This is a genomic window from Paenibacillus aestuarii, assembly GCF_027789125.1.
Taxonomy (GTDB): Bacteria; Bacillota; Bacilli; order Paenibacillales; family NBRC-103111; genus Paenibacillus_E; species Paenibacillus_E aestuarii.
On sequence record NZ_JAQFVF010000020.1, the window covers coordinates 1 to 115343 of the forward strand.

Genomic DNA, 115343 nt, shown 5'->3' on the forward strand with positions numbered 1-115343 from the left:
AGGCACCAAACTGCCGCTGCAAGCAGTCAAAATCGGACTGCGCAGTCGAACCGCCCGCGCAAGGCCGCTCCAATTGGGCAAATTCGGACTACGGCACGGCGAAGCACCGGCAGCTACGTCGGCGGCCGCCGTAGTCCGATTTACGGGTAAAAAAGCCTCGAATGGTCAATAAATGAACGTGACACTTTTTTACCCTTAACTCTGCACGATATTCCATGGATGGAAACGCGAAATAAATGTTTAATTAGAGAAGAGTTACAACACTTCATCACGAGTTTGAAGGGATGGTCCGATAAATGAAAAAACAACGCGTGTTAAGCACAACCTTATCACTTACTTTGATTGCGGCACTTGCAGCTGGCTGCGGAAGCAATGCGGCTACGGATACGAAAGGCGGAGCGGCAGCGAGCGATACGTCCAAGCCTGTAACATTGGAATTGTTCCAATATTCCCCTGAGATGGCCGATGCGATGCATCAGTTGGCTGATCAATATCACAAAGAAAATCCGAACGTTACAATCAACGTGACGATCAACCAAGACAACTATTTCCCGCTGTTGAAAACGAAAATCAATTCGGGCAATACACCGGACATTTTCATGACCGGGGCGTACAACGATAACGCGACGTACCAGGATTATTCATACGATTTGACGAACGAGCCTTTTATGAAAAATATCGTGGATACAGCCAAAACTGGTGTCACACTCGACGGTAAAATTCTCGGATATCCATTTATTTTGCAATCGTACTCATTTATTTATAACAAAAAACTGTTCGCAGATGCGGGCATCACAGAATTGCCGAAGACGTACGCAGAGCTCGATGCAGCAGCGAAAAAACTGCAAGACAAAGGCATCACGCCGTTCGCCAACGCTTATAAAGAGTGGTGGGTGATGGAGCAGACGTTAACACCTGAACTGGCGTCCATGGGCGGCAACTATCAGCAAACATTTGCAGATGTCAACAGCGGCAAGAAGAAGCTTAGCGATCTGCCAGAATTGAGTAACGTGTTCCCATTGTTGGATCTGACGCTGAAATACTCGAATCCGAAACCGCTGGAAACGGACTTCAACTCTTCCGTCGCCCTGTTCGCGCAAGGCAAAGCAGCGATTCTGCACAATGGATCCTGGGCTGAAGATTCCATCCGCAAGATCGATTCCAAAATCGATATCGGCTACTTGCCGCATCCAGTTGGCGACGATGCATCCAAGGCCGGTCTGATGGTCGATTCCAACGTCGTCTACCGTATTAACAAAGATTCCAAGAACTTGAAGGAAGTTCTGAAATTTTTCGAATGGCTGACAACTTCGGATTACGGTAAAAAGTTCGTTCCGGATGTCGTGAAGCAAATCTCCACGATCAAAGATGCGCCATTCCCAGATGCGCAACTGGCCAAAGAAACGAACGAATATTTGAAAAACGGCAAAACGTATCCATGGGTGAAAGGTTACTTCCCAGATGGCTACGAACAGCAAGCCGGTCAAATTCTTCAACAATATGCAGGACAAGTGCAGAACAAAGAGCAAACGATCGAGCAATTGAACAGCACATGGTCGAAGCTCGCTGCCGCGGCCAAATAAGATCTGTCATTTCCGTTCAGCCAGAATGCGTACAAGCTTCTGGCTGAATTCAAATTTACTGGATAAGTGCAGTAGTAGCTATCCAGGCTATGAGGTGTACGTATGAATGTAGTGAAAAACAAGTGGAAGGATAGGGCGGTGTTTGTCTCCTTTGTAGCCCCGGTCATCATTCTCATCTTGATCACGGCAGAAATTCCTTTTCTCATGTCGCTGTATTATTCCTTCACGAAATGGAACGGAATATCCAAAAATATTACGTTTATCGGTTTTAAAAACTTCATCGAGCTGTTTACGCAAGATAAAGGTGCGCTGAAGTCGTTCTTGTTTACGATTCAGTTTAGTATCGTGAATATCATTGGGACAAATGTGCTTGCCCTGATTTTAGCTGTGTTCCTGACCAAAAAGTTCAAATTGAACAACATGCTGCGCGCGGCTTTTTTTGTGCCGTATATTGTTAGTTTGGTTATTATTGGATTCATCTGGAAATTTATTTTTTCCAGCGCTTTCACGTCCATGTTCAATGTGACCCACTGGGACTTCTTTAACTGGAGCTGGCTTGGAACGCCGAATCTCGCCTTTGTATCCGTTATTCTTGTCAGCATTTGGCAGTCTGTAGGCTTCTACATGATGATCTATATTACCGGCTTGCAAGCGATTCCGAACGATCTGAACGAAGCAGCTGGCATTGATGGCGCGAACGCGTTCCAACGCTTTTTCAAAATCACGCTCCCGCTCTTGATCCCATCGTTAACGGTTGCCTTGTTTATGTCGATCTCCAATTCGCTGAAAATTTTCGACATCATCTTTACACTGACATTCGGCGGTCCGGGTAAATCGACGACAAGTACGACGATGGATATTTATAATGAAGCATTCGTCAACAACCGTTTCGGCTATGCGACGGCCAAATCGTTAGTGTTCGTTATCATTATTTTGATCATTACATTTATTCAAGTGAAGTTTTTCAAAAGCAAGGAGGTGGAAGCATGACACTCGCAGACAAGCGCAACAGGTTGATCATCCAGCTGATTCTTCTGCTGTTCGCGCTAGCCTTCTTGTACCCGTTCTTCCTCGTCATCATCAATACGTTCAAAGCATATGCTGAAATTGTGACAGATGTGGTCAGCTTTCCGAAGCAGCTGGTGTTCAGCAATTACACGCAAGTATGGAATTCGATGAATTATCCGAAGCTGTTCGCTAACACTTTCGTGCTGACGCTGGCTAGTGTGGTCGGTATCGTGCTGTTCGGTTCCATGGCAGGGTACAAGCTTAGCCGTACGAAAACGAAAACAAGCGCTTTTCTGTTTTTCCTCGCGATTGCGCCGATGATGCTGCCATTTCAATCGTTCATGGTGACATTGACGAAGCTGGCGAAAGATTTGCATCTGATCAATCATTTGTCAGGGTTGACGATGATTTATTGGGGCTTGGGCTGTCCGATGGCCGTGTTCTTGATTCACGGCTTCGTCAAATCGATTCCGATGGAGCTTGAGGAATGTGCTTACCTGGATGGATGCTCGCCATACAGGCTGTTTTTCAGCATTATTTTGCCGGTGATGATGCCGGTTATTAGTACGGTCATTATTTTGAACGTCATGTGGATTTGGAACGACTTCCTCCTGCCGCTCATCATGCTGAATGGACAAGAAGCGACACTGCAGCTGGCGGCGTATAAGTTTTTTGGTCAATACAAGAGTGAATGGAATCTCGCGCTGACGGCTGTCGTGCTGGTGACATTGCCGCCGATCATGTTCTTCCTGTTTATGCAGCGTTACATTATTGAAGGTATGGTTTCCGGTGCGGTAAAAGGCTAACCCACATCGGACATGATTCGCGGACTTATAGATAGAAAGGATGTTTCCTAATGAAATTTAGCGATGGACAATGGTTAACCCGCAAAGGGTTTCACATGATTAGCCCGGTAGAAGTGCATGACGTGGAGGCCGGGGCCGATTCTGTCACGGTATTTGCACCGCCGAAACCAATCACGAGCCGGATGGGCGAGTTGGATACACCGCTGATTGAGGTGAAATTCTCTTCACCCATGCCGGATGTGATCAAGGTACAAATGTTTCACCATAAAGGCCAAGTGCGCAAAGGGCCACACTTCCAGCTTCAAACGTCGCAAGATCATACGGTCCAAGTTCGCGCTGATGAGCAAGCGGTGGGGCTAACCAGCTGTGATTTGAGTGTCAGCGTGTTGAAAGATCAGCCATGGAACGTTCGCTTCGAATATAAAGGACGTTTGCTGACGTCAAGCGGCTTCAAAAGCATGGGATACATCGTTGCGCAAGATAATCAAACCTATATGCGAGAACAATTGAACCTCTCCGTCGGGGAATACGTTTACGGGCTTGGTGAGCGCTTCGCGCCACTTGTGAAAAACGGTCAGAGCATTGACATCTGGAACCGCGACGGCGGCACGAATTCCGAGCAAGCCTATAAAAATATCCCTTTTTATTTGACAAATAGAGGGTATGGCGTGTTCGTGAATCATCCGGAGCTCGTATCGTTCGAAGTGGGTTCGGAGAAAGTATCCAAGGTACAGTTTAGCGTGAAAGGCGAGTACCTGGAGTACTATATCATCGGTGGTGAATCGCGCAAGCAGGTGCTCGACAATTATACGACGCTAACCGGCAAACCGGCGCTCCCGCCGGATTGGACGTTCGGTTTGTGGCTGACGACTTCGTTCACCACGAATTACGATGAGGCGACCGTGACTGGATTTATTAATGGTATGGCAGAGCGGGATTTGCCGCTGCACGTCTTCCATTTTGACTGCTTCTGGATGAAAGAGTTCGAGTGGACGAATTTTGAATGGGACAAGCGGGTATTCCCGGAACCAGAGCAAATGCTGCAGCGGCTCAAAGACCGCGGGCTGAAGATTTGTGTCTGGATCAATCCGTACATTGCTCAGCGTTCCAGACTGTTCGATGAAGGGATGGAGAACGGCTATCTGCTGAAAAGAGCGGACGGCAGCGTCTGGCAGTGGGATCTGTGGCAGCCAGGCATGGGCATTGTCGATTTCACGAATCCGGCCGCTTGCGAGTGGTTCGCGAGCCATTTGAGAAGGCTTGTCGACATGGGCGTGGACAGCTTTAAAACGGACTTCGGCGAGCGCATCCCGACCGATGTTGTCTACTTTGACGGCTCGGACCCGGAAAAGATGCACAACTATTATACACAGTTGTATAATAAAACCGTGTTTGATGTGCTGGAACAAAAACTGGGCAAAGGCGAAGCCGCAGTATTCGCACGTTCGGCAACGGTCGGCGGCCAGCAGTTCCCGGTTCATTGGAGCGGCGACTGTACGGCGACGTATGAATCGATGGCGGAGAGCTTGCGTGGCGGTCTCTCGCTCGGCATGTCAGGCTTCGGCTTCTGGAGCCACGATATCGGCGGCTTCGAGAGCAACTCGACAGCCGATCTGTACAAGCGCTGGCTCGGTTTCGGCTTGCTGTCCAGCCACAGCCGACTGCACGGCAACCAATCCTATCGGGTACCTTGGTTATATGATGAAGAAGCCGTGGATGTGCTGAGATTTTTTACGAAGCTGAAATGCTCCTTGATGCCTTACTTATATGCGCAAGCATCGGATGCATCCCAACACGGTGTGCCGTTAATGCGAGCGATGATGCTCGAATTTGCTGATGATCCGAACACCGATTACCTGGACCGTCAGTACATGCTTGGCGATTCGCTGCTCGTCGCGCCGATTTTCAACGATCAGAGCGAGGCTGCGTACTATTTGCCAAAAGGCGCTTGGACGAACGTCCTGACTGGCGAAGTCGTGGAAGGCGGCGTCTGGCGACGCGAGCAGCATTCCTACCTGAGCATTCCGCTTATGGCGCGTCCGAATTCCATCGTGGCCTTCGGACACAACAATAATCGTCCGGATTACGATTATGCAGACGGTGCCGAGTTCCACCTGTTCCAGCTTGAGGAAGGGCGGACAACCACGACCAAAATCGTGAACCGTCAAGGTGAGCCGGTTGCCCGAATGACGGTGACCCGTAATGACGGCCAACTGATCGCCAGCTTCATTTCGAATGAGAACAAGCCTTGGAGCTTGCTCCTGCGCGGAATCGAGCGTGTGGCCGCAGTTTCCGGCGGTACGCCAGAGTCTAGCGCTCAAGGTGTTCATATTCGACCTGATACAGGCGCGGCAACGCTAGAAATTCGTTTATAACGAGCAAATCGTGAACAATTCCCCCTTGCTTCTGTAGGATAGGAGCCGAGGGGGAATTATATCATTTTATAGAGGTATTCCCATTTGGAGGAGTTATGCGCGCGAAATGGCTGGAAAGGGCATCGCGAATCATCACGGGACGGCTGCGTAATAAGCTGATTTTTACATTTTCCATGATCGTCGTGTTGATTGTGATCCTGCTGACTTATTTATCGTACCGGCAAACGGTGCAGATGAATCAGCAAAACTATATTGTGAACAATCAGAAGCTGATGAAGCTGGTCAATCAAAATTTGGATCGATATGTCGGGCAGATCGATGATTTGACGCTGTCGCCGCGCAACGATACGAAATTTATGGATTCCTTATTATCAGGCGATTACTTGGATCAGGTATATATTCAAAATCAGATTAAAAATATGTTTTATTCGCGTGACGATATCGAAAAAATATCCGTGTATACACCGATCACCAAGCAAGGCTACACGATTTCTCGGAAAACGGTCAGCTTAACGCAGCGTCCGGATAATGTGACGGAGCAAACTTCCTGGTATCAAGAGGCGGTGAAGGGACCGACATTCAGCAGCATCGAGTCGGCTATGTACGGTGTGGATTCGGCGTCGGAATGGATGACGTTCCACCGGGTATTGATCAATATTACGAATAAAGCGCCCTTGGCGGCGATATCGATTACATTGAATTATCATGAATTCAATAAAATTTTGCTCGATGCGGCGGATAAGCCGGATGCCTTTATCGGTATTTTTGACGAGCGCAATCAGTTGATGTACAAGCAGGGCAGAGATGACGCCTTCGGGCATTACGATTTCTTGCCGCTCGTGAAAGACAACGGTGGCGAAGCGGAATATGCAGCATGGAGCGCCGGAAAAACCGACTATGTACTGCTCGGTCATGTTTCACAGCGCTACCATTGGAAGCTGGTCAAGTTGATCCCTGTGCAAGTGCTCAACCAGGCCGCATCGCACATACGGACGTTGAACTTACTTGTCGGCGGCGGATTACTGTTGTTTTTTATCATCATCATCATCATCCTGTCGAATGCGATCACGAGCAGACTCAAAACGTTTTCGCGGCGGATCGAACAGTTTGGGGAAGGGCATTTTGAATTGGATTACAGAATGCAGGGGACGGACGAAATTGCCCAGCTGTCCAAAAAGTTCAATCAAATGGTAGTCAATATCAATGAGCTGATCGCGGAACGCTATGAAATTAAAATTAATGAACGGAATGCCCGCTTGCGAGCACTGGAGGCACAAATCAACCCGCATTTTCTGTACAATTCCCTGCAGGCGATATCGACGGAGGCGATCATACACGAGATGGATTCGATCCATCTGATGGTTGACGCGCTTGCTTCCTCGCTTAGGTACTGCATCAAAGACAGCGAAACGGTTCCGCTATCCGATGAGCTGGCGCATATCGACAATTACTTGATTTTACAGCATGCGCGGTTCGGTTCAAGATTACATGTGGACATGCACATAGCCGATGAGACCCGCTCCTGCATGATTCCCAAAATGTCCGTGCAAATTTTGCTGGAAAATGCCATTGAGCACGCGCTGGAGCAGATGACGGAGGCGATTCATATCCATATCTCTGCCGCAATGATGCTCGAACAGTTAGCGCTTACGGTCACGGATAATGGACCGGGATTTACTCCTGAACGGCTGGCTTACGTCCAGAGTAGTTTTAATGACAATTATTTGGATTACAAGGAAGAGATTGGATTGAAAAATTTATTTTCCCGCATCAAACTGTTATTCGGTGAAGCTGCCGGCCTTACCATTGAGAGTGAAAATGGCAACGGGACCGTTATTCGTATAGACCTGCCTGTAAGGAGGGAACGAGGACATGTTTAAAGTGCTGATCATCGACGATGAAGACCCGGCCAGACGGGCGATCCGCGCGTTGGGGGCGTGGGACCAGTGGGGCTTTACCACGATTATCGAAGCCTGGAACGGGCAAATGGGCTTGGATCTGCTGGCCGAGCATCGGCCGGAGCTGGTGTTTGTTGATATGCGCATGCCGCTGCTCAGCGGCGTCGAATTTCTGGAAAAGGCACGGGAGCTTGTGCCGGAAGCGAAGTACATCGTGATCAGCGGCTACAATGATTTTCAATATACGCACAGCGCGATTCAGGCTGGGGCTTTGGATTACCTACTCAAGCCGATCAAGAAGCAGGAATTGAATACAGCGCTGCAAAAAGTGGCGGACAAGCTGGCGCATGAACGGGAACATTTTAACCGGATGCGGGAGGAAATGATTTTTCAAAATATTTCTTCGCCGCTGTTGAAGGAAAAAATTTTCACCTCAATCATTGAGCAAAATGGACGCTTCCACCAAATGAAAGAGCTCGCGAGCCTGATTGAGCCTGCAGCCGGGGGGAACTTCTATTACGCCATCGTCATGATGGTGCTGAACATGTCCGATATTTGCGGTACGAAGTTTGCCGGAGATTTGCCGGCCTGTTACTTTGCGCTGTCCAACGCGATCAATGAGCTGCTGGAGCCGCTGGGCAAGGCGTTCAGTTTCAAGAGCGGTCGGGATGACCAGGAGATGGTCATCGTCTTGACGGCGAACCAGCCTTTGGCCGTTCAGACAGCCCGAAACGAGCTGCAGCTCGTGATCCGGCGATTGCGGGAAACGTTCGGTGTCGAAGCGATGGCAGCGATGGGCAGCGAACCGATCACGCTTTCCGGGCTGGACGCCGCCTACCAAAGTGCCAAAACGCTCATGCTGCAAGCGGATCTGCTACGGCACGAGGATGTCCAGGTCAAGGCATCGCCATCGGACACCCATGCGGAACGTCCGTCGGTGTGGAAGCATAAAGATTTGCTTATCCATGCTTTAGAGACGGGCAGCGCCATCTATGCCGAAAATGTCATCTATGAAATGTTCTCCGCACTGAAGTCGTCCGGCAGCTTTACGATTGACGACCTGCTCAAGACTGAATCCGAGCTGCGGCTGATCGGGGAACAGATCGTGTCGCATCCGGGCCGGTTTTTTGATTTTGGCGAACATGGAGATAAATTCGACCGATTATTTGCCTATCCGGTGATGAGTTTCGATGTGTTTGTGAAGCTAACCACGACCTGGCTCATGGAACTGTTCCAGGCAGAGTGGGCTCATCGCAAGCCGAAGGACAAAGTGAACATCGAGCAGATTAAATCGTATATCGATACGAACTATTACGAGGATTTGTCCATCGCTTTTTTCACGGAGAAATATTACTTGAGCAAAGAGCACCTCACCCGTCTGTTCAAGCAAAAGTATGGCTACGGGCTCTATGAGTATATTCTCAAAGTGAGGATGGAGCGGGCCAAGGAGCTGCTGGCGGACTCGCAGTTGAAAATTCAACTCGTGTGCGAAAAAGTAGGCTACAATGACAGCAACTATTTCAGCAAAGCGTTCAAGAAATATGTCGGGGTTTCTCCGCAGGACTATCGGAGTCGGGTGTGATGGTGCTGGAGCAAATCGATTCTAAGGCATGAAGAAATTCACCTCACCTAAGTGATAATAATTATCATTATTGGTTAGAATATGACTAGAGGCGCACATAACAAAAAGAGGCCCCTGGAGGACCTCTCAACTTGCGACTTCCATGCACCTAGCTTGCGGAGCAAATGAATTGCGCTTACACTTTCGATTCAAACGTTTTACAGTCGGTTTCTTCCGAATTGCGGGCATTGCTGCCGTGGTGGCTCACGACATAAATGGAGCTCGCATTGCATTTATTGCCATTCGCCCAATATTTGCAGGAATTCACTTCGCAAAGCACATCTTTAGCCATGTCTCATTCACCTCCTTTACCTTTTAGGGTTGGCGAATGGGACATTGTTTTATACATCGGCAGGACAAGAAATGTTAGCTGCCATGCATCCCGCATTCCGCCACACTCCGCACCATCTGCGCTGCTCTCTTCATATACTGAAAGTATAAGATTCTGTCCGGGGAGTGAGCGGGTATGGCGGATGATGAACTGCAGACCTGTGTCAGGTGCAGTTATGTGGCGGACAAGGAGGATAAGTATTGTATCCGGTGCGGCGCACCGCTGAAAAACAGGTGCACGAAGAAAAAAACACCGCTGCATAAAGGCTGTTCCAAAGTTAACAAGCCTGATGCCAAATTTTGCGCGGATTGCGGCACGGAAACACTGTTTAATGAATGGGGACTGCTCTAAACGAGAGAGCAGCCCCCTTTGTGCTGTTTATTTATTTTGTAAAATCATTTTCCATAAGTCCGGTTGGTCGTAGCCCAGGCGCCATGCGGCGACACCTGCCAGATCGTACTTTTTGGCAATGTCCAGACGCGCCTTCACGGTCGCTTCATTTTCCAGCCAGAATACATATGTAAAGCCGTTCTCCTGATACTCCACACGGTATTGGCCGAATGTCGCATCCCATGTCTGTGTCGTCTTCTTGGAAGCGATCAGCGCTGGAATATCTTTGAGCAGCACCGTCCGGTTGCCCTGGAGCGCTCCGCTCGCGTCAAGCTTCCATTCTCTGACATAGTAAGGGATGCCGAGAATGATTTTGTCCCGCGGAATTCCATAGGAGAGGAACTCCTGTACACCGCCGTCCGTCCAAGGCAGACCAGACACGGAGCCCGGCGATGTGCTTCCTTTATAGTACTGATCGTAGGCCATGATGCAGATGTAGTCGACCAGCGCGCCGAGCTTCTCGTGATCAAAGGCAGACAGATGGTTCCATTTCACGCTGCCGCGCGGCAGATCGATGGAGATCTTCAAGTTCTTGTCATGTGCGGCTGCCGTTAGCTTCGTGATAAAAGCTGTAAACGCATTGCGGTCCGAACCGGCCAAGCTCTCGAAATCGATGTTCAGCCCAGGGACCCCTAGCTCGACGGCCCGGCTGACGAGCTTCTGGATGAACGCATCCTGAGCAGCGGCATTCGCCAGGAATTTCGTTGTGAGGCCGGCGTCAAACTGGTTGCTGACGAGCGGATACACCGTGTATCCCTGCTTCACCAACCAATTCACCGTATCCGCGTTCGAGCTGTCTTTCAAATTCCCGTCGCCGTCCGCCAGCTGAAAGTAGCTAGGGGAATCGACGTCCAAACCGATCGTTCCGCTAACTTGCGATTTAATCGAGTCGGCTGCGGCCAAACCGTTCCAGCCCCAAACTTGCAGCGTTTTGAAATTGTCCCACAGCAGGCGATGATCCAGCGTTTGGATGGAAGCGTTGCTGTATTGCAAACCGTAGTTCAAAGCATCGGGAATCGTGGAAAACTCACCGATCAAGGCATCCTTTTGATATACTTGGTAGGAAGAGAAGTTGTTCCAGATTTTATGACCATCGAGAATGATGGAGCTGTGCCCCCAAAGTTTGGCGTAAGCCATGGCATCGTCAAGCGAGACAAAGTCCTGCAGGAACGTGTCGTTCTGGAAAACTTTGTAACTTTTCACATTGCTGTACACCGTCATCTTCGTCGACATGTTCACCACGGTGGAGCCGTTCCATTTGAGCGCTTCATTCACCGCATCTTCTAAGTAAGCAAACTCCCAGTTATTCGCGGAGAACGAACCTTGATACACTTTGTAAAGAGCTGTGCCTTGGCGGAGTGCCGCTTTATCGCCATCGGCGATGTTATCCCATGTCCACTGATTAGTGTCCAAATTGATAATATGGGCGCCGCCCCATTTCTTGGCTTCCGCGATCGCCTCGCTTAGCGTAGCGAACTTCCAGGCATCCAGTGTGATATCGCCTTGATACACTTGATAGTGCGGGTAATTGTTCCACACCCAGCCTGTGGAGGCCAGATCACGCACGCTGGCGTGCCCCCATTTTTGCGCTTCGGCAATCGCCGCGTCTAAAGTCGCGAACTGCCATGCCGGCAGCGTCGCATCCAGTTGATACACTTGATAGCGGGGGAAATTGTTCCACAGCCACTTGCGCGTGCCGATTTCCTCCACATGGCTGTTGGAATAGCTTTTGGCATACGATTCTGCTTCTTTGTACGAAGCGAATTCCATCAAAACTTGATTGTATTGATAGACCCGAAATTTTGTTGTTTTGTCGCTGCTCGTGCTGGCAGAGCTTGATGTAACGGCCGCTTGCGCCGTATACGGCATCGCGATCGACAGCAGCAATGTGCTCGTCAGCACCCATTTTCCAATCTTCATCCATCACGCCTCTTTCTAGTAATCTACTATAATTGGACGCATGAACTCGTAGATTGGTTGCGTGGGAAATGCTAGAAACGAAGCGATGTTGGACGATTATTCACATTTCGGTTAACATGGATGTGATGGAACGTACACGGAGATTACAGTAAGTGAGGGATCGATATGAAGCAGTACCCTGAGGCGTATTTGGACTATTTGATATTTTTCCATGCGGAGCGGGATTATTTTGAATGTCATGAAGTGATGGAGGCGTTCTGGAAAGAGCATCCCGGCGACGAAAGAAGCCAAACCTATGTCGCGTTGATTCAGATCGCAGTCGGTTTGTACCACGAGCGGAGAGGCAATCAGGCAGGCGCCGTGAAAATGATTCAAAGCGCAGCGCGCAATATGGATGCTCAGCATATCGGATCACTAGGGTTGGATGCAGTGCAGCTTCAGGTCTTGTTGGCTGAACGCGTGTCCCTTATCCAGGACAGCCAACCCGCTTACATGGAGATGAACCTGCCGATCGCGGATGCCGATCTATTGGCATGGTGCAATCAGGAAAGCGCTGCCCGTGGCTTGACTTGGCAGGCAGCGAGCCGGATGGACGACGAGGCGCTGATTCACAAGCACACGCTGCGCGACCGCACGGAAGTCATCCAGGAACGGGAACGGCAGCAGCAGATTCGCAAGGAGAAAGGTGGCGCACAATGAGCTCCGAAGGCAAAGTGCTAGTGGTCGATGATGAACCTAATATTGCTGAAGTCGTCCGTCTGTATTTGGAGCATTCGGATTATGAGCCGATCTTGCTGCCCCGTGGCCAGGATGTGCTCCGCATGGTCCAGAGCGAACGGCCGGATCTTGTGCTTCTTGACATTATGCTGCCGGATATTACCGGGTATGAGCTGTGCGAAAGCATTCGCCGCATGGAGCCGCCGTTGAACCAGACGCCGATCATTTTTTTGACAGCCAAAGGGGAGTCGATTGATAAATTGCGCGGCTTCAATATGGGCGTTGACGATTACCTGGTCAAACCGTTCGATCCGAATGAATTGGTAGCCAGGGTCAAAGCGGTACTGCGCAGGACGGCACAAGGACGACTCGACAGCGGCGCCATTGCACAGCTTCCAGTTGGGAAAATTCTGGAAATCGGCAATTTGGTGGTGGACATGGACCAGTACCGTGTGACCGTGGATGACCGACGGATTGAATTGACGCCGAAGGAGATCGAGCTGCTGCACTTTCTCTGCACACATCCAGGCCGTGTATTCACTCGTGAAGATTTGCTCGGCTATGTGTGGAATTTCGATTTCACCGGCGGGACGCGTACTGTGGACGCACATGTGAAAAATTTGCGCAAAAAGCTTGGGCAGCATAAGCAGTGGACGATCCAGACGCTATGGGGAATCGGTTACTCCTTTGAGGTGAATTAAGGTGCTGAAAGCGTGGTTTATTAGCAAGTTCCGCAGTTTATACTTGAAACTATTTTTATCATTTCTGGCGACTTGTGTACTTTTTTTCGCCGGGCTCTTTTTATTTTGGAACTACTATTTCACGGATTTGTTTTATAAGGACAAAAAAGAGCTATTGGATAAACGGTATGTTGAAGTCACTCGCTTGCTCAGCTCGGTGCAGGACGGTTCCATCACGACCCGCGAGCTGAAGTATACGATCCGCATTCTCGGACGCAGCTTCAATGGGCAAGTTTGGCTCGTTGACGATAAAGGCAGCATCCTGAACGGCTCTTCCGATAATGAAGGCAAATTGCTCCCTAAGGCGATGGACCCTGTGTTCATCGATGGGCTGCATGGGCGCTCCGGTTATGCCTTGGTGAAAATGAATACGTCGGACGAGCACGTTCTCAACGTATACACGTACCATGCGCCGTATCAATTCAACAACCAGCCGATTGTCGTGATCCTGCACTTTCCGGCCGATGATATCAGTGAAGCGATCTCAGCGGTTCGCGTCAACATCCTCCTGCCGCTCTTGTTCTCGCTGCTTGCCGTAGGCGTCATCTTGTACGTCTTGTCGCGCAAACTGGCGGGACCGCTGCAGCAGATGAACCGGGCGGCGCTGGAACTCGCCGGCGGCGACTTTACGACGCGCGTCCCCATAACTTCGCACGACGAGGTAGGGCAGCTGGCAGCCAGCTTCAATTTCATGGTTGAGCAGCTGGAAGGATGGGAAGACACTCGCCAGGAATTTTTGACCAATGTGTCGCATGAACTGCGCTCTCCGTTAACGACGTTGCGAGGATTTATTGTGGCGATGAATGACAAGATCATTCCACCTGAGAAATATTCGCACTATTTAAGCATTTGCGATCAGGAAGTTCAGCGTTTGCAAAGGTTAGTGACAGATTTGCTCGATCTGGCTACGATTCAGAACGGGATCGATGTGTTCCGGATGCGGCCGGTCGCGGTTGACGAGAAGCTGGAGCAGGTGCTCGAGGTGCTCAAAGCGCCGATTGCCCAGAAAGGGCTGAATCTGAGAGTGATCATGCCTTCGCCGGAGAGCAGGCCGGTGCAGTGTTATCTCGATCCCGACCGTTTTGCCCAAATCGTCCAAAACTTAGTGTATAACGCCCTGAAGTTTACACCGGAAGGCGGCACGATTACGGTTGCGATCCAAGCGTCCGCTGAGGACGTCTCGCTCTACATTCGCGATACGGGTAGCGGCATGACGGACAACGAATTGGAGCGGATCTGGGATCGCTTTTATAAAGCCGATGAAGCGAGGACCTATCAGAGCGGCGTTTCCATGGGAACGGGACTGGGGCTGACGATCGTCAAGCATTTGGTGAGCGGTATGAAAGGCACAATCGGCGTGCAGAGCCGGGTAGGCGAAGGGACGGAGTTTTGTGTCGTTTTTCAGCGGATGCATGTTCCTCTTCACAATTCGTTCACAATTTAGTCAAACATTATTCATCATTATCCCTTATCCTGTTGCTGTTGGACAGGATTTTTTTTATGCCTTGGAGGTGCATGAAGGTGGGACGAACACGAACGATGGTGTGGGGCATATGCTTGGCTGCTGTATTGTTAAGCGGTTGCAGTGCTGCAGCATCCAACAAGAATGCCTCTGAGGAACCGGCGGTCATTATCGAAACGAAGGAGCCTGAGGCACAAGCCGTCAAACCTGCCGGTGATTTGCAGAACGGTCAAGAGCGACAGCTAGTCATGATTTTCATCGGGTTGCTTCGCATGGATCGGCAATCCGGTCTTACGATTACGGGGTCGCAGGCGGAAGCGATGCTGCCACTGATCCGCAAGAGCAAAGCGGAGGGCAGTCTCAACGAAGCGGAGCTCGGGCAAGTGATGAAGGTGCTGACGGATGCCCAGCGATCGTTCCTGAATGAGCAGACCAAGCAGATGAAGAATCGTTCCCAGCAAGGCAGCGGCCGCTCCAATAGCGGGCTGTCGCCGGAAGAGGTTGAGAAGCGGATTGAAGCGTTCCGTAAAAGAAGAAGCGAGCATGCGGAGGAGAATGGCAGCTCCGGTAAGGTGTCCGGCGGCAATGCCGGCGAAAGCGGTAAAAGTACGGGAAAAAGCGTTGAGCAGCAGTTGATCGAACTGCTGGAAGCGAAGCTGACCCCGGCTGCCAGCTCAACGAGCCGGTAAGCGCCGTCCAGCACATCCATGCAACATGCTTAGTTCTTCACGGGTGAAGGAGCGCTAGTGATCTACATAGTTTGAGGAGGAAAGGCTTAGATGAAATGGTATCGCAGCAAGTGGTTCATCGCCGTCATTGCAGTCTCGGTCTGTGCAGGCGGCACATATGTCTATTTGACCAAAGGTAAAAAAACGGGCGCAACCGAAGCCAAAGAAGTGACCGTCGATGCGAAAAAAGGTAATATCCGCTTCTCGGTTTCCGGTACGGCGCAATTTGAGCCAAAGGATACGCAGACTTTATCTGCGCCGGTGGATGCCGATATTAAATCGATCCAATTGAAGCGCAACCAGCCTGTCAAAGCCGGTGACCTGTTAATTGAGCTGACCAGCACGGAGCTTGAGAGCAATTATCAAGACGCGGAGCAAACCTATGAGCAGCAGCAAAAAGATCTGAACGACTTGCTGCAGCAGCAGAGTAATATGCAGCTTCGAGCGCCGATTTCCGGTAAAATTACATATGCGACGAATGTTGAATTAGGCGCGTCCGTGTCTAAAACAACGAAATTCGCCACGATTTCCGATACGAATACCCTGCTTGTCACGCTCCCTTTTTATGTGGAAGACGCGGCACAGCTGCATAAAGGCGATCCCGTCGACATTACCATTGACGGGTTTATGATTACGAAGACAGGCACGGTGCAAAGCATTGGCAAAGATCCGCGGTCAGATGGCAAAGGCGGCAAGCTGCTGGATATCGATGTAGCGCTGCCGAACGACAGTTCAATGGACCCTGGGGCGAATGCCTTGGGTACGGTGACCATTGGCGGCCGCACGGTCGATTCGCAGAGCAAAGCCGCCTTGCAGGTGCAGACTGTTTCAACGGTATTGGCTGGCGTAACCGGCAACGTGGAGACGCTGCCATTCAAAACAGGCAATGTCGTACATAAAGGCGACGTCATCGGCACGTTCATCAATGATACGTTCGCTGATGATATTCAAAGCAAACAATCGGCCTTGGGCAGGCAAAAGATGAAGGTGGATGCGGCGCAGGAGAAGTTAAATGCGCTGAAGATCACAGCGCCGTTTGACGGTGTTTTTTCCACCGATTTTGTTAATAAGAAAAACGATATTTTGGCCGGCTTCACCGTGGGCAGCAAAGTGACAAGCGGCACCCAATTCGGAGCCGTGACGAGCTTGGCGCAGATGCAGCTGCCGATTCAGGTCGACGAGCTGGATTTGCCGAATATTAAGACAGGGATGAAGGCGGAGATCAAGGTCGATTCGCTGCCTGGCCGCATTTTCCCGGCGGAAGTGACGCAGGTGTCTACGGTCGGGACAACGACCAACGGCGTTACGTTCTACGACGTGGTACTAGCTACCGAGAACAAGGACAATGCACTGAAATACGGGATGACGGCGACAGGAGAAATCTTGATTCAGGATAAAAAAGATGTCATTTACTTGCCGCCTGAAGCGCTGCAGTCGTCCCGGGGCAAACGCTTCGTCACGCTGAAGAAGCCCGACGGCACGACGGAAGCTGAGCATGAGATCAAGATTGGCATTCGCTCCAAAACCCAAATTGAAGTAACAGACGGCTTGAAAGAAGGCGACAAAGTTGTCCTGCCAGGCGTGAAGCGTCAGCAGAACCTAAGCCAGGATGAAGTCAACCGCTTGCGGCAGCAATTCCAGCAAAACGGCGGAGCTGGCGGCCCTGGCGGAGGCGGATTCGGTGGTGGTGCCGGAGGTGCGGGTGCAGGCGGCAATGGCGGTAACCGTGGCGGAGGCAGTGGCGCTGGCGGCGGCCGGTGACGTTGACGTTGTTGGGAAAGGAGGGTTTGCGGCATGAATATCATTGAGCTTCAAGATATAAGGAAAGTTTATAAACGCGGTGAGGAAGAGCTTCATATTTTGAAAAGCATTTCGTTAAACGTCAGCGAGGGTGATTTTGTTGCTATTATCGGTCCCAGCGGCTCGGGCAAATCGACGCTGATGAATACGATCGGCCTGCTGGATGTGCCGACGTCCGGCAGCTATAAGCTGGATGGCGTCGCTACCGAACAGCTGAGCGATAATGCGCTGGCCGAGCTCAGGAACCAGAAGATCGGCTTTATTTTTCAGCAGTTCAATTTGCTGCCCCGCCTCACAGCGATGGAGAACGTCGAATTGCCGATGATCTACTCCGGCATTCCGAAGAAGGAGCGGCGCGAGCGCGCCCAGGCGATGCTGACGATGCTGGGCATGGGCCAGCGCGGTCACCATAAGCCGAGCGAGCTTTCGGGCGGCCAGCAGCAGCGAGTCGCGATTGCGCGGGCGCTCGCGATCTCACCGTCGTTGATTCTGGCCGACGAGCCGACAGGCGCGCTGGATTCACGCACCGGCGAGGAAGTGTTGGAGCTGATTCTGCAGCTGAATCAGCAAGGCAATACGATCGTGCTTATTACGCACGATCACCACATCGCCGACAACGCGAAGCGTGTTGTCGCTCTGCGCGACGGCAGCATCATCGACGATTACCGCAACGATGGCGCCGCACGCCCACAGCAGCAAGAGGTGAGCGTATGAGGCTGAGTGAGCTGATCCGCATGTCCATGCGCACGGTGTTGTCCAGCCCGCTGCGCACCTTTTTGACGATGCTGGGTGTCATTATCGGGGTAAGCTCGGTTGTGACGCTAGTGTCCATCGGACAAGGGACATCGGAGGCTATCGCCAAGCAGTATGAGAACATGGGGACGAATTTGCTGGTGGTCACAGCGAACGGAAACGGTCGTGCCACGCAGCTGGATTATAATGATTTAATGAATTTCGAAAATTTTCCCGAATTCAAAGCGATTGCGCCGACCATGACCAAGAGCGGGTCGAACATCAAATATGATCGCACACAGGAGAAGTACACGGTACTCGGGACGAATGACCGTTACCTGGGCATCGTGAAATCAGATATCGATAAAGGGCGGAACCTTGCGCCGGCAGATATGGAGTTCCGCTCCAATGTTGCCATTTTGGGCAGCGAGGTGGCCAAAACGTTCTTCGGCACGTTGGACCCGGTCGGTGAAGATATCAATATCGATGGCGTCGTATTTACGGTCGTCGGCACGCTGCAGACGAAGGGCTCGAATATTAGCGGATCCTCCATCGATAGCACGATTATCGTACCATTGGAGTCAGCGCGCCGACAATTCAAGCTCGGTCAAATCCGCACGACCTATGTGGAAGCGCCGACCAAGGACGATATCTATAAGGCGCAGGAGACGATGAAGCAGTATTTGACCTACAAATTTAAAAGTGACACCGGCTTCGTGCTGACCAATCAGGATGAGCTGCTGAAGGCACGGACCGAAGCGACCAATACGCTTACGAATCAACTAGTGGCAGTCGCCTTGATTTCTTTGCTCGTCGGCGGCATCGGCATCATGAACATTATGCTCGTAACCGTCAGTGAACGGACCCGGGAGATCGGAATCCGCAAATCGATCGGCGCGAAGCGGAGAAATATTTTGCTGCAATTTCTAGTGGAAGCTGTCGTCATTAGCGGTTTGGGCGGGCTAATCGGCCTGTTGATCGGGATCGGCCTCTCGTATGCCTTGCCTTATTTCAGCCCTAAGCAAACGACGAAGCTTTCCCTGGACATCAGCTTGTACGCCTTTTTATTCTCTGTTCTTGTGGGTGTCATATTTGGCCTATATCCAGCGAATAAAGCGTCCAAACTGCGTCCGATTGACGCGCTGCGCTTTGATTGAACATTTATAGGAGGTACTTTCGATGAAGCAACAACGCACGATGAAAAGATTGCTCACCCGCGCTGGGATGCTGGTGACGGCGGCCGGCTTGCTGACGCTGCCGTTGGCAACCACGGCCTTGGCCGGAAAAGAAGGCGTGTTCCTCAGCGATTCGGTGTACTTCTCTTTGGATAAAGTGACGTTATCAGCCGGCGCTGATGACAGCTCGCTGCGATTTTCGCTGGATTTGAACAATAGCAGCACGGATACGGTTGATTTTAACCAGTACGGTGTTAAAGTGATCGATAGCCAGGGCGTTTCCTATACGGCCAAGCTGACAGAAAAAACGGTTGCCCGAGTCAAGCCGAACGAGACGGGATCCTTTAAATTTTCGTCCAAAATTCCGACAAATCTGGACCCGAGCCAATTAAAGGTCGATATTTTTAAATGGGATTACAATACCATGCAAGATATCGGCGCGCTCTCTGTTGAGAAAGCTGTCGGGGATGGGCAAGCCGTTCTCCAACAGGCTGTATTGAATTTGCAAGAGCTGGATACCACGCTCCCTGACGATGCGCTAGTGACGGCGGCACTTGGCAACAGCTATAAAGTGTACAAAGATGGCGTGTGGATCATTTATACGGATCTAGTCCTGGAAAATTTAGGTAGTACGACTTTGAAGCTGCCGGATGGGTTGGAATACAACTTGCAGGACAATAAAGGGCTGACTTACGGCGCGCAATTTGCCGATGGCACAGGCGTGTCTCTGCTGCCGCAGCAGCCGGTTAAAGTCACCATGCAGGCCGCCGTGCCGGCCACGCTGGACATGAGCCGCCTGACGCTGCTGTTCTCGCCGAAAGGCCAAGTGAAGACAACGGTGCTGGGCTCTTTGAACCTGACGAGCTCCTTTGTGAGCGGCAAAATCGGCGACAGCGTGAACTATCCGAAGACGGACGCGGACGGGCTGGCGATTGCTACTTCGTGGGCAGCGGCATCGAAGCAGTCGGACGGCTTGCATTTGCAAGCCAATGTGACACTGACGAACAAAAGCGACGAGATCGTGACGCTTCCCGATCTGTCCGCCTCGTTCCAGGCGCTGCGCGGCGGCGTCGCCGTCACATCGAGCGATAACGCGGTGCGCACGGCGTATTTGTCGCCGAACGAGTCGACAACGTTCCGCTTCTCTGGCGTGCTGCCGGCAGGGCTGAACACGGACGCGCTGCAGCTCGTCGTGTTGGAGAAGCCTGCTTCAGGCACTACGCAGCAGGGGACAGGCCAGACGAGCAGCGATAGCGGGTCCGGTGGGGCCGCTGCGTCTTCGAACAAAGCAGCGCTGCCGGTGATGGTCACGGCGCTGGCCGGAGCGGGCAGCGGCGGCGAGGTATCATCGTACACCGCTGCGCAGGCGTATACGATCGGCGAGCCGTTCCCGCTCTCGGGAACCGACCGGATCGATTCGAACCTCGATCTCTCCCTTGTGGAGCTGGGGATGAGCGAGAATTCCGATTTTGGCTACAAGACGGTTGTGGCCAAATACAAGCTGACGAATAAAGGCACGTCAACGGTGACGCTGCCGGACTTCCAGACCGACTTGACCAGCCCTGGCGGTTATACGTACTCAGGCGCCCGCCAATCGTCCGTCGCCAAAGATATCGCTCCGAATACGAGCTATGTGCTGAGCTACTCCTACATGCTCCCGGATACGGAGAAAGGCGACCAGCTTGCGCTGAACCTGTACGATGCTAACCGTTTGGCGATGGGCTCTTATAAAACCGCCGTGCAGCCGATTCCGGCTGAAGGCGAGATGAGCTTGTATCCGTTCCTGATTACGTTAAATGACGCATCATTTAGCGCCACGTATAACCGCGATCAATCGTACGCCTACCGCATGCGGATGGATTTGGATTTGAAGCGGCAGGAGCAAGTGATTACGGATGCCAATTTCTCCCAGCTCCTATTTGAAGTTGTCGACTCGAAGGGACGTCTGCTGAGCTCTAAGGCATTCGCTTTCACCGGACTGGATAAAATTATGTCCGGCATCCAGTTTGTCGACTTCGGCAATATCAAATCCGAGCAGCTTAACGACGATGTCAGCATTAATATGTACGAAGTCGTGGCAACGCCGAATGGCGACGCGAAGCGCTTGCTGCGGACGATTGAGCCGTAAAAAAGAGGCTGCCCTCTGTCCATAATGGACGAAGGGCAGCCTTTTCTGGAAAACCCTCGACCGGGTCACGGGTCGCTATACAGCACGTTGCGCCAAGTGGTTGCGAGGCTATAAACGCGTCAGATTAGGTGATGTGCAGCGTAGATTGGGCGGAACCGACGCAGTCCAACACTTATCCGGCTCTATATCAGGATAAAAGCAAAGGAGCTAAGCGCCAGCAGGCACTTAGCTCCTTATTATTTATTTCACCGCATACCCATCGTCAATCAAGTCCAAGCGACCCGTCTCCGGATCGATAATGAGTCCGTGTACCGGCAAGTTCTTTGGCAGCAAAGGGTGGTTGCGAATTACGTTCACGCTGTGCTCGATGCCTTCGCGCACATGGTTGAAGCCGGTGAGCCAGCTCGACAAGTTGATGCCGGCGTGATCTAACGTTTCGATAACGTCATTCGATACGCCACGTGCTTTGGCCTTTGAAAGTACGTTATCGGAGTTGAGGCCGGTCATCCCGCAATCGTAGTGGCCGACGACGAACACTTCGTCCGCGCCCAGCTCATAGACAGCCACGATAATGCTTCGCATCACACTGCCGAAGGGGTGCGAGACAATCGCTCCCGCGTCTTTGATCACTTTGGCATCGCCGTTGCTTAAATGCATCGCTTTCGGCAGCAGCTCCGTGAGTCGCGTATCCATGCAAGTGAGAACAACCATCCGTTTATCCGGAAATTTGGTTGTCAAAAATTCTTTGTATTGTTGTGCTTCTACAAATTGCTGATTATGATCCAGTATTTCAGTGAGTAAAGTCATGGTATTCCCTCCAAACCGATTTGTATAGTTGGTGTAAGTATGCGCATTGCTCATCTTCGTTATCTTTTGTCTACCAAAGCCATATGCGCATTGTAAATCTGACTATTACTCTTAAGTATATAAGATTTGGAGGAATCCTGATAGTCTAACTTCATCTGATCTTCGAAGAAAATCTCATCCTTCGCTTTATAGATCAGCTTCAGAGGCTCAGACTCCGCCTGGATTTCACCTCCAGCGGCTTCACCCACCAGCCATAGCGTCGGCACACCGTTCACGGAGCAGCCGCAGCCTTCGGTGTCGAACACGAGCTTAATCAGCGTATTTCCATCCTCAAGGAATGGTTGTAATTTAGCTATAGCAGCATCTGTACATGTAATTTTCATAAAAAAGACTCCTTTGCTATTCAGAGAAAAATAAATTCCTATTCATTATAGTATCATACCTGCGCATAAATTTGATTCTGTGCAATGGACGAAGTATGATGAATTCAGAAACTTTTGGAAGGAGACTGAGCATGAGCGTAAGCGTTCAAGAGAATCAAGCGAAGCTGGAAGCATTTAAAGCCTATGTGCGCAAAATGAAGCAGTACGAAGAGGCGATTTCCTTAATTTATTGGGATATGCGCACCGGCGCTCCCAAGAAAGGGATTGAAACCCGCTCGGAAGTCGTTGGCGAACTTTCGACCGAAGTGTTCCGCATGGCTACATCGGAAGAAATGGGCAACTATTTGCAAGTCCTCCATCAGCCGGAACAATTGGAGCAGATGGATGAGATTTCCCGTAAAATGGTGCTCGAATGCAAGAAGGAATATGATCGCAGTAAAAAAATTCCGGCTGACAAGTATCAAGCCTATGTCGTGTTGACGTCGCAGTCGGAATCCGCTTGGGAAGATGCAAAGCATACGTCGAATTGGACGATGTTCCAGCCGTATTTGGAGAAAATTGTGGCTGCCAACAAGGAATTCATTGAGCTTTGGGGCTATGAAGGCAATAAATATAACACCTTGCTCGATATGTATGAGCCTGGAATGACTGTGGAGAAGCTGGATGAAGTATTTGGCGCGCTGCGCGACAAAGTCGTTCCGCTGCTGCAGAAGATTCAAGCTTCGCCGAACCAGCCGAACCGTGATTTCTTGGATCAGCAGTACGAGATCAGCAAGCAAAAGCAATTCTCGTTATCCATCTTAAAACAGATGAAATATGATTTTGACGCCGGCCGCTTGGATGAAACCGTCCATCCGTTCGCAACCGCATTGAACCCGGGTGATGTGCGCATTACAACCCGTTACTTGCCTAACGATATCACATCTGCGCTGTTCGGAACGATCCATGAAGGCGGTCATGCGCTGTATGAACAGAACATTTCCAAAGATTTGGTCGGAACGAATTTGTGCACAGGCACGTCCATGGGCATTCATGAGTCGCAATCCCGCTTCTGGGAGAATGTGATTGGACGCAGCAAGCAATTCTGGAACCGCTATTATGGGGAGCTGCAACAGACATTCAGCGGGCAGATCGATGACATCGACGTTGACACGTTCTACAAAGCGATCAACCACATCGAGCCTTCACTCATTCGCATCGAAGCAGACGAGTTGACGTACAATTTCCATATTATGATTCGCTATGAATTGGAAAAAGCGTTGATTAACGGCACGCTTGAGGTAGCTGATCTTCCGGAAGCGTGGAACGCCAAATATGAAGAATATTTGGGCATTCGTCCTAGCAATGACGGCGAAGGCGTCCTTCAGGACGTACATTGGGCCGGCGGCTCGTTCGGCTATTTCCCATCGTATTCGCTCGGTAATATGTATGCGGCGCAGTTTACGAATACGCTGCGCCAAGAGCTGCCGCAATTTGAAAGCCTCATTGAATCTGGCAACCTGGAGCCGATCAAAGAATGGCTGACCGAGAAGATTTATCAATATGGCAAGCTGCAAACGCCTAATGAAATCGTGAAGCGGGTAACCGGCGAAGAGCTGAATCCGGACTACTTGGTTCAATATTTGGAAGATAAGTACAAAGCGGTATACGGTATCTAAAGCAAGCGATAAACATCACGTGACCAATGGCGTGTCCTTTGGTTAGACGTGATGTTTTTTTGTGCAGCGGAAAGCACTCGAATCCGTTTCCACGCATTAACAGTCATTTGGGCTCCTGCATAGGATACTGTACTTACATCTATAGGAGGTACGCCAAATGAGTATCCGCAAAATGGGAGCCTGCGGGCTATCCGTCGTATTACTGTTCAGCATCCTGCTGTCTGCTTGCGGCACGACAAAGCAAGAAGCAACGAAAGTCCGCATCGGCGAAGTGACGCGTTCTTTATTTTACGCGCCAGAATATGTGGCGCTTTCACAAGGTTTTTTCAAGGATGAGGGGCTCGACGTCGAGCTGACGACAACGCCTGGCGGCGATAAAACGATGACAGCGTTGCTGTCGAACGGGATTGATGTCGCGTTAGTCGGTTCAGAAACGTCGATCTACGTATCGCAACAAGGCTCGGACGATCCAGTCATCAACTTTGCGCAGCTTACGCAAACGGACGGCACTTTCCTGGTCGCGCGCAAGAAAGTCGATAATTTCGATTGGAATTCACTCAAAGGATCCGTATTCCTCGGCCAGCGCAAAGGCGGCATGCCGCAAATGGCCGGCGAATTCACGCTGAAGAAGCACAACATCAATCCGCAAAAAGATTTGCAATTAATTCAAAACGTGGACTTTGCCAACATTGTGTCCGCCTATTCTTCAGGCACTGGCGAGTATGTGCAGCTGTTTGAACCGCAAGCCTCCATTGTGGAAAAAGAAGGAAAAGGCTATGTTCTGGCTTCCTTTGGAGTCGAGAGCGGGCATTTGCCATACACCGTTTTCATGACCAAGAAGAGCTATATGGATAAAAATCCAGGTACGGTGCAAAAGTTCACCAATGCCATCCAACGCGCGCAAAATTGGGTGCAGGCAAAAAGTGTGGATGAAATCGCCAATGCCGTGCTCCCTTACTTTAGCGATACGGACATTGAAATCGTCAAAAGCGTAATTAAGCGCTATAAAGATCAAGGCTCCTTTGCGACAGATCCGATCGTGGATGAACAAGAATGGAACAACTTGCTGGATGTCATGACGACTGCCGGTGAATTGAAGGAAAAAGTCGAGTGGAAGAAACTGGTGGATAACTCGTTCGCGGAAAAAGCAAAGAGCAATGTGAAGCCGTAAGCTGGTGTTCCGGCAATGTGGATCAGGAAGGGAGTGAGCGCCATGAACGAGGCGGTAAAAGTGGATGATGTAACCCAAGTGTACGTAACGGAACAGCGGGCGACGTTGGCCATCCAGCAGATGAGTTTCGCTATTCACCGCGGCGAGTTCGTCAGTCTGATCGGTCCGAGCGGCTGCGGCAAAACGACCGTATTGTCCATCATTGCCGGTTTAATCGCGCCGACGGTAGGTACGGTTCAAGTGGCAGGTGAGACGGTGCGGGGGCCATCTACGCGCGTGGGGTATATGCTGCAGCAGGATTACCTGTTTCCTTGGCGGACCATTGCGGATAATGCTGCGATCGGATTGGAAATCTCCGGCACCTTAAGCAAGGAGAAGAAGGAGGAAGTGCTCCATTTGCTGGACGAAATGGGACTGCTTCGCTTCAAGGACTATTATCCGGCGCAGCTGTCCGGAGGCATGCGGCAGCGCGTCGCTCTGGTGCGGACACTCGCTACCGACCCGGAAATTTTGCTGCTCGATGAGCCATTCTCCGCGCTCGATTACCAGACCAAGCTGCAGCTGGAGGACTTGGTCGTGGAGACGCTGCGCGCCAAGCGGAAGACAGCGCTGCTCGTCACGCACGATATATCCGAAGCGATCGCGATGAGTGATCGCGTCATCGTATTAGAACCGAATCCCGGACGGATACGCAAGCAATTCGAAGTGCCCACTGCCATTCGCGATCCCTTGCCGTTCGTAGCGCGGGAGCAGCCAGGCTTTAATGCGCTATTCCGGGATATTTGGCAGGAGTTTGGAGGCGATACGGATGCCGAATCATAAAGTGGAGATGCCGCAGGCAGAGCTGCAGTCCGCTCAGCAGCTTTCGCAAAGCGTGCATCGGCAGTTCCTGACCGGCCTGAAGAAAGAAACAAGACATGTCCGCGTGACGCAGATCGTCATTTTAATCGCCTTTTTTGCCTTATGGGAGGTAGCTGGGCGGTTGAAATGGGTGGACGTCCTCTTGTTCAGCTACCCGTCCAAAGTATTTAGTTTGCTGTGGACGAAGCTGCTGGACGGCTCCCTGCTGCCTCATGTAGGGGCAACCGTGCTGGAAACGATCGTCGGCTTTGCGCTCGGCACCTTGTTCGGCACCGCCCTCGCCGTGATCATTTGGTGGTCGCCTTTTTTATCGCGCGTGCTGGATCCGTATATCGTCGTTCTGAACAGTATGCCCAAAGTGGCGCTCGGCCCGCTGTTTATCGTCGGTCTCGGCCCCGGGCTGCTGTCCATTATCGCGACGACGCTTTCGATCACTGTCATTATTACGACACTTGTCGTCTATGGCAGCTTTAAAGAGGTTGACGCCAACTATGTGAAAGTCGTAAACGTGTTTGGGGGCAACAAGCGCAAAGTGTTTCAAAAGGTGATTTTACCGGCTTCGTTTCCGGCCATTGTGGCCACATTAAAGGTCAATGTCGGCCTGGCATGGGTCGGCGTCATTGTCGGCGAATTTCTCGTTTCGCAAATCGGGCTCGGGTATCTCATCATTTATGGGTTTCAAGTGTTCAATTTCACGTTGGTGATTTCCACGCTGATCGTCATCGCGATTGTCGCGACCCTGATGTACCAAGGCGTATCTGTACTGGAGAAAAAAATTACAAAGCATCGGTAATACTTGCCAACAAGCGCGATAAAATGAAATAATAGCCCATAGTTAATCCAGTTAAAAAGGTGGAATCGCTATGGGCTTTCGTGTGTTAAAAACGGCCCTCGCGGTCGTTATCGCTATGTGGCTCGCGCATTGGCTGGGGATCAAAACCCCTGCAGCCGCCGGGCTTTTGGCGATTTTAGGCGTTGAAGTAACGAAGAAGAAAGGCATTCGCAGCTCCATTCATCGGGTCATTGCTTCCGTGCTAGCGCTGCTCATCGGCTCGCTGATGTTTGCTGTCCTTGGCTTTCACGCTTGGGTCGCGGGACTTTTTATTTTACTCACATTTCCTGTGCTGCATCGTCTGGGGATCAGTGAAGGTGCCGTTACCGGCGCCGTTGTCATGTTTCATCTGTATGCGTACGAGACTGCCTCACCTGCGGCCGTGCTGGGTGAAATCGAACTGCTGTTCGTCGGCTTGGGTACGGCGACTGTCATCAATATCGCGTATATGCCCAAACCTGACAAAGCGCTGATCACGCACAAGACGAACGTCGAAGAGCTGTTTGCCGCGATTTTTATGAAGATTGCCCAGCATCTGCGCGACAATTCGGTGATCTGGGACGGCCATGAGCTGCTGGAGGCAAGCGAGGAGATTGAGCGCGGCGCCGCTATAGCCAAACAGTCCATGGAGAACTCGCTCATTTTTGGCGGTGATCCGTATTGGCGGGTTTACTTCTATATGCGGGGTGAGCAGTTCGAGTCCATCCAGCGGATGATGGGCCTTGTGGCGCAGGTTTATCAGACTTTTCCGCATGGCGAGCCGGTAGCCGCTATATTAGAAGAGTTAAGCCAGACGGTAAAAGAAGACTATTATTCGGGCAAAGCAGAGAAAGATTTGCAGGATCTGGATCAACGATACAAAGCGATGCCGCTGCCCGGCAGCCGCGAGGAATTTGAAGTCAGATCGGCGATTTTGCAGCTGAACCGCGAATTATTGCAGTTCTTGTCCATTGCCAAAAAGCAGAAAAAACAGCGGCCTGCCGTTTCTGAAATCTAAGAAACGCGTGTGCAATTATAAGATAAAAATATACAAAAATAGTTGTCACCCTAGACGAATGTCCTGCATACACTTGTAATGAATGATTGTATGGAGGAGGTTGAAAGGATGTCATTAAATAAAGATTTGCAGAGCAGAGAGATCATAACTAAAGCTGTCTGCGGAAAAGGCCGCAAATTTTCGCACGTAAGTCATACCGTGACTCCGCCCTTTTCTCCGACTAGTATATTGGGCGCTTGGATTATCAACAACCAGTATGAGGCGATCCAATCCGGAGAGGGCGTAGAAGTAGTTGGTACTTATGATATCAACATCTGGTATTCTTACGATCGAAACACCAAAACAGATGTCGCCAAAGAAACGGTCTCGTATGTAGAGGTCGTGCCGCTCAGCTACCTGGACAAAAGACATAAGTCCACGACGGCCGAAGTTTCCGCTGTCGCAACCCAAGAGCCTAACTGTGTGGAAGCCAGTGTCTCCTCCAGCGGCGACAGCGTATTGATTCGGGTGGAACGGGAGTTCCAAGTCGAGATGGTTGCGGAGACAAAAGTTTTCGTCATTGTGAGCCCCTATGGCCCAAGTGATCTCGACGATAAGCATGTGGACTTCGATGACGAGACCGGCGGAGATTTCGAGGATCTGGACGCCGATCTGCTCGAAGATGAAGTGGATTAAGGAACCTTATACTCCAGTCTATGCTGGAGTTTTTGGTTCGTCAGAGGGCATACGCCCTCTTTTTTGTTTGTTGCGAGAATTGGGCGTGCAGCATGAGGCCACAAGCAAACTGCCATTGCTGCACGTGAAGGAGTTGGGGCCATGGAAACATTTTTGCTGCATGCGCAGGAAGCAGAAGCGCTGGAGCTCGCCGGCCGGATCCGCATCCCGAGCGGAACGAAGCTTCCGGCCGATTGGCAGGGGCGGGTCGTCATTCATTGGGGAGCTGCGCATGATGAGCTTCCGGGCCAGCCTGCCCTGCAGCCGCTCAAAGCGATTCTCCGCGCGCAAAAACGAGCGAGGCGTGAAGAGCTGCTCAGCCTGCACGGCATAAAAACTGCGGCGACGCATATCGCGCAGGGGGAGCAGCCGGTATTCACGCACAAATTCAAAGTGGCCGTGTTTCATTTGCAGACGCTGGCCGTCTATGAGAAGAAGGAGCCGCTGCTTGCCGCCGCGCCGAGCGTCCGGCTAATGCGACAGCAGCAGCTCGCCGCAGCGGCGTATCGCGAAGTCGCGCCCGAGCTCGCAGGCTTCTATGTACGCCGGGCGAGCCGCGAAGCGGTCAAAGCGGTTTACGCGCTCGGCCTCGACTACGGCCTGGTGACGATCGGCATCCTGCCCGGCGGGCACACGCTGGTGCTCGATGTCGATCCGGTGCCGAAGCTGAACGGCCGGCTCACCGAGCTGTTCGCGCAGGCGATTGACCGCTACGACGCTGCGCTGACGAAGGAACTGCGGCGCAGGGAGCGGGTCATGCTTGGCGCGGACCCGGAATTCCTGCTGCTCAGCCCGCAGGGCAAAGTCGTCTACGCCGACCGCTTCCTGACGCGCGAAGGCGCTGTCGGCTGCGATGCCATCGTGCTCAGCGGGCATCGGGTCATTCTGCCGCTGGCGGAGCTGCGCCCGCAGCCAAGCGCAGACCCGCGCGTGCTGACGAGGAATCTGCAGGAGACGATGCAGCTCGCCGCGCGGGCGATTACGGACGAGAGCCTGGCGTGGCTCTCGGGAGGCATGCCGGCGGGCGGGTACCCGCTCGGCGGACATATCCATTTCAGCCGCTGCTGGCTGAATGCGCACCTCCTGCGCGCGCTCGATAACTACCTCGCGCTGCCCTTGATCCTGATCGAAGGCGCTACGACGGGCGGGCGCCGGCCGCGCTACGGCAGTCTCGGCGATTTCCGGCGCAAGCCGCATGGCGGCTTCGAATACCGCACGCTGCCGAGCTGGCTTCAGTCGCCGGAAATCGCACACGGCGTGCTCACGCTCGCTTCGCTGATCGCCGATCATTACTGGCAGCTGCCATGGCGGCCGCTTGCGGAAACGGACATTCAGGCTGCCTATTATCGTGGAGACAAGACGATGCTTAAAGGAGTAGTTTCTAGAATATGGAACGAACTATCCGGATTGAAGGCGTACAGTCTCGCTGCTGCACCGTTAGAGCGGATGCGGTCGCGCATCGAATCGATGACGTCTTGGAATGAACGGGAAGATATCCGCAAAGCTTGGAAAATTACACCCTATTCTCGTAAAGAGGCTTTTGAAGAGCAATTCATGCTATAATAGAAAGTATACTTATACGAACAGGAGCGGCTGCTATAAGTCCTTACGGGAGCTTGTTAGCATCAACGGCTCCTGCTGGCTTATGCTTGTCTGCTGCATGTTTATAGCCTGATAGATTGAATAGATTCGTAGATTTGTTTACGAATGAGAGTTGGAGGAACGGACGGTACTATGGCTCAATACACGCCGATGATTCAGCAATATTTGGCCGTGAAGGCACAGGTCCCGGATGCATTTTTGTTTTTCCGTCTGGGCGATTTTTATGAAATGTTTTTTGAGGATGCCATTAATGCCTCGCGCGAATTGGAAATTACATTAACCGGTCGGGAAGGCGGGGCGGAGGAACGCATTCCGATGTGCGGCGTGCCATACCATTCTGCCGAAACCTACATGTCCCGGTTGATTGAAAAAGGATATAAAGTCGCCATTTGCGAGCAGGTTGAAGATCCGGCCGCTGCCAAAGGCGTCGTGCGCCGCGAAATCGTGCGCATCGTCACGCCGGGAACGGTGATGGACAGTAAGCTGCTGGGCGAGAAGAGCAACAACTACATCGTATCGCTCACTGCTGATGAGCGCGCCTACGCGTTCACGGCATGTGATATCTCGACCGGTGAGCTGTATACGACTTTTCTTTCCAGTTCCTGGGAACTGGTGATGGACGAGCTTAATGTATACAATCCGTCGGAGATTATTGCCAGTGCGCAGCTGCTTGAAGCTATTCGCGAGCACAGCGCTGCCTGGAGCCGGGACACGGTGATGACGGCATGGGGGCAGGCCGATGAGAAGCTGCTGGACGAGCAGTTTGCCGAAGACGCGGCACTGCCTGCTCTGTCAGTATTGAACCGCAAAGGAGTCGCGCTTCTGCTGGCTTATTTGAAGGAGACGCAGAAGCGTGCGCTCACCCATGTCAAGCATATCCGGATTTATGAGCCGGACCAGTATATGACGATGGACCCGTTCACCCGCCGCAACCTGGAGCTTGTCGAGACGGTGCGCGAACGGCAGAAGAAGGGCTCCCTGCTCTGGCTGTTAGATAAAACGGTCACTGCGATGGGGGCGCGCATGCTGCGCCGCTGGATCGAGAAGCCGTTGATGAGCGTATCGCGCATTGAGGAAAGGTTGGAAGCCGTCAACCTGCTCTATAACCAGTTGATTGTTCGCGAAGACGTGAAGCAGGCGCTGAAAGAAGTCTACGATTTGGAGCGCCTAGTCGCGCGGATTTCATACGGCAATGCGAATGCCCGCGATATGGTAGCGTTGATGCATTCGCTCCGGCAAGTTCCGCTGCTGCAGGAAGTTTGTGCCGCTTCCGGTTCCGAGACGCTGCGTAAGCTCGTCGCCGGGATGGATGCTTGCGAGGATGTCATGTCATGGATCGCTGGCGCCATCGTCGACGAGCCTCCGGTCTCGATCCGCGACGGCGGGATGATCCGCGAAGGGTATCAGCCGTATCTGGATCAGCTGCGCGAAGCGAGCACGAACGGCAAGCAGTGGATTGCCGAGCTGGAACGCCAGGAACGCGAAGCGACCGGCATCAAATCTTTGAAAATCGGCTACAACAAAGTGTTTGGCTATTTTATCGAAGTTACAAAGGCGAATATGGCCGCGCTGCCGGAAGGCCGCTATGAGCGCAAACAGACGCTGGCCAATGCAGAGCGGTATGTGACCCCGGAATTGAAAGAGAAAGAGGCCCTTATTCTGGAAGCGCAGGATAAAATGGTCGATTTGGAATATGAATTGTTCACCGAGCTGCGCGACAAGATTTCCCAGCATATTTCCCGGTTGCAGAAGCTGGCGGAGGTTATCGCCACCGCTGACGTGTATCAGTCGCTGGCTGCGGTCAGCGCCGCTTATCACTACCGCAAGCCGGAGATCGGGGAAGGCTTCGATCTTCATATTGAAGAGGGCCGCCATCCGGTCGTCGAGGCGGTCATTCAGGATGGCTCGTTTATTGCCAATGAAACGAGCCTGGAGCAAGAAGAAGGCCGCATCCTGCTCATTACCGGGCCGAATATGGCCGGTAAAAGCACCTACATGCGGCAAGTTGCCGTCATCTGCCTGATGGCGCAGATCGGCTGCTTTGTCCCGGCCGTGTCCGCGCGCATTCCGGTTATCGACCGGATCTTTACGCGGATCGGCGCGGCTGATGATTTGATCGGCGGGCAGAGTACGTTCATGGTTGAAATGATGGACATTCAGGTCATGACCGAGAAGGCGACTAGCCGAAGTTTGGTCATTATCGACGAGCTCGGCCGCGGCACATCGACCGGCGAAGGCATGGCGATTGCCCAGGCGGTCATCGAGTTCTTGCATGACCGAATCGGCTGCAAGACGCTCGTCTCGACCCACTTCCATGAGCTTGCGCACTTGGAAGAGAGCCTCCGCCATCTGCGCAACCACTGCATGGCGGTCAAAGAGAGCGGCCGGCAGGTCACCTTCCTGCGCAAGCTGATCCGCGGGGCAGCCAGCACCAGCTACGGCATCTATTGTGCCGAAATTGCCGGACTGCCGGATGCGATCATCCAACGCTCCTATGACCTGCTGCGCGGCTTTGAAGAGCGTTCGGCCGCCTCCACACAGGTTGCCGCTTCGGCGCCGCGCACTGCGCTTGAGCGCCGGGCCGAGGAGCCGGCCGCCGCTGGAGAGCCAGCAGCTCCGCCGGCCGACGAACCGCCGGCTGATGCTCCGGCGGCAGCCATTCAGCAGCTGTCCCTCTTTGCGGAGGACAGCGATAACCTTCCAGCAGCGAAAAAGAAGCTGGACGGCAAGTCGCAGCAAGTGCTTGACCAGCTGAAAGGGATCGATTTAATCAACATGACGCCGCTGCAGGCGCTCAATCTTGTATATGAATGGAAGCAGAAACTGCAATAACCCGGATGTCAGGTCCGGTATCTTACATCAGCTACATGGGGAGATGGACGAGCATGAAGATTCAAAATAAGAAGATGAAGGTCGCTCTGGCTTTAGTTTCCGCTCTGTTGATGGCTACGCCGGTTAGCGCACTTGCGCAGGAAGATTTGCAAACCCAGCAAGTCCGCGAAATTATTGGCAAGCTGCATGTCAGCGGCGTCACTGTCGATCAATTAGCGAACGAATCCATCAAGCAAATGATCGATGGGTTGAAAGATCCGTATACCGTCTTCTTCAGCAAAGAAGAAATGTCACAGTTCAACAGCTCGCTTGAAAATAATTACGTCGGTATGGGCGCCCGGATCGGGTTAGACGATAAAGGCATTTACATTTCGGAAGTATTTGACGGTTCAGCAGCGCAAAGCGCCGGCTTGCAGCGCGACGATTATTTGCTTGCAGTCGATGGCGTGGCTGTTGACCCGCAATCGGTCGATTCCGCTCGCAACAAGATCATTGGCGAGCCGGGAACGAAAGTGAACATAACGGTGCTGCGCGGCGACAAGCAGTTGACGCTTGAGCTGACGCGCAAAGCGGTCAATGTGCCGGAAGTGTACAGCAGCAGCTTTTCCAACGGTGTCGGGTATATCCAGATTACTGATTTTTCCAGCGATGCCGATGAGGATTTCGCCAAACAATTGTCTGACCTGAAGGCTAAAGGCTTGAAGTCGCTCATTCTGGATGTCCGAAACAATCCGGGAGGACTCGTAGACACCGCGCAAAACATTGCCAAGCAATTTGTCAAGGAAGGTATCCTGATTCATACGAAGGACCGCAACGGCGTGGATGAGCCGATCTCCTTTGACGGGGGAACGAGCTTACAGATCCCTGTTTATATTTTGGCCAATGAAAATAGTGCCAGTGCATCCGAAGTGCTGTCCGGCGCATTGCAGGATTACAATGTTGCCAAAGTAATCGGCATGCAAACTTTCGGGAAGGGCAGTGTGCAGCAAATCTATCAACTGGATGGCGGCAGCGCGCTCAAGGTTACGGTGGAGGAATACTTAACGCCGAACATGCGCAAGGTGAATAAAGTTGGCATTACGCCAGATGTCAAGGTTGATGGCAGTGCGGCTCAACTTATTACGGCGCTTCATCTCAGCGGTATTGCTGACGTCAATGTCCAAGTAACGAAGCATACAACGCTGTACAATGGCGTGGAAATGACAACCGCGCTGGGCGCTTTCCATGAGAATGGCAAGCTCTATGCCAATACACGGGCGCTAGCGGCTCTTGTGGGCGCTTCGATTACGTGGAATGAAGCGAACCGGACGGTTGATATCGCCGATGCTTCCGGGACACACGCCGTCCCTGGCCAATCGGACAAGCTGATCATTGATAATGGAACCAGCTATATTGATGTGAGTCTGTTTAAAGAATACTTCCCGCAACTGAAAGTAGACGATCAAGGAGAGAATATTTCCTTTCGCGCTGTAAAGGGGAGTTAAGGTATGGGGAAAATTCAGCTCTTAAACGAGCATATTGCCAACCAAATTGCGGCGGGAGAAGTGGTTGAACGCCCTTCTTCCGTTGTGAAAGAGCTTGTCGAGAACTCAGTTGACGCAGGCAGCACACGGATTGATGTCACGATTGAAGAAGGCGGCTTGCAGCTCATTCGGGTTGCCGATAACGGCTCCGGAATGGAAGCGGAAGATTGCGAGCTCGCATTTCAGCGGCATGCGACCAGTAAAATCGCCACGAGCAAGGACCTATTCTCAATCCGGACGCTCGGCTTCCGAGGCGAGGCGTTGCCGAGTATCGCCTCCGTCTCCCGCCTGGATTGCGTGACCAGCTCTACGAACGATGGACTGGGGCGTAAGATCAGCATCGAAGGCGGCACGATCCGCACCTTCGAAGAAACAGCGGCTTCGCGCGGGACTGAAGTGACGGTGAAGGAACTCTTTTACAATACGCCAGCCCGTCTCAAATATATGAAAACGATACAAACCGAACTCGGTCATATTTCCGACTATATGTATCGCTTGGCTCTCGCCCATCCGGGCATTGCCTTTTCCTTAAAGCATAACGGCAATATGCTGCTGCAAACACTCGGCAACGGTGACCTGCTGCAGGTCATCGCCGGCATTTACGGCACAGCCGTCGGCAAGCAAATGCTGCCAATCCAGGCGGAGAGCCTGGATTACGCGATATCGGGCTTCATGGCCAAGCCCGAAATGACCCGCGCGAATCGCGGCGGCATATCGACCATCGTCAATGGCCGGTATGTGCGCAATTTTGCGCTGAACCAAGCGCTGTTGCAGGGCTATCACACGCTGCTGCCGATCAACCGCTTCCCGGTCGCGGTGCTGCAAATTACGATGGACCCGTCGCTTGTTGATGTGAACGTACATCCGGCCAAGCTCGAGGTCCGCTTTAGCAAGGAAGCAGAGCTGACCGCGCTGATTGAAGCGGAAGTGAAGCGGATCCTGGGCAAGCAGGTGCTGATCCCGTCAGGGCAGAAGCCGGCAGCTTCGAAGGGCGCGTATGTGCAGGAGCAGCTGGAGCTGACCCGTGCTGCGGAGCCTGCAGCCACGCTGCCGACGGCGCAAGCCGACGTGCTGACGGGAGCTGGCGCTCCACCTGTGCCGGCTGCTGATCCGCCGGCCTTCGCGCCTGCGCCCCGGCCTGCCAGCTTGCCCAACGATGCGCTGAGCGATTTCGGCACTGAGCGCTCTCCGAGGGGGCAAGTGAAGGAAGCGGCAGCGCCTTATCGTGTGGAGTCGCAGCCAGCTGCAGCTTCCCGGCCGCAATATGCTGCGACGCCGGGCGCTTATGCGGATCGGGGCCAGCGGCCAGCCTCCATGCAGCAGCAGCGCAAAGCCAATGAAGCTTTCTTGGACCTGCTGCCGATTGGCGAGGACCAGGATGTGCCGAAGCTCCCGACGTTCCCGAGGCTGGACCCGATCGGTCAAATGCATGGGACCTATCTGGTGGCCCAAAACGAATCCGGTCTTTATTTAATTGATCAACATGCCGCCCATGAGCGGATTAACTATGAATATTATTATGAGCGATTTGGCAATCCTGCTGAGGCGAGCCAAGAATTGCTCGTTCCGATCACGCTCGAATTCACGCCTTCGGAAGCGGGGGTTATCGCCGATAAGCTGATCTTGTTCGAGCAAGCGGGCGTTTATCTAGAAGCGTTCGGCGGCCATACGTTTATCGTTCGCGCCCACCCGCACTGGTTCCCCGCTGGTGAAGAGAAAGCGATTGTGGAAGAGATCTGCGAATGGGTGCTAAGCGAGAAGAAGGCGGTGGACATCGCCAAGCTGCGGGAGAAGGCGGCGATCATGTGCTCCTGCAAGGCGTCGATCAAGGCCAACCAAGGACTCAGCATGCTGGAGATGGAGACGCTGATCGACCGGTTGGCGAGCTGCCGCAACCCGTATACATGTCCACATGGACGGCCGATCGTCGTCAGCTTTACGACGTACGAGCTGGAAAAAATGTTTAAGCGAGTGATGTAGACCCGTGTTAGTAACGACTTCATATAACCCGTCTGCCGAAGTGCTGGCGCATGCACAGCGGCTTGCCGACACGTACGGCGGCCGTCTCGTGCCAAGACGACGGGATTCTTTACCACAAATCAAGAAGAAATTTACAGATCCTGCCGTGCTGCTTGTGACAAAGGAAGAGATCAGGTACTATGAAGGAGATGAGCCTGCGCACTTTTTTCATCCAAGCATGGCACTCGTACGCATCAAGCGCTTGCTGAGGGGCGAAGCCGATCTGATGCTGCAAGCATCGGGTGCCGCAGCGGGCGATGTTGTCGTCGATTGCACCGCAGGACTGGCGTCAGACGCCATTGTGTTCGCCTATGCCGTCGGCACGTTAGGCGGGGTGACGGCCTTAGAGAGCGAGCCTGTGCCGGCGATGCTGATTCAGGAAGGCCTTGCAGCTTACGAATCAGAGATCCCTGAGCTGAATAGCGCCATGAGGCGGATCGCTGTGAAGCAGATGCATCATCTGGATTATTTGCGGCAGCTGGCAGCGGATAGTGTGGATATTGTCTATTTCGATCCGATGTTCAGACAGCCGATTGAAGAATCCAGCGCGATATCGCCGCTTCGAACGCATGCCAATGCGGAGGCGGTGTCCATGGAAGCGATGGCGGAGGCGCGCCGCGTTGCGCGCAAATGTATCGTGCTCAAGGAGCACAGAGACAGCAAGGAATTCGCTAGGCTAGGCTTCGAGCAAGTGCTGCGCTCAACAACGAAAACAACCTATGGAGTGATTCGACTGTGTTAGAAGCTTCAACTAAGCCGAAATTACTCGTGCTTCTCGGTCCCACCGCTGTCGGCAAGACGAAGCTGAGTCTGGACCTTGCCCGGCAGTTTAATTGCGAAATTATTTCCGGCGATTCGATGCAGGTTTACCGCGGAATGGATATCGGCACAGCGAAAGCGAGCAAAGCGGAGCAGGAGCTCGTGCCGCATCATTTAATCGATATCCACGATCCGTCCTATCCATTCTCGGCTGCAGAATTTCAGGAACGAGTACGAAACCTGATTACAGAGATTCATGGCCGCGGCAAGCTGCCGTTCATCGTCGGCGGGACCGGTCTTTACATTGAATCCGTTTGTTACAATTATCAATTTACCGACTTCGGCATGGATGAGGCGTTCCGCGCGGAGCAAGAGCAATATGCCGAAGCGCATGGGGAAGAAGCGCTGCACGCCAAGCTGCGCGCTGTTGATCCCGAGAGCGCGGAGCGGATTCATGCCAATGACCGTCGGCGCGTCATCCGGGCGCTGGAGGTGTACCATCTTTCCGGCCAAACCGCATCGGCCCAATTAGCCGGCCAGAAAAAAGAGTCGCCTTACGAACTATGTATAATCGGGCTGACGATGGACCGGGGGCTGTTGTACCAGCGGATTGAAGAACGCATCGATGCCATGATGGAAGAAGGGTTGGTCGAAGAGGTCCGCTCGCTTCTGGATGCCGGTTGTCCGCGGCAGGCGATTTCGATGCAAGCTCTAGGCTATAAGGAAATCGTCCAGTACTTGGACGGCAACCTTACCTTGGAGGCGGCCGTGACGCTCTTGAAGCGCGATACCCGCCGGTTCGCCAAGCGTCAGCTCTCCTGGTTCAGGCACATGAAAGACATTCATTGGATGGATGTGACGGAATCGGCAAATTTTTCTGCGCATTTCCAAATGATTAGTGCTATAATAGCAGGAAAGTTTGTACATAAAATTGAATATAATCAACAACAATGACCATTTTCTAATGACCATTACAAAAAGTGCCATCGAGGCGGACGTTTCATTCTATTAAGGGGGACCTACTGATGAACAAATCCATTAATATCCAGGACAATTTTCTTAACCAACTTCGCAAAGAGAGCATTCCAGTTACCGTATATTTAACGAATGGGTTTCAAATCAGAGGACTTATTCGCGCATTCGATAACTTCACTATCATTATTGATAGCGAAGGACGTCAGCAAATGGTCTACAAACATGCGATTTCCACGTTTACACCGCAACGCGCTGTATCCTTAATGGCAGCTTCCGAAGCTACCGAGTAGGCAGGCGATGGATGGTTTTGCAACTTTTTCATTTGTTAGACCGTCTAACCAAATAGAAACCTGTGGGAACAACCTTGTTACAAGGTTGTTCTTTTATTGGGAAGACGTAACAGGATTTGATTATTAGCAAGGGAGTCGGTGAACTTGGCTAAACAGACGGCGAAGCCGCAAGGCAGCAACAAAAGTTCAAAGAAGAAACGATTCAGCGTTCGTAAGTTTTTATTCGGCACAGTCATTGCTGCAATCTTGGCAGTTATTTGCGCGATGGGTGTCTATCTTGTCATCATTATGAGCGGATATCGCATTTTGGAGCAAAATATCGATAAAATTAATACGACAGCTGAGTCAACACTCATTTATGCCCAGGAAAATGGCAAAGATGTGGAGATATCCAAAATTTACAAAAGCGGCCAAAACCGCGAAAGCGTGAGCATCAAAGACGTGCCTGAGCGTCTGCAGCAAGCGTTCATCGCGACTGAGGACCGCAGGTTTGAGCAGCATGCCGGCGTTGATTTTTGGGCTATCGGCCGTGCGCTTGTGACGGACGTCATGCATATGAGTGCTGTCGAGGGCGGCAGTACGATTACGCAGCAGCTCGCGAAGAACGTTTTTCTGAGCTCGGAGAAGACAGCCTTCCGTAAAGGTACGGAGATGGCGATCGCGTTTGCATTGGATGAGAAGTATACCAAAGACGAAATTATGGAAAAATATTTAAATCGCATTTTTTTCGGCAGTAATGCGGATGGCATTAAAGCTGCTGCCAAAGTGTATTTCGGCAAATCGAATTTGAATGATCTCAAGCTGTGGGAGATGGCCACGCTGGCCGCGTTGCCGAAGGCGCCTTCCCGCTATTCGCCGTTGGCGAATCCAGATTTGTCCAAAGAACGCCGCGGGGTCGTCTTGAAGCTGATGGCGGACCAGGGCTACATTACGGAAGCGGAGCGTGCGGAAGCGGCTGCTGTGGACTACGTGCCGCCGGCTTCGGCGCAGAACACGAAAGATTATGCGACATTCGTCGATTATGTGGTGAATGAAGCGGAAGACATGTACGGCATCAACGAAGATGAGCTGATGACCAAAGGCTACCGCATTTACACGACAATGAATCCGAAAGCGCAGAAGACGCTCGAGCAAACGTATACCAATGCCAGTTTGTTCCAGAAAGATGCAGCCGACGGTCAAAAGATCCAGAGTTCGATGGTCATCATCGATAATAAGACCGGCGGTCTGGTCGCCATGATTGGCGGGCGGGATTATCAAGCGAGAGGCTTTAGCCGCGTGTATTCGAAGCGCCAGCCAGGCTCTTCGTTCAAGCCGATTGCCGTCTACGGTCCCGCGCTGGAAAGCGGCAACTATACGCCGTACTCGTTGCTGGACGACACGCAGACTTCGTTTGCCAACGGCACGTACTCACCTCGCAACTTTGACCGTACGACCCATGGTCAAGTGACGATGTTTGAAGCCGTGAAGAAGTCTTACAACCTGGCGCCGGTATGGCTGCTGGATCAAATGGGGCCGAAGGCGGGCATCGATTTTGCTGCGAAGCTCGGGATTAAGCTGAACGCACAGAAGGACCGCAACCTGGCGATTGCGTTAGGGGGACTTACCGATGGCGTGTCGCCGCTTGATATGGCTACGGCTTACACGGCTTTTGCCAATCAAGGGGTGCAAAATAAAACGCATGCGATCTTGAAAATCACCGATACGCAAGGGAAAGAAATCGAGTCTTATAAGCCGGAGAAGAAGCAAGTGATCAGCCCGAAAACGGCTTATTACATGACCCTTCTGCTGCAAGGTGTTACAGACACCGGCGGTACAGGAACGAAAGCGAAGTTCAACCGTCCGGTAGCCGGCAAAACGGGAACAACAGGTTTGGATATCAAAGGAATCGAGAAGTATGATCGCGACGTATGGTTTGTCGGCTATACACCGGAATGGACAGCTGCCGTTTGGGAAGGCTTTGATAAAGTCGATGCCAAGCATTATGTCACTATTGGTAGTGGAAGCCCGTCGGCGATATTCAAAGAAGTGATGTCGAAATCGTTGGAAGGCGTGCCGGTCACCAACTTTGCAAAACCTGACAGTGTGCCTGAACCAACGCAACCGCCAAGCGGTATTTCCGATTTGGCAGCGGTGTATGTACCGGAAACAAAGTCAGTCAAATTGAACTGGTCGAGCCAAGGCGATAAAGTTGCGTATAAGTTGTATCGCAAAGGTGCTAAGGAAACCGAAGCGAAATTGCTCATTCAAGCGCAAAATACGGAAGTTAATGATACGACGGTGAACAGTGGCGAGACGTATCAATATTATGTCGTTCCGGTCAATTTGGATTCAAACCAGGACGGCGCCCAATCCAATGTCGTTAATGTTGACATTCCGAAGGACGATGCACTGGCATCACCAACACCGTCAGGTTCGCCGTCTCCGTCGCCAGGGGTGCCGGGCAAAGATTCGATGTCCCCGTCGCCGTCACCAGGCACGAAGCCAACGCCAGGCAATACGGGTAAACCGGGGGATGGGAAAGGTTCGCAGACTCCTGGCGGAACGGGAGGCAGCCCAAGTCCAGGCCAGAACCCGGGGCAAAGCCCGAGTCCGGGTACACCCCCGGACAATAAACCTGCACAGGGCAATCCGGGCCAGACGACAGGTGGCAAGGACGCTGGTGCAGGGGCTACGCAGGGCGCTCTAAGTCCAACAGACGCACTAAGCAATCTGCAGCCGATAACGAATACGCAGTAAATGCAAACATAGCCATGGAGGATGATTTTGACAATGAACTGGAAACGTACGAAGTTCTTACCTTTAACCTTGATCGCACTAACAGTACTCGTATCCGCATGTGGCAATAAACCGTCGCAAAACGCCGGCGGAACAGCGACACCGTCAGCTGCAGCATCGACTGCACCAACATCGACAGCAGCAGCTTCACCAGCGGCTTCGGCGAATGCGCCAAAGCAGTGGAGCAAAGCGCCGGATATGACGATTGATTCGAACAAAACGTATCAGGCGGAAGTGACAACGTCCAAGGGATCGTTCACGATCGATCTTTTTGCCAAAGATGCACCGAAGACGGTGAACAACTTTGTGTTTTTGTCCAAAGAGGGCTTCTACAACAACATCACGTTCCATCGAATTATCAAAACATTCATGATTCAAACCGGCGACCCGCTCGGAACGGGCATGGGGGGACCGGGCTACAAATTTGCCGATGAGCTTTCTTCCGTTCATAAATATGAGCCGGGCATCGTCGCCATGGCGAATGCGGGTCCGAATACGAACGGCAGCCAATTTTTCATTTGTTCAGGGGCTGATTGTGCGTCTTTGAACAAAATACCTAATTATACCATTTTCGGAAAAGTAGAAGATGCAGGCATGGAGACGATTTCGAAAATCGCCGATACGCCGGTCCAAATGAATCCGAATGGCGGCGACTCTTCACCGAGTATGCCAAAAGAAAAAGTGACGATCACCTCCATCACGATTAAAGAAAAATGAAACAGCCATGTCTGATGTTCCACGGCTTCACCGGCGGGCCCTTCGAGGTCGAGCCGCTGGCCAGCTATTTGCTGGAGCGCGGGCATGCCTCTGACGTGCCGCAGCTGCCGTGGCATGGCGAAGATGCGCATGAGCTGCGCGCCGCCCGCTGGCAAGATTGGGTGCAGACAGCTGAGCAGCATGCAGACCGGATGGCCCGGCAGTACGGTTCGTTCGACCTCGTCGGCTTCTCGATGGGCGGCCTCTTAGCCGCCTATTTGGCCGTCCGCTATCCGGTACGCCGGCTCGTCCTGCTGAACACGGCTGTCATCTATGTCAGTCCAGCCCGTTTTGTGCAAGTCGTCCGCGAGGGTTGGCGTAACCAGGATCAAGACTATTTGCATAAGGCGCGGAATACGCCGTTGAGCGCAACTTGGCAGTTTACGCGGCTGGTGCGGCATTTGAAGCCGGAAATCAGCAAAGTGACCATCCCGACGTTCGTTGCTCAAGCGGAGCGGGATCATGTTATTCACCCGCAAAGCGCGCGTTATATCTACAGCAAGCTTGGTGGTCCGCGCGAGCTGCATTGGTACTCGAAGTCCAAGCATTTGATTTGTCATAGCGAAGACGCGGCATCTTTATTCGAACAGGTCGGCCGCTTCCTGGAGGAGGAATAGGAGGGGATGAAGATGAAGCTTCAATCGACAGTGAACCGGAATCAGCGTCCGGCCTCTCGTAAACCGAAGTCGAAGGACTCGGCTTTAAGCAGGAGCGGGCGATGGATTGCGGCATGGAGACGGGTTCTCAACCTACTGTTGATCATGCTTTTGCTCGTATTGGGCTGGGTCATCTATATCCAGTGGAAAGTGCAGAGCCCGCCGAAGATGGCATTGCCCGACCATGCGGACGTCGGCATCGTGCTTGGCGCTTCGCTGCGCAACGATATTCCGAGCCCAGGGCTTCAGGAACGGTTGGATTTGGCACTGCAGTTATATAAACAGGGTAAATTCAAAACCTTGATTGTTTCCGGCGGACTCGACCATAACGGATCGAAGCTAACGGAAGCGGAAGGCATGCGCAATTATTTGATGCAAAATGGGGTCCCGCAGCAGCAGATCCTATTGGAACCGCGGGCCACTAGCACGTATGAGAATTTGCTGTTCAGCAAGCAAATTATGGACAAACGCGGGCTTGTCAGCTCGATTATCGTGACGCACCAATTCCACAGCTCCCGCTCGCTGGATATCGCGAAGACGGTTGGTTTGCAGGCGCCGCTCGTCTCCTCCACGGCCTCTGAAGTGCTGTTCATGCCTTATCACGAAGCGCGTGAAACTCTTGCCTATATGAAGTGGGAATGGACGAAGCTGCTGTTAAAGGCTGGTGTATAACAAAAGAGCTGTACTCTTGTTTGAATCCGTATCGGATTCAACAGGGTACAGCTCTTCTTTGCTAGTAGCACCTAGCCGTTCACAATCGTCCCGCCGTTCACATGCAGGATCTGACCTGCCATGTACGACGAGTCCTCGCTAGCGAGAAAGACGTAGCTGGGGGCGAGCTCCTTGGGCTGGCCGGCACGCTTCATCGGCGTATCCGAGCCGAAAACCGCCACTTCCTGTTCGGTAAAAGTGGAAGGGATGAGCGGCGTCCAGATCGGCCCCGGTGCGACGCCGTTGACGCGGATGCCGCGCGGATTGAGCTGCAGCGAGAGCGAGCGCGTGAAGGCGACGATGGCGCCTTTGGTTGCTGAATAATCAATCAGCTGTTCATGGCCGTGATAAGCGGTGATCGAAGCCGTATTGATGATCGCGCTGCCTTGTTTGAGATGCGGAAGCGCGGCTTGCGTCAAATAAAATAGCGAGAATAAATTTGTCTTGAAGGTCCGCTCCAGCTGCTGCTGCGTAATTTTCTCAATGCTGGCCTGCGGATGCTGCTCGGCCGCGTTGTTGACAAGAATATCCAGCTTGCCGAATTGCTGGACGGTTTGCTCGATCACCTGCTTGCAGAAGTTGGCATCGCCGATGTCGCCGGCGACATGCAGACACTTGCGCCCTTCCGCTTCAACGAGCTTGTGCGTCTCCTCAGCGTCGCTATGCTCATTCAAATAGACGATTGCCACGTCCGCGCCTTCCTTCGCATAAGCGATGGCTACCGCCCGGCCGATGCCGCTGTCGCCACCGGTAATGAGCGCGACTTTGTCCTTCAGCTTGCCGGCCGGCTTATACTTCTCGTCTGCGAAGACAGGACGAGGGTTCATCTGCGATTCAATGCCTGGCTGTTGATTCTGGTGCTGGGCGGGAAACACCGGTTTTTGCTGGGTAGCTGTTGCCATGAAAAAGCTCCTTTCATCCTTTCAGCGTTCTCTGTTAGGATGGTGCAGGGAGCTGCAAATCATACTTTTATCCGGTAATGATAGCTAAAAAGCGGTTTATAACCCAATTTTTCATATAAGGTGATAGCCGGTATGTTATCAATGATGACTTGAAGGTATTGCCGGGTTGCGCCGTGTTGCATGCTCCAGTCGGTCATCTCCTGCATCAACACATAGCCGAGCCCTTGACCGCGGCAGGATGCTTCCACAATCACATTGACAAAACCGGCCCAGTCATGCTCGACAATGACTGTGGCTGCAGCGATTGGTAGCCCGTTTTTTTGCAGCAAGATCATGCCTTTGGGCTCCGGCATGCGTTCCAGCAAGCCCGTGTAGAAAGCTTTGCGAGCTAGGGGATATTGCTCCAGTTGCAAGAAGTGATCGACCCAATCGGTATCAGCGCTGGATGTCCATATCACCTCAATATCCTGCTTAGGCTTACCATGAAGCGCAGTAGTCGCTCGATTCAGCACCTCCTGGCTGTCCGCTACCATGATTTGACAAGGCGTATCCATGGCATAGCCATTGGCAGCCAACAGTTCATCCAAGCCCTCGGGCGCAGCACCGCCAATATGAAAAGCCGGCTGCAGCTGCTCCGCCTTATAGTACTGCTCAATCTTTTGCAGCCAATCGGGATCCCGGGGATAGTCCCCGACGGCGAACACGCTGTTCGCCCGTTTGGTCACGCCGCCTGATGCGCGCAGCAGCCAACGATCGATAACGTTTGTTCGTTCCGCAGGCCAAGTGCGGGCTGCAATTTCATCTAGTTCCCTCCAAAACTCACGACTGATGTCCATGTTAAGCTCTCCAATCCCAGTGAATGATATAAATAAATATACAAAATAATGAATAATAATACAATGCTCTCAAGTGGAAAAACGTAGGCGAATCAGGTAAGCTATATGCATGTACATACCATAAAGAATTTGCTGCATCAAGGGGTGAACCGTTTGGAAATTCACATTCGCCGGGCGCAAGCTGAGGATTACGAGCCTGTGAATGCCCTCATTCGCATCGGCCAGGAAGAGCATGCCGCTGCGCTCCCGCATATTTTCGCCCGTTTGGATCGGGTAGTCGCCATGGGCTGGTACCGCAGCTTTTCGGATCAACAGAACAAAGTGATCCTTGTGGCCGAAGCGGGATCCACACTCGTTGGCGCCGCCATGCTGGAGATCAAAAAAAGTCAGCCGTATGATGCACTCATCCCCCGTACCTATGCGTACCTGAACGAACTGGCGGTGGATCCGGCCTATCAGCGCCGAGGCATAGGCACACGGCTCCATCAAGCTTCCACAGAATGGGCGAAAGAGCGGGGCGCTACTTCCCTGGAGTTAAATGTCTGGGCGTTTAACGAGCGTGCCATCGCTTTCTATCAATCCTTGGGCATGTCGACGCTCAATCTGACCATGTCGGCCCCCTTATCTTAGAAGGAGACAAGATCATGCTATTTATCGATAACGAACAGATTACCGATCCCAGAATCAATCTGGCGATTGAGGAGTATGCTTTACGGCATTTGCCGGCCGGTGAAAGCTATTTGCTTTTCTATATCAATGAACCGTCCATTATAATAGGAAAGAATCAGAATACAATTGAAGAAATTAATCCGGAATATGTAAAATCGCAAGGACTGCACGTTGTGCGCCGGCTATCTGGCGGCGGAGCGGTGTACCATGATTTGGGCAATTTGAATTTCAGTTTTATTACGGAAGACGATGGGAATTCATTTCATAATTTTCAAAAGTTTACGCAGCCTGTGGTCGAAGCTTTGCACAAGCTAGGCGTGGAGGCTGTCTTGTCGGGACGTAATGACCTGCAGATCGGTGAGCGAAAAATTTCCGGTAACGCTCAATTCTCAACGAAGGGCAGAATGTTCAGCCATGGCACATTGCTGTTTGCTTCTGAAATCGAGAATGTCGTCTCCGCGTTGAAAGTTAATCCTGACAAAATCCAGTCTAAAGGCATTAAATCGATTCGCAGCCGTGTGGCGAACATAACGGAATTTTTGCGGGAACCGATTACGATTGAACAATTCCGGACGAAGTTGTTGGAATCTATATTCGGCACGACGATAGAGCAGGTTCCTAGATATAAGCTGACAGAAGAAGATTGGCGCCGTATTCATGAGCTGTCGAAGGAGCGTTATCAGAGCTGGGACTGGAATTATGGCAGATCGCCGAAGAGCACTGTGCAAAACTCCAAGCGCTTCGAAGGCGTCGGTACGCTGGATGCGCGTTTGGATATTGAAGAAGGCTACATGAAACATGTGAAAATTTTCGGGGACTTTTTCGGTGCATCTGATGTTAGCGAGTTGGAGGAACAGCTGCAAGGTGTGCGTTATGAAGAGACGGCAATTCGCGAGCGGCTGGCTGGGATCGAGATGCGAAAATATTTTGGGGCATTAACGATCGATGATTTTGTTCATTTGTTGATGTTAACTTTATAGTGGATGGAGAGGAATGGTGCCGATGACGAAGTTGTACTTCATCCGCCATGGGGAAACGGAATGGAATGTCGAGCGCCGCATGCAAGGCCATGCGGATTCGCCGCTGTCGGCGAACGGGAAGCAGCAGGCACAGTGGCTGGCTGAAGCGCTTAAAGATGTGCCGTTCGACCTCATCTGTGCCAGCAGCAGCGGCCGTACGCTGCAAACCGCAGCGATTGTGAAAGGCAGCAGGGAGCTGCCGGTCATCGCATCCGACCAGTGGCGCGAGATGAACCTAGGGGCCTGGGAGGGCCGGATTTCAAGCGAGATCGAGCAGTTGGAGCCGGAGCTTTATTATGCCTTTTGGAATGAACCTGAGCAATATTCGCCGCGTATAGGCGAGACTTACGCCGATTTGCAGCGCAGGGTGCTGCCGGCGCTGGAGCAGCTCGTCCAAGAGCACGCCGGCAAAACGATCTGTTTGATCTCGCATACGGTCACGTTGAAAGTAATTATGGCTCATCTGGAGAACAGAGCGCTTGCTGATTTGTGGAAACCGCCATATTTTCATCCGACATGCCTCAGTGTGGTGGAGTGGATGGATGAGCAGCCGCATATCGTGCTGCATGCGGATACGTCGCATTTTCGCGAGGGGGAGCCGCCGGGGCGATAAGCTGGATTTCCCGGGAAAGCGCAGGATTTGACAAGTTATGCAAGAATCAGGACGTGGAGGCGAAGGCATTTATGAACACATATGATGGCAAAGTAGTTGTCATCACGGGAGCCGGACAAGGGATCGGCAGAACGCTGGCGATCACCTATGCCCAGCAAGGCGCTGCCGTGATGCTGCTGGACAAGAACGAAACTTCCTTGCAAAGTACTTGGGAGCAGCTAAGTTCGGCAGATGCCGGGCACAAGCGGTATACCGTAGATTTAAGCCAGACTGAGGATATTATTAACGCCATGAACGATATTCAGAAGAACGCCGGCCGAATCGATGTGCTGATTAATAATGCAGGGCTTGGCGTCTGGAAGTCGCCTTATGAGATTACAATCGAGGAATGGGATTACGTGCTGGGTACGAATCTTCGAGGTACCTTTCTCTGTGCGCGCGAAGCGGCCAAAATTATGCGAACGCATGGCGGTGGCGCGATCGTGAACATCTCGTCCACGCGGGCGCTTATGTCCGAGCCGAATTCCGAAGCTTACGCCGCTTCCAAAGGCGGCATTTTATCATTGACACATGCGCTGGCGGTCTCCTTGGGACCGGATCATATTACGGTCAATGCTATTTGTCCGGGATGGATTGAGAACGGGGATTACAGTAAGCTTCGCGCGGAAGATCACACCCAGCATCCGGCGCAGCGCGTCGGCAAGCCGGAGGACATCGCTCGCGCGTGCCTGTATTTGACCGACCCTGCGAATGATTTTGTAACAGGAACTCAAATGACGGTTGATGGCGGGATGACGCGCAAGATGATGTACATTGAATAAGTAGCAATATCACCGTCAGACAGCTAATGGGTCTAAATTGCATCGTTCGTGCGTAGGATGGATTGATACTATCCAACTACTTGAACGAGGTGATCCTCATGAGTGGTCGAAGCCTGCCATCGAGACAAATCAACATTGTATTGCGGCAGCCGGAGTCCCACGCCTCGCCGCTGGCTGACACCGAACCACAATTATTAGGAAAGCGTACACCGCAGGATGGCCCGTTATCTGACATTTTTAAAGAGCTGAATCATATGATCGGCCTTGATAATGTGAAAGAATTGGTGCACGAAATCTATGCGCTGCTGCAAATTTCCCATTTTCGCACGGAAGCAGGTCTGTCCAGCAACTCGCATGTGTACCATATGATTTTTAAAGGCAGTCCAGGTACAGGCAAAACGACCGTCGCCCGTCTAATGGGACGGATGTTTCATGCAATGGGCGTGCTCAGCAAAGGCCACTTTATCGAGGTGGAACGGGCCGATCTCGTCGGCGAGTATATTGGACATACGGCGCTGAAGACGCGCGAATTAATCAAGAAAGCGATGGGCGGCATTCTATTTATTGATGAAGCGTACAGTCTGGCGCGGGGCGGCGATAAAGATTTTGGCAAAGAATCGATCGATGCGCTGGTCAAAGGCATGGAAGATAAGAAAAATGATTTCATTTTAATCTTAGCCGGTTATAGTGAAGAAATGGAGCAGTTTCTGGCGACAAACCCCGGCCTGCCCTCCAGATTTCCGATCCAAGTTGAATTTGAGGATTATCATATCGATCAACTGATTCAGATTACCGAGTTGATGGCAAAAGAGCGTGAATATGTCCTGCTCCCGCATACGATTGCCAAATTGAAGCAGCATCTGACGGAGGAGAAAGCTGTCACTTGGCGGGCGTTCAGCAATGCCAGGTACGTGCGGAATCTGCTCGAGAAGTCGATGCGGCATCAAGCCGTACGGTTGCTCAGTCAATATACGAGCTCCCCATCCAAGGCGGAACTCATGTCCATACGTCCTGAAGATTTGAAAATTAAATAAGCACACGAAGTAAAACAAGCTGTTCACCATCAGGGTGGGCAGCTTTTTCTTTTTTTTGTCATTGACAGTTAAAAGGATTGGAGTAAAATTAACAGAGTAATAAATGATAATGATAATGATTATCACTATTGATAAATGCGGTTAATTTTGAACAAGGAATGGTGACATTAATGCGTAAAATCGTTCAAATCCTATGCCTCGCCGGGCTCCTGCTGCTCGTATTTCCCCTGGCGGCATTTGCAAAAGGCGAGATTGACTTGAAACAGGCGGATGCCGGCATCCAGCAGGCGATTCAAATGGCCGAGAGCGGCAAGCTGGAGGATGCGGTCAAGCAATTCGACACGTTCCAGGCATCGTGGCTCTCCTATGAAGATGGCATCAAGGAAACGTCGCTAGCAGCGTATCAGAAGATTGAGCAAGCGATGGGGGAAGTTGCCTTCGCCTCGCTGAAGCAGCCGATTGACCAAGCGAAGCTGGTCGATGCTTTAAAACAGCTGCATGCGCTGAATGAAAGCTATGTGGCCGGCAAGCTCGACGTGTTCGGGCAAGTCACGCATCAAACGGAGAAGGTCACGATCCAGTCGCTGGTGAGTCTGCTGGAGCAAGCTCAAGGGCAGCTCAAGCAAAACGATATCGCCGGCGCGACCGCCAGCATCCAAACACTGCGCAGCTCCTGGCTGGATATTGAAGGCATCGTGCTGACGCAGTCTTCGGCGGTCTATACGTCCATGGAGCGCGATATGGTGACCGCCTACGCACAGCTTTCCGCGGATAAGCCGCAAGTGAATGAAGCTGCGGGAACGATCGATCGCATGCGTGAATCGTTAGCTCCGCTCGCTGGCAAGAGCAGCTATACGATGCTCGATGCTACTACGATTTTGCTCCGGGAAGGACTTGAAGCGCTGTTGGTCGTCATTGCTTTGCTGGGCTTCTTAAACAAAGCAGGGCACAGCGATAAAAAGGCCTGGATCTGGTACGGCGTCGGCGGCGGATTGGCGGTCAGCCTGGTGCTCGGCATCATCGTGCAGATGCTGTTCTCCACCAGCGCGTTCGGCAATAACAACTTCTTGATTGCCGGATGTACAGGCATTTTCGCAGCTGTCATGCTGGCTTATATGAGCTACTGGCTGCACTCCAAATCGAGCATCAGCAATTGGCAAAAGTACATACGCGATCAAAGCGTCAAAGCGCTGGCGACAGGCAGCTTGTTCTCGCTTAGCTTGCTTGCTTTCCTTGCGGTATTCAGAGAAGGCACGGAGACTGTTCTCTTCATGATCGGTATGGCTTCCTCCATCTCACTCGGCTCTTTGCTCGGCGGGATCGGCATCGGTGTGGGGCTGTTGATCGTCATTGCCTTTTTGATCTTGAAAATCGGCTTGCGCATCCCGATGCGTCCGTTCTTCCTGATTTCCAGTATCTTTGTGTTCTATTTATGCTTCAAATTTGCAGGCATGGGCGTTCACGGCTTGCAGCTGGCCGGTTATTTGCCGGCGACGACAGCTTCGTGGCTGCCTAGCTGGGACTTCCTCGCACTGTATCCGACACTCGAGAGTGCCATTCCGCAATTCCTGCTGCTGGTGTTTGCACTGGTTGCCGTGCTCATGGATGGAATGAAATCGAGGCAAATCAGCAAAGCGAATCTTTCGTTAAAATAATCGAAGTTGGGGGATTTACACATCATGGGAGATAAAATGAATCGACGGGCTTTTCTTGGTTATACAGCCGCAGGTGCAGCGGGTCTCGTGCTTGGGGATTTGATCGGCAAAGCGGAGAAGGCGGGTTCTGTCAGCACCCAAGTACGAACAGAATCATCCCCTAAGGCTGGCGAACGGGTATCGTTTTATGGTGCTCACCAGGCAGGAGTTGTGACTCCGCAGCAAAATTGCGCCAATGTCGCCGCCTTCGATGTGACGACGGACAACAGAAGCGAATTGCAGCAGCTGCTTCGCACATGGACGGAAATGGCAGCTGCGCTGATGGATGGACAGCCGCTGGCGGCAGAACCGCAGGACGCGAAATTTCCGCCGAAAGATACGGGCGAGCAGATGGGGCTCGATACTGGGAAATTGACGCTGACATTTGCGGTTGGCGCGAGTTTATTTGAGAAGGACGGGAACGACCGATTCGGTCTACGTGCACGCAAGCCGGCTGGGTTCACGCTGATGCCGAAGTTCCACTTGGATTCGTTGCAGGAGCAGCTGACGCATGGCGATTTGATCGTTCAGGCGTGCGCTGATGATCCGATGATCTGCTTTCATGCGATTCGCAACTTAGCGATTGCCGCTCGCGGTGTCGCCCATTTAAGATGGCAGCAAACCGGTCAATTAGGCGTTAAGTCGGAAGGCACCAAGCGCAATTTATTCGGCTTCAAAGACGGCACCAATAACCCGCAGCTGAGCGATGAGAGTTTTATGAACAACAATATCTGGGTTGGCGCTTCGGACGGTGCTCCATGGCTGGCAGGAGGTACTTATATGGTCGTTCGGCGCATCCAGATGCGCATCGAGACTTGGGATCAGCAGACGTTTGCCGCCCAGGAAGGCATCATTGGCCGCCAGAAAGTGTCCGGTGCCCCGCTCGATGGCAAACAGGAGTTTGACCAACCTAACTTTGGCGCGGATCCTGGGGGGAAACAGACGCCGCTCGATTCCCATATCCGCTTGTCCAACCCGCGGACAGGGGAGAATTCGGAACGCGAGCGAATTCTCCGCAGAGGGTACAATTTCATGGAAAACCTGGATAGCGTAGGCCGTATAAATGCCGGGTTATTGTTTGTCTGCTTCAACCGGAACCTCCAGACCCAGTTTGAATCTATCCAAAAGAGGCTGGCGAATCCGAAACAGCTGGATCAGCTGATGAAATACACCGACACGACAGGCGGCGGCTACTTTGCCGTATTGCCGGGCGTGCAGGCCAAAGGCGCGTATTTAGGGCAAAGCTTATTCGCGTAAATGGCACTGTTTTTGTGTACCGAAAGACCGTCAGGTCTTTCGGTTTTTTGCGTTCAGTCTGATTATTTCGATATAATCGATCTTTCCCGCCTTGCCAAATTGACTTTCCCTTTCATTTCCTCCACAATGATGGTGGGTTTGCTTGCAGAGCCCCAAAGTTGTTGTAGAAGTGAGGGGGAATATCAATGAAAGTTCATTCACATACGGTTGAAAGTGAAATTCAGGACCGCGCCGTGCTCGTCAGCCTGATTACACAGAAGCAAAAGAAAAATGAAAAGCTCGCCGAATATTCGCTGCAGGAACTCGTCAAGCTTGCCGAAACGGCCCATGTGGAAGTTTTGGAAACGATGACGCAAAATAAAGAAACAGCCGATTCCAAATGGTTTATCGGGAAAGGCAAAGTGGAAGAGCTCAAATTAAAAATTGAAGAGCTTGGCGCCAACACCGCTATTTTCGATCAAGAGCTGTCCGGTGCACAGGTGCGCAACCTCGAGGCAGCGCTGGATGTCAAAATTATTGACAGGACTCAGCTTATCCTTGACATTTTCGCTCAACGCGCGAAAACCCGCGAGGGGATCATTCAAGTAGAGCTTGCCCAGCTCAGCTATCTCCTGCCACGGCTATCCGGACAAGGGAAAAACTTGTCCCGTCTCGGAGGTGGGATCGGTACGCGCGGTCCGGGGGAATCGAAGCTGGAGACAGACCGCCGGCATATTCGCGGCCGTATAGACGAGCTGAAGTCGCAATTGGAAGAGGTTGTGCGGCATCGCAATTTGCATCGTGAACGGCGGAAAAAGACGGGCGTCTTCCAAGTCGCCTTAGTCGGCTACACGAACGCCGGCAAGTCGACATTGCTGAAGCAGCTGACGCAGGCGGATGTCTACGTGGAGAACCAACTGTTCGCCACCTTGGATCCGACATCGCGCACGATGGAGCTGCCGAGCGGCAAGGAAATCGTGTTGACGGATACGGTTGGCTTCATCCAGAATCTCCCGCATGATCTGGTTGCTGCATTCCGCGCGACACTGGAGGAGGCGAACGAGGCCGATCTGATTCTGCATGTCGTGGACAGCTCCACAGAGATGCGCAGTGAGCAAATGGAGGTCGTTGCTGACGTGCTGGAAGAGCTGGGCGCCCATCAGAAGGAGATGCTCACTGTCTTTAACAAAATTGACCTTTGCTCGGAGCAAGAGGTACAAATGCTGACAACGGAAGGTGACTTCCTGAAGATCAGCGCATATCAAGAGAACGATTTGGAACGGCTTCGCTTGGCGGTTCAAGAGAAGCTGATGGGCGAGAACAAACGCTTCCGCATCCCTGCAGACAAAGGTGACATGATCTCGCTCGTTTACCGCATTGGCGATGTGCTGGAGAACGAAGTGGAAGGCGAAGATATGCTGTTCCAAGTTCGTGTCAACAAAGACGATTATGCTAAAATGGGCTATTTGTTAGCGGCTTATGATGAGCAGCGCTCGCAGCAAGAAGGACAGCATGACAGAGGAGAGAATTATTAATTATGCAATTCGGGGAAAAGATTATGAAGTTGATGGAAAGCGCTGAACGCACTGCGGAAAGCGCTTTTCGCCAGATTGAACGAACGATTGACCACAATCAATGGAAAGTAATCGCGGCTTTTCAGAAACATAAGGTCAGCGATTATCATTTCGCTGCTTCGACGGGCTATGGCTACAATGACCGCGGCCGTGAAGTGCTCGATCTGGTCTATGCTGATGCGCTTGGCGCTGAGGCTGCGCTGGTGCGACCTCACTTCGTCTCAGGGACACATACGATCGGCACCGCCTTGTTCGGCGTGCTTCGCCCAGGCGAACATTTACTTTACATTACGGGTAAGCCTTATGATACCCTGCATAAAGTGATCGGCAAGCCGGGCGACGGCACCGGCTCGCTGCAGGATTGGGGCATCGCTTACAGCGAGGTGCCCCTGACGGAGGAAGGCGCGCCGGATTATCCGGCGATCGCGGCGGCGATGCAGCCGAACACGAAGGTGATCGGCATTCAACGCTCGCGCGGTTACTCGTGGCGGCCGTCGTTCACGACTGAACAAATCGGCGAGATGGTCCGATTTGTGAAGGAGATCAACCCCGCAGTGATCGTCTTCGTTGATAACTGCTATGGGGAGTTCACCGAGCCGGTAGAGCCGACGCAAGTCGGCGTCGATCTGATGGCAGGCTCGCTGATCAAGAACCCCGGCGGCGGCATCGCTCCGTCCGGGGGTTATATTGCCGGGCGGCGCGATCTTGTCGAGCTCGCCGCCTACCGGTTGACCGCCCCGGGCATCGGGGGCGAGGTTGGCGCCATGCTCGGCGCGACGCGGAGCATGTTCCAAGGGCTGTTCCTTGCCCCGCATCTCGTGGGACAAGCGGTCAAAGGCTCGGTCTTCGCCGCGGCGGTGTTCGAAGAGCTTGGGTTCGAGAGCCATCCGCGCTGGCAAGACCCGCGGACGGACTTGATTCAGGCGATCCGCTTCACGTCCGCGGAGCACCTGATCACGTTCGTGCAGGGCATCCAGCGGGCCGCCGCCGTCGACGCGCACGTCGTGCCGGAGCCGTGGGATATGCCCGGCTATGAGCACCCTGTCATTATGGCCGCAGGCACATTCATCCAGGGTGGCAGCCTGGAGCTGTCCGCCGATGCGCCGATCCGCGAACCGTATATCGCCTACATGCAAGGGGGGTTGACGTATTCCCATTGCAAGTTAGGGGTGTTAACGGCAATCCAACATATGGCGGATAAAGGACTTATTTAACAAAAGGACTGTAAACAAACCTAACACTCCTTGACACGTTTTTGTAACGAAGGTACAATAAGAGTGAGGTACTTACTGACCAGGAGTGATTTGCATGAGCGATGAAATACGTAGGAATATGGCGTTATTCCCGATTGGTATTGTCATGAAGCTTACGGATTTAACTGCACGTCAGATCCGTTACTATGAACAACATGAGCTGATTATACCGGCGAGAACGTCAGGGAACCAAAGGCTATACTCATTTAATGACGTCGAGAGATTGCTCGAAATTAAAGATCTGATTGAAAAAGGCGTAAACATTGCTGGCATTAAGCAGGTGCTGCTGCCCGTTGACAAAGATTCCGAAGACGCAACTGTTATTAATGAGCACACGGAAGTTAAACGCAAAGAGCTTACGGATTCACAGCTTCACAAGATGCTGAAACAGCAATTGATAGGCGGGGGCAAGCGCCCTGGGCAAGTCTCGCTGATTCAAGGCGAGCTGTCGCGATTTTTTCATAAGTAAGCGTTTCTAAATAGAGAGGAGAATGTTAATGAGTCATACTATTTTTACCAAAGAAGACATTCTGCGCATCGCTAAGGAAGAAAACGTACGTTTCATCCGCTTGCAGTTCACTGACCTGATGGGTAGTGTCAAAAATGTTGAAATCCCTTTCAGTCAGCTGGAAAAAGCTTTGGATAATAAAATGATGTTCGACGGTTCTTCGATCGAGGGTTATGTGCGAATTGAAGAATCGGATATGTATTTGTATCCTGATTTGGATACTTGGGTTATTTTCCCTTGGGTCACAGAAGGCAAAGTTGCCCGCTTAATCTGCGACATTTATTTGCCGGATGGGCGCCCATTCCCTGGGGATCCGCGCGGCATTTTGAAGAGCGCCTTGAAGCAAGCGGAGGAGATGGGCTTTACGGCGATGAACGTAGGTCCTGAGCCGGAGTTTTTCTTGTTCAAAACCGATGAGAAGGGCAATCCGACGACGGAACTGAACGATCAAGGCGGTTACTTCGACCTTGCACCAATGGACCTCGGCGAGAATTGCCGCCGTGATATCGTGTTGACACTGGAAGAGATGGGCTTCGAGATCGAAGCATCCCATCATGAAGTTGCGCCAGGCCAACATGAGATCGATTTTAAATATGCGGACGCGTTGAAAGCTGCTGACCAGATCCAAACGTTCAAATTGGTCGTTAAAACGGTTGCCAGACAGCACGGCCTTCATGCGACTTTTATGCCGAAGCCGATGTTCGGCATGAACGGTTCCGGTATGCACTGCCACCAATCGCTGTTCAAAGGCGAGGAGAATGCGTTCTATGAAGAAAGCGATAAATTAGGCTTAAGCCAGACGGCGAGACATTATATGGCAGGCGTATTGCGTCATGCTCGCGCTTTTGCGGCGATCACGAACCCTACCGTTAACTCGTATAAGCGTCTGGTTCCTGGCTACGAAGCGCCTTGCTACGTGGCATGGTCGGCCAGCAACCGTTCGCCGATGATCCGTATTCCGGCTTCCCGCGGCTTGAGCACACGCGTTGAAGTGCGTAACCCGGATCCGGCCGCGAATCCTTATTTGGCGCTAGCGGTGATGCTTGCTGCAGGTTTGGATGGCATCAAGAACAAAATGCAGCTGCCTCCTCCGACGGACCGTAACATCTACGTGATGTCTGAAGAAGAGCGCGAAGAGCAAGGGATCCCGAGCTTGCCGCTGAACTTGAAGCAGGCGCTTGACGAATTGATCCGCAACGATGTCATTTGCGAAGCGCTTGGCGATCACGCGCTGGCGCATTTCTACGAGCTTAAAGAGATCGAGTACGACATGTACCGGACGCAAGTTCACCAATGGGAACGCGATCAGTATTTGTCTCTATATTAATAGACGAACCCTTCACGTTGTTGGCGTGGAGGGTTTTGTTTCATGTTCCGCTGCAGTTGGGCAAAATCTGACTACAGCAGCTCCTCGCACGAGTTCAGCCTCTCTAAATAGGGGCAACCCCTATCTGGCACACTCAGCGCAATAGCCTCTCTGAGCTCATGCCGCATTTCTAGCTTAAACTATAGGAATATGATATATTGATGGAGCATATGTTCTGGCTATGCAACGATGCAGCAAAGTGAATAGAAGCCCGTTGGTTGTACAGGATTCGATCCTGCGCTAATGGGCTTTTCATGTGAGGAGAATGGGATCGTGGAAGCGTTTGAGCGTAATTTGGAGAAGTATGCGGAACTGGTCGTTAAAATCGGTGTCAATTTGCAAAAAGGGCAAGACTTGATGATCGAATCACCGATGGAAAGCATCGATTTAACGCGTTTAATCGTGAAAAAAGCTTATGAAGCCGGAGCGGGCTTCGTGCAAGTTCACTGGCAGGATGATTGGATCACGCGCGGCCGTTTGCAATTTGCCAGCGAGGAAGCGATCGATTACTATCCGGAGTGGTACACGGATATGCTGGAGAAGTTTGTAGAAAAGGGCGGCGCACTGCTGCATATTAAAGTGCCGGACCCAGATCTGTATCAAGGCATCGATGCCGAGCTCGTATCGCGCGCGTCCAAAGCGGCAGCTAAAGCGCGTAAAACCTATCAGCACTATGTACGCACGAGCAAGTTCAGCTGGTGCTTAATTAAAGCGCCGACGAAGGCGTGGGCGAACAAAGTTTATGCTGATTTGCCGGAAGCGCAGCGTGTGGATGCGATGTGGGATGCGATTTTTAAGATGAATCGGGTTTATGATGTAGATCCGGTCGCCTCCTGGAGAGAGCATCTAGGTCAGCTTCAGCGTATGCGCAAAGTTTTGAACAACAAAAAATATACGGCACTGCAGTACCGCGCCGCTGGTACGGATCTGTGCGTTGAGCTGCCTGAAGGGCATATTTGGCTCGGTGGCGACAAAGGCAATGAGCGGGATATCCGCTTTGTCGCGAACATGCCTACCGAGGAAGTATTCACGATGCCGAAGCGGACAGGCGTTAATGGAACTGTAGCCAGCACGAAGCCGCTCAATGTGAACGGAGCGATTGTGGACAAGTTCTCATTTACGTTTGAGAATGGCCAAGTGGTTCAATATTCGGCAGAGGTCGGATACGAGCACTTGGATAACTTGATGAAAATGGATGAAGGCAGCCGTTATTTAGGTGAAGTGGCGTTAGTGCCATTTCATTCGCCGATTTCGAATATGAATCGTATTTTCTATAATACTGGGATTGACGAGAATGCGTCTTGTCACCTGGCGTTCGGAAGCTGTTACCCGACGAACATCGAGAATGGCGCAAAGATGTCTGCGGAGGAGCTGAAAGAGCGTGGAGGAAATACGTCGCTCATTCATGTTGACTTTATGATGGGCGCGAGTGATCTGGATATCGACGGCATTCTTCCTGACGGTACGGTGGAGCCGGTATTCCGCCAAGGAAACTGGGCGCTGCAATTTTAAGGATACAAAAAGTGGTCAACGAGCATGATTCATGCTTGTTGACCACTTTCTTTATTTCGACGAAATTACATATCGCGGAACAATCCGATAACACGGCCGAGAATGGTGACGTGCTTCAGCAAAATCGGCTGCATCGTCGAGTTCTCAGGCTGCAGGCGAATGTGATCTCTTTCTTTGTAGAAACGCTTCACGGTCGCCTCATCATCCTCTGTCATCGCAACGACGATGTCGCCGTTATTCGCCGTCTGCTGCTGCTTCACGATCACGTAGTCACCGTTGTGAATGCCGGCTTCAATCATACTATCGCCCATGACGCTGAGCATGAATACATTATTATCACCTACGAGGTGATTAGGGAGCGGGAAATATTCCTCAATGTTCTCCGTCGCTGTGATCGGCACGCCGGCTGTAACTTTCCCGACGAGTGGGACACGCGCTACAGAATGTGCAAAATTGCTCTCGCTGCCGTCAAGTCCGAGAATCTCGATTGCACGCGGCTTGGTAGGGTCCCGACGAATGAGTCCTTTCTTCTCCAGACGCTCCAAATGTCCGTGCACCGTAGAACTGGATGCCAGTCCAACAGCTTCGCCGATCTCGCGAACGGAAGGCGGATATCCCTTATCCTTCACTTCATTCTTGATGAATTCCAATATAGCCAGTTGTCGCTGTGAGATCTTATTCAATAGTTATCACTCCAATTATGGGAATCATTACACAAATTATAACACAGAACCGGAGTTCGTACAAACATAAGTTCGAACAAATCGTTGACTCAAACGTATGTTCGTGTTATTCTGATATCAGAACAAATGTTTGGGGGACGAATTCATATGTACATCGCTTATTCCAATAACAACTCAGCTCATTCACACCATAGATCGATTCCAGTGTCCAATAAAGTTCATGCTGTCGCTACAAGAGTTAGAAAATTGTTCGTCATTTTAATGTTTGCTGTGATCATCGGTGCTGTGTTCTCCTTCGGCGCTATGGTACAAGCCTATGCCGGCGATGCGAACACCACTTCGGTCTCCAAATCCGGGGCCAAAGGCAGCACCTACAGTGTCCAAACGAAGGTAGCTGAGAAAGTGATTGTTCAGCGTGGTGATACCCTCTGGGATATCGCAACCGAACATGTCGTCATGGGAGGGAACGTTCGTTCCTATGTGAATCAACTTCTTACCATCAATCATTTGCAATCGAGCCAATTGCATGAAGGGCAAGTATTGCTGCTACCCTAATGAGAACTTATCGTTGACATTTCACATCTATATATATGAAGAAGGCCGGTATTCGCCGGCCTTTTCGATTTTATGGCATTTTTGCCAAGTCTCCATGTTTGGTGCCTTGACAATATGTACGGTGGATGGCAAAGTAATAGTCATACTGATTTGGCAGGGAGGACTACCATGAGCGACAGCATGGATCAAAATATCGCGCGCATCAACGAACTGGCCCGTAAAGCGAAAATCGTTGGACTGACGGACGAAGAAGTTGAAGAGCGTAACGAGCTCAGAAAGAAATATATCGAGGCGTTTCGCAGCAACTTGAAAGTACAACTTGACTCCATCAAGTTTGCGGATGAAGAACAATAGATCATAGACAATCAGCATTCAAAGGGGAAATGGATGATGACATTGAAAGCCGTACTGTTTGATTTAGATGATACGTTATTGTGGGATGAACGCAGTGTGCAAGAAGCATTTGAAGCGACTTGTGCGGAGGCGGCCAAGCATGTCGATGTGAACCCGGCCGAGCTGGAAGCGGCTGTGCGCCAAGAAGCTAGGGCTCTGTATGAGTCTTTCGAAACGTTCCCGTTTACAAAGCTTATTGGGATCAACCCTTTTGAAGGGCTGTGGGGGAATTTCACAGAAGGCGCGCAGGAAGAGTTCCGCATCATGGAGAAGCTTGTGCCAGGTTACCGGACGGAGTCCTGGACGCGCGGGCTGGCTGCACTAGGCATTGACAACCGCGAGCTCGGCGAGAAGCTGGGCGAGATGTTCCCAGCCGAACGGCGCCGCCGTCCTTACGTGTATGAAGAGACGTTCCGCGTCCTTGATGCTTTGAAGGGGCAGTACAAACTGCTGCTTCTGACGAACGGGTCTCCGGATTTACAACAGGAGAAGCTGGCTGGCGTTCCAGAATTGAAAGCTTACTTCGATCATATTATCATTTCCGGCAATTTCGGTATCGGCAAGCCAGATCCTTCGATCTTCCACCATGCCATGGAGCTGCTGGACATTGAAGCTCATGAAGGGATTATGATCGGGGACAAGCTGACGACCGACATTTTGGGCTCCTCACGTGTGGGCATGCGCAATATCTGGATCAATCATCACGGTTTGCCGCAAGGCGATGACCATAAACCTGTATATGAAGTAAAACGTCTGCAAGACATTTTATCGATTATCGCGGATTGCTGATCAGTAAATATTAAAGCCCAGCGGCTAGGAACATGTATTCCTGCCGTTGGGCTTTTTGTGTGCCGGGAATGAACAATTCAATTAGGCCTTAACGAAGTCCGGATCGTTAACGTTGTAGGCAATCCAGCCATCTTTTTCAATGAATAGACGAATAGCTACGATCTGGCGATTGTCCATCAAGGTGAAGAAATGGTTTGTGTTCTCAGGAACGGAAATCACATCGCCAGGCACTAGCTCAACGTCGAAGTAGCCAAGTTCTTCGGACTTAATAATGAAGATACCTTTACCGGCTACGATGGCCCGAATTTCATCTTCGGTATGGGTGTGAACTTGCTCAAATTTTGTCAGCAATTCCTCAATGTTCGGCGTAGCATCAGAGAGGGAAATGACATCCCAGATCTCATATCCGCGACGAGCGGCCAAATCACGAATTTCAGCATCGAATGTGCTGAGAATGTGCGCTTTCTCTTCATCGTTGAGCACAAATTTCTCATCTAATGCTGCAGGATATTTGCTCATATCCCAGTGTTCATACAGAACTCCTTGTTGTTCCAGGAAGGCTTTTACTTGCTCTTCGCCTTCGATGCGCTCATTGGTGTTGCGAATTCTAATTTGAGCCATGTCGGTTCATCCCTCTTTCTGATTATATATATTAAGTATTATAGTGGAAGTTAGGCGGATTGTCGATGAAATCCAATCAATTAATCCGATATAACCAATAGGAAAAATTGATAATTGAAATTCTTTTCATAGCAGTGGGATTCTGTTAAACTAATGGGTAACAAAAATTGTCGATTCATCTGCATTATCATTGTTTTACGCTAAGTTGAAAGGGAGTCAGGCTACGATGAAACCACCGATACAGGAACAATTAAAGAAAAAAATTATGATCCTCGACGGCGCCATGGGCACGATGATTCAGCAAGAGAACTTGACCGCTGAAGATTTTGGCGGAGAGGAACTTGATGGTTGCAATGAAATTCTTTGCGTGACTCGTCCTGATGTGATCCGCAATATCCATGAAGCTTACTTTGCTGCCGGCGCTGATATGGTGGAAACCAATACATTTGGTACAACAAGTGTTGTCTTAGCAGAGTACGACTTGCAGGACCGCCATCGCGAGTTGAACCTGGCGGCGGCCAAATTGGCTATCGAAGCGGCCAATAAATATTCGACGCCGGAATGGCCGCGATATGTCGTCGGTGCCATGGGCCCAACGACCAAGACGTTGTCCGTCACCGGCGGCGTGACGTTCCAGCAGCTGGAGGACAGCTATTACGATCAGGCGCTGGCCTTGATCGAAGCTGGCGTAGATGCGCTGCTGCTGGAGACGTCACAGGACACGCTGAACGTGAAAGCCGGCAGCATCGGGATTCGCCGTGCGTTTGAGACGCTGGGCGTAGAGCTGCCAATTATGATTTCGGGTACGATCGAACCAATGGGTACGACGCTCGCCGGTCAAAATATTGAGTCCTTCTATATTTCGCTTGAGCATCTCAAACCGATTTCGATCGGTCTCAACTGTGCGACAGGTCCGGAATTCATGCGCGACCATATTCGTACATTGTCAGATATCGCCGAGACCGCGATCAGCTGTTATCCCAATGCGGGTTTGCCCGACGAGAACGGGCATTATCACGAATCCCCGGATTCGCTGGCGAAGAAGATGGCGGGTTTTGCACAGCAGGGCTGGCTGAATATCGCAGGGGGCTGCTGCGGGACTACACCGGATCACATTCGCGCGATGGCGGAAACTCTAGGCACGTACAAGCCGCGAACCGAGTACGGTACCCATCCACCGGCTGTTTCCGGTATCGAAACGGTCTATATCGAGCAGGACAATCGTCCGATCATGGTCGGCGAGCGTACGAACATTTCCGGTTCGCGGAAATTCAAACGTCTGATTAAGGAAGGCAAATTCGAAGAAGGTTCGGAAATTGCCCGCAACCAGGTAAAGAACGGGGCGCACGTGATCGACATCAATCTTCAGGATACAGATATTGATGAAGCTTACGCAGTCGAGGAGTTTCTTAAGCAGGTTGTGAAAAAAGTCAAAGTGCCGCTCATGCTCGATTCGACCTATGACCATATTATTGAGCTGGGATTGAAATATTCGCAAGGAAAAGCGATTATCAACTCGATTAACTTGGAAGATGGCGAAACCAAATTCCAAAGCATTTTGCCCTTGATTCATAAATATGGGGCAGCTGTCGTCTGCATCTTGATCGATGAGCGCGGACAAGCGGTGTCGCGTGAGGCGAAGATGGAAGTGGCTACGCGCTCTTACGAGCTTTTGACAGGGAAATATGGTATGAATCCGGAGGATATCATCTTTGACCCGAACATGTTCCCGATCGGCTCAGGCGATCCGCAGTATATCGGATCTGCTGTGGAGACAATCGAAGGCATTCGCATGATCAAAGAGAAATATCCAGCAGCCAAAACGATTCTCGGTCTGAGCAATATTTCCTTCGGATTGCCGGATGCGGGACGCGAGGTGCTCAATTCCGTCTATTTGTACCACTGCACCAAAGCCGGCTTGGATTATGCCATCGTCAATACGGAGAAGCTGGAGCGTTATGCATCGATTCCGGAATATGAGCGCCAACTGGCGGAAGATCTCATTTACAATACGAACGATGATACACTCGCCCAGTTTGTTGCGCATTTCCGCGAGAAAAAGGTCGAGAGAAAGGAAAAGATTTCCAATCTGACTTTGGAAGAACGATTGGCGTCCTATGTTGTGGAAGGAACAAAAGAGGGCCTCATTCCGGATTTGGAAGTCGCTCTGCAAACGTATGCGCCGCTGGAAGTCATCAATGGGCCGTTGATGAAAGGGATGGAAGAAGTTGGCCGCCTATTCAACAACAACGAGCTCATCGTGGCCGAGGTTCTGCAAAGCGCGGAAGTCATGAAGGCGTCCGTGTCATTCCTGGAGCCATTCATGGAGAAGTCGGAATCTGCGGTTAAAGGCAAAATCCTGCTCGCCACGGTAAAAGGTGACGTTCATGATATCGGCAAAAACCTGGTGGAAATTATTTTATCCAACAATGGCTATCACATCGTCAATCTCGGCATCAAAGTACCGCCTGAGCAGTTGATCGAAGCGTACCGCAAAGAAAAGCCGGATGCGATCGGGCTGTCCGGTTTGCTCGTGAAGTCCGCGCAGCAGATGGTTGTCACGGCCCAAGACTTGCGCAATGCTGGCGTCGATGTGCCGATTCTTGTCGGGGGCGCAGCGCTAACGCGCAAGTTCACGAGGACGCGGATTCAGCCTGAATACGAAGGCGCCGTGCTGTATGCGAAGGATGCGATGGATGGTCTGGATATCGCCAACCGATTGAGCGATCCAGACCAGCGCAAACGGCTTATTCAGGAGCTTCGCGAGAGCCGGGAATCCGATGTCATGGATGCTGGCAAAAAAGAAGAGACACAGCCGAAGCTGACGCGCGTCAAATCGTCGGAGGTGGACAAAAACTTGCCGGTGCAAGTGCCGCAAGATATAGACCGCCACGTGCTGCGAGAATATCCGATCAGCCATTTGATGCCATATGTGAATATGCAAATGCTGCTTGGCCATCATCTGGGCTTAAAGGGCAAAGTCGAGCAACTGCTGGGCGAAAAAGATGCGAAGGCGCTGCAACTAAAGGATACCGTGGATTCGATTCTGCACGCTGCGCAAAATGACCGGATCATTAAAGCGCACGGCATGTATCGCTTCTTCCCGGCGCAATCCAGCGGTAATGACGTCATCGTCTATGATCCGCAGGACCACAGTAAGGTGCTGGAGACGTTCACATTCCCGCGTCAAGATAAGGAGCCATTCTTGTGCTTGGCGGATTATCTCAAATCGGTGGAGAGCGGCGAAATGGATTATGTCGGCTTCCTGCTCGTCACAGCCGGGCATGGCATTAACGAGCTGGCTAAAGAGTGGCGCGATAAAGGGGAATACCTCAAGTCCCATGCGCTGCAAGCGACAGCTCTGGAAGTCGCGGAAGGCTTTGCTGAGCGCGTCCACCATATGATGCGGGACGTGTGGGGCATTCCGGACCGCGCGGATATGACGATGCAGGAGCGGTTCGGCGCCAAGTATACCGGCCAGCGGTTCTCCTTCGGGTATCCGGCTTGTCCTAACCTTGAAGATCAGGCGAAGCTGTTCAATCTGCTTAAGCCGGAAGATATCGGGGTGGAGCTGACCGAATCGTTCATGATGGAGCCGGAGGCGTCCGTGTCGGCGATTGTTTTTGCCCATCCGGAAGCGCGATATTTCAATGTAGGCTAACCATATTGGCGGAGCACTGTTGCGATAGCAAACGGTGCCCGCTTTTTTTATGCGGTAAGCTTGATCGGCCAGGGGGAGCGGTTTGACTTCTGCACGGAATTGGATTAGCATTTTGTGACAAGCAGTTGTTACCATTTTTGAAGGATGGATAGATAGGAGCTTTAGCATGGAGATCTATTTTTTAGGAACAGGGGCGGGAATGCCCTCGAAGCAGCGCAATGTGACGTCCATCGCACTCAACTTGCTCGATGAGCGGGGAACGTACTGGCTCTTTGATTGCGGGGAAGGGACGCAGCACCAGATTCTTCATTCTCCCGTGAAGCTGGGACGTTCGGAGAAGCTGTTCATCACCCATTTGCATGGGGATCATTTATATGGAATTCCAGGTTTATTGACGAGCCGTTCGTATTTGGGCGGTGAAACACCGCTTACCGTATATGGACCGGTCGGGGTCAAGCGGTTTATCGATACGGCGTTGGAAGTGAGCGGTGCGCATTTGAGTTATACGCTGAATGTTGTGGAGATCGAGAGAGAAGGCTTGCTGTTCGAGGACGAGACGTTCCTTGTTGAGACCGCGCGTCTGGAGCATCGCATCGAATGCTTTGGCTACCGGATCATCGAAAAGGATCAGCCCGGCAAGCTGCAGCTGGACAAGCTCGCAGAGCTTGGTGTTCCTGCGGGGCCGATTTACGGCAAGCTGAAGCAGGGACATACGGTCACGCTGGAGGACGGGCGTGTGCTTCAGGGCGCCGACTTTGTCGGAGCGCCGATTCCTGGGCGCAAGGTCGTGATCCTCGGCGATACGCGGTACTGCAAAGGCGCAGTTAAGCTGGCGCAAGACGCAGATGTGCTGGTGCATGAGGCGACTTTTGCTATGGATAAGCAGGAGCTTGCTTATGCATTTGATCACGCGACATCGGTGGATGCGGCGAACACCGCTGAAGAAGCGGGCGCGGATGTGCTGATCATGACGCATATCAGCTCGCGCTACCAGGGAGAAGAGGTCAGCCTGCTGCTGCAGGAAGCGCAAGCGATTCATGCGAACAGCCATGTGGCGAAAGATTTTTGGAGCCTGGACATCCCGCGAAAGCTGTAATAGCGCTTGTTTTTGCTGGGGGATGTAAGGTGACGTGCCGGAAAGGCAAGGTTGAGGGCGTGCGCTGGCGGGTCTAGGCATCCTTTAGCGTCGTAAACGTGCTTAAGGTTGGCGTGTGTGCCATTTAGTGTCTAAAGCCAGAGTGATGCTGGAGTCAGCTCCAAATAGCATCGTAGAAGACGCATAAGTCTGCGCCCGCCGGAGCTCGTACGCTGCAATGGAGACCTCCGCCCCGCTCGCTACGCGCCTACGCCGGCCTTGCTAGAGCCCGAGGGATGCCCGCGGGCTCTTTGGATTTGACGCGGGAAGACGTTTTTCTCATAATGGAGGGAGTACGGTCCTGGTTGACGGAGAAGAGATCAAGGGTGGAAAGTAGGGAGTTATTGATATGCGCTTAGTAATCAGCCTCATGCTGATGATTCTGGTCGTGTTTGGCGTAAATGGTTATATCGGTTGGCACGGTCATCTTTTTTTATCTCACGTGTTAGGTTCATGGTATTATAGCGGATTATATTGGATCTGTTTTTGGCTGATATCGTTAGGGTATTTACTATCCACATTAGGTTCGCGCTTCTTACATATTCACATTCGCTTTTTAAAAGTGATCGGCTCCTATTGGTTTGCTGTCATGCAGTACGGCATCCTGCTGCTCCCTGTGACAGATTTGGTTGCCGGACTTCTGCGCCTGCTCGATGTGCCGGTAAGTACGGTGATCATCGTTCTTGGCTGGATCGATCTGGCTTTGCTAGCGCTGATTTTGGCCCGCGGTTCCTACAATGCCAAAAGCCCAATCATCCGTAAATATGACATTACGGTGCCCAAAGCTGCCGGCGATTGGAAGGAACTGCGCATCGCGGTGGCATCCGACATCCATTTGGGTTCCATTGTAAGAAATCGCCACCTGCAAAAGTTAGTAGACCGCGTGAAAGAAATGAAGCCGGATCTGATTCTCCTTCCCGGTGATGTCATTGACGATGATATCCGACCTTTCATCAAATATGACATGGGCAAAACGATGGGCCAATTGCATGCACCACTGGGAATTTATGCTGTGCTTGGCAACCACGAATATATCGGCGGTCATATCGCTGCTTATGCCGAGCAGATGGATAAAATCGGGATTCGCGTGCTGCAGGATGAAGTTGTTCATCTCCAAGAGCGGCTGTATATCGTTGGCCGCAAAGATAAAGCAGCAGAGAGGCAGCCAGGAGGACGCGCACCGCTTGCCAAGCTGCTTGAAGAGGTATCGCAAGAGCAGCCGATCATCGTCTTGGATCATCAGCCTTATCACCTTGACAAGGCGGCTGCAGCCGGCGCAGATGTCATGCTGTCCGGGCATACGCACCGCGGTCAAATGCTGCCAAACCATTGGATTACTGGGCGGCTGTTCGAGCTGGATTGGGGGTACCTGCGGAAAGGGAACCTGCATGCGATCGTATCGTCTGGCTTCGGAACGTGGGGACCGCCTATTCGCACGGGCAGCCGTTCGGAGATTATCGAATTGACGATTCATTTTTCAACCCAAGAGAAAGCCGAGGCGTAAATAGATGCAACAAACGAACAAAAAACAAATCGCACCCGTGGAGGCAGCCGCCGCCATGATGCAGTTTACGATGAAAAGCATTGAAAACAATTGGGCCACCATCCAGCCCTTCATGTCCGCATTTCTGACGGATCCGCAGTTATCGCAAGCCAAAGAAGATGAAATCGTGCGAGAAATTTATATAGCCGCATTGGCACTTGAGATTTTTTGCATTCCGCACGCTTTTGACGAGCAAACTTCGATCCTTGTCGATGCTGCCATGTACGAAGTGATGGCATCGCAGACACTGGCCGCTCATCATCTGTCGGAGCCGATCTCTGCCTTCTATTTGCCAGCCTTCGCCAAAATGAACGCGGACACGCCAGCCGATTTGGCACTAATGCTGGTAGAGGAGGCAGCCCGCATCTTATACGGCCGTTTGGATTTGCCGCTGAAGCCAGCGGAAGCGGAGAAAAGTATGCTATGGGTCAAACTGCTCCCATTTCTTTCCCAGCATGTGGGGAAATGGCCTGTGCTGCAGGCCAAATTTGCCATTCAAGCCGAACCTGTGGAGTAGAGTGAAGTAGAGGAGAGTCGAAATGACAACGAAACGAATAACGGTCTTTATTTTGTCCGGTTTCTTAGGAAGCGGTAAAACAACTCTGTTAACGAGGGCCATCGATTACTTCACAGAATCCGGCCGTAAGCCGGCGGTCATAATGAATGAGATCGGCGAAGTGAATTTAGATGGGCAAATGATTGCGAGTGAAGTGCCGATGTCCGAGCTGCTCGGCGGCTGTATTTGCTGCTCGAGCCGTGGTGACCTTGGTTCGGCGCTGCATGAGCTGGCTATGAACGAACAGCCGGATGTTATTTTTATAGAATCCACAGGCATCGCCAATCCGCTGGAAATTATCGATGAGGTAACGGATGCCTCGCTCATCCTCCCAATTGAGCTGAAGGCTGTCATTACTGTCGTTGACGCCATGCACTTGCTTGATTTAAGCCGTACAAGCCGCGGCAAAACGTTCCGGCTTATGCAGGAACAGATCCGCTGCGCAAACCTATTGCTGCTGAACAAAACCGACCTCCTGGATCCAATGGGACGCCAGGAGGCCGAAGCGTTGGTGCGCGATTGGAATCCATACGCGCATTTGCAGTTCACAGTGTTCAGCGTCATTGATATGCAGCTGATCGCAGCGCTGGAAGACGGGGAGCGGGTGAGCCCCGCCGGGACGGAGACCGAGCGGCATGAGCACGGGCACGCAGGTCAAGGTCACCACCATCACCACACACACAGTCATGTGATGGCGTATACGCACTATTTTGAGCATGCGGTTGATAGCAACGCTTTTGAAGAATTCGTCAGTAAGCTGCCGCAGGAAGTGTACCGGGCCAAAGGGATTTTAACTTTCTCCGATACGGCGAGCCGCTACATGTTCCAATTCGCGTACCGCGAGATGGATTTCGTCAAAATTACGCCGCAAGGCAATGTGCCGGACGTCGCCGTCTTTATCGGCGAAAACTTTTCCAAAGACGACGTGCGAAGCGGGCTGCTGGCATTAGAAGCAGCTGCCGCCGCCGAAGCCGAGTAGCATGCAGTCAGATAAGTCGGAATCGCTCCTTAAGGAACGGGTCCGGCTTATTTATTTTTGGTTACATGCAGCAGCTCCGGCACGGTGACAAAAGAATAACCGGCCGCTTTTAGCTGGCTGATCAATGGACCAAGCGCCTGAACTGTACCCGACAGGTCCTGTGTATCCGCACCTCCGGAATGCTGCAGGATGATCGAGCCCGGTTTCGTCTGGCGCATAATGTTTTGCAGCACTTGATCGGATTTAAGCGACTTCCAGTCGAGGGAATCCACATTCCAGTTGACGATCATATAGCGATGGCTAGCCACCCATTGGACCTGCTCTTCGTTAATCGCGCCATAAGGCGGGCGAATCAATTTAGGTGCATAGCCAATTTGGCTTTGTAAAATATTTTCGGTCCGTTCAATCTGATACTGAAATTTCTCTACGGATAGTTTTGGCATATTGGCATGACTGTAGGAGTGATTGCCAATGACATGGCCTTCCCTGACGATGCGCTGAACGACGTCGGGGTGGATACTGGCTTGAGAGCCGAGCAGAAAAAAAGTCGCTTTGACCTGATTCGCCTTCAGCACGTCGAGCACCTTCGGTGTAAATCGCGTGTCAGGTCCGTCATCGAACGTCAGTGCTATCTTCTTCTCTTGCGCGGAGCCGCGCATCTTGAACGTATCTGGATATTTCAGCGCAAGCTGCGAGAGCGTCAGCCTTCTGCCGGCATTTCGCGCTTGCCCTTGATTTTGCTGCACGGCAACCGCCCGTTTTTTGGACGCTTCGGGGGCAGCCTTTTTGGGCGTCGCCTTCTTGATTGGTGCTGGAGAAGGTGTCGCCAGCATCGGTTTAGCCGCAGGTGTAGGTGTTGGCGCAGCTGACGCTGCCGGCGTCGGACTGGCCGAAGGCACTGCTGCAGCTTTAGGTGCGGCTTCCTTGGCCTTCGCCTTAGGCACGGATTCGATCAGCGTACGTTCTGTTTCTGCTGGGCTAGGCGCTTGTTTCGCATCCACCTCTACTTCTTCTCCATCGGCGCTTTCAGCGTACTCTTGACCGTGATAGGGCGTATTTCTGGCAACTGCGCAGCCGCCTGTTAACAGACAAATGATGGCGATGGACCACAGCCATTTGGTCATGACAATCCCCCTGATCTAAGCATGATGTTCCTCTCTAGGTTTTGTTAAGCAGGGGCGATCTATCCAGTGGTAATAAACGGCAGCCGATCCAACCTCATGAACTAATTAACAGGACGAACCGTCATACTTATATCAAACGATGCATGAAGGCTTCATGCTGCGTGGGAGGAATCAAGCTAATGGCGCTAACCAGTAAAAAGAGATTAGTCCTCTTTCTTCTGTTTCTATTTATTCTTATCGGATTACACCGGGTTATTTTGCCGAAATGGCCGGTTATTGGAGAATTTCATAAGCGGCAGCCAGCGGTTGAGCTGTCTGTTTCGCAAGCAGCTGCCGTTACGGTGAGCGGGGATGGGCAGGCAGGGCAGGCAAACGATCAACAATTCAGTAAACCTACCGATTCGGTTGTATTTACGGACGATCTGCAAGGGTTCGCACTGGATTCGAGGGGGGAAGCTTTATCGTTGGCAGCTACAAACGACGGGGGCGTTACCTGGCAGCAGGTGCACCGGTTTCCGCATACGACGGGGGAAGAGCATCTGGCTTTTTTGAATCCGCAGACGGGATGGCTCTTGTCAGGGCCTTCTTCAGACCGGAAGCCTGAGCTGCAGTTGACTTCGGATGGCGGGAAGACATGGGAAGTGATTGCCGGGGACTTGCCTGGCTTCGATACGATGATCGCGCGGATTTCGTTCTTTCGGTTTTTCGATCGCCAGAACGGGCTCATCGCCGTGCAAGCCGATCAGGATATGGTGCTGCTGCGCACACAGGATGGCGGCTTAACTTGGTCCGCATCCAGCCGCATCGCGCTGCCGCGGCAATTGCCTGGCGTTCTGGCATTCACCACGCCAAATGATGGCTGGCTGGTGAATGGCAGCGGCGCTGGGGATCAGGCAGCCATCCTGTACCGGATGACGGACGGGGAAAGATGGCAATCCGCAGGCAAGCTGCCGGAACGGATGGCCGCGCAAGCGATCTCGTTCGCAGACGCGCAGACGGGCGGAATTTTGCTGCATGCGCCGAGCGCCGAGGCGTCCTGGCAGCTGCTGCGCACGCAGAATGGCGGGTCGACTTGGAGCATGCATGCGTTTCGTGCAGGGATCGCCTTGGGAGCGGATGTGCAGATGAGTTTCACTTCTAGCTCCATCGGCTGGCTGCAAAGCAGGCTCGGCTTTTGGCGGACGAATGATGGGGGCTTAAGCTGGGCCCGTCAAGAGTTGTAGCGGCTTAGATGATTTTCTGATATGTGACAATATCGAGAAAGCGGCCCCATTTAAAGCCGACTTCACGGAAATGGGCACATTGACTATAGCCGTTTTTGGCAAATGTGCGGATGCTTGGTTCGTTATCCGCACAGATGGTGGAAACCAGCACATGAAAACCGTGAAGCTTGGCGTAGGCCTCGATGTGTGCGAGCGCTGCCGAACCGATACCGCGGCCGACGCATTCGGGATGCAGGTAAATCGTAATTTCGCCGCTTGTGTCGTAAGCTTGCTTTTTCTTATGCGGCATCACTTGTACATAGCCTTGGATGCTGTCGTCGCAAGTGATCACGAACGTTTTGTATCGCGGATTCTTATGAATAACGCTGTCCGTAAATTCATCCAAGACGACAGGTTCCGTATGGAAGGAAACGGTCGTATGGACGACAAAATGATTGTAAATATCCATTAGGGTAGGAATATCTTCCTTCTGGAGGTCTCTAAACATAACTGGCCGGTTCATCTCAGTCACATCCTAACGATTTTTTTCTATTGAATTCGATGCCAATCGAGCATTATCCTTTTTCGTTAGACATCTTGCGACAATCCATGTATCTTAGAGAGAGAGGCAACTATCACACATTGAAAACTGGGGGATTCGCATGGCTGGCCAATCTGGCTATATTCTTGTCATTATTATCGGGGTGCTCGTTCTTGGCGGACTTACGTATATGAATATTCGCAAAATCAGCCAATCGACAGGCGATCTGACGCCGCTCAAAAAAAGAACGCTGTTATGGACGGAGATCTCACTTGCATTGTTCGTCATCCAATTCTTTTTTCGCGACCGTCAAGGCGGATTTCTTCTGTTCTTTGGCATCCTTACTTTATTTACGGGTGCTCACTATCTAGGCGTGCTTTACTACACACAGAAAAAAGGATAGTAACGGCAAGAGGCTACCGTCTTGGCAGAGAGATCTGCAGGAAGGTAGCCTATTTATATGCGTCGTTACCGATTCATCACATAATGTTATCCAAATGTAATGTGTTTTTCAGCTTAAATTAAGCTTCGTGGCTTATATTAACTTCAGACCCCCTTTTTGATATAGATTAAATGGAACCCGCCGAAAGGCGGGTATTTTTTTGCTTCTTGAGATGAGCTGTCGCTCGCTTAGTAGTGGCGGCCTGTTATGTAGCGTGTGCTCCAATATCCCGTGTTCAGTGAGGAGATCGTGACACCGGATGATTTGGTGTTGGAGATGAATTGCCCATTGCCTATGTAGATGCCAACGTGGTTAATGTGTCCTGGTGTCGATGTGCTGAACATGACCAAATCGCCGATCGCCAGCTGTGACTTGGAAGGGACGCGCGAACCGTAACTCGTTTGCGCTTGAGATCCCCAAGGCAGCTGCCGGCCGGCTTTTTGAAAGACGAATTGTGTGAAAGCCGAACAATCGAAAACCAAGTGCTGCGGGTCTCTTGCGCCAAATTGATAGTGCACTTTGCCGATATATGATTTGGCGATATTCACAGGGATGTGGCCATTCGTGGCATAAATTTCTTGTGCAGATGCCGGCGTTGCCGTCATCACGGTGCTGGAGCAGAACAGGGAAAGCGCGAGAGCCGAAACGGTAAGTACCTTTTTAAACATCTATGAACCATCCTTTTTTCCAAAATTGGTAGTGTAATGTGTTACTAGTGTTATTCTACCATGGATAGAATGGATCATCTTTAGTAGGGTGATGGATATGCAGTGAACATCTACCAACACAGAAAAAGAGCGTGTTGATCGATGATTCCGATCGACGCGCTCTTTTATGAATATTGGCTGATAGTCATTAGCTCCGCCTATCTTTATACATACGAAGGAGAGCGAATGCACTAGATGGGCTCGGGGTAAGGGAACAGATCGACGATACGGACGCTTTGGCCGCTCTCGTTCGTAAATACGACGTGCTCGCGTGTCAGCCCCCGAGGGCTTTCCAAGCCGCAGGCAGCGGATAGCGAAAACAAACCTTCGCGCAACTGAAGAATATAGTTCATCACCCGCCATTGCTTTTCTTCAGGCGCGAGCGCCTCCTGATACTTGGAATCGGTCGTTGTAATGCCGGTCGGACACTTGCCCGTATGGCACTGCAAGGCCATAATGCAGCCGTTGGCCATCATGAAGCCGCGTGCGGAATTGACACAATCGGCGCCAAGCGCCAAGGCAATGGCAACTTTGTCCGGGGTGATTAGTTTCCCCGAGGCAAAAATTTTGAAACGGTCGCGAACGCCGAATTTGCGGGCTGTATCATCCAGGATGAGCAAGGCGGAAAAAAGCGGCAGGCCCATGCCGTCAGCCATTGCTTTGAAAGTGGCGCCGGACCCGCCTTCCGAACCGTCAACCGTAATGAAATCCGGAAAAATATCAAGGTTCAGCATCGTTTGGAATAACGGCTCGAGCCTTTGGGGATCGCCGACAACAATTTTGATTCCGACCGGTTTGCCTCCTGCCTCTTGCAAGCTCTGAATGAACCGCAGCGCTTCCTCCGGGTTGGTCAGAAACTCGAAGCGGTTTGGCGAATTGACCGTTTTGCCTACCGGCACCAGTCGGGCGGCAGCTACTTTTTCATTCACCTTGGAGCCTTCGAGATGTCCACCTCTGATTTTGGCGCCTTGATGAAATTTCAACTCGAACGCTTTAATATTCGGGATACTGGCTTTGCGCTTGTATTCCTCGATCGAGAACTTGCCGGTATCATCGCGGAAGCCGAACAAGCCCGGACCGATCTGTGAGATCACGTCGACGCCGGTCGCGAGGTGAACATCCGCAACACCGCCTTCGCCGGTATTGATCCATGAGCCTCCGGCCATCAAAGCGCCGCTTCCCGTGGACTGGATGTAGTGCTCGCCGACAGCGCCGAATGATGTAGCGGAGGCGCCGAACATCCCCTTTAGCCGCCAAGGGTGCCGGCGCCGTTCGCCAACGATGATGACATCCGAGTCATGCAGCAGCCAGGGTTTGACTTGCTCATCGACGGTCTTTTCTTTACGGGTAAACAAACCTTCATCCGTGATGACATATTTTCTGCCGTGGACAAGGGTATCATTATCCACCAGGAGCTCGCTTGTCAGTTTGGGAAACAGGGTATTGGATAAATAAAAGCCGGGCTTCTCATAATCGCGCCTGCCGCCGAAAGAGATTAAATCTGTGCGGTATTTCGCCGCATAGACGAGTCCGACGAAGTCAGCCCGTGAGAAAGGCTTTCCTTCCGTGTCACTGTCAAACCAGTATTGCCGGAATTCCGGACCCAGCTTCTCAAGCAAATATCGCATCCATCCTAGAAACGGGTGGGAACGGATGATGGAGTGCTTGGGTTGCTTGGATAAGACATACATGTAACCGAAAAAAATGAGCAGTGGCAAAACGATAATGACTAAGATGACGACTAGCAGGATGAATGGTGCCATGTGCTTTCCTCCTCAGATCTAGATGTTTAGTCCAGTATCTTATGCGTTTAAAGTATACCACAAATTGGCAAACAGCATTCTCGTTTGACCATGAAATTGCCGCATTTATGCAGCAAGCAGCGGTTTATGCTAAAATCATTACGTAACGCAACAAGTTGTTGGCAAAAGGAGAGAATAAATAATGACAACACAGGCGGCCATTGATAAAATTGCCTGGATCCATATCGTGGATGGCCGGGTGCTCGGTGCCCGTTCGAAAGGCAAGGATACATACTACTTCCCAGGCGGAAAAAGAGAAGCAGGGGAATCGGACGAGGAGACGCTCGTCCGCGAAATTGAGGAGGAGCTATCGGTTCGGATCACGACTGATTCCATTCAATATTATGGCACGTTCGAAGCGCAAGCGGACGGAAAGCCCGCAGGGGTCATGGTGCGAATGACCTGTTATTGCGGTGAGTTCACAGGGAAGCTGCAGTCGGCTGCCGAAATCGAGGAATGCGTCTGGCTGACGTATCAAGACCGGGAGCGCGTATCTGCGGTGAGCCAGATTATTTTTGATCACCTGCTGGAGCAAAATTTGATTTCAAAGTAGGATCTTGCCGATTTTCATATTTACAAACAGGAGGTCGTCATGCTACAATCCTTGAAATCCTTGGAAATCGAAGGAGGTGGCATGATGAAGAAAATCGGCTGTTACCATGCGCACTATTCCAACATTGAGCACATTGAGCGAGCTCTTGGCCATCTTGACGTAGAACTGGTCCATTTTGTAGACCCGGGTCTCGACAGGATGAAGCAGGATGCTGGCTTTTCCAGCGAGATGGCAGAGAAGAAAGTGACGGAAACTCTAGACTGGATAGCCAGGTGTCATGTGGACGCCATTTTAGTGACCTGCACCTTCTTTACTGCGCTCATCCAGCCGGAGCTTCATCGTTATGCCATTCCTGTAATTAAGATTGATGAGCCTTTGCTGAAGCAAATCGGCGCAGCCCAGGAACCGCTGCAGGTGGTGTTCACGAACCCGGCCACGGTGGAGGGCACGATGAAGCAATGGCGCGATGATCTCAGCAAGAGAGGAATTACGGTCCAGATGGAGCCGCGGCTTCTCGAGCACACGTTTGAGCTCATCATGCAAGGGCAGAAGAGCGCGTATACAGAGGCTGTAGCTGAAGGATTGGTGAAGCTGATCGCGGAAAATCCCGGCAAACGGATTGTGGCCGCCCAGCTTTCTATGGTTCCGGCAGCGAAGATGGCTGAAGCACAGACCGCTCATGAAGTGTGGAACCATCTTGACGGGCTTATTGAATATTTTCAAAGCGATTGAATTTTGCAGCTAGGAGGGACAGGGATGGAGCATGAATTCCTCAAAAAATGTCTTTATTTTAACGTCAACCGGCTTAGCCGAGTCATAACCCGCATCGCAGAAGAGGAATTCGCCGGAACCGGATTGACGCCGATGTATGGCTTCATTATTCGAATTATAAATGCCGAGCCTGGGATTTCTCAGAAGGAGCTGGCTGAGAAGTTATATATCGCGCCATCTACGTTAACCCGATTCATCGATAAGCTGGAAGTCAAACAGCTAGCTCAGCGCAAGGTGCAGGGGAAGACGGTGCTCGTCTATCCAACGGAGAAGGGCCAGCAGTTGAACGACATGATTGTCCAGTCTTCGAAAAATTTTGAGCGAAGATATCAGGAGGTTCTTGGTGTTGAGCAGTCGAGACAGCTTTCTCAAAGCCTGGAGGCAACAAGTGGGGAGTTGGAGAAGTAGTCTATTATTTTTACTATATATTTTGTATGTACAACTAAAATTAAAAAGAGAATTGGAGTGAGACCATTGGAAACTCAAGTTAAATCGGCCTCGTCCTCATGGCATTACGGCTGGATTGTCGTCCTTATCGCTTTTATTACGCTGCTCGTATCTGCTGGGATCCGTTCCATGCCAAGTATTTTGATGGTTCCCTTCGAAAAAGAGTTCGGTTGGGACCGCAGCTCCATCTCAGGCGTAATCTCCGTCGGCATCTTCCTGTATGGACTGGTGGGTCCATTCTCAGCCGCGATTCTATCCAAGTGCGGCATTCGCCGTACGATGGTTATCTCGCTTGCCGTTTTGGCAGTGAGCATGGCGCTGACGCCGCTTATGACACATCTTTGGCAGTATGAGCTGCTATGGGGCCTTGTCTCCGGGCTGGCAACCGGGATGATGGCCAACGTCCTCGGCGTCACGGTTGCGAATCGCTGGTTCGTGCAGCGCAAAGGCCTCGTTGTCGGCATGCTCACCGCCAGCGCTGCTACAGGGCAGCTGCTGTTCCTGCCCTTGCTGGCGCACATCACCGTCGAGGACGGTTGGCGGAATGCCGTCTATACAGCTGTCGGCGTGATAGCTCTTGTGATGGTGATTGTGGCCATCTGGATGCGAAATCATCCGTACGAGAAAGGCGTCGCCGCTTACGGGACGGATGAAGTCGTGAAGCCGGCGCCCTTTCAAGGAAGCATTGTTCTCACGCCGCTGACGACTTTGCGTCAGGCGATGACGAACAAAACGTTTTGGCTGCTCGCCGGCACGTTCTTCTTTTGCGGCTTCTCGACCAATGGATTGATCGGCACGCACCTCATCCCGGCTTGCGGCGACCATGGCATTCCGGAAGTGATGGCTGCCGGACTGCTCGCTTTGATGGGAATGTTCGATCTGGTCGGCACGACATTATCCGGTTGGTTGACAGATCGGTTTGATTCCCGCAAACTGCTGTTCTGGTATTATGGGCTGCGCGGCCTTTCCTTAATGTTCCTGCCATACGCCCTTGACGGCGGGCAATCCTCCCTGTTCATCTTCTCCGTGTTCTACGGACTCGATTGGATCGCGACAGTGCCGCCGACGGTGAAGCTGGCGACCCAAGAGTTCGGGAAAGAGAAGGCCAGCATGGTGTTCGGCTGGGTCGTTGTCGCACACCAGGTCGGCGCATCTGCCGCTGCTTTTCTCGCTGGTGTTATGCGGGAATGGACGGGAACCTACTCGACTACGTTTTTCAGTGCAGGGCTGATTTGTTTGATTGCCTCTTTGATGGCGATGCGGATTGTCAAGCGCAAGAAGGAGTCCCAGGCAGCGCTAGTGTAAGGATGGGGATGTCCCGGACCGAGCGGCAATAAAGTGATAGAAGATGACGGTAGCCGTCTGCGAACATAGATACACACAGAACGAATATGGGATGCCATAACCATGTTTATAGTGAAATACACCGCAGATCCAACAAAGGGATTCAAACCCGATAGCAACAATCGACCAGCTAAAGATGAAGCCAACGGTCTTCAATCCGTGAAGCTGCCAACGTTCATAAAAGTAAAGGAAGAAATATCCAAACAGGGCGTACAAAAAGTAAACGACAAAATCCATCACGGTATAGGCGGGGCCATCCATGATGTCGTAGAGGTCAAAGATATGGCCCCCTATCGAGTTGTCGAGCATGGCGGAGACTGTTGGGCTGAACAAAAAAATCAATGCGGTTTGAGCTTTGCTAAAACGTTTGGGCATCATGGCGACGATGGTGTAGGTAACGGCGATACTGCCGAGCACAAACCAATCGTTTAAATCGAACGCTTTTTCCACAAATGGCATTGGTGATTTCAAGTCGGCTTGCACATCCTTCTGAATAAGCTGAGGGCGAAGATTAGGAAGTAGAACAGGATCAGCTTGTAACTGACAAAATAAATAAACTTCATGATTCCACTGTAACTAATGATGGTCAGTGAAACCGTCAGCGCCTCGATGCCGACCAGAAACAGGATCGATCCGACATGTAAGGCCGCTCGCGCCGATGCGGATTGGGCAATTGGCCGCAGATTGATCATGATGGCGATAAAAATCGGGATGATCACGCTTTGAATCAATGAGAAGGACACATAATAGAGAGGGTTTCTCGACAGTTCAAAAAGGTGAGCGCCCTCGCCTAATAAATAGAATAAGTTCGTATTGATGAAATTGGCGACTAACCAAGTAAAGGCAAATTGTTGGCGGGGGAATTTGTCTTTGAGCGCGATGGTAATTCCTCCGAGGATCCAGCTTATGGATAGAAATAGCGATAGGACCATAACGACCTCACCTTACTCCGATTTTCCATAGCATGGATAAAAAACGAGCTTTTTATGAAAAGTTGAATAAATTGCCATAAATTTTCCGCTTTTCATATCCAACAACTAACAAATTTATGGTAATATTTACTTATTTATGGATGGTTATTGTGTTAGGGAGAGTGGGGTGAGAGCTGTGGAGATTTTCGGTGTTTTTTTTGTCTTTGTGATTGCGGGCATTTTTTTGTCTTTGATCAAACAGGCTTCAGGAACGGGCGGTGCCAAGTCAACGAATTTTTCCAATTCCCATTCAAATTCCAACATGCAGCACCAACATCATCTTCAACATCAGCAGCATCTTCAACATCATGAGCAGATGATGGACAGTTCGTCTGGTTATATGCCTGATAGCGGTTCGGATAACAGCAGCAGTTACGATAGCAATAATGGTGGCGGCTATGATCACGTAAGCGGCGATAGCGGTGGAACGAGCAGTTGGAGTGATAACGGCGGAAGCTATGGCGGCGGTTCAAGCGGCGGTTTCGATAGCGGAACCAGTGGCAGCGGCGATAGCGGATCGACGAATAATATGTAGGGGGACCCTTAGGGGTTCTTTTTTTATGAAAAAACACTCCTTCATTTCAAAAGGAGTGCTTGCGGCTTCCTATTCCATTTCCATTTGCTCTTCATCCGACTCCATGGAAGTCGAATTTTCTTTCACATACTCGCTCTGGTCGCTTCCCCAAACATAATCGTAATTCGTAATGTCGGGCTGATAGTTGGCGCTGTTTTTTTGATTTTCCATTGATTCGCACTTCCTTTGCTTCATATATTTGAAAAAAGGCGCATGTTCCTTTTTCCTTCAACATCCAATAGGCAACAGATTCACTTCGATGTACGATTAGTATGTTTGAAGAAGATCATGTTTATTCCTCCAACGTTGGAGGGTTCGTGGATTTTGTTGGGTTGAGGTGAACAGGATGGAATATCGGGTTAAGCATATGGAATCTGGGATTGAGAAATGGTTGCATCATTCGGAAATCAATGATATGGATTTCGATCGTGCTGGACGGATCGTTGTGTTTGATACCAACATGGAAGCCTATTGGTTGATCGATCAGGAATAAGGCGTGCCCCAAACCGCTCGAGGCGATCTCGGGCTTTTTGGCTGTATACGGCTATGAAAGCCATTTCTTTTATGTTAAAATATATGCTTAATTCGTTTCAGGCAGGTGTTTCCATGGCCAAACAAGCATGGTATTCAACAACTAAAAATAAGCTGCTTCTAGGCGCTGCATCCGTCGTGGCCATTGGCGTCCTACTCAGCGGCTGCATGAAACAAGCGGATGAACCCATGCCAAAGCTGACGGGTATCATCCGGAAGTGGTAAAGGATACCTCGCCCGCCAAAGATGCGACGAGCGAAACAACCTTCAGCTATCCGAACTGCGCGGCCGTACGGGCTGCAGGGAAGGCACCGCTGCATCGTTGAGACCCCGGATACAGCAGTAGGTTAGACGGAGACCATGACGGCGTGGTCTGCGAATGAATTTACAATTCTTTTACATATTATTTTGAAAAACGGACATGCTATATATCGACGGAGAAACAGAGAGGTGTCGTGTCGTAGACAATTACACCAGGGAAGATGTCGTTGATTCCATATAGAAGCGAGGAGATGTGCCAAAGAGTCATTAATGTAGTCCTGTACTGCAATAATGTGATGAGGTAGAGACCGAGCCGAGTAAGGATCAAGCTCAAGTACCAACAAATCTATTCTCCGTCGAGAGGACCCTTAGGGGTCCTTTTTTTTATGTAAAAGAACCGACATCCTGTAGGGCCGGATGCCGGTTTTTTGTTATTTTGTAAGTCGGTAGGGCACGGTTGTAATAATGACATTTTTATTTCGAAAAAACCAAGCGCGAAGCAGCAGCGCGTTCTGGTTATGCAAAATATTGTGCCACCACTTTTTGGGAATAAACTGCGGGACCACAAGGTGAATATGGTCAGGCGCCCCGCCTTCCCATTTCTCTAACGTTTGAATGAAACGTGTTATGGGTTCGAGAATAGAGCGATAGGAGCTGCGGAGGACAACCAAGCGGCACGGGTTTCCCCAATCCTCCCATTTTTGCTCCATCTTATCAATGGATTCATCGTCGAAACCGACGTAGACGGCGATTGTTTCATTACTGAAACTTTTCGCAAAAGACATCGTGTTGTTGACTACCCGATGAACGCCGGAAATGAGAACAATCGTAATGATGCGATGGGCGACAGGACGCGTTTCCTTGGGGTCTATCTTTAATTCAGAGGCTACTTGCGTATAATGCCGCTTAATCATGAGCGATAAAACAATAATCAAAGGCAGCACGATTAAGACAACCCACGCGCCGTCAACGAATTTGGTAAAGGCAAAAATGACGGCAACTAACGCGGTGATGATCGAACCGATCAGGTTGATTACGAATTTTACACGCCACTTGGTACCCTTCACTCTGCGCCAGCGGCGCAACAGTCCGATCTGCGCTACGGTGAATGAAAGAAATACGCCAATCGCATACAGCGGGATGAGCGCGTTCGTATGAGCGCGGAACGCGATAATCAGCAGGATCGCTAACCCGGCTAATACGAAGATACCGTTCGAGTAGCCTAATCGATCTCCTCGATTCGTCAGCGCCCGCGGCAAGAAACCGTCAGCGGCAACGATTGCAGCCAGTTGGGAAAAACCGGTAAATGTCGAGTTCGCAGCTAATATTAAGACGATAAACGTTGACCAAATGAGGATTTGGTACAGCAAACCATGCCCATAATAGACTTCGGCTAATTGAGATAACATCGTATTATGGGGGTCCGGCGTAATCCCTTGGATGTAGAGATGATAAGCAAAGCCAAATAAAGTAATGGCTGTGATAACGCCAAGGGCGATATACGTCTTGATGGCGCTTTTTTGCTGCGGTTCACGAAAGACAGGCACGGCATTGGAGATCGTTTCGATCCCCGTTAAAGCTGAGCAGGCGGAACTGAATGCTTTTAAAATGAGCAGCGTCGACAGCCCTTGCGGTACGGTTCCGATAGGAGGCGTGCTCGCTTGCGTAAAGCCATGACGGAATTCAAAGAGAAAGCCGGCGGCGATCAATAAAAGCATGCATCCCATAAAGACGAATGTCGGCCAGGCAAATACTTTCGCCGATTCCGCAATGCCACGTAAATTAATCACCACCAGCAAGCAAACGCAGACAATGGCGATGATCGTTTCAAATGGCGCCACCACGGGATAGGCGGAGGAAACCGCTTCTACCGCTGCTGAGACAGAGACGGCCACGGTAAGGACATAGTCGACCAGCAAGGAGCTGGAAGCTAATAAAGAAGGGAAGGGCTTCTTGAAATTATCTTTGGCAATGGCATAAGCGCCGCCGCCGCTCGGGTAGGCGATGACTCCCATGATGTAAGAGACGATGAGAATCGCCAGCAATAGGATCGTTGAGACGGTGATGGGCAAAATGAACCATTTCGCAGAAGCGCCTAAACCGGCAAGCTCGGTCATGCCCGCTTCAGGACCATATGCAACAGACGAATAAAGGTCCGCTGATAAAATGGGTAGGGCAATCAGCCAGAAGAGTTTGGTATGCTGCGCATGAAGCTCTTTGGTCCGTAAAGGCCGACCGATGAAGATTCTTTTTACATTGGTAAAGTTCGAAAACGAATACCCGATGGCAACTACAGCGAGCAAAATAAACACAATTTCTAGCCAAAACACATGAAGATGATGCATGGATGTGGGGCTCCTTTCGCAGCGGATACCATCTATTGTTTTCTTTGGAAGGGAATTTGATGCGAATATAAGGGGACAATGGAAGTAAACATCTTGCACTTACATCTTGCAGCGCAAATGGCTTTAGGAGGGGGAGCATGCTTTCCAAACGGAGCGCATTATGGACTTGGATCGAGCAGCGTTCACCGGCTCAAGTGATTACGGGGTATTATTTTTTGGCGATGGTCTTATCCGTCCTATACGACTTGGCAAGAGGCTTTCCTTCAAGGCTTATTCGCCTCGGTCAGTGCAACGACGAACGCCGGTATGGACATAACCGGGCAGTCCTTAATCCCGTACGCTAACGATTACTTTGTGCAGTTGCTCACCATCGTGCTTATCATTTTTGGCGCGATCGGTTTTCCTGTATTAATAGAAGGAAAAGCGTTTCTCTCCCATCTGCGAATGAGGACGGTCCATACGTTTCGATTTTCGCTATTTACCAAAATCACGACAATTACCTATGGGTTGCTGCTTGTAATCGGCACAATCCTAATGCTGCTGTTTGAGAATGAGCGGTATTTGCAAGGCATGTCCTGGCATGAACGCTTTTTCTATGCCCTGTTCCAGACTGCGACCACCAGAAGTGCGGGACTCACGACATTGGATATTAACCATCTAGCGATTCCGACGCTGCTCCTAATGAGTATCTTTATGTTTATTGGCGGATCTCCCAACTCTGTGGGCGGAGGCATTCGGACGACGACGTTTGCCATCAATCTGCTGTTTATGTATCAATACGCCAGAGGCTACCGCTCCATTAAAATCTTTCGCCGCGAGCTGCATCCGGATGATATTCTGAAATCGCTGGCGATCACACTGCTTGCCACGATGCTGTGCGTCATATCCATCGTTGCTATAAGCATGTGCAACCAAGGGCTGCCGCTGATCGCCATCATTCTCGAAGTATGCTCGGCATTTGGGACGGTTGGCTTATCCACAGGCATTACGCCGGACATTGGCATATTCTCGCAATGCTTGCTCATGGTGCTCATGTTCCTAGGAAGAATCGGATTAACGACTTGCTTCTTCTTTCTGCGAGGCAATCAAGAGGATGTCAACTACCATTATCCCGTTGAACGGATTATGACAGGGTAAAGATGCGAAAGCCCCGTGGATACTATAGATCCATGGGGCTTCAATCATTCTATTGCATACGTCGTGCCGTCAAGTAATGGCTTGTCCAGTAAGAACTGTTCATATCCGAGATGACGACACCTTGGTTAGGCAAATTGTTGATGAACTGGCCGTTCCCCGCATAGATGCCGACGTGATTAATTGACGATTTTGGAACCTACATCCGTTGACGTTGTTGGATTCGGGGCAGGTGCTGGTGTTGGGGCTGCTGCCGGTGCAGGTGTTGGAACAGGCTCGGGTGCAGCCGTGTCGCCCTGAATTGTCACGTAGCTGCGTGAAACATAGCCAGTCTTTCCGTTATAGTCGACTAATACCCAATAGTTGTTCGCTGATTGTATCGGAAGGACGGTGCCTGCACTAATCAGTCCATATACTTTGGCGCTCGTGTTGGCGTCGGCACGAAAATTGACCGACTTATTCACTGTAGCTGTTGCTATGGCAGCAGCTGATGCAGGAACAGCTTGGGATAATAGCATGGAGAGACCGCAAATACGGCGCCAACGAAACAAATAGTTTGCTTTTTGAATGAATTCGGCTCCTAATGTTTTATTTAATAGCTACTAGATGAAACCGGCATAGAGCGCAGTTGGAATCGTCGTGAGCAATTTTGCTATGATCGTGATAGTAATTGAGCGGCCTCCACTCCCTACATTGTGTGCAGCGTTTCTCTAAAACCTTCGTGCCGCCAATCTGAGTCGCTCTCAGTTTGATATAATCCGCATTGGAGTTTCTAATTTCTTCCATCAGTTTATACAGCAATGCCATGATGTCCACCTCGTAGTTGTTGTTGTATTGTTCTGTCTGTAATGCATTCTAATGAATAAATGTTACAAAAGTTTTACTAAATGATGATGTGACCACTCCACTTTTATCCAACTAGAACTTCGAGAAAATTTATATAAATAACAAGCAGATTTGATAGAATCCCCATGCAAAATGAGATCGCTACGCAATACGTTGTGCCATTGAAAGCCCTCACCGCCTTAATTTGGCTGGAGAGGGCTATATTTGCTTTCTATGGGCCTCATAGAAGTCATAGAACGAAATCTGGACGATCTGTTGTCGCGTATGATGGCATATTTTTTTGAATGAAAATTGCACTTTATTGGAAATAGTGATACCGAGGTGAAAGAAGTGGATAATTTCAGAAATCAATTTCTGAGTAAGCGGTATAAAGCGCATGTCAGCTGGTTAGGAACGACGCAGCTCCATAAAAGGAATCCTTTGACCATCGCCGCTTGGTCGATGGCCTTTCCTGGCTTCGGACATCTGCTTCTGAGCAAATATTTCCGTGGATACGCCTTGATCTTATGGGAAATTTTCATTAATCAGCAAATTCATCTCAATTTGGCTATCGTCAATACGTTAAACGGGCAATTTCAGGCGGCCAAAGATGTGATCGATCCCAGGTTCATGTCCCTCTACATTCCTGTCTATTTGTTCGCGATATGGGACAGTTACCGGACAGCCGTGGATTTGAACAAAATATATGTCTTAGCCGAAAGGGAAAACAGCCCTTATAACGAGTTTAGCATCAGCTCTCTAGAGATTAACTATCTGGATAAACGAAAGCCATGGCTTTCGTTTATCTGGTCGTTAGGGGTACCGAGTCTGGGTCAATTGTACTTGCATCGCATCATTTTGGCTAGTTTCATTTTAGTGAGCACCATCTTCATCGTGAGTTATTCAAATCTAATTCTTGCCATACATCTCCTCATCTTGGGGAAAGTGAAGGAATCTTCGGGCGTGCTGAATATGCAGTGGCTGCTCTACTTTCCATCCCTGTATTTCTTTATCATTTATGATGCGTATACGAACACTGTGGAAAATAATAAATTGTTTGATAATAATCAAAAAAATTTTCTCATCCAAAAATATCAGCCGCCCGGTACGGTGATTACACTCGGAAAAGAGGTGGAATTACATGCAAATCTTCGCGACATTTGAGTACTCATCGCTGCTCGAAATTGCCATCACTGAGCTTGAAGGAAAGGGCGTCAAGCAAATTTATGCTGTTCCGCTGGATCTCCGTAAAAAAGAGCCCAGACTGTTAGACAGCATCCATCGTGCTGATGGGCTGTCATTTATTGATAAAGGCATGATTTTAGCGTTTGTCTTCGCCACGATAGGCGCGAGCAAAGGGTTTGTGTGGGAATGGGGACCTGTGATTTGGGGACTTATTGGCGCGGGATTTGGCTTCGTGATCGGGGTGCTCATCAACTGGATCATTTATTTGTTCAAACGCCATAAGAACGAATCGGAGATTCGAAAAGGCAAAAAAGGGGACGTCATCCTTGTTGTCACATGCGATGATCACCAAACGGACGTTGTAGAGGATATTTTATGGGATCACAAAGCGCTTGGACTCGCTAGAACGAAGTAAGTAGCGGCACAAAAGTTGCAAAGACTCCGCAATCCCCTTTAAATTTTTCTACAGAGAAAATGGATGTATAATCGCATAGGTTAAACCTAAAATAGAACCTATCAAAATGGATCCCAGCAAGCCAATAATAACAAATTTCTTTTTCAAGCTCCACGAAGGCTTGGCTTCATCTTCGAACCATTCCGGCTCTAGATTAAACTCCAGGGGAGCGGGTTCAACAAGCTCAGGCACAGAATCGACCTGCATGTCAAAAAACTTTGGCCAGCGGGCATGCTCACTTATAAATTTTTTGACGAAATCCGGATCATCTTTGGCAATGTAGACATTTCCCTTTACTCTTATATATTTGGATTCATCCGGTTTAGAAGTTTTATAATGAGATAACATCGAACAACTCTCCTTATAGGTCTATGATTTGATATCGACTTTCTGGCTGCGGCATAAAGCGCAATTCGATTTATGGTCACTGACATTTTTTTTGTCATTGTGGTAGTAATTCAAAGGTCGCCATTCGTTACAATGCGGGCATCTTTTCTCTAAAACTTTTGTGCTGCCAACTTGTGTCGTTCGCAGTTTTATATAATCGGAAGTTTTAATTTCTTCCATTAGTGTATACAACAATCCCATAATGTGCACCTCGTAGATGTTTTGTTTTTTGTTCTATCTGCTATAGCATTCTAATGAATAATTGTTAAGAAAGTTTGTTTAAAATGTGTTTTTGCTGCGCCAGTTTTAGCCAGGATTACTGGCTATTGTTACCGCGACAGATCCTTTGTCGATGTCCTGGCACTGCACTGTGGATATTGGAAAAACATAAAGCCCTCATTGACCTTTTAATAGGTTCTTGAGGGCTGTTTGTTTACTGAATTATTATTCTTCACGGTCCGAATCAATATCCGCCAAGGCTGGCTCAATAATAAATGCGGTGTCCGTCGCGGTTACATGCCAATCTTCCTGCGCATTCAGAATTTCTGTTAACAACAGATCAAGGTCCATGGTCAGTTCCCCCTTTGATGGTGTGATTGTCCACTTTAAGAAGTGTAGACGTGTAATCTTAAATTAACCTTAAACCTACGTAAGGATTTGATGATGATTGTGTGTCTGATCCCAAATCGGGATCAGGTGTTTATCTTCCTTTCATCGCATAGTAAACAGGGAAAGAAATGGCCGTCATGATACTTATTGAACAAGTAATGAAACGAACTGTTTTTAGTGATTTCATATTCATCATCTTTAAGCTCCTGTATGCAGCCCAAATCACAGGCTACTCTTTTTTCCTTAGCGTCCAAACAGCTGGATCACCAGAAGGTCTACCCTTAATATGGGTGAAGAAGTACATGTTTATTCCGTCAATGTAACGATTTCACGGATAGGTTTTACTAAGAATAATTTGGTCTTTCACCAATTTGGGCCTCAAGAATATTTTGATAATAGTTAACGCCGAAATGGAGGGAAACCCATTGCATCCCCATGACCCTCGAGTGACGAAATGCGAAGAAATCCCGGTCGAGTTTCCTCCCCAATACCAGCCTGGACAGCCTGGGTTGGAATTTTTGATGGTACCCAGGCCCGTTTCGGAGCTGCCGGGAAAAGCTGGATCGGGAAAGCTGCAGAATAAGGTAGCGATTATTACCGGGGGGGATAGTGGAATCGGTCGGGCGGTCGCCTATTTATTTGCTCGAGAAGGCGCAGATATCGTTGTAGTATACCTCAATGAACATGCTGATGCCGCGGAGACGCAGGAGAGAATCCGGCAATTAGGCCGCTCTTGCTTGACGATTGCAGGGGATATCGGTGATGAAAAGTTTTGCAGAGAGGTCGTAGAGATCACCTTGTCCAGGTTCGAACGGGTTGATATCTTAATCAATAACGCGGCTGAACTGATTTATGAAGAGGATATGAATAACCTATCTTCTGAGCAGCTGTTGCGGATATTCCAAACGAACGTATTCTCCTGTTTTTATTTTACGAAATCGTTAGTTCCTTATTTACAGCCGGGCAGTGTAATCATCAATACGAGTTCCCTCGCTGCGGACAAAGGCTATCAGGCAATGGCTAGTTACTCCGCTTCCAAGGGTGCTATTAGCGCACTAACCCGTTCATTGGCGGTCTCTCTTGCCGACCGGGGCATCCGGGTCAATGCCGTAGCCCCTGGCCGAACATGGACGCCTCTTATCCCTTCATCATTTCCGCCTGAATTTTACATGTTTTATGGGTCTATAAATAATCCGGGACCGATCAAAAGAACGGCAGAGCCTTACGAGATCGCTCCTATCTATTTATACTTAGCATCGGAAGAATCCCGTTTCGTAATCGGTCAGACGATTCATGTGAACGGTGGGGAGTATATGGGCTTGTGATTACTCTCCTGAAAGCGTGCAAAGCAAACGAAGTTAGTTTTTGGTGCACAGAAAAGCCACGGAATAAAGTTTCCGGGGCTTTTTATGCTTTCTTTTGCATAGGGGAATTACGTTCAATGAAATGGTAAAGCTTCAATAAAATCAAGGCGGAAAACACATACATCGGGAATGAACCATATAACTTCCAGCCGGTATATACCAAAAAACCGTTCAGAACGTTCAGCCATTCAAAGAAAACGGAAAACACAGCTGCTCCAATAAAAAAGAACACAAGACGCTTTCGATTCTTTTTGTTGCGTAGATTCCATTTATCATAAAGATACAGAAACAAAAAAGAAAATGGAGGATACATAAAAATATGAGCGAATGCAGTAATCGGCTCGTAAGTTTCATTATCGCCGCAGTAATAAAGCTGAAATGGTGTTACAGCTAATGCATAATCTAAAGTGGCGACATATACGACATTAAAAATCCAAATGATGACGATGGTGATAGCGTTAAAGTGCTTCCGTATCCGAAAAAACATGGTCATCGCTATAACCGAGCAAATAACAACGAACCATTCGTTCCAATCGATATGAAAATTCATGGTTGATGGTATCCTTTATAAAATTTTCTGCGAAAAATCATCATGATCATCGTCATCAAAATCAAATAACCTATCCAAAATACACCTGATCCTAATAAATACGGTTTCGTGTGTTTAAAAACGCCTACCCAATCGGAAACCCATTCTAAGCCAAGCAAAATTGCCGAATATTTGATGATCGCCCATGTTTTTTTTATTTTGGATTCAGCGGCGGCAGTTTCATCTAGACAAAGCAGGGTAACTAATGGATACAGCACTAGGCGTATGAGCAGATTGGAACATGCATGCGCTGCTGATTGCGGTATCAAGACTGTTTTCATATTCATCATAAAAAGAGCTGACCGGTTCTGAATCAGCAAAGAAGCTAAGCACCAGTGGAAAAAAATCTCTAAGGAATGCAGACGTTTTTTTCGATATTTCATAAAGTAAACAAATAGGAAAACACTAACGAAGCAATACAATAAAAAAAACATAGGAGCGCCCTCCATAGGAATCTTATGTTTTTATTGTTTGCTGATTTCCAGTTCCTTATCATATTTCCCAACGGCATTTCCTCTGAATTAGTCTTCGGAAATTGCGGGACCAAATGGTGACCTAGTCTGAAACCTTCTATTTAAAAGTAATCGAAGACAAATTAAAACGGCGACCGCTTGCGCGATCGCCTCATGGGAGAGGAGAAACCGGACGAAGAGCTTATGGGGAAACGTAAGTCTTCTCCGCGGTTGTCTACGACATTCTCTGATGTCGATAGTTCAAGCATGACCGTTTTCCAACCATTTTATACATGGCGTGGACAAAATTTTTGTGTAGCGTCATCGCTTGTGGTACGATAGCAAATGAATGTGCGAGCAAGAAGGGGAATATGTACGAATGAGAGTTATTTCAGGCAGTGCCAAAGGAAGGTCGTTGAAGGCGGTACCCGGTATCAGCACACGGCCGACAACAGATAAAGTGAAGGAAGCGATCTTCAGCATGATCGGCCCGTATTTCGACGGCGGGCATGTGCTGGATCTTTTCGCAGGGACCGGCGGACTCGGCATTGAGGCGCTTAGCCGTGGGATGCAGAGAGCCGTCTTTATTGACATCGAGAAGAAGAGCATCGATACCGTGCAGATGAACCTGCGCGCGACAGGGCTGTCCGAGCAAGCGGAAGTTTACCGCAACGATGCGGCAAGAGCGCTCAAGGCGCTGGCTAAGCGGGAACAGCGGTTTGAACTGGTCTTTTTGGATCCGCCTTACAAGATGAAAGTGATCGCTGAGCTTATTGGCTCGATGGAAGAACAGAACTTGCTGGACCCCCATGCCGTCATCGTGGTTGAGCATGATGCTCAAGATGTGCTGGATGAAGTGATCGGTAGTTTCGAGCAGCAGCGCAGAGCCGAGTACGGGGATACCGCTGTCACGATTTATAAGCAAAGGGGATGAACATCCAGATGAAGCAGGAACATGGCATTACGATCGCCGTATATCCCGGCAGTTTCGACCCGGTCACGCACGGTCATCTTGACATTATACATAGAGCGGCCAAAGTTTTCGATAAACTGATTGTCGCCGTACTTAACAACACGTCCAAAAACCCGCTGTTCACACTGGAAGAGCGCATGGATCTCATCCGCCAAGCGACCAAAGATTTACCCAACGTGGAAGTAGACGGGTTCCGCGATCTGATGGTCAACTATATGAAGATCAAAAACGTCAATTTAATTGTCCGTGGGCTGCGGGCTGTATCTGATTTTGAATACGAATTGCAGATGGCGTCGACGAATCATAAGCTGAATTCGGATGTAGAGACGTTCTTTATGACGTCCAAACCGACGTATTCGTATTTGAGCTCTAGTATTGTGAAGGAAATAGCCAAATTCCACGGTCCTGTCACGGACCTCGTTCCGCCTGAGGTGGAAGAAGCGTTGAAACGGAAATTTCCTATCGATCAAAACTGACCAAAGCTGATCAATGCTGTTTCCGTCTGCCGAATGCCTGGATCAATAACGAGACAATCAGCATAGCGCTAAGGAGCAGCAACAGCTGGCTGGTTACCGGCCCCCACAGGCCCCACGCGGCTTCGCCGTTCAAGGGGAAAGCACGGGCGGTCTTGCCGCTTCCAGACGTATCGAGCCACAGAAAGCTTGGCTGATCGTTCCTGAGCAGGAAGGACAGGGGCTTCCACAGCACAATTGTCAAAGCGAAGGCAAGTAAAGCATGCACGATCCGGGCGACGAAGAAGGCAACATAGCGAGCGTCCGTTTTTTGATGCAGGCCGGCGACTTGCGCATGGGCAGACAGTCCGCCCCAGCCGAGAAAGGCGCTTAACAGCGACAGCTGCGGCAGGAGCGGGAGATCCTCGATTTGACTGAACGCATAGGCGCCTAGATGGATCTCCAGGATGCCTTTGATCCATTGCGGAGCCGTATCCGTGGTCAAATTCATGAAGCTGAGCAAGTAATCCGTAACGAAGCTCAACGTATGGGTTAAATGAATAATGCTGATCACATTAATGAGGACGGAAAAAATCATCATATACCCGCCAATCAGCATGAGCGCTTGGACGGATGTGATCACAGAATCGCCCAGCAGCTTGCCGAAGGTTCGGCCGTCGTGCAGATGGGCGTTGCGCATCGTGTAGAGCGCGCGCAGCCAGATAGAGGCGGTTTGCAATTTCAATGGCAAACGATCCGCTTCGGATTCCGGTTGTTCGCCGGGAGCCGCAGGCGCGTCTTCGCGACTCTTGTCCGTTTTATGTCGAGTCAGAAGTCCGGTAAGGATGGCGGCCACATAGTGAACGATGGCCAAGATTGCGCCAAGCCGCGCGCTGTGCAAGAAGCCGACGCCGACGACCATGATCAAAAATAATGGGCTGCACAAATGCGTAAGCGCGGTCAATCGTTCCGTTTCCAAGCGCGACAGCAGTCTTTTTTCCCTTAATGATGCGGTGATTCGCGCTCCCGACGGGAACCCGACGATCAGGCCCGAGGCAAGCGCCCAGCCGCTGACGCCGGGCAAGCGGAACAGCTTGCGCATGATGGGCTCCAATAAGACGCCAAGCCCCTGGAGAACGCCGAATCCGATGAACAGTTCGGTGAGGATAAAAAAGGGCAGCAGCGCTGGAAATACCAATTTCCACCAAATTGTAAGTCCCTCCAGAGACGACTGAAACGCCCGATCGGGGAATAATATAATAGATACGACTACAAGGGCAGCGAGTCCGCCTAAAAGCAGCGTGGACAGTTTACTGCCGTATTTCGTATGCATGCGCTGCATGGCATCACCTCATCCTCCTACATTTGCTTCATTTGTACGCGTGTAGGCGCGGGTTTAGACCAAGCATTAGCTTGGACCATGTGCGTGTGAAGAGCCAATATGAGCATCAGGAGGGGAACCTGTATGGAAGAGAATGAAGATAACCGTATCCGAACATGGTCAAGCGATTCCTATCAATATCCCAAAAAGACGGCAACACGCCGATACTTAATCTCCTTTTTGGTCGGCATTGTCGTCATTTATTTACTGTTCTTTGTACAGCTCCCGTTTTTTATTTTTATGCCCGGTACCGCTGAGGTGATTAAACCAATGGTGTCCATTCCCAAAGGCTCCGACACAGAAAAGGGCACGCTCATGCTCACAACGGTACGAGTGGCAGATGCCAATGTGGTCAACTATGTGATCGGCATGCTTCACCCCTATGAGGAAATTCAGCCGAAGACAAGCGTGTTTCGCCAAGGGGAATCGGAGCAGGAGTATACGCAGCGCCAGGAATATGTTATGCTGACTTCCCAGGCTAGCGCTATTCAAGCGGCATACACCAAAGCTCATATTCCGTTTCACATTAGTCATGAAGGCGTCATGGTACTGCAAACTCTGCCCGGCATGGCTGGAGAGAAAGCGCTGAAGCCTGGCGATGTGCTGCTCAAAGCCAATGATAAAGAGATCAAGGTCGCGCAGGACTTATTGGATTCGTTAAAAGGGAAAAAAGCCGGAGAAAGCGTCGATATCACTTTTACGCGCAATAAAATTGAGCAAAAGGCTTCCTTGACCCTCGGGGTGCTGCCGAAACAGCAAGGAGATACCAGCGAGCGAGCGGGCATTGGCGTCGTTCCGGCCGACATGCAATCGGTGAAAGCCGATCAGGCGGACGAGCAGGTATCGATCAAAGCTGGTGAAATTGGCGGTCCATCCGCAGGTCTGATGTTCTCGTTGGAAATCTATAATCAACTCACGCCAGATGACATTACCAAGGGGCACAAAATCGCCGGCACCGGCACGATCGATCCTGACGGAACGGTAGGGCCAATCGGCGGGATTCAGCATAAAATCATCGCCGCGGATAAGCAAGGAGCGGAATATTTTTTCGCACCCAAAGATGTCACTTATAAAGACGGTACAAAGATTACCAACTATTCCGATGCATTAGCCAGAGCGAAACAAATTAAGACCAAGATGCAAATCGTCGAGGTCGGCACGATGGATGACGCACTGAAATTTTTAGCGTCTTTACCTGCCAAATAAGGCATATCCCTAAAAATAATCCGATTTTCAATTGACAAAATGCGAGTGAAATAGATATAATAATCTTTGTTTGTTTGGGGTGATAATGATGCAGATTCAGTTGAAAGATCTTGCTTCTAAAGGACAACCGGTACATATAACCGCAGACTTGAACTTGACATCTCCATTTGAAGGTCGCCAAGACATTCTAGGTTACAGTCCCATTCATGTCGATCTTCATGCTAAGCATGAAGGGGGAGCAGCGAAAGTTAACGGCACCTTAACGTTCAATGTGGAGTTAAGCTGTTCACGATGCTTATCGCAATTCAAGCAAACAATCGAGCTTCCATTTGAGGAAGTCTTTACACAGAAGCTGGACGAGGAATCCGAAGATGATGAGGATATCCACCTGGTGACTGAAGATAAAGTCGATTTGGAGCCGTACGTGGTCGAGAACATCATCGTTGGATTGCCTTTAATCCCGTTATGTGGCGAAGCGTGCAAAGGTCTCTGTCCCGTGTGCGGAACGAACCGCAATGAACATGATTGCGGCTGTAAGCAAGACAAGATAGATCCACGGCTTGCAGGTCTCGCAGACTTTTTCAACCAAGAGCAATGATTGAAATTCCATGAAGGAGGTGTTTTGAATATGGCAGTACCTCAAAGAAGAACGTCCAAAACTCGTCGCGACAAGCGCCGTACTCACTTTAAACTGGAAGTTCCGGGCATGGTGAAATGCGAACAATGCGGAGAGCTGAAACTGGCTCACCACGTTTGCAAAACTTGCGGATCTTACAAAGGTAGAGAGATCGTAAAAGCATAAGATTAGATATAGTACTTCATCCTAGTGTGAGGTGCTATTTTTTTTGCTTTCTTTTTCCACGCAAATTATATATACTACAATTTAGTATCTGGTAATAAGATGAGATATTAGCTCACGAGACGAAATATAAGGTGGTGGACGCCATCGAACGCCTTCCTAAACGACAGCGGCAGCAGAAGCTGCTTCAAGCGATAGAAACGAATCCATTCATGACAGACGAAGAGTTGATGCGGACATTCCAAGTTAGCATTCAAACCGTAAGATTGGATCGACTGGAGCTTGGCATTCCTGAGCTGCGGGAGCGGATGAAGCATATGGCCGTGAAAACGTACGATCATGTACGCTCCCTGCCGATAGACGAAGTCATTGGTGAAGTAATCGACATACAGTTGGATCAGAGCGGCATTTCGATTTTTGAAATAAAAGAAGATCATGTGTTCTCAAGGACGAAGATCGCACGGGGCCATCACATTTTCTCGCAAGCGAATTCCTTAGCTGTGGCCGTCATTGACGATCCGATAGCGCTAACCGCCTCGGCGGATATCCGTTTTATCCGTTCCGTCAAACTTGGAGAAAAATGCATCGCCAAAGCCTATGTACGTTCCGTTACAAAAGGAAAAGCTAGAGTGGAAGTGTTTTCGTATGTTGGCGAAGAAGTCGTATTCCGGGGCAACTTTGTAATCTTTCATTCCAAGAAAGAGCAACACCAAGTTGACAATTCCATCTGACAATAAGATGAAATTGCAACCAGATAAGGAGGACAGGCTGCATGCGGATCGCGATTGATGCGATGGGCGGGGATCACGCGCCTAAAGAAGCAGTGGAAGGTGCGCTTGCCGCAGCTAGAGAGTGGACGGACATTGAAGTGATTCTAGTTGGAAACTCAGCTGCGATAGAAGCTCACCTGCAAAATAAACCGGCGAATCTAACGATTCGTCACACGGAGGAAGTTATCGAGGCCGATGATGAGCCCGTGAAGGCGGTACGCCGCAAAAAAGACGCGTCTATGGTCGTAGCCGGAAGACTGGTCAAGGACAAGGAAGCGGACGCGATGATTTCCGCTGGCAATACCGGTGCGTTGATGACAACCGGGCTGCTTGTCGTCGGACGGATTTCGGGGATTGAGCGTCCGGCGTTGGCGCCGATGCTGCCGACGATCGACGGCAGCGGTGTGCTCGCGCTCGACCTTGGCGCCAACATGGACGCCAGCGCCGAGCATTTGCGGCAATATGCCATCATGGGCAGCATTTACCGCAACAAGGTGCACGGCGTGGCGAAGCCGCGGGTCGGCTTGCTTAATGTCGGCACCGAAGCGATGAAAGGCAACGAGCTGACCAAAGCGGCATTTCCGCTGCTCGAGGAAGCGCCGATTCATTTCATCGGCAACGTAGAGTCGCGCGAAGTACTGCGTGCGGAGTGCGATGTTATTGTCTGCGACGGATTCGCCGGCAATATTATGCTCAAATCGCTGGAAGGTGCGGCTTCCGTATTTTTTTCCGTGTTAAAAACGGAGTTCACGAAGTCGTGGTACTCGAAATTGGCCGCGGCTATACTCAGACCGGGACTTATGAACTTTCGTAAGAAATTCGATTATAAAGAGCATGGGGCTGCGCCGCTGCTGGGCCTTCAAGGGTTAGTTCTGAAGTGTCACGGCTCGTCGGATGCCAATGCCTTCAAAAATGCCGTCCGCCAAGCGCGAATCGCGCTGCAGAACGATTTGGTCGGGGCGATATCTGCGGAAATCAACCACGGGAAGTGAGAGAAAACAACATGAACCTTATACCGGTTGGGGTACTCGGAGCGGGCAAATATGTGCCAGAGCGCATTTTGACCAATCAAGAATTAGAAACGATGGTGGAGACCAACGACGAGTGGATCGTCACCAGAACAGGCATTCGTGAGCGGAGAATCGCTTCCGAACAGCAAGCCACTTCGGACCTGTGCTACGAAGCGGCGAAGATCGCGCTCGATAATGCGGGCATCACGGCTGAACAGCTCGATTTGATCGTCGTAGCGACGATTACGCCGGATATGTCATTCCCTTCTACTGCTTGCATTCTGCAAGAAAAGCTTGGTGCTAAACAAGCCGCGGCTTATGATTTATCCGCAGCTTGCTCCGGATTTGTCTACGGTCTGGCGAATGCATCTAACTTTATCGCAACTGGCACTTATAAATATGCGCTGGTCATTGGCGCGGATTCCTTGTCCAAGATTACCGATTATACCGACCGCAACACTTGCATTTTGTTCGGCGACGGAGCGGGCGCGGTTGTGATCGGGCAGGTGCCGGAAGATCGCGGCTTTAAATCGTTCGAGCTCGGCGCTGACGGCAGCGGCGGCCCGCTGTTGAAGATCGAAGGCGGCGGCTCGCGCAATCCGGCTTCTCAGCATTCGATCGATCAACGCTTGCACTATATTTACATGGCAGGCGCAGAAGTATTCAAATTCGCCGTGCGGATTATGGGCAATGCCGCAGACGAAGCGCTGCGCAAGGCGGGCTGGGACAAAGCGGATATCGATCTGCTCGTTCCGCATCAAGCGAACATGCGTATTATTCAAGCTTCGCTTAATCGTCTGAATATGACAGAAGAGAAATGCATGATTAATTTAGATAAATATGGTAATATGTCTGCAGCATCCATTCCTGTTGCTTTGGCGGAAGCTGCCGAGCAAGGCAGAGTGAAGGAAGGCGACCGCTTGATTCTGGTCGGTTTCGGCGGCGGCCTCACCTGGGGTGCAGCTGCACTAGTCTGGTAATTCAACTTAGGATAACAATATACTTCTTAAAACTTGCGCGAAAGCGAAAGGGGAAGCTATTCTCGTATGGGTAAAATTGCTTTTGTATTCCCAGGCCAGGGCTCACAGTCCGTTGGCATGGGACAAGACTTGTACAGCCGTCTTCCGGCTGCCAAGTCATTCTATGACCGCGCTGATGAAGCACTCGGATATTCACTGTCGAACCTGATCTTCCAGGGGCCTGAGGAAGAATTGAAAATCACGTACCACACGCAGCCAGCGCTGCTGACGACAAGCATCGCTGCGCTGGAAGCGTTCAAGGCTGCGGGCCTTTCGCCTGACTATGTCGCTGGACATAGTCTTGGCGAATACAGCGCGCTCGTCGCAGCCGGCGTGCTCGCGTTCGAAGACGCGGTCCGCACCGTGCGGGCCCGCGGCGAGTTCATGGAACAGGCCGTTCCTGGCGGCCTGGGCGCAATGGCGGCCGTGCTGGGTGCGGAGCGCGAAGCGCTCGCGGCACTGTGCACGGACATCACCAGCGGCGGCTCCGTCGTGGAGCTCGCCAATGTGAACTGCCCGGGACAGATCGTCGTCTCGGGTAGCAAGGAAGGCGTTGCCGCTGTCGTGGAACGCTGCAAAGAAGCGGGCGCGAAGCGGGCGATTCCGCTGGAAGTGAGCGGCCCGTTCCACTCGTCGCTCATGAAGCCGGCATCCGAGCGCCTCGCCGAGGTGCTGGGCAGCGTAGCGATGAGCCCGGCGTCCTTGCCGGTCGTGGCTAACGTGACGGCACGCGAAGTCACTCAGCCTGACGACATCCGCAGGCTGCTTGTCGAACAAGTGTACTCCCCCGTTCTGTGGGAAGACACCGTGGCTTACCTGATCGGCCAAGGCGTCGATACGTTCATCGAGCTGGGCTCGGGGACCGTCCTCGCCGGACTGATCAAGAAGGTCGATAAAACGGTCAAAACCGTATCGATCGGCAGCTTTGACGCGTTAGACAAGTACATCCAGGAGGTACAGGAACATGCTAACAGGTAAAGTTGCCCTCGTTACGGGAGCATCCCGCGGCATTGGCCGTGCAATCGCACTGCATTTGGCGGAATCCGGCGCTGCTGTCGCCGTTAACTACGCTGGCAGTGAGAGCGCTGCCCAAGAAGTCGTCGAGCTCATCGAGGCGATGGGACGCAAAGCTGTCAAACTGCGCGCAGACGTCAGCCTTTCGCAAGAGGCCGATGCGCTGGTGAAGCAAACGATTGAAATTTTCGGTAAAATTGATATCCTGGTGAATAATGCCGGTATCACAAGAGACAACTTAATCATGAGAATGAAGGAAGAAGAATTCGATCAGGTGATCGCGACGAATCTGAAGGGCGTCTTTAACTGCGTGAAAGCCGTTACGCGTCCGATGATGAAGCAGCGCTCCGGTCGAATCATTAATATATCTTCCGTAGTTGGTGTGCTCGGTAATCCTGGGCAAGCTAACTATGTAGCAGCCAAAGCGGGCGTCATCGGCTTAACGAAGGCGACTGCGCGAGAACTAGCCTCAAGAGGCATTACTGTGAATGCAGTAGCGCCTGGCTTCATTGAAACGGATATGACCGACAAGCTGCCGGCCGATGTGCGAGAAAGCATGCAGAAGCAAATTCCGCTGGAGCGCCTGGGGCAGCCGGAAGAGATTGCGAAAGCGGTCCGCTTCCTGGCGTCGGACGATGCGGCTTACATGACAGGTCAGACTCTCCACGTAGATGGTGGCATGTACATGTAAGTTTTCCAGAAATAGGTCATTGAAAAAGCCTACTGGCAATCTGTCCAAGATTCTCGTATAATACCAAATGAGGAGGTGAACCGGATGTCCGACGTATTGGATCGTGTAAAACGAATTGTTGTCGATCGTCTAGGGGTTGATGAAGCTGAAGTCTCCCTCGAAGCATCTTTCAAAGAAGATTTAGGTGCTGATTCTCTTGATGTAGTAGAATTAGTCATGGAATTGGAAGATGAGTTCGATTTAGAAATTTCTGACGAAGATGCTGAGAAGATTACTACTGTGGGAGAAGTTGTGAATTACATAAAATCTCATACGTAAAAGTCAACCAAGTCCCGTTTTGTCTTCAAGACGGGACTTGTCTCCATCTTCAATTCAAATAATGAAGTTTTCGACATAGAGGTGGAACAGATGAACAGAGTCGTCATTACTGGAATGGGCGTAGTAACTGCCCTTGGTCAAGAATTAGAAACGTTTTGGGGTAATCTGACAAACGGGAAATCCGGCGTCAGCATGATCGAGAACTTTGATGTCAGCGAGTATCCGACACGAATAGCGGCTGAGATCAAGGATTTCGATATCGAGCAGTACGTAGACCGCAAAGAAGCGCGCCGTATGGATCGTTTCGTGCAGTTTGCCGTAGCAGGCTCGTTGAATGCTTTGAAGGATGCGAAACTGGATGTCAAAGTTGACACCGATCCGGAACGCGTCGGTGTTTCCGTAGGTTCCGGAATCGGCGGTCTGAGTACTTGGGAGGAGCAGCACCGCACTTTGCTCGAGAAAGGGCCGAAGCGTGTCTCCCCGTTCTTCATTCCGATGATGATCGCGAATATGGCCTCCGGCCAAGTCTCGATGATTACCGGAGCGAAAGGACCTAACAGCACGGCGGTTACCGCTTGTGCTACAGGTACGCACTCCATCGGTGACTCGTTCAAAATGATTCAGCGCGGAGATGCCGATGTGATGATCTGCGGCGGCGCTGAGGCGACGATTACGCCAATCGGCGTTGCCGGATTCTGTGCGCTGCGCGCGATGTCCACACGCAACGACGAGCCGCACAAAGCGAGCCGTCCATTTGATGTGGACCGTGACGGTTTTGTCATGGGCGAGGGCGCTGGCGTGCTTATTCTGGAATCGTTGGAGCATGCACAGAAGCGCGGTGCGCGCATTTACGCGGAAGTGATCGGCTATGGCATGAGCGGTGACGCTTACCATATGACGGATCCGGATCCGGACGGCGCGGCACGCTGCATGGCCAAGGCGATCAAAGATGCGGGCATCGCACCTGATGCCGTTGATTACATCAACGCGCACGGAACATCGACGCCTGTAGGCGACAAATCCGAGACGACGGCGATCAAGAAGGCGCTCGGCGAACATGCCTTCAAAGTAGCTGTGAGCTCGACGAAGTCGATGACAGGCCACTTGCTCGGCGCAGCCGGCGGGGTTGAAGCGGTGATCTGCGGTCTGACGATTGCCAACGGCAAGATTGCTCCGACAATCAATATTGACAATCAAGACCCGGAATGCGATCTCGATTATGTGCCGAACACAGCGCGCGATGCGAAAGTCAACATTGCAATGTCCAACTCCTTCGGCTTTGGCGGCCATAATGCGACGATCATCATGAAGCGGTTTGAAGCATAATTAACCTTCCTGCGAAGAAAGATACGGAATATCATTCTCTGGGTGGTGAAACAGACAATGCATCGAGACATCAAAGTGCTCCAGCAGCGGCTCGGCATCAACTTCCGGAAGTCAGAGCTGCTGAAGCAAGCTTTTACCCATTCCTCTTATGTGAACGAACACCGAATAGCCGGACATAAAGATAACGAGCGCCTGGAGTTTCTAGGGGACGCCGTTTTGGAATTAACGGTTTCGGAATTTTTATATGATACATATCCGGGACGTTCGGAAGGCGAACTGACAAAGCTCCGAGCTTCCATTGTCTGTGAGCCGTCGCTGGTTACTTTTGCTGAAGATTTGGATTTCGGCGCTTTCGTGCTCTTGGGCAAGGGGGAGGAGCTGACTGGAGGACGCACGCGTCCGGCGCTGCTTGCCGACGTATTTGAATCCTTCATCGGCGCGCTTTACCTGGATCAGGGGCTGGAGCGGGTGAAAGACTTTTTAAGCAGCCATGTATTCAGCAAAATTTCGGGCGAAGGCAAGCTGCTGGTCGTTGACTATAAGACCCAGCTGCAAGAGCACACGCAGCATCACAACATGGGCTCACTCGAGTATCGGATTGTGAATGAGCGTGGCCCTGCGCATGAACGGGAGTTCATGGCAGAGGTTTACATGGAAGAGGAGCTTCTCGGAGCCGGCACAGGCCGTTCCAAGAAGGAAGCCGAGCAGCAAGCTGCTGCGCAGGCATTGTCCAAGCTGAATGTCGCGGCCCGGCGTTAAGGGACAGTGGAAAAGGCGGCTGCGGCCGTCTTTTTTGCCGTTTGTGAGGATGCGCTGGGGATTTAAGCACTCTCCTTTTAGGAGGGGATATGATACAATGATTTTTGAGGTGAGACCATGTTTTTGAAACGGATTGAATTATCCGGATTTAAGTCGTTTGCCGACCGGACTGAGCTGGAGTTTGTACGCGGAATCACTGCAGTTGTCGGTCCCAATGGCAGCGGCAAAAGCAATATTTCCGACGGCATCCGCTGGGTCCTCGGGGAACAAAGCGCCAAATCGCTGCGCGGTGGCAAGATGGAGGATGTCATCTTTGCCGGTAGTGATGCGCGTCGTGCTGTGAACTATGGCGAGGTTTCGCTGACGCTAGATAATAGCTCGCAATCGCTGCCTCTTGATTTTAATGAGGTAACGGTGACACGCCGGGTTCATCGCAGTGGTGAAAGCGAGTATCTAATCAACAAGCAGCAGTGCCGATTGAAAGATATTACGGAATTGTTCATGGATACGGGTATCGGCAAGGAAGCCTACTCGATTATTGGACAAGGCCGGATTGAGGAAATTTTAAGTACGAAATCAGAGGATCGCCGGGGCATCTTTGAGGAAGCTTCGGGGATTGTTAAATATAAATCACGGAAACGGGAAGCGGAGAAGAAGCTGGATGATACGGAGCAAAATTTGCTGCGGATTCATGACCTCGTCTCCGAGCTTGAGGATCAGATCGAACCGCTGCGCGAGCAGTCGGAGAAGGCAATTCGTTACAAGGATTTGCGGGAAAAGCTGAAAAGCAGCGAAATCTCGATGTATGTGCATCAGATTGATCAAATTTACATTTCCTGGAATGAAGCGACGAAGCGCTTGGAAACGCTCCAAAAGGAGCAAACCGAGCTCTCCACTGTCGTGAATCAGCATGACGCTCATCTTGAGAAGCATCGCTGGGAGACGCGCAGGCTGGAAGAAGAGCTTGAGAAGCTGCAAGAGCGTCTGCTGCTGTTGAGCGAAGAGTTCGAGAAGAGCGAAGGGCACGGCGAAGTGCTCAAGGAGCGCAAGAAGAACTACATAGCGAACCGCCAACAGTTGGCAGCGACGATCGCGATGCAAGAGCAGCGAAAAACGGACAAAGAAGCGGAACTTGCCGAGCAGCGCGAGAAAATTATTCAAATCGGCGCGCAATTGTTCGAGTTTCAAGCGAAGTTAAACGCCGAGGAACAGCGCCTAATGGGCGTGAACGGCGGGATTAGTTCCGCGCCGGAAGACCAGCTCAAGGGCGAGCTATTGGAGACGCTGAACAGGATGGCGCACACGCGCAATGAGATTCGCTACGCGGAGCAGCAGACGGAGAGTATCAGCCGCCGCTTGGAGCGGTTGGACGAAGACCGTCAGAAGTGGGCGGAGCAGCGTGACAAGCTCGTCAGCCGCAAGGAAGAACTGACGGACAAGCTTGCCGCAACCGTCAAGGAGATCGATGAAGAGCGCCAGCGGTACGCTGAACTGACGCAAAGCTTGAAATCGAAGCAGTCTCTGCTCGACGAAACGCAATCGATGGTGCGCAAATGGGAGCAGAAGCTGGACGCTCTGACGTCGCGCCGCGACACGATGAAAGAGATGGCCAACGATTACGACGGCTTTATGCAGGGCGTTAAGGAAGTGCTCAAGGCCAAGAGCCGCAAAGATTTGCGCGGCATCCGCGGCGCTGTCGCCGAGCTCGTCATGGTGCCAGCCGAAGTCGAGGTTGCGATTGAGACCGCACTCGGCGCCGCGCTGCAAAATATCGTCGTCGAAACGGAAGCGGACGGCCGGGAAGCGATCGCTTTCTTGAAACGCCGTCAGATGGGACGGGCAACGTTCTTGCCGATGAACGTTATCCGCGGCCGCTCCATTTCGGATCATGAGCAGAGTACGCTGAAAGCGGCCAAAGGCTTCGTCGGCCTGGCCGTGGATCTCGTCTCCTTTGATTCCACTTACCATAATATTTTCTCCAGCTTGCTGGGCAACGTCGTTGTCGCGCAAACGCTGGAGGATGCGAACCATATCGCCGCCAAGGCCCAGTACCGCTACCGGGTCGTCACGCTGGAAGGCGACGTCGTCAATCCGGGCGGTTCGATGACCGGCGGCAGCTTGCAGAAGAAGTCGACGAACTTACTGGGCCGTCAGCGCCAGATCGAAGAACTGGATCAAGAGATCAAGACCTCCGGCAGACAGCTGTCAGAACTACGGGAGAAGAGTTCGGTAATGAAGCGGGATATTACCGACGATATGATGAAGCTGGAGCAGCTTCGCCAGTTAGGGGAGCAGAAGCGGATCACCGAGCAGCAGATTCGCGCCGAGCTGGGGCCGCTGGAGTCGGAGAGCCGCACAGTCGAAGAACAGCTGTCGCTCGACAGCCAAGACCGCAGCTCGCTTTTGGCGGAACAGGCTGATTTTGCCCGTAAGAAAGTCGAAGCCGAACAGCTGCTCTCCGAATTGCAGCAAGAGGAAGCTTCGCTCCAGCAGGCGATTCGCGACGCGGAAACTTCGCGGAAAGCAAGCGAATCCGAGAAGGAAGAGCTGCAAAGCCAGCTGACCGATTTGAAAGTGAAAGTCGCTTCTATTTCACAGGAGAAGCAATCGCTTCAGGATCAACAACGTCGCTTGCAGCAGGACCTATCCGATGCCGAGCGCGAGATGGAGACGAACCGTCAGCTGCTGACGCAGTTGGAGCAAGAGATGGAACAACTCGATCAGGAAACGGTCCTGCAGGTGGAGCAGCTGAACGATCTCAAACTGAAGAAGCAGGAATGTACGGAGCAGATTGAGTATAAGCGGGCGGAGCGTACGGATTGGCTGCAGAAGCTGGAAAAGGGAGAGAATGAAACGCGGGCGCAGCGGATCCAGTTGAAGCAAATTGAAGAGAATCTGCATCAGACTGAGGTGCGCGTGAATCGTCTGGATGTTGAGCTCGACAACTTGTTGAAAAAGTTGTCTGAAGAATACGAACTCAGCTACGAGCTTGCCAAAGTGCGTTACCCGGTTCCGGAGGATGTCGCCGGCACGCAAAGCCGCGTCCGCGAGCTGAAGCGGGAAATCGCTTCGCTGGGCGATGTGAACCTGGGCGCGATTGAGGAATATGCCCGCGTCTCCGAGCGGTATGAATTCCTCAGCAGCCAAAAGAATGACTTGATCGAAGCGAAGGCGACCCTGTACCAGGTCATCCGTGAGATGGATCAAGAGATGTCCAAGCGCTTCAAAACGACGTTCGATGCGATTCGTTCGCATTTCGTCGTTGTCTTCGCCAAGCTGTTCGGCGGCGGACGCGCGGATCTCATTCTGTCCGAGCCGGACAATCTGCTCGACACAGGCATCGAGATCGTGGCGCAGCCGCCAGGCAAAAAGCTGCAAAACTTGCAGCTGCTCTCCGGCGGCGAGCGGGCGCTGACCGCGATCGCGCTGCTGTTCTCGATCATCCGCGTGAAGCCGGTGCCGTTCTGCGTGCTTGACGAAGTTGAGGCCGCGCTCGATGAAGCGAACGTATCGCGCTTCGCTGAATATTTACGCGAGTTCTCGGAGATGACCCAGTTTATCGTGGTCACACACCGGAAGGGTACAATGGAAGAGGCGGACGTGCTCTATGGCGTGACGATGCAGGAGGGCGGTGTATCGAAGCTGGTATCCGTCCGACTGGAAGATGAAGAGGCGGTCGTTTCCGCATCCTAGTCGCTTAGCTGTAAGGATAGATCAACCATTTTAGGAGGAACCATGAGTTTTTTTAAACGTCTAAAAGAGAGTATTTCCAGCAAGGCTGAAGCGGTAACGAATAAATTTAAAGAAGGTCTGGCCAAAACGAGAGATGCGTTCGTGGATCGGGTGGACGACTTGTTCAGTCGCCGCAAGAAGATTGACGAAGAATTTTATGAAGAGCTGGAAGAAATTCTTATTGGCGCTGACGTCGGCGTGAACACTGTGCTGAAGCTGATCGATGAGCTACGCGCTGAAGTGAAGAAGCGCAAAATTGAGAACCCGGCCGAGCTGCAGCCGATTTTGTCCGAGAAGCTGATTGGCTTGCTGAAAGGCGATGCCCAAGCGGGCTTGAATATGAATCCGGATGGGCTCACTGTCATTCTGTTCGTCGGTGTAAACGGCGTCGGCAAGACGACGACGATCGGAAAGATGGCTCATATGTTCAAATCCCAGGGGAAAAAGGTGCTGATGGCTGCAGGCGACACGTTCCGTGCAGGCGCGATCGAGCAATTGGAAACTTGGGGCCAACGTGTCGGGGTAGACGTCATTAAGCAGCAATCCGGCGCAGATCCTGCCGCGGTCATGTACGACGCTGTTCAGGCGGCGAAGACGCGCGGTGTCGATGTGCTGCTCTGCGATACGGCGGGCCGCTTGCAAAATAAAGTGAACCTGATGGAAGAGCTGAACAAAATTTACCGCGTCATTCAACGCGAAGTGCCGGGCGCGCCACATGAGGTAATCCTTGTGCTGGACGCAACGACAGGCCAGAATGCACTGAGCCAAGCCAAGCTGTTTGGTGAAAAATCCGGCCTAACAGGTCTGGTCTTGTCCAAGCTTGACGGCACGGCCAAAGGCGGCATCGTCGTCGCCATCCGCCAAGAGCTGTCGCTGCCGGTGAAGTTCGTCGGTTTAGGCGAGAAGATGGATGATCTGCAGCCGTTTGATTCGGAGCAATTCGTGCATGCACTATTCGGCAAATGGATAAACGAACAAAAAGAAGAAAACGAATAAAATCCTTGCCGTTCGCGCGTCGGACGGCGGGATTTTTTTTCTTTTGCCACTGACAAGGTTAAATGCTTGACATTGGTTCGGGAATTCAGTATGATAGGTTCTGTTGTGCTGCTGTCAAGGATTCAACCTTTACGGAGGTGGCTATAGTGCCCATGGATCAAATGCTGGAGAAAACGAATCGGATCAACCTGCTGTTTGACTTCTATGAGCCTTTGTTGACGGAAAAGCAGCGAACTTTCTTGCAATTGTATTTCCATGACGATTATTCGCTCGGTGAGATTGCCGAGAACTTTGAAATCAGCCGCCAAGCGGTTTATGAACATATTAAGCGGGCGGAACAGACGCTGCGCGATTACGAGAATAAGCTACAGCTGTTACATAAGCATGAACAGCGCGTCAAGCTTCGTGTAGAGCTTGAACAAATACTGGATCAATGCGATCCGGAGCTAAAGAGGAAATCAGGCGCGCTTTTTGATACAATGATTGGGATAGATTGATAAATGCTTAGGAGGTGAAGCGCATGGCATTTGAAGGATTGGCAAACCGATTGCAGAACGTATTCGGCAAGTTGAGAAGCAAAGGTAAGCTATCGGAAGAAGATGTTGGCGAAGCGCTTCGCGAAGTTCGGTTAGCGCTGCTGGAAGCGGATGTTAACTTTAAAGTCGTCAAAGATTTTATTGCGAAAGTCAGAGAGCAAGCTGTCGGTCAGGAAGTAATGAAATCTTTCACACCTGGCATGGTTGTCATCGATATCGTAAACAAAGAACTGACGGCTTTAATGGGCGGTACGCAGAGCAAGCTGGCGCGTTCCAACCGGCCGCCGACGGTCATCATGATGGCAGGTTTGCAAGGGGCTGGTAAGACGACGTCTTCAGGCAAATTGGCGAAGATGCTGCAGAAGCAGAATCACCGCCCGCTCATGGTCGCCTGCGATATTTACCGACCTGCTGCTATTAAGCAGCTGCAAGTGCTCGGCGAGCAGTTGAAGGTTCCCGTATTTGCGATGGGCGATCAGGTGAACCCGGTCGACATTGCCAAAGCTGGCCTGCAGCACGCCAAGGATAATGGCAACGATTATGTCATCATTGATACGGCCGGACGATTGCACATTGACGAAGCGTTGATGGACGAGCTGAAAAATGTGCGCGAGGCGGTACAGCCGGACGAGATTTTGCTGGTCGTCGACGCGATGACAGGTCAGGATGCCGTCAATGTGGCGGAGAGCTTCCATAAGCAGTTGGAATTGACCGGTGTCGTACTGACGAAGCTTGACGGCGATACCCGCGGTGGTGCGGCATTATCGGTTAAGGCCGTAACCGGCTGCCCGATCAAATTCGCTGCCAGCGGCGAGAAGATGGACGCCCTAGAACCGTTCTTCCCGGATCGGATGGCATCGCGGATTCTCGGTATGGGTGATATGCTCACGTTGATCGAGAAGGCGCAAGCCGGTATCGATATGGATAAGGCGAAAGAGATGGAGCGCAAGATGCGCAACGCCGAATTCACCTTCGACGATTTCCTGGAGCAGATGGAGCAGGTGAAGAAGCTTGGACCGCTGGATCAAATCCTCGATATGCTACCTGGTGCGAACAAAATCAAGGGCATGAAGGATTTGAAAGTAGACGATAAGCAGATGGCGCGTGTCGAGGCCATTGTAAAATCGATGACCAAAGAAGAGAAGGTCAAGCCTGAGCTGCTGAACGCCAGTCGCCGCAAGCGGATTGCACTGGGAAGCGGCAATTCGGTTCAGGAAGTCAATCGTTTCATCAAGCAGTTCGAGGACATGCGCAAAATGATGAAGCAATTCTCTGGTATGATGGGTCCGAAAGGGGCCAAAGGCCTCAAAAACATGAAAAAGCTAGGCAAAGGGTTTAAATTCCCTTTCTAAATATTCATTCATTTTTTATCCTATGTTGGAGGTGATTTTCAAAATGGCAGTACGTATTCGTCTGAAACGTATGGGCGCTCACAAAGCTCCTTTCTACCGCGTCGTGGTATCGGATTCCCGTTCCCCTCGTGACGGTCGTTTTATCGAAGAAATCGGTACTTACAATCCAGTAGCTCAACCAGCGGCTGTTACTCTTGATGAAGAGAAAGCTCTGAAATGGCTTCAAACTGGTGCGCAACCATCCGATACAGTTCGCAGTCTGTTCAGCAAAGCAGGTCTGATGACTAAATTTCACGAGCTGAAACAACAGAAGTAATCTGTTAACTTTCGGAGGGTATGTTCATGAAGGATCTTATCACGGTTATTGCTAAGGCTCTTGTTGATCATCCGGAAGAAGTGCGTGTCACGGTGCAGGAGAAAGATGACAAGATTGAGTACCGGCTTTCTGTTCACCCCGACGATGTCGGTAAGGTGATCGGCAAGCAGGGCAAAATCGCGAAGTCGCTCCGCACTGTGGTTACGTCTGCAGCAGTGAAAGAAACCAAACGTGTAGCTGTAGAGATTGTTTCATAGTGAAAAGGGTTAGGAATCATTTCCTAACCTTTTTCTTATATATCAAGACCCCTGCAAAGTATTAAGATAAACCTTCGTTGGGTATGCTTCATTTTGTGGGGATATAGGAGGCATACGAAGCATGAGTGAGAAGTTGTATACGGTTGGCAAAATCGTGAACACCCACGGCATTCGGGGTGAATTGAAAATTATTCCAGAGACGGATTTTCCGGAACGCTTTGCCAAGGGCAGCGAGCTCATTATTGTCGATGCGCACAATAAGCAAACGCCGGTGACGGTTGGCACCTCCCGCTTACATAAAAATATGTACATTGTCCAATTCACGCAGCATTCCAACATTAATGACGTGGAGAAGTTCAAAGGTTCCTTGCTTAAGGTGGAAGGGAAGTTCCAGCAGCCTCTGGAAGAAGGCGAGTATTATTACCACGAGATCATTGGCTGCAAAGTGATTACGGAGGAAGGCGAAGAGCTCGGGCTTATTAAGGAAGTGCTGACGCCTGGCGCCAACGACGTATGGGTCGTCGCTTTGCCGAAAGGCAAGGAGCTGCTGCTGCCTGTAATTGACGATGTGATCCTCGATGTGAATGTCGCTGACAAAACGATTCGTGTCCATGTCATGGAAGGACTGCTGGAATGAGAATTGATGTATTGACGCTTTTTCCGGAAATGTTTGCAGGCGTGTTTTCCTCCAGCATTCTTGGAAAAGCTAAGGATAAAGGAATTGTATCGCTGAACACGGTTAATTTCCGCGATTATTCCAATAATAAACATAACACCGTTGATGATTACCCGTATGGCGGTGGTGGCGGCATGGTGCTGAAGCCGGAGCCGATTTTTGCGGCTGTCGAGGACTTGCCGGGGTACCGCGCGGCTGATGATGAGACTCAGCTTTCCCCGAAGCCAAGAGTCATTCTCATGTGCCCGCAGGGCGAGACGTTCTCGCAGCGCAAAGCGGAGGAGCTTGCAGGCGAACAGCATCTCGTGTTTATTTGCGGCCATTATGAAGGCTACGATGAGCGCATCAGAGAGCACCTGGTAACGGACGAGCTGTCGATAGGGGATTATGTTCTGACTGGCGGGGAACTGCCCGCAATGGTCGTTATTGACAGCGTCGTGAGGTTGCTGCCGGGCGTACTCGGAAATGAAATGTCAGCGGTCACCGATTCATTTAGTACAGGCTTGTTGGAATACCCCCATTACACACGGCCTGTCAAATTTAGAGATTGGGAAGTTCCTGAAGTTCTGATGTCCGGGCACCATGAGAATGTCAAAAACTGGCGGCTGCAGCAATCGCTATACCGCACGCTGGAGCGTCGTCCTGACTTATTGGAAGGCCGGGAATTGTCCAAGAAAGAAAAGGTTTGGCTGGAAGAATGGAAAAACAGACAGAAGGAGTAGCCCCCAAAAACTTCTCTATTGAATTTCTATTCTCTCTGTGGTAATATAATTTCTGTTGCGAATTTTTATTTGCTTTGAGTCTGGTGGTCCTCTACGCGTTACAGCTTGTCATACATCGTAGATAGCGGAATGAACACCTGTGTGGAAGGAGGAAGTCAACTATGAATCTGATTCAAGAGATTACGAAGGAACAACTGCGTACGGATATCCCTGCATTCCGTCCAGGCGACACACTGAAAGTACACGTAAAAGTTATCGAGGGTTCCCGTGAGCGTATTCAGCTGTTCGAAGGTGTTGTGATCAAACGCCGCGGCGGTGGAATTAGCGAAACGTTTACCGTTCGTAAAATTTCTTACGGTGTTGGTGTGGAGAGAACATTCCCATTCCACTCTCCGCGGATCGACAAGATTGAAGTGGCTCGCCGTGGTAAAGTTCGTCGTGCGAAACTCTACTATCTGCGTGGTCTTCGCGGTAAAGCAGCAAGAATTAAAGAGATTCGATAAGAAACCGGGGGGCTTGTTTAGGCAAGTCTCCTTTTCATTTCTCTGAAGTACATATTTAAGCAACAAACAGCAATTCACATACATAAGCCCGAAACTGGAAAGAGGCGATCCGAGATGGAACAGAAAGATCTAGAACAGCCTTACAACAATGAACCGTCCGCAGAAACGGGAAAGGCTCCGGTCAAAACAGCGAAAAGCGAAACATGGGAATGGATTAAAGCGCTCGTGATTGCCGGAGTATTGGTCATTATTATCCGCTGGTTTCTGTTTTCTCCTTTCATCGTTGATGGAGATTCGATGCGGCCTAACTTTTTTACAGGCGAGCGTCTTATTGTGAACAAAATTATTTATGACATCCGCCAACCGAAGCGTGGGGAAGTCATCGTGTTCCATGCGCCAGAGGGCAAAGATTACATCAAACGCGTGATCGCGCTTCCAGGGGAAACCGTTAAGGTGGATGGCGATAAAGTGTATATTAACGGCAAAGAGATTGATCAGCAGTTTATTCAGGCGGCAATTGATCAAGCCATTAAGGATGGCCATCCTTACAATACGCTTGCGAACTTCCCGGAGACCAAAGTGCCGGATAACGAAATTTTTGCGATGGGCGATAACCGTCCGAACAGCAAGGACAGCCGGGATAAGCGCGTAGGCTTTGTGCCGTACGATAAAATCGTTGGCCGTGCCGAAGTTATCTTCTGGCCGCTCAATAAAATCAGTTTCATACATTTCTAGAGGTGAAAATATGACCATTCAATGGTTTCCCGGCCATATGACCAAAGCCCGCAGACAAATCGAAGACAAGCTTAAGCTGATCGATGTTGTCATCGAGCTGTTGGATGCCCGCATTCCCCTCTCCAGCCGGAACCCGATGGTAGATGAAATATTAAAGGGCAAGCCGAGGATGGTGCTGCTCAACAAGCATGATCTGGCAGACCCGGTCGTTACGGCGGAGTGGGTGCGCTATTTTGCCGATCAAGGCCTTCAAGCGCTGCCGATCGACGCCGCAAGCGGCACTCAGGTGAAAGAGATTTTACCGCGGGCAAAAGCGCTCTGGGCTCATAAAATCGAAAGCCAGCTTCGCAAAGGTATCAACCCGCGCGCTATCCGGGCACTCATCGTCGGCATCCCGAATGTGGGTAAGTCCACATTGATTAATCAGTTGGCCGGCAAGAAGATTGCCGCGACCGGCGATAAGCCGGGCGTCACCAAGGGCCAGCAGTGGATCAAGGTCGGTACGGAGATGGATCTGTTGGACACGCCAGGGATTTTGTGGCCGAAATTCGAAGACCAGATGGTAGGGCTTCGACTCGCAGCCACCGGTGCGATTAAGGAAGAAATTCTCCACTTGGATGAAGTAGCTTTCTTTTCGATTAAGTACATGGTGCAGCATTACGGCACTGCCCTGCAGGAACGATTTGGCATTGCAGAAATGCCGGATGACCTCGATGACCCGAATCAAATCGTATCGGTCATGGAAGCCATCGGCCGCAAGCGCGGAGCCATCGTCAGCGGCGGCAAAGTGGATTTGGACAAAGCCTCCCTCATCATTATCCGCGACTTACGAGCGGGTAAGCTGGGGCGGATCAGCTTGGAAAAGCCGACAGATTATTAAGATTGAAACCACGTCAAGTTTCAGCCGGGGGCTGAGCGGGCGTGGTTTTTTGTTTTCTGGCCAGAGGTCAGGTGGGCGGAAAGGTGCTGCAAGGGAAAAGGTCTGTTTAAGGTGATAGCGAGGAAGAAAATCCGTTTTAGGTGATCGTGAGGGTGAGTGCATAACTCGCAAGGTGGATTAGGCTTACGAGGTCATGTAAAGCTGCGCTGCGTGGAAGGATGGCGGGAAACCAGCGCTAGTTTATCAGAAACATAAACGGAATGATGTTCCTTTTTTATCCAGTTCGGTTTTTCATCTGGCTTGCTCAAGTCATCTTCATTTATAATGTAGGGATGGAAAGGGGCGAAAGCCATGCTGGAGTATGAAAAACGAATATGGGAGCTGGGCTTCACCCGCATTGCCGGGATTGATGAAGTAGGGCGGGGCTGTTTGTTCGGCGATGTTGTCGCGGCAGCGGTTATTTTGCCTCAAGGCTATGTTTTAGAGGAAGTGAATGATTCGAAAAAACTGTCCGAAAAGAAGCGGAATGCGCTTTTTGAGCAGATCATGAATGAAGCGCTGGCCGTTGGCGTCGGCATTGTCGATGTAGCAACGATTGAAGCCATCAACATTAAGCAAGCTGCGCGCCTGGCGATGAAGCAGGCCGTCGAACAGTTGGGCATAGTGCCTGATTATTTGTTAGTGGACGCAGAGAACGTCGATTCAGAAATCGAGCAAGAGGCAATTATTCACGGAGATGCGCTTAGCCAGTCGATTGCAGCCGCTTCGATCATCGCGAAGGTGACGAGAGATCGCATGTGCGAGGAATGGGACGCCATTTATCCTGAATATGGACTTGCTGTACATAAAGGTTATGCAACGAAGCATCACAGAGAAATGCTGCTCCGTTTTGGACCATCAGATCTGCATCGGAAGTTGTTTATTCGCAAAATTATGGCTCAATTTGAAGTGAGCGAACAGCAAGTCGAACAATTGGAGCTGTTTGCCGAAGGTTAAGTAAAAAATATCAGGCTTTTTACCGATATCATATACATAACAAGGCGATGGAAACGTTCCGAGGTGAGAGCATATGAATATTAGCGGTCTTATACGAAATTTGGTTGGCGAACTGACTGCCTCGGACAGTAAAACGTTGGAGCTCAAGGTCGGACAAATTGTAAAAGGTGTCGTACTGCAGCTGCTGAACGACCAGGAAGCGGTTTTGAACATTAGTGGCGTTCAAGTTAGAGCGAAGCTGGAGACACCGCTCAAGCAGGGCGATGTGACGATGCTTCAGGTGCAGCCTGAATCCAACGGCGGACAAGTTATGCTGAAGCCGCTTGCGTCATCGAACGTCCAGATTGCCGATGATTCGTTCAGCGAGCTGCTAAAGGATTTTGCTGTCAAAGATACGGCATCGAACCGGCAATTGGTGCAGACGATGCAGCAAGCGGGGGTTTCGTTAACGAAAGAAACGGTGAAGGATTTTGCTTCTTTGTTAAGCGTTGTCCCAGAAGGTGTTAGCAAAGATGAATTTATGCAAGCGGCAGTGCTTGCTTATAAGAAGGGGCTTCCGCTGACAGAGGAAACAGTAAGCGCTCTGCGGCAGGCAACCGCCGGGCCTCCTGTCGGCGAAGTGCTGGAGCGGCTGGAGCAGCGGGCATCCGCTCTGCTGCAGGAGCAACCGTCACACCCTGCCGCCGCGACGGCGAAGCAGGTGGTGACGCTGCTGCAGGAGCTGCGCGCTTCCGTCGCAGCTGCGGGATTGCCACAGCCGCCGGCAGGCGACCCGAAGGTCGCGCCCGCGGCTGTGACCACGCCTGCTGGCGAAGCAGCAGGCGGCGTAACCGCCGGCTCGGCGCAGCCGCCGGCGGCAGAGTCAGCGGCCGCCCGCTCCGCGGTGGCGGCAGAGCCAGCGGCCGCCCGCTCCGCGGCGGCGGCAGAGCCAGCGGCCGCCCGCCCCGCGGTGGCGGCAGAGCCAGCGGCCGCCCGCTCTGCGGTGGCGGCAGAGCCAGTGGCCGCCCGCTCCGCGGTGGCGGCCGGGCCGCTGCAGGCTCAAGCGCTGAGCGCTGAGCCTGGCCGCGCGAGCGAACCGCCTGCGGCAGGTTCGCTTCAGGCGCCGCCGGCGAAGCCGGAGGCGGCGGCCACGCCGGCTGGCGCGAGCCATGCCGCGCCAGCCGAGCCCGCAGATGATCCAGCGCCGAACTGGATCAGCAAGCTGCTCAAAGCCGTAGGCGTGGAGCACGAGGCTCATCTGGCGAAGCTGGATCAGGCTGAGCGCCACGAGGTAATGGCGCGCCTACGGAACGGCGGAGCTGATCCGCAGCAGGATCTGATCGGCGTGAACAGTTCGCAGGATCACGACGATAAGCCTGCGGCCGATAACTTAAAGAGTCTGCTGCTGCAGCTGACAGCCTCAGACGATACGCCGGCCCCGCTCCGTGAAGCGGCGAAGGAAGCTATACATCAAATCACAGGTCAGCAGTTGATGCTGACGACTGACAAAACTTCCATGTTCACCCACATGACGCTGTTTATCCCATTCTTGAATGGGTCCGGGCAGCAGTCGGCCAGTGTGCACATTCAATCACAGAAGGGCAAACGCGGGGAAGTTGATGCCAGCAATTGCCGTCTTTT

115 protein-coding genes and 2 pseudogenes (1 of these 117 running past the window's edge) are annotated in these 115343 nt (G+C 51.2%); 95 read left to right on the top strand and 22 right to left on the bottom strand.

Going from position 1 to position 115343, the window contains the following annotated elements; all coding sequences use genetic code 11:
- Window positions 1-296: 296 nt before the first annotated feature.
- The 6 genes from O9139_RS05630 (at window position 297) to O9139_RS05655 (ending at window position 9252) form a co-directional block, all read left to right on the top strand.
- Entirely contained in the window at window positions 297-1583 is a 1287-nt protein-coding gene (locus O9139_RS05630; RefSeq protein WP_270878479.1) for an ABC transporter substrate-binding protein, read from the top strand.
- Window positions 1584-1685: 102 nt separating this feature from the next.
- Window positions 1686-2573, top strand: a complete 888-nt coding sequence (locus O9139_RS05635) for a carbohydrate ABC transporter permease (protein WP_270878480.1) — start codon at window positions 1686-1688, stop codon at window positions 2571-2573.
- A complete protein-coding gene (locus O9139_RS05640) occupies window positions 2570-3397 on the top strand; it encodes a carbohydrate ABC transporter permease (RefSeq protein ID WP_270878481.1) in 828 nt (275 codons plus the stop codon). The genes O9139_RS05635 and O9139_RS05640 overlap by 4 nt, the downstream gene beginning before the upstream one ends.
- Window positions 3398-3447: 50 nt before the next feature.
- Window positions 3448-5772, top strand: a complete 2325-nt coding sequence (yicI, locus tag O9139_RS05645) for an alpha-xylosidase (RefSeq protein WP_270878482.1) — start codon at window positions 3448-3450, stop codon at window positions 5770-5772.
- A gap of 95 nt (window positions 5773-5867) precedes the next feature.
- The gene (locus O9139_RS05650) at window positions 5868-7652 is read left to right on the top strand and encodes a cache domain-containing sensor histidine kinase (RefSeq protein WP_270878483.1); all 1785 of its coding nucleotides are present in this window, start codon (window positions 5868-5870) and stop codon (window positions 7650-7652) included.
- Complete coding sequence (locus O9139_RS05655; protein WP_270878484.1) at window positions 7645-9252, top strand: response regulator transcription factor; 1608 nt, start codon at window positions 7645-7647, stop codon at window positions 9250-9252. The genes O9139_RS05650 and O9139_RS05655 overlap by 8 nt, the downstream gene beginning before the upstream one ends.
- Window positions 9253-9427: 175 nt before the next feature.
- Here the strand turns inward: O9139_RS05655 and O9139_RS05660 are convergent, their stop codons facing one another.
- Window positions 9428-9583 carry a DUF1540 domain-containing protein gene (locus O9139_RS05660; RefSeq protein WP_270878485.1) on the bottom strand — a complete coding sequence of 52 codons (156 nt, stop codon included), beginning with the start codon at window positions 9581-9583 and terminating at the stop codon, window positions 9428-9430.
- A 174-nt stretch (window positions 9584-9757) separates the two neighbouring features.
- Here O9139_RS05660 and O9139_RS05665 point away from each other — a divergent pair, with 174 nt between their 5' ends.
- The gene (locus tag O9139_RS05665; RefSeq protein ID WP_270878486.1) at window positions 9758-9973 is read left to right on the top strand and encodes a zinc ribbon domain-containing protein; all 216 of its coding nucleotides are present in this window, start codon (window positions 9758-9760) and stop codon (window positions 9971-9973) included.
- A 27-nt stretch (window positions 9974-10000) separates the two neighbouring features.
- Here O9139_RS05665 and O9139_RS05670 read toward each other — a convergent pair whose 3' ends face one another.
- Entirely contained in the window at window positions 10001-11932 is a 1932-nt protein-coding gene (locus tag O9139_RS05670; protein WP_270878487.1) for a glycosyl hydrolase family 18 protein, read from the bottom strand.
- Window positions 11933-12097: 165 nt separating this feature from the next.
- Between O9139_RS05670 and O9139_RS05675 the strand changes: the two genes are divergently transcribed.
- The 8 genes from O9139_RS05675 to O9139_RS05710 all read left to right on the top strand — a co-directional run bounded on the left by O9139_RS05675 (window position 12098) and on the right by O9139_RS05710 (window position 21414).
- Window positions 12098-12631, top strand: a complete 534-nt coding sequence (locus tag O9139_RS05675) for a DUF309 domain-containing protein (RefSeq protein WP_270878488.1) — start codon at window positions 12098-12100, stop codon at window positions 12629-12631.
- Complete coding sequence (locus O9139_RS05680; RefSeq protein WP_270878489.1) at window positions 12628-13350, top strand: response regulator transcription factor; 723 nt, start codon at window positions 12628-12630, stop codon at window positions 13348-13350. Before O9139_RS05675 ends, O9139_RS05680 begins: the two co-directional genes overlap by 4 nt.
- 1 nt (window position 13351) lies before the next feature.
- A complete protein-coding gene (locus O9139_RS05685) occupies window positions 13352-14833 on the top strand; it encodes a sensor histidine kinase (protein WP_270878490.1) in 1482 nt (493 codons plus the stop codon).
- A 77-nt stretch (window positions 14834-14910) separates the two neighbouring features.
- Window positions 14911-15540 (top strand): hypothetical protein, encoded by a 630-nt coding sequence (locus tag O9139_RS05690; protein ID WP_270878491.1) that lies wholly within the window; start codon window positions 14911-14913, stop codon window positions 15538-15540.
- 90 nt (window positions 15541-15630) lie between these two features.
- Window positions 15631-17340: an efflux RND transporter periplasmic adaptor subunit gene (locus O9139_RS05695; RefSeq protein ID WP_270878492.1), complete on the top strand. Its 1710-nt coding sequence runs from the start codon at window positions 15631-15633 to the stop codon at window positions 17338-17340.
- A 33-nt stretch (window positions 17341-17373) separates the two neighbouring features.
- Window positions 17374-18093 (top strand): ABC transporter ATP-binding protein, encoded by a 720-nt coding sequence (locus tag O9139_RS05700; protein WP_270878493.1) that lies wholly within the window; start codon window positions 17374-17376, stop codon window positions 18091-18093.
- Window positions 18090-19268 (top strand): ABC transporter permease, encoded by a 1179-nt coding sequence (locus tag O9139_RS05705; RefSeq protein ID WP_270878494.1) that lies wholly within the window; start codon window positions 18090-18092, stop codon window positions 19266-19268. The genes O9139_RS05700 and O9139_RS05705 overlap by 4 nt, the downstream gene beginning before the upstream one ends.
- Window positions 19269-19290: 22 nt before the next feature.
- Entirely contained in the window at window positions 19291-21414 is a 2124-nt protein-coding gene (locus tag O9139_RS05710) for a COG1470 family protein (RefSeq protein ID WP_270878495.1), read from the top strand.
- Between the two features lie 240 nt (window positions 21415-21654).
- On the opposite strand, the gene O9139_RS05715 is transcribed toward O9139_RS05710, so the two are convergent.
- Both O9139_RS05715 and O9139_RS05720 read right to left on the bottom strand, forming a co-directional pair.
- On the bottom strand, window positions 21655-22221 hold the full coding sequence (locus tag O9139_RS05715; protein WP_270878496.1) for a beta-class carbonic anhydrase: 567 nt from the start codon (window positions 22219-22221) through the stop codon (window positions 21655-21657).
- Between the two features lie 59 nt (window positions 22222-22280).
- Complete coding sequence (locus O9139_RS05720; RefSeq protein ID WP_270878497.1) at window positions 22281-22604, bottom strand: iron-sulfur cluster biosynthesis family protein; 324 nt, start codon at window positions 22602-22604, stop codon at window positions 22281-22283.
- A gap of 131 nt (window positions 22605-22735) precedes the next feature.
- Here O9139_RS05720 and O9139_RS05725 point away from each other — a divergent pair, with 131 nt between their 5' ends.
- The 17 genes from O9139_RS05725 to O9139_RS05805 all read left to right on the top strand — a co-directional run bounded on the left by O9139_RS05725 (window position 22736) and on the right by O9139_RS05805 (window position 43699).
- Window positions 22736-24262, top strand: coding sequence for a carboxypeptidase M32 (locus tag O9139_RS05725; protein WP_270878498.1), 1527 nt, complete (start codon window positions 22736-22738; stop codon window positions 24260-24262).
- Window positions 24263-24419: 157 nt separating this feature from the next.
- Entirely contained in the window at window positions 24420-25433 is a 1014-nt protein-coding gene (locus O9139_RS05730; protein ID WP_270878499.1) for an ABC transporter substrate-binding protein, read from the top strand.
- 42 nt (window positions 25434-25475) lie between these two features.
- Window positions 25476-26255: an ABC transporter ATP-binding protein gene (locus tag O9139_RS05735; RefSeq protein ID WP_270878500.1), complete on the top strand. Its 780-nt coding sequence runs from the start codon at window positions 25476-25478 to the stop codon at window positions 26253-26255.
- A complete protein-coding gene (locus O9139_RS05740; protein WP_270878501.1) occupies window positions 26242-27087 on the top strand; it encodes an ABC transporter permease in 846 nt (281 codons plus the stop codon). The genes O9139_RS05735 and O9139_RS05740 overlap by 14 nt, the downstream gene beginning before the upstream one ends.
- Before the next feature lie 70 nt (window positions 27088-27157).
- Window positions 27158-28123, top strand: a complete 966-nt coding sequence (locus tag O9139_RS05745; RefSeq protein ID WP_270878502.1) for an aromatic acid exporter family protein — start codon at window positions 27158-27160, stop codon at window positions 28121-28123.
- 108 nt (window positions 28124-28231) lie between these two features.
- The gene (locus O9139_RS05750) at window positions 28232-28798 is read left to right on the top strand and encodes an outer spore coat protein CotE (RefSeq protein WP_270878503.1); all 567 of its coding nucleotides are present in this window, start codon (window positions 28232-28234) and stop codon (window positions 28796-28798) included.
- Window positions 28799-28939: 141 nt separating this feature from the next.
- Window positions 28940-30400: a putative amidoligase domain-containing protein gene (locus O9139_RS05755; protein WP_270878504.1), complete on the top strand. Its 1461-nt coding sequence runs from the start codon at window positions 28940-28942 to the stop codon at window positions 30398-30400.
- Window positions 30401-30571: 171 nt separating this feature from the next.
- A complete protein-coding gene (mutS, locus tag O9139_RS05760) occupies window positions 30572-33271 on the top strand; it encodes a DNA mismatch repair protein MutS (RefSeq protein WP_270878505.1) in 2700 nt (899 codons plus the stop codon).
- A gap of 53 nt (window positions 33272-33324) precedes the next feature.
- A complete protein-coding gene (locus O9139_RS05765) occupies window positions 33325-34755 on the top strand; it encodes a S41 family peptidase (protein ID WP_270878506.1) in 1431 nt (476 codons plus the stop codon).
- Between the two features lie 3 nt (window positions 34756-34758).
- Complete coding sequence (gene mutL / locus O9139_RS05770; RefSeq protein WP_270878507.1) at window positions 34759-36774, top strand: DNA mismatch repair endonuclease MutL; 2016 nt, start codon at window positions 34759-34761, stop codon at window positions 36772-36774.
- A gap of 4 nt (window positions 36775-36778) precedes the next feature.
- Entirely contained in the window at window positions 36779-37555 is a 777-nt protein-coding gene (locus O9139_RS05775) for a class I SAM-dependent methyltransferase (RefSeq protein ID WP_270878508.1), read from the top strand.
- Complete coding sequence (gene miaA, locus O9139_RS05780) at window positions 37549-38526, top strand: tRNA (adenosine(37)-N6)-dimethylallyltransferase MiaA (protein ID WP_270878509.1); 978 nt, start codon at window positions 37549-37551, stop codon at window positions 38524-38526. The genes O9139_RS05775 and miaA overlap by 7 nt, the downstream gene beginning before the upstream one ends.
- A 71-nt stretch (window positions 38527-38597) precedes the next feature.
- Complete coding sequence (gene hfq, locus O9139_RS05785) at window positions 38598-38837, top strand: RNA chaperone Hfq (protein WP_270878510.1); 240 nt, start codon at window positions 38598-38600, stop codon at window positions 38835-38837.
- 144 nt (window positions 38838-38981) lie between these two features.
- Window positions 38982-41576 (top strand): transglycosylase domain-containing protein, encoded by a 2595-nt coding sequence (locus tag O9139_RS05790; RefSeq protein ID WP_270878511.1) that lies wholly within the window; start codon window positions 38982-38984, stop codon window positions 41574-41576.
- A 33-nt stretch (window positions 41577-41609) separates the two neighbouring features.
- On the top strand, window positions 41610-42332 hold the full coding sequence (locus O9139_RS05795) for a peptidylprolyl isomerase (RefSeq protein ID WP_270878512.1): 723 nt from the start codon (window positions 41610-41612) through the stop codon (window positions 42330-42332).
- The gene (locus tag O9139_RS05800; RefSeq protein WP_270878513.1) at window positions 42329-42988 is read left to right on the top strand and encodes an alpha/beta hydrolase; all 660 of its coding nucleotides are present in this window, start codon (window positions 42329-42331) and stop codon (window positions 42986-42988) included. The genes O9139_RS05795 and O9139_RS05800 overlap by 4 nt, the downstream gene beginning before the upstream one ends.
- Window positions 42989-43000: 12 nt before the next feature.
- On the top strand, window positions 43001-43699 hold the full coding sequence (locus O9139_RS05805; RefSeq protein WP_270878514.1) for a YdcF family protein: 699 nt from the start codon (window positions 43001-43003) through the stop codon (window positions 43697-43699).
- A gap of 71 nt (window positions 43700-43770) precedes the next feature.
- Here O9139_RS05805 and O9139_RS05810 read toward each other — a convergent pair whose 3' ends face one another.
- Both O9139_RS05810 and O9139_RS05815 read right to left on the bottom strand, forming a co-directional pair.
- Window positions 43771-44640, bottom strand: a complete 870-nt coding sequence (locus O9139_RS05810; RefSeq protein ID WP_270878515.1) for an SDR family oxidoreductase — start codon at window positions 44638-44640, stop codon at window positions 43771-43773.
- 59 nt (window positions 44641-44699) lie between these two features.
- Window positions 44700-45476 (bottom strand): GNAT family N-acetyltransferase, encoded by a 777-nt coding sequence (locus O9139_RS05815; protein ID WP_270878516.1) that lies wholly within the window; start codon window positions 45474-45476, stop codon window positions 44700-44702.
- A gap of 153 nt (window positions 45477-45629) precedes the next feature.
- On the opposite strand from O9139_RS05815, the gene O9139_RS05820 reads away from it, so the two are divergent.
- The 12 genes from O9139_RS05820 to O9139_RS05875 all read left to right on the top strand — a co-directional run bounded on the left by O9139_RS05820 (window position 45630) and on the right by O9139_RS05875 (window position 58775).
- Window positions 45630-46106 (top strand): GNAT family N-acetyltransferase, encoded by a 477-nt coding sequence (locus O9139_RS05820; RefSeq protein WP_270878517.1) that lies wholly within the window; start codon window positions 45630-45632, stop codon window positions 46104-46106.
- A 14-nt stretch (window positions 46107-46120) separates the two neighbouring features.
- Window positions 46121-47125: a lipoate--protein ligase gene (locus O9139_RS05825; RefSeq protein WP_270878518.1), complete on the top strand. Its 1005-nt coding sequence runs from the start codon at window positions 46121-46123 to the stop codon at window positions 47123-47125.
- A gap of 22 nt (window positions 47126-47147) precedes the next feature.
- Window positions 47148-47777, top strand: a complete 630-nt coding sequence (locus tag O9139_RS05830) for a histidine phosphatase family protein (protein ID WP_270878519.1) — start codon at window positions 47148-47150, stop codon at window positions 47775-47777.
- Between the two features lie 71 nt (window positions 47778-47848).
- Window positions 47849-48598 (top strand): SDR family NAD(P)-dependent oxidoreductase, encoded by a 750-nt coding sequence (locus O9139_RS05835; RefSeq protein WP_270878520.1) that lies wholly within the window; start codon window positions 47849-47851, stop codon window positions 48596-48598.
- Window positions 48599-48696: 98 nt separating this feature from the next.
- Window positions 48697-49632: an AAA family ATPase gene (locus tag O9139_RS05840; protein WP_270878521.1), complete on the top strand. Its 936-nt coding sequence runs from the start codon at window positions 48697-48699 to the stop codon at window positions 49630-49632.
- 170 nt (window positions 49633-49802) lie between these two features.
- Window positions 49803-51287 (top strand): FTR1 family iron permease, encoded by a 1485-nt coding sequence (locus O9139_RS05845; protein ID WP_270878522.1) that lies wholly within the window; start codon window positions 49803-49805, stop codon window positions 51285-51287.
- A gap of 24 nt (window positions 51288-51311) precedes the next feature.
- Window positions 51312-52583 carry an iron uptake transporter deferrochelatase/peroxidase subunit gene (gene efeB, locus O9139_RS05850; RefSeq protein WP_270878523.1) on the top strand — a complete coding sequence of 424 codons (1272 nt, stop codon included), beginning with the start codon at window positions 51312-51314 and terminating at the stop codon, window positions 52581-52583.
- A gap of 185 nt (window positions 52584-52768) precedes the next feature.
- Window positions 52769-54097, top strand: a complete 1329-nt coding sequence (gene hflX, locus O9139_RS05855; RefSeq protein WP_270878524.1) for a GTPase HflX — start codon at window positions 52769-52771, stop codon at window positions 54095-54097.
- A gap of 23 nt (window positions 54098-54120) precedes the next feature.
- Window positions 54121-55350 (top strand): methionine gamma-lyase family protein, encoded by a 1230-nt coding sequence (locus O9139_RS05860; protein ID WP_270878525.1) that lies wholly within the window; start codon window positions 54121-54123, stop codon window positions 55348-55350.
- A gap of 94 nt (window positions 55351-55444) precedes the next feature.
- Window positions 55445-55858, top strand: coding sequence for a MerR family transcriptional regulator (locus tag O9139_RS05865; RefSeq protein WP_270878526.1), 414 nt, complete (start codon window positions 55445-55447; stop codon window positions 55856-55858).
- 28 nt (window positions 55859-55886) lie between these two features.
- Entirely contained in the window at window positions 55887-57224 is a 1338-nt protein-coding gene (glnA, locus tag O9139_RS05870; protein ID WP_270878527.1) for a type I glutamate--ammonia ligase, read from the top strand.
- 312 nt (window positions 57225-57536) lie between these two features.
- Window positions 57537-58775 carry an aminopeptidase gene (locus O9139_RS05875; protein ID WP_270878528.1) on the top strand — a complete coding sequence of 413 codons (1239 nt, stop codon included), beginning with the start codon at window positions 57537-57539 and terminating at the stop codon, window positions 58773-58775.
- Between the two features lie 65 nt (window positions 58776-58840).
- On the opposite strand, the gene lexA is transcribed toward O9139_RS05875, so the two are convergent.
- On the bottom strand, window positions 58841-59458 hold the full coding sequence (gene lexA / locus O9139_RS05880) for a transcriptional repressor LexA (protein ID WP_270878529.1): 618 nt from the start codon (window positions 59456-59458) through the stop codon (window positions 58841-58843).
- A 246-nt stretch (window positions 59459-59704) separates the two neighbouring features.
- Between lexA and O9139_RS05885 the strand changes: the two genes are divergently transcribed.
- From O9139_RS05885 to O9139_RS05895, 3 genes are all read left to right on the top strand, one after another.
- A complete protein-coding gene (locus O9139_RS05885) occupies window positions 59705-60013 on the top strand; it encodes a LysM peptidoglycan-binding domain-containing protein (protein ID WP_270878530.1) in 309 nt (102 codons plus the stop codon).
- A 168-nt stretch (window positions 60014-60181) separates the two neighbouring features.
- Window positions 60182-60367: a DUF896 domain-containing protein gene (locus tag O9139_RS05890; protein ID WP_270878531.1), complete on the top strand. Its 186-nt coding sequence runs from the start codon at window positions 60182-60184 to the stop codon at window positions 60365-60367.
- A gap of 36 nt (window positions 60368-60403) precedes the next feature.
- The gene (locus O9139_RS05895; protein WP_270878660.1) at window positions 60404-61195 is read left to right on the top strand and encodes an HAD family hydrolase; all 792 of its coding nucleotides are present in this window, start codon (window positions 60404-60406) and stop codon (window positions 61193-61195) included.
- A gap of 81 nt (window positions 61196-61276) precedes the next feature.
- On the opposite strand, the gene O9139_RS05900 is transcribed toward O9139_RS05895, so the two are convergent.
- Window positions 61277-61816, bottom strand: coding sequence for a 1,2-dihydroxy-3-keto-5-methylthiopentene dioxygenase (locus O9139_RS05900; RefSeq protein ID WP_270878532.1), 540 nt, complete (start codon window positions 61814-61816; stop codon window positions 61277-61279).
- A gap of 226 nt (window positions 61817-62042) precedes the next feature.
- Between O9139_RS05900 and metH the strand changes: the two genes are divergently transcribed.
- From metH to O9139_RS05925, 5 genes are all read left to right on the top strand, one after another.
- Window positions 62043-65477, top strand: a complete 3435-nt coding sequence (metH, locus tag O9139_RS05905; protein ID WP_270878533.1) for a methionine synthase — start codon at window positions 62043-62045, stop codon at window positions 65475-65477.
- 166 nt (window positions 65478-65643) lie between these two features.
- A complete protein-coding gene (gene rnz / locus O9139_RS05910; RefSeq protein WP_270878534.1) occupies window positions 65644-66573 on the top strand; it encodes a ribonuclease Z in 930 nt (309 codons plus the stop codon).
- A 382-nt stretch (window positions 66574-66955) separates the two neighbouring features.
- A complete protein-coding gene (locus tag O9139_RS05915; protein WP_270878661.1) occupies window positions 66956-68116 on the top strand; it encodes a metallophosphoesterase in 1161 nt (386 codons plus the stop codon).
- 4 nt (window positions 68117-68120) lie between these two features.
- On the top strand, window positions 68121-68672 hold the full coding sequence (locus tag O9139_RS05920) for a hypothetical protein (protein WP_270878535.1): 552 nt from the start codon (window positions 68121-68123) through the stop codon (window positions 68670-68672).
- 22 nt (window positions 68673-68694) lie between these two features.
- Window positions 68695-69690 (top strand): CobW family GTP-binding protein, encoded by a 996-nt coding sequence (locus O9139_RS05925; protein ID WP_270878536.1) that lies wholly within the window; start codon window positions 68695-68697, stop codon window positions 69688-69690.
- 47 nt (window positions 69691-69737) lie between these two features.
- Here the strand turns inward: O9139_RS05925 and O9139_RS05930 are convergent, their stop codons facing one another.
- Window positions 69738-70814, bottom strand: a complete 1077-nt coding sequence (locus O9139_RS05930) for a polysaccharide deacetylase family protein (RefSeq protein ID WP_270878537.1) — start codon at window positions 70812-70814, stop codon at window positions 69738-69740.
- A gap of 179 nt (window positions 70815-70993) precedes the next feature.
- On the opposite strand from O9139_RS05930, the gene O9139_RS05935 reads away from it, so the two are divergent.
- Entirely contained in the window at window positions 70994-72037 is a 1044-nt protein-coding gene (locus tag O9139_RS05935) for a WD40/YVTN/BNR-like repeat-containing protein (RefSeq protein WP_270878538.1), read from the top strand.
- A gap of 4 nt (window positions 72038-72041) precedes the next feature.
- Here O9139_RS05935 and O9139_RS05940 read toward each other — a convergent pair whose 3' ends face one another.
- On the bottom strand, window positions 72042-72539 hold the full coding sequence (locus tag O9139_RS05940; protein ID WP_270878539.1) for a GNAT family N-acetyltransferase: 498 nt from the start codon (window positions 72537-72539) through the stop codon (window positions 72042-72044).
- A 139-nt stretch (window positions 72540-72678) separates the two neighbouring features.
- Between O9139_RS05940 and O9139_RS05945 the strand changes: the two genes are divergently transcribed.
- The gene (locus O9139_RS05945) at window positions 72679-72960 is read left to right on the top strand and encodes a hypothetical protein (protein WP_270878540.1); all 282 of its coding nucleotides are present in this window, start codon (window positions 72679-72681) and stop codon (window positions 72958-72960) included.
- 227 nt (window positions 72961-73187) lie between these two features.
- On the opposite strand, the gene O9139_RS05950 is transcribed toward O9139_RS05945, so the two are convergent.
- Complete coding sequence (locus tag O9139_RS05950; RefSeq protein ID WP_270878541.1) at window positions 73188-73667, bottom strand: C40 family peptidase; 480 nt, start codon at window positions 73665-73667, stop codon at window positions 73188-73190.
- 230 nt (window positions 73668-73897) lie between these two features.
- Window positions 73898-75469, bottom strand: coding sequence for an FMN-binding glutamate synthase family protein (locus O9139_RS05955; protein WP_270878542.1), 1572 nt, complete (start codon window positions 75467-75469; stop codon window positions 73898-73900).
- Between the two features lie 181 nt (window positions 75470-75650).
- On the opposite strand from O9139_RS05955, the gene O9139_RS05960 reads away from it, so the two are divergent.
- From O9139_RS05960 to O9139_RS05980, 5 genes are all read left to right on the top strand, one after another.
- Window positions 75651-76061, top strand: coding sequence for an NUDIX hydrolase (locus O9139_RS05960; protein WP_270878543.1), 411 nt, complete (start codon window positions 75651-75653; stop codon window positions 76059-76061).
- 39 nt (window positions 76062-76100) lie between these two features.
- The gene (locus O9139_RS05965; RefSeq protein WP_270878544.1) at window positions 76101-76793 is read left to right on the top strand and encodes a hypothetical protein; all 693 of its coding nucleotides are present in this window, start codon (window positions 76101-76103) and stop codon (window positions 76791-76793) included.
- A 24-nt stretch (window positions 76794-76817) separates the two neighbouring features.
- Complete coding sequence (locus tag O9139_RS05970; protein ID WP_270878545.1) at window positions 76818-77240, top strand: MarR family winged helix-turn-helix transcriptional regulator; 423 nt, start codon at window positions 76818-76820, stop codon at window positions 77238-77240.
- A gap of 66 nt (window positions 77241-77306) precedes the next feature.
- Window positions 77307-78584, top strand: coding sequence for an MFS transporter (locus O9139_RS05975; protein WP_270878546.1), 1278 nt, complete (start codon window positions 77307-77309; stop codon window positions 78582-78584).
- A gap of 102 nt (window positions 78585-78686) precedes the next feature.
- On the top strand, window positions 78687-79055 hold the full coding sequence (locus tag O9139_RS05980; protein ID WP_270878547.1) for a hypothetical protein: 369 nt from the start codon (window positions 78687-78689) through the stop codon (window positions 79053-79055).
- A 35-nt stretch (window positions 79056-79090) separates the two neighbouring features.
- On the opposite strand, the gene O9139_RS05985 is transcribed toward O9139_RS05980, so the two are convergent.
- Window positions 79091-79555 carry a hypothetical protein gene (locus O9139_RS05985; protein ID WP_270878548.1) on the bottom strand — a complete coding sequence of 155 codons (465 nt, stop codon included), beginning with the start codon at window positions 79553-79555 and terminating at the stop codon, window positions 79091-79093.
- Between the two features lie 166 nt (window positions 79556-79721).
- On the opposite strand from O9139_RS05985, the gene O9139_RS05990 reads away from it, so the two are divergent.
- On the top strand, window positions 79722-80129 hold the full coding sequence (locus tag O9139_RS05990) for a hypothetical protein (protein ID WP_270878549.1): 408 nt from the start codon (window positions 79722-79724) through the stop codon (window positions 80127-80129).
- A 69-nt stretch (window positions 80130-80198) separates the two neighbouring features.
- On the opposite strand, the gene O9139_RS05995 is transcribed toward O9139_RS05990, so the two are convergent.
- Complete coding sequence (locus O9139_RS05995) at window positions 80199-80339, bottom strand: hypothetical protein (protein ID WP_270878550.1); 141 nt, start codon at window positions 80337-80339, stop codon at window positions 80199-80201.
- A 175-nt stretch (window positions 80340-80514) separates the two neighbouring features.
- Here O9139_RS05995 and O9139_RS06000 point away from each other — a divergent pair, with 175 nt between their 5' ends.
- The 4 genes and pseudogenes from O9139_RS06000 to O9139_RS33295 all read left to right on the top strand — a co-directional run.
- Window positions 80515-80661, top strand: a complete 147-nt coding sequence (locus tag O9139_RS06000; RefSeq protein WP_270878551.1) for a hypothetical protein — start codon at window positions 80515-80517, stop codon at window positions 80659-80661.
- Window positions 80662-80774: 113 nt separating this feature from the next.
- On the top strand, window positions 80775-80924 hold the full coding sequence (locus O9139_RS06005; RefSeq protein ID WP_270878552.1) for a hypothetical protein: 150 nt from the start codon (window positions 80775-80777) through the stop codon (window positions 80922-80924).
- Window positions 80925-80929: 5 nt separating this feature from the next.
- A pseudogene (locus O9139_RS33290) lies at window positions 80930-81025 on the top strand (excalibur calcium-binding domain-containing protein); the annotation flags it as partial.
- A pseudogene (locus O9139_RS33295) lies at window positions 81026-81082 on the top strand (excalibur calcium-binding domain-containing protein); the annotation flags it as partial. It lies immediately after the preceding pseudogene.
- A gap of 309 nt (window positions 81083-81391) precedes the next feature.
- Here the strand turns inward: O9139_RS33295 and O9139_RS06015 are convergent.
- The gene (locus tag O9139_RS06015) at window positions 81392-83305 is read right to left on the bottom strand and encodes an APC family permease (RefSeq protein WP_270878553.1); all 1914 of its coding nucleotides are present in this window, start codon (window positions 83303-83305) and stop codon (window positions 81392-81394) included.
- Between the two features lie 137 nt (window positions 83306-83442).
- On the opposite strand from O9139_RS06015, the gene O9139_RS06020 reads away from it, so the two are divergent.
- Window positions 83443-83649 (top strand): hypothetical protein, encoded by a 207-nt coding sequence (locus tag O9139_RS06020; protein WP_270878554.1) that lies wholly within the window; start codon window positions 83443-83445, stop codon window positions 83647-83649.
- Entirely contained in the window at window positions 83612-84442 is an 831-nt protein-coding gene (locus tag O9139_RS06025) for a potassium transporter TrkG (protein WP_270878555.1), read from the top strand. The genes O9139_RS06020 and O9139_RS06025 overlap by 38 nt, the downstream gene beginning before the upstream one ends.
- 49 nt (window positions 84443-84491) lie before the next feature.
- Here the strand turns inward: O9139_RS06025 and O9139_RS06030 are convergent, their stop codons facing one another.
- The gene (locus O9139_RS06030) at window positions 84492-84575 is read right to left on the bottom strand and encodes a hypothetical protein (protein ID WP_270878662.1); all 84 of its coding nucleotides are present in this window, start codon (window positions 84573-84575) and stop codon (window positions 84492-84494) included.
- 43 nt (window positions 84576-84618) lie between these two features.
- Window positions 84619-84957 (bottom strand): SH3 domain-containing protein, encoded by a 339-nt coding sequence (locus O9139_RS06035; protein WP_270878556.1) that lies wholly within the window; start codon window positions 84955-84957, stop codon window positions 84619-84621.
- A gap of 658 nt (window positions 84958-85615) precedes the next feature.
- Between O9139_RS06035 and O9139_RS06040 the strand changes: the two genes are divergently transcribed.
- On the top strand, window positions 85616-86428 hold the full coding sequence (locus O9139_RS06040; protein WP_270878557.1) for a hypothetical protein: 813 nt from the start codon (window positions 85616-85618) through the stop codon (window positions 86426-86428).
- On the top strand, window positions 86406-86864 hold the full coding sequence (locus tag O9139_RS06045) for a hypothetical protein (RefSeq protein WP_270878558.1): 459 nt from the start codon (window positions 86406-86408) through the stop codon (window positions 86862-86864). The genes O9139_RS06040 and O9139_RS06045 overlap by 23 nt, the downstream gene beginning before the upstream one ends.
- A 48-nt stretch (window positions 86865-86912) precedes the next feature.
- Here the strand turns inward: O9139_RS06045 and O9139_RS06050 are convergent, their stop codons facing one another.
- Window positions 86913-87251 (bottom strand): hypothetical protein, encoded by a 339-nt coding sequence (locus O9139_RS06050; RefSeq protein WP_270878559.1) that lies wholly within the window; start codon window positions 87249-87251, stop codon window positions 86913-86915.
- Window positions 87252-87734: 483 nt separating this feature from the next.
- The gene (locus tag O9139_RS06055) at window positions 87735-87860 is read right to left on the bottom strand and encodes a hypothetical protein (RefSeq protein ID WP_270878560.1); all 126 of its coding nucleotides are present in this window, start codon (window positions 87858-87860) and stop codon (window positions 87735-87737) included.
- 464 nt (window positions 87861-88324) lie between these two features.
- On the opposite strand from O9139_RS06055, the gene O9139_RS06060 reads away from it, so the two are divergent.
- Window positions 88325-89224, top strand: coding sequence for an SDR family oxidoreductase (locus O9139_RS06060; RefSeq protein ID WP_333742464.1), 900 nt, complete (start codon window positions 88325-88327; stop codon window positions 89222-89224).
- A gap of 82 nt (window positions 89225-89306) precedes the next feature.
- On the opposite strand, the gene O9139_RS06065 is transcribed toward O9139_RS06060, so the two are convergent.
- On the bottom strand, window positions 89307-89813 hold the full coding sequence (locus tag O9139_RS06065) for a hypothetical protein (protein ID WP_270878562.1): 507 nt from the start codon (window positions 89811-89813) through the stop codon (window positions 89307-89309).
- Complete coding sequence (locus O9139_RS06070; protein ID WP_270878563.1) at window positions 89810-90286, bottom strand: hypothetical protein; 477 nt, start codon at window positions 90284-90286, stop codon at window positions 89810-89812. The genes O9139_RS06065 and O9139_RS06070 overlap by 4 nt, the downstream gene beginning before the upstream one ends.
- Window positions 90287-90683: 397 nt before the next feature.
- On the opposite strand from O9139_RS06070, the gene rsmD reads away from it, so the two are divergent.
- Together rsmD and coaD are read left to right on the top strand one after the other, a co-directional pair.
- Window positions 90684-91238, top strand: coding sequence for a 16S rRNA (guanine(966)-N(2))-methyltransferase RsmD (gene rsmD / locus O9139_RS06075; RefSeq protein ID WP_270878564.1), 555 nt, complete (start codon window positions 90684-90686; stop codon window positions 91236-91238).
- Window positions 91239-91246: 8 nt separating this feature from the next.
- A complete protein-coding gene (coaD, locus tag O9139_RS06080) occupies window positions 91247-91753 on the top strand; it encodes a pantetheine-phosphate adenylyltransferase (RefSeq protein WP_270878565.1) in 507 nt (168 codons plus the stop codon).
- A 10-nt stretch (window positions 91754-91763) separates the two neighbouring features.
- Here the strand turns inward: coaD and O9139_RS06085 are convergent, their stop codons facing one another.
- Window positions 91764-93071, bottom strand: a complete 1308-nt coding sequence (locus tag O9139_RS06085; RefSeq protein WP_270878566.1) for a nucleoside recognition domain-containing protein — start codon at window positions 93069-93071, stop codon at window positions 91764-91766.
- Between the two features lie 123 nt (window positions 93072-93194).
- On the opposite strand from O9139_RS06085, the gene O9139_RS06090 reads away from it, so the two are divergent.
- The 24 genes from O9139_RS06090 to O9139_RS06205 all read left to right on the top strand — a co-directional run.
- On the top strand, window positions 93195-94316 hold the full coding sequence (locus O9139_RS06090; protein WP_270878567.1) for a SepM family pheromone-processing serine protease: 1122 nt from the start codon (window positions 93195-93197) through the stop codon (window positions 94314-94316).
- An 85-nt stretch (window positions 94317-94401) separates the two neighbouring features.
- Window positions 94402-94914: a YceD family protein gene (locus O9139_RS06095; RefSeq protein ID WP_270878568.1), complete on the top strand. Its 513-nt coding sequence runs from the start codon at window positions 94402-94404 to the stop codon at window positions 94912-94914.
- Window positions 94915-94944: 30 nt separating this feature from the next.
- A complete protein-coding gene (gene rpmF / locus O9139_RS06100; RefSeq protein ID WP_188174201.1) occupies window positions 94945-95118 on the top strand; it encodes a 50S ribosomal protein L32 in 174 nt (57 codons plus the stop codon).
- Between the two features lie 131 nt (window positions 95119-95249).
- The gene (gene fapR / locus O9139_RS06105) at window positions 95250-95846 is read left to right on the top strand and encodes a transcription factor FapR (protein WP_270878569.1); all 597 of its coding nucleotides are present in this window, start codon (window positions 95250-95252) and stop codon (window positions 95844-95846) included.
- A 41-nt stretch (window positions 95847-95887) separates the two neighbouring features.
- Window positions 95888-96877, top strand: coding sequence for a phosphate acyltransferase PlsX (gene plsX / locus O9139_RS06110; RefSeq protein WP_270878570.1), 990 nt, complete (start codon window positions 95888-95890; stop codon window positions 96875-96877).
- Between the two features lie 11 nt (window positions 96878-96888).
- On the top strand, window positions 96889-97875 hold the full coding sequence (locus O9139_RS06115) for a beta-ketoacyl-ACP synthase III (RefSeq protein WP_270878571.1): 987 nt from the start codon (window positions 96889-96891) through the stop codon (window positions 97873-97875).
- 66 nt (window positions 97876-97941) lie between these two features.
- Window positions 97942-98892 carry an ACP S-malonyltransferase gene (fabD, locus tag O9139_RS06120; protein ID WP_270878572.1) on the top strand — a complete coding sequence of 317 codons (951 nt, stop codon included), beginning with the start codon at window positions 97942-97944 and terminating at the stop codon, window positions 98890-98892.
- Window positions 98879-99619, top strand: a complete 741-nt coding sequence (fabG, locus tag O9139_RS06125; protein WP_270878573.1) for a 3-oxoacyl-[acyl-carrier-protein] reductase — start codon at window positions 98879-98881, stop codon at window positions 99617-99619. The genes fabD and fabG overlap by 14 nt, the downstream gene beginning before the upstream one ends.
- Before the next feature lie 84 nt (window positions 99620-99703).
- On the top strand, window positions 99704-99937 hold the full coding sequence (gene acpP, locus O9139_RS06130; protein WP_188174196.1) for an acyl carrier protein: 234 nt from the start codon (window positions 99704-99706) through the stop codon (window positions 99935-99937).
- A 90-nt stretch (window positions 99938-100027) separates the two neighbouring features.
- Window positions 100028-101263 (top strand): beta-ketoacyl-ACP synthase II, encoded by a 1236-nt coding sequence (gene fabF / locus O9139_RS06135; RefSeq protein WP_270878574.1) that lies wholly within the window; start codon window positions 100028-100030, stop codon window positions 101261-101263.
- A 57-nt stretch (window positions 101264-101320) separates the two neighbouring features.
- Window positions 101321-102022, top strand: coding sequence for a ribonuclease III (gene rnc / locus O9139_RS06140; protein WP_270878575.1), 702 nt, complete (start codon window positions 101321-101323; stop codon window positions 102020-102022).
- A gap of 117 nt (window positions 102023-102139) precedes the next feature.
- Window positions 102140-105715 (top strand): chromosome segregation protein SMC, encoded by a 3576-nt coding sequence (gene smc, locus O9139_RS06145; protein ID WP_270878576.1) that lies wholly within the window; start codon window positions 102140-102142, stop codon window positions 105713-105715.
- 42 nt (window positions 105716-105757) lie between these two features.
- The gene (gene ftsY / locus O9139_RS06150; protein WP_270878577.1) at window positions 105758-106750 is read left to right on the top strand and encodes a signal recognition particle-docking protein FtsY; all 993 of its coding nucleotides are present in this window, start codon (window positions 105758-105760) and stop codon (window positions 106748-106750) included.
- A 152-nt stretch (window positions 106751-106902) separates the two neighbouring features.
- A complete protein-coding gene (locus O9139_RS06155) occupies window positions 106903-107247 on the top strand; it encodes a putative DNA-binding protein (protein WP_270878578.1) in 345 nt (114 codons plus the stop codon).
- Between the two features lie 23 nt (window positions 107248-107270).
- On the top strand, window positions 107271-108638 hold the full coding sequence (ffh, locus tag O9139_RS06160; protein WP_270878579.1) for a signal recognition particle protein: 1368 nt from the start codon (window positions 107271-107273) through the stop codon (window positions 108636-108638).
- 43 nt (window positions 108639-108681) lie between these two features.
- Window positions 108682-108954 (top strand): 30S ribosomal protein S16, encoded by a 273-nt coding sequence (gene rpsP, locus O9139_RS06165; RefSeq protein WP_188174190.1) that lies wholly within the window; start codon window positions 108682-108684, stop codon window positions 108952-108954.
- Window positions 108955-108980: 26 nt separating this feature from the next.
- The gene (locus tag O9139_RS06170; protein ID WP_270878580.1) at window positions 108981-109211 is read left to right on the top strand and encodes a KH domain-containing protein; all 231 of its coding nucleotides are present in this window, start codon (window positions 108981-108983) and stop codon (window positions 109209-109211) included.
- A gap of 121 nt (window positions 109212-109332) precedes the next feature.
- On the top strand, window positions 109333-109848 hold the full coding sequence (rimM, locus tag O9139_RS06175) for a ribosome maturation factor RimM (protein WP_270878581.1): 516 nt from the start codon (window positions 109333-109335) through the stop codon (window positions 109846-109848).
- A complete protein-coding gene (gene trmD / locus O9139_RS06180; protein ID WP_270878582.1) occupies window positions 109845-110609 on the top strand; it encodes a tRNA (guanosine(37)-N1)-methyltransferase TrmD in 765 nt (254 codons plus the stop codon). Before rimM ends, trmD begins: the two co-directional genes overlap by 4 nt.
- Before the next feature lie 161 nt (window positions 110610-110770).
- Window positions 110771-111112 (top strand): 50S ribosomal protein L19, encoded by a 342-nt coding sequence (rplS, locus tag O9139_RS06185; protein WP_270878583.1) that lies wholly within the window; start codon window positions 110771-110773, stop codon window positions 111110-111112.
- A gap of 114 nt (window positions 111113-111226) precedes the next feature.
- Window positions 111227-111847 (top strand): signal peptidase I, encoded by a 621-nt coding sequence (gene lepB / locus O9139_RS06190; RefSeq protein WP_270878584.1) that lies wholly within the window; start codon window positions 111227-111229, stop codon window positions 111845-111847.
- Between the two features lie 10 nt (window positions 111848-111857).
- Window positions 111858-112727, top strand: a complete 870-nt coding sequence (gene ylqF / locus O9139_RS06195; RefSeq protein WP_270878585.1) for a ribosome biogenesis GTPase YlqF — start codon at window positions 111858-111860, stop codon at window positions 112725-112727.
- 351 nt (window positions 112728-113078) lie between these two features.
- Window positions 113079-113723: a ribonuclease HII gene (locus tag O9139_RS06200; protein WP_270878586.1), complete on the top strand. Its 645-nt coding sequence runs from the start codon at window positions 113079-113081 to the stop codon at window positions 113721-113723.
- Window positions 113724-113796: 73 nt separating this feature from the next.
- Window positions 113797-115343, top strand: partial view of a serine/threonine-protein kinase gene (locus O9139_RS06205; RefSeq protein WP_270878587.1) — the 5' portion only. The gene runs 316 nt beyond the window's last position; only the first 1547 of its 1863 coding nucleotides appear in the window; its start codon is at window positions 113797-113799; its stop codon lies beyond the right edge, outside the window.

Coding starts and splice junctions, on each gene's coding strand:
- O9139_RS05630 (WP_270878479.1), top strand. CDS start 297: ATGAAAAAACAACGCGTGTTAAGCACAACCTTATCACTTACTTTGATT.
- O9139_RS05635 (WP_270878480.1), top strand. CDS start 1,686: ATGAATGTAGTGAAAAACAAGTGGAAGGATAGGGCGGTGTTTGTCTCC.
- O9139_RS05640 (WP_270878481.1), top strand. CDS start 2,570: ATGACACTCGCAGACAAGCGCAACAGGTTGATCATCCAGCTGATTCTT.
- yicI (WP_270878482.1), top strand. CDS start 3,448: ATGAAATTTAGCGATGGACAATGGTTAACCCGCAAAGGGTTTCACATG.
- O9139_RS05650 (WP_270878483.1), top strand. CDS start 5,868: ATGCGCGCGAAATGGCTGGAAAGGGCATCGCGAATCATCACGGGACGG.
- O9139_RS05655 (WP_270878484.1), top strand. CDS start 7,645: ATGTTTAAAGTGCTGATCATCGACGATGAAGACCCGGCCAGACGGGCG.
- O9139_RS05660 (WP_270878485.1), bottom strand. CDS start 9,583: ATGGCTAAAGATGTGCTTTGCGAAGTGAATTCCTGCAAATATTGGGCG.
- O9139_RS05665 (WP_270878486.1), top strand. CDS start 9,758: ATGGCGGATGATGAACTGCAGACCTGTGTCAGGTGCAGTTATGTGGCG.
- O9139_RS05670 (WP_270878487.1), bottom strand. CDS start 11,932: ATGAAGATTGGAAAATGGGTGCTGACGAGCACATTGCTGCTGTCGATC.
- O9139_RS05675 (WP_270878488.1), top strand. CDS start 12,098: ATGAAGCAGTACCCTGAGGCGTATTTGGACTATTTGATATTTTTCCAT.
- O9139_RS05680 (WP_270878489.1), top strand. CDS start 12,628: ATGAGCTCCGAAGGCAAAGTGCTAGTGGTCGATGATGAACCTAATATT.
- O9139_RS05695 (WP_270878492.1), top strand. CDS start 15,631: ATGAAATGGTATCGCAGCAAGTGGTTCATCGCCGTCATTGCAGTCTCG.
- O9139_RS05700 (WP_270878493.1), top strand. CDS start 17,374: ATGAATATCATTGAGCTTCAAGATATAAGGAAAGTTTATAAACGCGGT.
- O9139_RS05705 (WP_270878494.1), top strand. CDS start 18,090: ATGAGGCTGAGTGAGCTGATCCGCATGTCCATGCGCACGGTGTTGTCC.
- O9139_RS05710 (WP_270878495.1), top strand. CDS start 19,291: ATGAAGCAACAACGCACGATGAAAAGATTGCTCACCCGCGCTGGGATG.
- O9139_RS05715 (WP_270878496.1), bottom strand. CDS start 22,221: ATGACTTTACTCACTGAAATACTGGATCATAATCAGCAATTTGTAGAA.
- O9139_RS05720 (WP_270878497.1), bottom strand. CDS start 22,604: ATGAAAATTACATGTACAGATGCTGCTATAGCTAAATTACAACCATTC.
- O9139_RS05725 (WP_270878498.1), top strand. CDS start 22,736: ATGAGCGTAAGCGTTCAAGAGAATCAAGCGAAGCTGGAAGCATTTAAA.
- O9139_RS05730 (WP_270878499.1), top strand. CDS start 24,420: ATGAGTATCCGCAAAATGGGAGCCTGCGGGCTATCCGTCGTATTACTG.
- O9139_RS05735 (WP_270878500.1), top strand. CDS start 25,476: ATGAACGAGGCGGTAAAAGTGGATGATGTAACCCAAGTGTACGTAACG.
- O9139_RS05740 (WP_270878501.1), top strand. CDS start 26,242: ATGCCGAATCATAAAGTGGAGATGCCGCAGGCAGAGCTGCAGTCCGCT.
- O9139_RS05745 (WP_270878502.1), top strand. CDS start 27,158: ATGGGCTTTCGTGTGTTAAAAACGGCCCTCGCGGTCGTTATCGCTATG.
- O9139_RS05750 (WP_270878503.1), top strand. CDS start 28,232: ATGTCATTAAATAAAGATTTGCAGAGCAGAGAGATCATAACTAAAGCT.
- O9139_RS05755 (WP_270878504.1), top strand. CDS start 28,940: ATGGAAACATTTTTGCTGCATGCGCAGGAAGCAGAAGCGCTGGAGCTC.
- mutS (WP_270878505.1), top strand. CDS start 30,572: ATGGCTCAATACACGCCGATGATTCAGCAATATTTGGCCGTGAAGGCA.
- O9139_RS05765 (WP_270878506.1), top strand. CDS start 33,325: ATGAAGATTCAAAATAAGAAGATGAAGGTCGCTCTGGCTTTAGTTTCC.
- mutL (WP_270878507.1), top strand. CDS start 34,759: ATGGGGAAAATTCAGCTCTTAAACGAGCATATTGCCAACCAAATTGCG.
- hfq (WP_270878510.1), top strand. CDS start 38,598: ATGAACAAATCCATTAATATCCAGGACAATTTTCTTAACCAACTTCGC.
- O9139_RS05795 (WP_270878512.1), top strand. CDS start 41,610: ATGAACTGGAAACGTACGAAGTTCTTACCTTTAACCTTGATCGCACTA.
- O9139_RS05800 (WP_270878513.1), top strand. CDS start 42,329: ATGAAACAGCCATGTCTGATGTTCCACGGCTTCACCGGCGGGCCCTTC.
- O9139_RS05805 (WP_270878514.1), top strand. CDS start 43,001: ATGAAGCTTCAATCGACAGTGAACCGGAATCAGCGTCCGGCCTCTCGT.
- O9139_RS05810 (WP_270878515.1), bottom strand. CDS start 44,640: ATGGCAACAGCTACCCAGCAAAAACCGGTGTTTCCCGCCCAGCACCAG.
- O9139_RS05815 (WP_270878516.1), bottom strand. CDS start 45,476: ATGGACATCAGTCGTGAGTTTTGGAGGGAACTAGATGAAATTGCAGCC.
- O9139_RS05825 (WP_270878518.1), top strand. CDS start 46,121: ATGCTATTTATCGATAACGAACAGATTACCGATCCCAGAATCAATCTG.
- O9139_RS05830 (WP_270878519.1), top strand. CDS start 47,148: ATGACGAAGTTGTACTTCATCCGCCATGGGGAAACGGAATGGAATGTC.
- O9139_RS05835 (WP_270878520.1), top strand. CDS start 47,849: ATGAACACATATGATGGCAAAGTAGTTGTCATCACGGGAGCCGGACAA.
- O9139_RS05840 (WP_270878521.1), top strand. CDS start 48,697: ATGAGTGGTCGAAGCCTGCCATCGAGACAAATCAACATTGTATTGCGG.
- O9139_RS05845 (WP_270878522.1), top strand. CDS start 49,803: ATGCGTAAAATCGTTCAAATCCTATGCCTCGCCGGGCTCCTGCTGCTC.
- efeB (WP_270878523.1), top strand. CDS start 51,312: ATGGGAGATAAAATGAATCGACGGGCTTTTCTTGGTTATACAGCCGCA.
- hflX (WP_270878524.1), top strand. CDS start 52,769: ATGAAAGTTCATTCACATACGGTTGAAAGTGAAATTCAGGACCGCGCC.
- O9139_RS05860 (WP_270878525.1), top strand. CDS start 54,121: ATGAAGTTGATGGAAAGCGCTGAACGCACTGCGGAAAGCGCTTTTCGC.
- O9139_RS05865 (WP_270878526.1), top strand. CDS start 55,445: ATGAGCGATGAAATACGTAGGAATATGGCGTTATTCCCGATTGGTATT.
- glnA (WP_270878527.1), top strand. CDS start 55,887: ATGAGTCATACTATTTTTACCAAAGAAGACATTCTGCGCATCGCTAAG.
- O9139_RS05890 (WP_270878531.1), top strand. CDS start 60,182: ATGAGCGACAGCATGGATCAAAATATCGCGCGCATCAACGAACTGGCC.
- O9139_RS05895 (WP_270878660.1), top strand. CDS start 60,404: ATGACATTGAAAGCCGTACTGTTTGATTTAGATGATACGTTATTGTGG.
- O9139_RS05900 (WP_270878532.1), bottom strand. CDS start 61,816: ATGGCTCAAATTAGAATTCGCAACACCAATGAGCGCATCGAAGGCGAA.
- metH (WP_270878533.1), top strand. CDS start 62,043: ATGAAACCACCGATACAGGAACAATTAAAGAAAAAAATTATGATCCTC.
- rnz (WP_270878534.1), top strand. CDS start 65,644: ATGGAGATCTATTTTTTAGGAACAGGGGCGGGAATGCCCTCGAAGCAG.
- O9139_RS05920 (WP_270878535.1), top strand. CDS start 68,121: ATGCAACAAACGAACAAAAAACAAATCGCACCCGTGGAGGCAGCCGCC.
- O9139_RS05925 (WP_270878536.1), top strand. CDS start 68,695: ATGACAACGAAACGAATAACGGTCTTTATTTTGTCCGGTTTCTTAGGA.
- O9139_RS05930 (WP_270878537.1), bottom strand. CDS start 70,814: ATGACCAAATGGCTGTGGTCCATCGCCATCATTTGTCTGTTAACAGGC.
- O9139_RS05935 (WP_270878538.1), top strand. CDS start 70,994: ATGGCGCTAACCAGTAAAAAGAGATTAGTCCTCTTTCTTCTGTTTCTA.
- O9139_RS05940 (WP_270878539.1), bottom strand. CDS start 72,539: ATGAACCGGCCAGTTATGTTTAGAGACCTCCAGAAGGAAGATATTCCT.
- O9139_RS05945 (WP_270878540.1), top strand. CDS start 72,679: ATGGCTGGCCAATCTGGCTATATTCTTGTCATTATTATCGGGGTGCTC.
- O9139_RS05950 (WP_270878541.1), bottom strand. CDS start 73,667: ATGTTTAAAAAGGTACTTACCGTTTCGGCTCTCGCGCTTTCCCTGTTC.
- O9139_RS05955 (WP_270878542.1), bottom strand. CDS start 75,469: ATGGCACCATTCATCCTGCTAGTCGTCATCTTAGTCATTATCGTTTTG.
- O9139_RS05960 (WP_270878543.1), top strand. CDS start 75,651: ATGACAACACAGGCGGCCATTGATAAAATTGCCTGGATCCATATCGTG.
- O9139_RS05965 (WP_270878544.1), top strand. CDS start 76,101: ATGCTACAATCCTTGAAATCCTTGGAAATCGAAGGAGGTGGCATGATG.
- O9139_RS05970 (WP_270878545.1), top strand. CDS start 76,818: ATGGAGCATGAATTCCTCAAAAAATGTCTTTATTTTAACGTCAACCGG.
- O9139_RS05980 (WP_270878547.1), top strand. CDS start 78,687: ATGTTTATAGTGAAATACACCGCAGATCCAACAAAGGGATTCAAACCC.
- O9139_RS05985 (WP_270878548.1), bottom strand. CDS start 79,555: ATGGTCCTATCGCTATTTCTATCCATAAGCTGGATCCTCGGAGGAATT.
- O9139_RS05995 (WP_270878550.1), bottom strand. CDS start 80,339: ATGGAAAATCAAAAAAACAGCGCCAACTATCAGCCCGACATTACGAAT.
- O9139_RS06000 (WP_270878551.1), top strand. CDS start 80,515: ATGGAATATCGGGTTAAGCATATGGAATCTGGGATTGAGAAATGGTTG.
- O9139_RS06005 (WP_270878552.1), top strand. CDS start 80,775: ATGGCCAAACAAGCATGGTATTCAACAACTAAAAATAAGCTGCTTCTA.
- O9139_RS06015 (WP_270878553.1), bottom strand. CDS start 83,305: ATGCATCATCTTCATGTGTTTTGGCTAGAAATTGTGTTTATTTTGCTC.
- O9139_RS06020 (WP_270878554.1), top strand. CDS start 83,443: ATGCTTTCCAAACGGAGCGCATTATGGACTTGGATCGAGCAGCGTTCA.
- O9139_RS06025 (WP_270878555.1), top strand. CDS start 83,612: ATGGACATAACCGGGCAGTCCTTAATCCCGTACGCTAACGATTACTTT.
- O9139_RS06035 (WP_270878556.1), bottom strand. CDS start 84,957: ATGCTATTATCCCAAGCTGTTCCTGCATCAGCTGCTGCCATAGCAACA.
- O9139_RS06045 (WP_270878558.1), top strand. CDS start 86,406: ATGCAAATCTTCGCGACATTTGAGTACTCATCGCTGCTCGAAATTGCC.
- O9139_RS06050 (WP_270878559.1), bottom strand. CDS start 87,251: ATGTTATCTCATTATAAAACTTCTAAACCGGATGAATCCAAATATATA.
- O9139_RS06055 (WP_270878560.1), bottom strand. CDS start 87,860: ATGGACCTTGATCTGTTGTTAACAGAAATTCTGAATGCGCAGGAAGAT.
- O9139_RS06065 (WP_270878562.1), bottom strand. CDS start 89,813: ATGAATTTTCATATCGATTGGAACGAATGGTTCGTTGTTATTTGCTCG.
- O9139_RS06070 (WP_270878563.1), bottom strand. CDS start 90,286: ATGTTTTTTTTATTGTATTGCTTCGTTAGTGTTTTCCTATTTGTTTAC.
- rsmD (WP_270878564.1), top strand. CDS start 90,684: ATGAGAGTTATTTCAGGCAGTGCCAAAGGAAGGTCGTTGAAGGCGGTA.
- coaD (WP_270878565.1), top strand. CDS start 91,247: ATGAAGCAGGAACATGGCATTACGATCGCCGTATATCCCGGCAGTTTC.
- O9139_RS06085 (WP_270878566.1), bottom strand. CDS start 93,071: ATGCAGCGCATGCATACGAAATACGGCAGTAAACTGTCCACGCTGCTT.
- O9139_RS06090 (WP_270878567.1), top strand. CDS start 93,195: ATGGAAGAGAATGAAGATAACCGTATCCGAACATGGTCAAGCGATTCC.
- O9139_RS06095 (WP_270878568.1), top strand. CDS start 94,402: ATGATGCAGATTCAGTTGAAAGATCTTGCTTCTAAAGGACAACCGGTA.
- rpmF (WP_188174201.1), top strand. CDS start 94,945: ATGGCAGTACCTCAAAGAAGAACGTCCAAAACTCGTCGCGACAAGCGC.
- plsX (WP_270878570.1), top strand. CDS start 95,888: ATGCGGATCGCGATTGATGCGATGGGCGGGGATCACGCGCCTAAAGAA.
- O9139_RS06115 (WP_270878571.1), top strand. CDS start 96,889: ATGAACCTTATACCGGTTGGGGTACTCGGAGCGGGCAAATATGTGCCA.
- fabD (WP_270878572.1), top strand. CDS start 97,942: ATGGGTAAAATTGCTTTTGTATTCCCAGGCCAGGGCTCACAGTCCGTT.
- fabG (WP_270878573.1), top strand. CDS start 98,879: ATGCTAACAGGTAAAGTTGCCCTCGTTACGGGAGCATCCCGCGGCATT.
- acpP (WP_188174196.1), top strand. CDS start 99,704: ATGTCCGACGTATTGGATCGTGTAAAACGAATTGTTGTCGATCGTCTA.
- fabF (WP_270878574.1), top strand. CDS start 100,028: ATGAACAGAGTCGTCATTACTGGAATGGGCGTAGTAACTGCCCTTGGT.
- rnc (WP_270878575.1), top strand. CDS start 101,321: ATGCATCGAGACATCAAAGTGCTCCAGCAGCGGCTCGGCATCAACTTC.
- smc (WP_270878576.1), top strand. CDS start 102,140: ATGTTTTTGAAACGGATTGAATTATCCGGATTTAAGTCGTTTGCCGAC.
- ftsY (WP_270878577.1), top strand. CDS start 105,758: ATGAGTTTTTTTAAACGTCTAAAAGAGAGTATTTCCAGCAAGGCTGAA.
- O9139_RS06155 (WP_270878578.1), top strand. CDS start 106,903: ATGGATCAAATGCTGGAGAAAACGAATCGGATCAACCTGCTGTTTGAC.
- ffh (WP_270878579.1), top strand. CDS start 107,271: ATGGCATTTGAAGGATTGGCAAACCGATTGCAGAACGTATTCGGCAAG.
- rpsP (WP_188174190.1), top strand. CDS start 108,682: ATGGCAGTACGTATTCGTCTGAAACGTATGGGCGCTCACAAAGCTCCT.
- O9139_RS06170 (WP_270878580.1), top strand. CDS start 108,981: ATGAAGGATCTTATCACGGTTATTGCTAAGGCTCTTGTTGATCATCCG.
- rimM (WP_270878581.1), top strand. CDS start 109,333: ATGAGTGAGAAGTTGTATACGGTTGGCAAAATCGTGAACACCCACGGC.
- trmD (WP_270878582.1), top strand. CDS start 109,845: ATGAGAATTGATGTATTGACGCTTTTTCCGGAAATGTTTGCAGGCGTG.
- rplS (WP_270878583.1), top strand. CDS start 110,771: ATGAATCTGATTCAAGAGATTACGAAGGAACAACTGCGTACGGATATC.
- lepB (WP_270878584.1), top strand. CDS start 111,227: ATGGAACAGAAAGATCTAGAACAGCCTTACAACAATGAACCGTCCGCA.
- ylqF (WP_270878585.1), top strand. CDS start 111,858: ATGACCATTCAATGGTTTCCCGGCCATATGACCAAAGCCCGCAGACAA.
- O9139_RS06200 (WP_270878586.1), top strand. CDS start 113,079: ATGCTGGAGTATGAAAAACGAATATGGGAGCTGGGCTTCACCCGCATT.